Consider the following 112652-nt stretch of genomic DNA (forward strand, 5'->3'; position numbering starts at 1 on the left):
TGTCAGTGATTGTTTTGGCTGGAATGTTCCGTTAGGGAATCCAGAGATGAACCCGTGATCGACGCTTGCTGCGACGGCTGCTTGATATTCTTTGCTGATTTGATCAGCGTCTTTAAAGTTTTTCTTGGCGCTTTTGATCATTGTATCCGAATGAATTTCGTAGGCTTTCATCAGCATCCACGCGGCTTCTTGACGGCTTAATTCGCCATCTTTCTTCGTTTTCAATAAGCCTTTTTCCATTGCGGCTTTCACTTCGTCTGTTCCAGGCAGATCCAGTGAGCGGGCCAACATGGAAGCAAATTGATAGCGAGTTAACTTAGCGCTAGGTGAGAATTTGTCTTGTGTCGTACCATTTAAAATGTTCTTTCCGTATAGGTCGGCAATGTACGTATGTGCCCAATAGTTAGCAGGGACATCTTTAAACGGCATAGGTGCTAGTGCTTTAGTTGTTGGCAGGCCGTGGATGTACCCAACTGCGCCTGTTTTTAAAATGCCATACGGTGAATCTTTCATTGCTTGTACTAATTGATCTTTGTTGACGGCTGTAATGGCGCGATCCGCTACTTCATCGCCTGGATGCTGGAAGTTGCTCATAATGTATGAGAAGCCATTTCGGTCATCAGCGAATTGTAAGCCAGTTGCCTCCGCACCTGCAGGGACAGATAGAATACGGCTTAATTGTTTCGTATCTAGCTCATATGCCCATACATAGTTATTTGTGTGCATGCCGCTGTCTTCCCCGATAAATACTGTACGAAGTTCCTCGGAATAGCTTAAGTTGTCAGGGTTTGCTACTTTGTCAACATGGGCTGTGTTGCCGTATGCATCTGGTGTTTTTAAGTCTTCCCCGATGACTAATCCGTTCATCGATGTGGCTACGTAAGAGCTGTTGATGGCTGTTCCGCTTTGAGTCTTCTGCCCGGAAGTTAAAGACAATTCATAGGTTGCCCCAGACTTCATTTTCGGAAGTTGCATATGGTCGGTTGGATCGGCCCCTTTAGCATCTTTCTCCATTCCTTTGCTTTGGTCGGCAATCGCCATGTAGACTTTTTTATCGGCTGCATTCAGTGCGAGACCTTCCATTTTGTTAAATTCAGAAGTTGCACCCAACATCGCTCCATAACGTCGTGATTCAAGGAAAGCGGCTGCTTTTTCCATACCAGGCTTGACTTTTAAGTGTTCCACGCGATCATAATCTCCGCCGCCTGATGCGTATTGTTTAATGGTAGTGAATCCTTCTTTCGGTGTATCAGATGTTTCGAAAATATCGCTGAATTTCAAGTTTTGATCAACAAGTGTTTCCACTTCATCATCTGTCGCATGGCCAAGCTCGATCCATTCTAAGTCTCCAGAACCGCCATTACTTGTTCCTGTTTGATTAAATTTAGCTGCATATAGAGTGCCGGCAGATAAGTCTTTTTCTTTATCAGCGACATACATAAATAGCATCGTGTAGTCGCCGTCATCGCCGAAGTAAGCTGTGCGGTTGTCTGGCATCATCAGCATAATTTCGTTGGAGCGGCGGCCTACGCTGTAATGCTTGACGACTTTCGATTCGCCGTTTTTATCGACTGTCACTTCTGGGATGAAGCCGTATTGGTAAGGATTCGCGTGTTTGTCATCTCCGAAATAAAGCTTCGTAAATTCGCGCGTATTTGTTTTATCCGTCCGCTGATCCGCAGGCATTACTTCTTCTAGTTCAAATTGGCGAGCATCCGGTTCGTATTCTTCGGAACCAAGATGTGTATTCCATGGTGTGAGTGATCCGTTACATGGCACCCATAAACCGTTGGCCTCAGCAAAATCCACTTTGTCAGCTGCCATCACTTTTAATTCGCCTGTTTTCTTGTTTTGATAGAGCTTTGTTAATGTCATCGAAGCAGGGACACGTCTCCAAGCGCCATTTCCAGCTTGGTCTTGCGACGTATACTCTAAGTGAGAAACGAGATACATTTGACCATTGATTGGACGCAATAAGCTGTTCGCATCCGGTGCATCCGAAATGTAATGAACAGGCTGTCCTGTGGCACTCATATCCGTAATCGGTTTGCCATTAACATCAATGGGCGTACCAGCAGCAAATTTATCGCCATTTTCGCCAATTAGCTGATCTTCTGTTTTGTATAATTCTTTGTATGATAATGGGAATGATTTCGATGTTCCGTTTGTATATGTAACTTTTATGGAAGCTTTAGAGTAGGCACTTACCATTTCGTCAATTGTTTTTGGTGCTTCCATTCCTGTGAACGACATGCTTTTAATTGCTGCTTTTGGTGCAGGCGCCGCTTCGGCTGGTGTTAAGGCCGGTGCCGCAAGCGTGGCAGTCACTGCAGTGGCCATCAATAATTTAACTGATTTCATAGATCATACTCCTCCTGAATAATCATTTGCTTCTTTTAAATTATCATCAGATTGTTAAGGAAGTATGTTCCAGATGTAAAAAATGTTAACTAATCTTTAAGGATTTGCAAAAACTTGATTGATAAATGAGTGGATGTGCTTGACAATCCAAATGGCTCCATTTATGATTATAAAAGATAATGAAAATCATTATTAATTAGAGGTGGTGGCTCGATTGAAACTAGTTATAACATGTATCTTTATCTCCTTCGTCGTTGGATTGTGTTGTTATGACATTGTTACCAGCAATTTTTATGGTGATCGAGCTACCAGTACGATGATTTTGATTGTCATTGTGATGCTGCCTATTGTGAATATGATCGAACAGAGAAAAGCTTCCTAATGTTAGGAGGTTTTTTTCTTTTGGGTTTGCACAAATATCTCCGCGCCAACAGGGCATATTAGTGGTAGGAGGTGATTCATGTGGGTAATCCAAAAAGAAATAGCAAAGATTTCACGCCGAATCAATTAGGCACACAGCCAAGAGCAGCCGGCGGCAATAAAGGGAAGAAAATGCAAGACAAGTCAGGAAAACAGCCAGATGTCATCAATGGATCATGATACTTACTTGGAGGGAATGAGATGAGCCACTCAAATGAGGATCAAATGAAAAAGAACACCGCAAAGAACATAGTAAAAGCGAACGAACGTGCCTACAAAATCGCTGACATGGAGCGGATGATTAATAATACAGTAGATAATATCCATGAGGCGAATGAGTCGCTCGATCATGCTGAAAGCGCGGCACAAATCGAGAAAATTAAAGAAAATAATGCGAGACGAAAAGAAAGCATAGAAGGATTTAAGCGAGAGATCGAAGAAGAGCGATCCTTTTTATAAGGTTGAACTCCCACACGTAGCGGTGGGAGTTTTTACTTGTGCGAAACTTTTTGCATGAATGATCCGTATAAAAAGGAAAAAAGGGGGATTGGTGATGGCCTGCTGTCAAAGTTGTCAACACAAATGGAAAATGCGAGAGATTTGGCGAGTGGCGTTTTCCAAAAATGGTCTTGCTTGTCCGTATTGCGGAGTGAAGCAATATATTTCTGCTAAAACAACCAATCGGCTGACGTTAACGTATTGGAGTCCGGTTTTTCTTCTTATTTTACTTTTCCCCTCGTTTGTGGAGTTGAGTAGTGAGAAGGAACCGTATTGGTAAAAAAAGGAAACTTGATGATTGAAATCAAGTTGCCTTTTTAGCAATTTGGCTTCTCGAGTGAGAGAAATCGACCTTCGTATGGAAAATCCGGCCCTCGCGCGAGAGGATTCGGCCTTCGCGCGAAAAATCCGGCCCTCATGCGAAGGAATCCGGCCTTCGTGCGGAAAATTCGGCCTTCACGCGAAGGAATCCGGCCTTCGTGCGAGAGATTCGGCCCTCATGCAGGAGGATTCGGCCTTCGCGCAAACATTCTGGTCTTGCTATCGGTCGCTTATTAATTATTTTCTATAAATATCCTCATTTTCTAAATAAACGGTATTGCTGCCGTGTTACAATGAAAACGAATACATAGCCGATAAAGGGAGGGTATTTTTTATGCAACCAGTAGAGAAGTTAAAGCCAAAGTGGATGTGGTTTTTTCTCTTGGCAGGAGTGATCATACTTGGCAATTATTCGGCCCATCATTTGTTAACCGTTTCTAGTGGGGATGTGCGTGGGATGACGATTGGGTCGCTAGTTGACTTTGTGATTGTCCTTCCTTTACTAACTTATTTCCTAATTCTTCGCAAAAAATGGTCGGTTGTTCCGATCATTGGCGTGGCGTTTCTTGGCTATTTGGCAGCTAAAATGATGATTCCAGCTGAGCGATTAGACGGAATGGAATGGATTGGCTGGGTGCTAGCCGCTGGAGAAGTGGCTTTGTTCAGCGTAGAAATATGGCTCATTGTTAAAGTGGTGAAATTTATTAGAAGTGTTCGTGCTGAGGCGCAGCAACAGGCTGGACGTTTCACACCTGCGATGGCGGTTTTGCAGCAAGCAGATGAAAAATTTTCGGGAAATCGCTTGGCACAAATAGTGGTGTCTGAATGGGTGATGCTGAAACATGCATTTGGAAGCTGGAAGCAAAAGGCGCCGACATCCCCCCAACATTTTACCGCCCATCAAAAGACGAGTGTGATCGCTTTTTATGTGATGATGATCCACGCGATCGTCCTTGAGACGGTGGGGGTGCATTGGTTGCTTCATTCAGTAAGTCCCATCATTTCTTGGGTTTTGCTGGTGTTCAATGTGTACGGTGTACTCTTTTTTATCGGGGAGATTCAAGCGATTCGGCTCAATCGGATCACAGTAGATTCTCATGAAATCATTATTCCCATTGGGCTTATGAAACGAATCACGGTACCAGTGGAAGCAATTCGTTCGATTCGTCGCCCCGAATCAGGGGAGTACCATCCAAAAGATACAACCGCTTTTCACGGTATGTACGTTGATTTTGAAAAGCCTGAGCCGCAAATCGTCATTGAATTAAACGAGCCGCTCACGGTGAAATATTTGTATGGATTTAGCAAACAAGTTGAAAAAGTGTACTTGAAGCTGGATCAACCGGAGGAATTTGTAGCGGTGGTTACCAAAACCAACTAAGAAGAGAATATTCTCTTCTTAGTTGGTTTTCTTCATTATGCTGCTTTTTTACCGCTTTTCTTCTTATTTTGCTTTTTAGCTACTTTCTTTTTGTCCGCTTTCTTTTCCGCTTTTTTCTTTGCTAATTTTTTCTCAGCTTTTTTCTTGTCCGCCTTCTTCTTGTCTTTCTTCGTTAATACCTCTTCGATTTTGTTTTTCTTATCTTTTTTAGCCATGTTATATAACACTCCTATTCTATATTTTTTAAATCATAGCATTCCAGAAAATAGAATGCCTGTACCGGTTAGGATACGTTAACCATTTATGGAATGCAAATTATATGTTTCTATAACATTTCCATAAATGTGAATTGTTTTAAATTTTTCTGACCTTTCATTATTTAAAAGTTTCAATAAATCGAATCGCTTTTTTTGATAGATAGCGATCTTTAAGCCAGATGACGGCAGATTCTGATTGGATGGTGCAGTCTTGGATGGTGAGTGTTTTTAATCCTTCTGTTGGGTAGGAGAGCAAGGTGGATTTTGGCAGGATGGCAGCACCTAAACCAGTTCGGACAAGGGATAAAAGCATGGATGCATCAGAGCCTTCACAAATAATATTTGGTTTGAATCCATGCTGTCGACAATGATCGACTACCAGTTCATAAAGACCAACGCCATTGACTCGATGCAAGAGCATTAAGGGAATGTCAACTAACTCTTCCATCTTGATGTGTTGATCATAATTCCAGCCTTCTGGTATGACAACAACGAAGTGGTCGTCTGGTAAAGGAAGAAAGGAGAAAGATTCCATGTCCAGTGGAAGTCTGACAATCGCTAGCTCGACTTCTCTATTTTTTACATATTGGGCTAGAAGAGAGGAATCGCCTTCTTTTAACTGAAAAGTAATCAATGGATATTTTTCTCTGAAAAGTCGGAAGCGCTCAGGAATATAAGAAAAACAAGTTTTCACCGAGCCGATGGAAAGCACGCCATTCAGCCCCTCGCCCACCTCTTTTACCTCTAATATTGTTTCGTCCATACAGTTGAGAAGCTCCATTGCTTTTTGATAGAGCACTTTGCCTGCTTCCGTCAATTCTAAACTTCTTCCATTTCTTTCGAATAATAAAACATTAAGATTCTTTTCCATCGCCTTTAATTGCTGGCTGAGTGGAGGCTGAGCCATATGAAGTTTTTTGGCCGCTTTTGTAATTTGTCCTTCATCAGCGATCGCTTTGAAATAACGGAGTTGCCTGATATCCAATTAAACATCCTCCTTGTCACCATATGTTTTTTATATGCCAATCAAATATTTTTAATATTTTTAATATTCTATCAATCATGATAAATTATTTTTGAAAGCGATTCCACTATTTTTCAAATATCTTGAATTATTTTTTAAATATGGTGGTTTATGGTGAAAAAACTAAGGGAGAAGAGGAGAGATACACATGTCAAATATTCAAGAGATAAAGCAAAGGTTAAAAGGATCCATTGCCCCTGTCATTACTCCATTTCATGAGGATGAAAGTTTAGATCTTGATACATTTCAGCAGTTAATTAACTGGCAAATAAATAGTGGCAGTCACGGAATCTCGGTGACTGGTACATCGGGAGAGCCAAGTTCATTAACGGTCAAAGAACGGGAGCTAGTGATGGAGACAGCGATGCAAACGATTAACGGACGCGTGCCTTTTGCTCCGGGAACCGGCTCCGTCAATCACGCGGAGGCCTTACATTTAACGAAAGTTGCTCAAGAGATGGGGGCGGATGCGGCCATGGTGATCGTCCCTTATTATAATAAACCGTCACAGCATGCCCTTTATAAACATTTCAAAACGATTGCTGATGCCGTGGACATTCCGATCATTTTGTATAACATTCCGGGACGAACAGGCGTGAATTTAGAGGTTGCAACGATGAAGAGATTAGTAGAGGATTGTCCGAACATTATCGGAGCGAAAGAATCTAATAAAGATTTTGAACATGTCAATCGTGTATTGCTGCATTGTGGAAGAGATTTTCTCTTATTCTCTGGTATTGAATTACTGTGCTATCCAATGTTAACCATCGGCGGTAGTGGTTCCATTAGTGCGACAGCGAATGTGGAACCGGCTAAAGTAGCCCAATTGCATAATGCGTGGGAAGAAGGAGATATCGAAACAGCATTAAATCTTCATTATGAGTTGATGCCGCTCAATGATGTGTTGTTTAAGGATACGAATCCAGCTCCAGTCAAAGCGGCGCTTGGGATGATGGGGAAAATTAAGCCGGTACTTAGAAAGCCGATGGATGTACCGAATGAATCATTACAAAATGAGATCCGAGATGTCTTGAAACAGTATGTCGATTTAGCAGAACCGACAGCTTCAAAGTAAGTATGGAAAGGAAGTGAGGAGATGCAAGTGCAAGCAACTAGCAAACATGCATTAACCCATCAACAAGTTAATGACGTGTCTTTATATATTAATGGTGAGTTTGTAGATGCCAAATCAGGCGAGGCGTTTACAAATGTCAATCCTTTTACGAACGGCGTAATCAATCAAATTGCAGAAGGGCGCAAGGAAGATATTGATCAAGCGGTGAATGCGGCGAAAACAGCTTTTGTTCAAGGTGCATGGGGGAGGATGAAGCTAGCCGAACGAATGACATATATTAACCGTATTGCTGACTTGATTGATGAAAAAGTCGAAGAAATCGCTTATTTGGAATCGTTAGATACGGGACTTCCAATCAGTCAAACGAGAAAAATGACGGCACGTGCGGCTGAAAATTTTCGTTTCTATGCCCGAATGGTACAAACAAAACTTCATGGTGAATCTTATCCGGTGGATGACGAGTTCATTAATTACACGGTGTATAAACCGCTTGGAGTAGTAGGATTGATTACGCCTTGGAACGCGCCATTTATGTTAGAAACGTGGAAGGTGGCACCAGCGTTAGCGACAGGAAACACGGTGGTGTTAAAACCTGCTGAGTTATCGCCTTTAACAGCCAATAAATTAGCGGAAGTAATGGATCAGGCCGGTTTGCCAAAAGGGGTGTTCAATGTTGTTCATGGTTTTGGTGAAACAGCAGGGGCGGCATTGGTTGCTCATCCGGATGTCTCAGCTATTTCATTTACTGGTGAAACGACGACAGGCTCCATCATTATCAAAAATTCTGCCGATACGTTGAAGAAAACATCGATGGAGTTAGGAGGGAAATCGCCGCTGATCGTCTTTGAGGATGCGGAGCTAGATCGAGCCTTAGATGCCGCTGTGTGGGGGATTTTCTCTTTTAACGGTGAACGCTGTACAGCCAACTCACGCGTTTTTCTTCATAAGAAGATTAAAGGTGAGTTTGTAGAAAAATTGAAACAAAGGGTGGCTAATATCAAAATTGGTGACCCACTAAATCTTGATACTCAGCTAGGACCATTAATTGAAAAAGAACATTTTAATAAAGTGAATCAGTATATTGAGCTCGCAAAAGAAGAAGGCTGTGAAGTCGTGCAAGGTGTCGTTCCTGAAGAGGTGAAAGCAGGAAATTTCGTACCGCCAACGCTATTATTGAATGCCAAGAATGAAATGAAAGTGTGTCAAGAGGAAATATTCGGTCCAGTGATGGCAGTCATTGAATTTGAAACAGAAGAAGAAGTGATTGAAGCGGCCAATCAAGTTCGTTACGGCCTAGCGGGATATGTTTGGACGAATGATATAAAGCGAGGGCATCGTGTGGCACAGGAGGTTGAGGCCGGTATGCTTTGGGTGAATGCTCAAAACGTTCGCGACCTTCGTATTCCTTTTGGAGGAATGAAGGATAGTGGAATCGGCAGAGAAGGTGGACATTATGCGTTCGAATTTTACACTGAGCCAAAAGTCATTCATGTGGCAATCCGTGATCACCACATTCCCCAGTTTGGCAAATAAGTAGATAATTTCGAGAGGAGAGATACTATGCCAGCAAAAACAGGTCAGCAATATATTGAAAGAGTGGATCAAGCCCAGGCGAATATTTGGATTGACGGAGAGCAGGTGAAGGGGAAAATCTCTGAGCATCCCGCTTTTAAAGGGGTGATGAAATCTCAAGCGGAGCTGTATGACATGCAACATGACCCGAAAAAAAGTGAGTTTATGACCTATGAATCTCCGACTACGAAGGAGCGCGTAGGCACGTCCTTTATCCAGCCAAAAACAAAAGAAGATTTAGCGATGCGTCGCAAAATGATGCAGGAATGGGCGAAGCATAATGGTGGCATGATGGGGCGATCCCCAGATTATATTAATGTCGGCATGATGGCATATGGAACAGCTTCTGAAATGTTCGGGAAGCAAGACCCTTTTTACGCCAAAAATATGGCCCAATACTATGAATATTGTCGAGAAAATGATCTGTCCTTAACTCATACATTAATTCAGCCGCAAGTGAATCGTGCTGTCAATTCTGCTCAGCTACCTGATCCATATATTGCTGCTCGCATTGTGAAAAAGACGTCAGAAGGAGTCGTAATCCGCGGAGCCAGGCTACTTGCGACTCAAGGTGGAATGACTGATGAGATTATGGTGTTTCCTTCAACACTATTAAAGCAGTCAGATGAAGAAAATCCGTATGCTTATGCGTTTTCCATCCCGAATAATACGCCAGGGTTGAAATTCATTTGCCGCGAATCCTTTGATTACGGAAAATCAAATTTTGACCATCCACTTGGTTCGCGCTTTGAAGAGATGGACACGATTGTTGTCTTTGATGATGTCGTCGTTCCATGGGATCGCGTGTTTGCTCTTGGAGATGTGAATGTATGTAACCAAGCGTATAACGAAAGTAATGCGGTTGTCCATATGACTCACCAAGTCGTCTCAAAAAACGTGGCAAAAACAGAATTTATACTTGGTATTTTGCAGTTAATGGTGGAGACGATCAATATCGGTCAATTTCAGCATGTTCAAGAGAAAATGTCTGAAGTAATTATTGCCTTAGAAACCGTGAAATCGCATGTAGCTGCTTCTGAAGCCAATGCCAAAATGGATAAATGGGGCATTATGACACCTGATTTTACGCCGTTGAATATTGCACGTAATTACTATCCGAAAATCTATCCACGCTTTAGCGAAATTATGCAGTTACTTGGTGCGAGTGGCTTAATGGCGATTCCATCAGAAGCCGCTTTTCATTCGGAGATTCGGCCGGATTTGGATAAATATTTACAGGCAGCCAATAGTGACGCTTATCAACGTGTGAAATTGTATCGCCTTGCTTGGGATGTCTGTATGAGTGCCTTTGGTTCAAGACAAACCTTATATGAACGATTCTTTTTCGGAGATCCAGTCCGAATGGCAAGCGCTTTATATAACGGCTACGAAAAGCAGGAATATGTTGATCGTGTGAAAGAGTTTTTGGACCGTTCTGAGCAGCTTGTCAACAATGGCTAAAAAAGAGGGGGATAAAGATGGATTTCAATATTATTAGAGTAGCGAGAGCGGTCATTAATGTGAAAAATCTCGAGCGTTCACGAGCATTTTATGTCGACGCTTTAGGATTTATTGAAACGGAAAGTGACGATCAACATATTTATTTACGCGGGCTTGAAGAACATACACATCACAGTCTAGTGTTGAAAAAATCAGAAACACCAGGGGTGCATGCTCTTGGGTATAAAGTACAGAAAGAAGAGGATTTAGATAAGCTGGATCAACTTTTTCAGTCAAAAGGACTGAAAACAAAGTGGTTAGAAGCAGGGACACAGCACGCAGTTAGGCGAGCGCTTCATGTGCATGACGTTTCAGGAATGCCGATTGAATTTTTCTGTCAAATGGATCGGGCAGAGCGAATGCTTCAACGCTATGATCAATATAAAGGGGCAAGAATTCAGCGGATCGACCATGTGAACTGTGCGGTTCCAGATGTGGAGAAAGCTTATAATTTCTTTATAAAAGAGCTAGGCTTTGCCTGTTCGGAGTACACAGCGACAGAAGACGACCGCATCTGGGCGGCTTGGTTGCACCGGAAGCCATCTGTCCATGATCAAGCGTTCATGAATGGCCCAGGGCCTCGTCTGCATCATATCGCTTTTTGGCTACCGGACCCATTAGCTTTAATTCATTGCTGTGACGTATTAGCTTCTCTTGGCTATGCGGCGAATATTGAAAGAGGACCGGGACGCCACGGTTTATCTAACGCTTTCTTCTTATATTTAAGAGATCCGGATGGGTATCGAATTGAATTGTATAATGGTGACTATTTAACAAGTGATCCAGATTTTGAACCGATTCGTTGGGACTTAAATGATCCGCGCCGACAAACATTTTGGGGAAGTAAAGCACCGGATAGCTGGTTCAATGAAACATCGCCATTTTTAGATATTGAAACAGGAGAAGAAATTCAAGTATCGGCTCCTACATTGGCTCAGAGAAAGCCGGAATTCATGTTATAAGGGAGGTTTATTAGGTGGATGATCGTACATTTAGAAATGCCATGGGTACATTTGCTACGGGTGTCACCGTCATTACAACAGAGTTAAATGGAGAAGTGCACGGCATGACGGCTAATGCTTTTATGTCAGTTTCTTTGGAGCCGAAGCTAGTGATGATTTCGATTGGACAAAAAGCAAAAATGCTAGATAAGATTCAACAGGCTGGTCAATTTGCTGTTAATATTTTATCGGAGAATCAGCAAGAAGTGTCGATGCAGTTTGCTGGTCAGCTCAAAGATAAGAAACCGGTAGAATTTAGTCGACTAGGCGAGATGCCTGTTATGAAAGAGGCACTTGCTGCGATCGTCTGCAGTGTGTACAGTGAGCAAACAGCTGGTGATCATACCTTGTTTATTGGAGAAGTACAGGAAATCATTGTTCGTGAAGGATCGCCATTGACCTTTTACAAAGGAAAATATGGGGGAATCACCAACCAACAGTTCGTTTAATTTCTTACGAAGGGGGAGAACAACCAGTGAAGACCATTTATATGAAACATCCGATTTCTCATTTGTGTATCCATCCAGACCCGTGTGTTCTCGCCCTTGGTTTTTTTGATGGTGTTCATGCGGGGCATCAAAGACTACTAGAAAAAGCGAAGCAAATCGCTAAGCAGCATCAATTGACCTTTAGCGTGATGACTTTCTTTCCTCATCCGAAAGAGGTGTTGTCTCCTGATCGCGAGCCGATGACGTATTTAACACCGTTGTCAGTAAAAGAAGCACGCTTTAAAGAGCTTGGTGTGGATCAATTATTTGTTGTTGAATTTACTCCGGAGTTTGCTCGTCTTTCTGCGGAAGATTTTGTCGAACAGTACATTCAAGCTCTAAACTGCAAACATGTCGTAGCGGGCTTTGATTATCATTACGGTGCTAAAGGATCAGGAAATATGAAAACGCTATCAAAGTCAGGGAGTGAAATATTTACTGTCACGACGATGCCTAAAGTGGAGCATGAAGGTGAAAAGGTCAGTTCAACTGCGATTCGCCATCTTTTAGCCAATGGATTAGTTACAGCCATCCCGAAACTTCTTGGAGATTTTTATGAAGTACAAGGGGAAGTGAAGAAGCGCTCTCTTTTTTATAAAAGTCATCAGTTTCTGAAGGTCGTTGTTGATAAAAGTTATCGAATGCCGAAGCTAGGTGTTTATCATATTCAGATTGAATTGGATGGATATGTATACGAAGGAATTTGTCAACAAATGACGGTAAGTGATTCACATACATCTTTGCTCATTCAGTTGAAGCACTGCTTTGTTGATACACAAAATAAGAAGGTTCGTATCAAGTGGATAGAATCTTGGTATGAACAAACGAATGAAGCGTATGGGATATCGGAATATACGTATAAAGATGAATGGGTCATTTAAGCACGGAGAAAGGGGTGGCAAAAATGCTAGGAATGGAAGATCCGATGATCACAATTGCTTGGTTGGGGACCTTGTTGTCGATGGTTGGCTGCGTGGTATTTGGAATTGTCATGTGGAATCGTGGAGAAGAGGAGTGATGTTGAATGAATTTAGCGATATTGATTCCGATTGTTTTAATTTATCTATTGATTATGTCGGCGCTTGCCTATTATGGATATAAAACAACGAGAACAGAAGCTGATTATTTAGTTGGAGGTCGACAAACTCACCCAACAGTGATGGCACTTTCTTATGGCGCGACGTTTATTAGTACCTCTTCTCTAATTGGTTTTGGCGGGGTTGCAGCTGTACAGGGATTCGGGCTGTTATGGCTTGGTTTTTTAAACATTGTGATTGGTGTATTTATTTCATTTGTGTTGTTTGGCACCCGTATTCGCAAAGTATCTACTCAACTTGAGGCGCATACGTTTGCTGAATTATTAGGAAAACGATACCAGTCAAGGTTTATTACCGTTCTCTCTGGAATCGTCATTTTTGTTTTTATGCCAGCATATACGAGCATTGTTCTTGTCGGAGGTGGGCGTTTCTTACAAGAGTCTTTATCAATGAATTATAACGTAGCTCTCCTTATATTAGCGGTGATTGTTGGTCTATACGTGTTGAGTGGTGGCATTAAAGCGGTGATGTACACGGACGCGTTTGCGGCGGTTGTTATGTTTATTGGGATGGCTATTTTTTTGTTTATGAGTTATCAGTCGGTCGGTGGGATCATGAAGGGCCATACGGAGTTGACGGCGATGAAAGACCTTATTCCACAGGCTTTAGTGGAGCAAGGACATCGCGGTTGGACCTCTATGCCTGAGCTCGGATCGCCCATTTGGTGGACACTTGTCAGTACGATCATTATGGGAGTTGGGATTGGTGTGCTTGCTCAGCCTCAACTGGCGATGAGATTTATGACAGTGAAAAATAACCAAGCGTTATATCGCTCTGTTCTTGTTGGCGGTGTGTTTATTTTCTTTATGACAGGTGCTTCTTATATGATTGGCCCTATTAGTAATCTTTATTTTAAAGAGAAGTTGGGGGATATTTCAATCAATGTAGCACAAGGAAATGTCGATTTAGTGATTCCGATGTTTATTAATCATTTAATGCCTGAGTGGTTTGTCTATTTATTTACACTTACGTTGTTATCAGCGGCGATTTCAACGATCAGTTCATTAATCCATCTTCAAGGTTCAGCATTTGGATATGATATTTTAAAAAGTTACGGAGTGAACTCTTTATTTGGTATGGACGCTTCCCGAGTGGGGGTACTTATTGGGATTGTAGCAGCCGTAGCTTTATCTTATGTTTTACCAGCTGGCGTCATTGCTCAAGCTACTTCTCTTTGGTTTGGCTTGTGTGCCGCTGGTTTTCTACCAATGATGGTCGGTGCGTTCTTTTGGGAAAGATCGACAAGAGTTGCGGCGATTGCAAGTATGCTGGTTGGGTTCTCTAGCAGTATTTTTGGTTTTTTGTTTCTTCATGGGAAAGAAGCTACTGCCATTGGCTTATCAAAAGCCTTGTTTGGCAAAGATACATTATTTGCCTTTCCGATGACACATATTAATCCTTTATTTTATGCTCTTCCGCTTTCTGCTTTCGTGTTCGTGGCTGTTAGCTTATTAACGAAACAGGAACAACATACAATAGACCTGCCGCTTAAAAATGAAACGGTGTAATTCTACTGGGAAAGGATCGGTGTAAAGGATGACAACAGGTACGATATATGGAACGGCTCTAAATTATAAAGGTGCTCTAGTTGCATTGGGGGAAGCGGTCAATGGAGCACCTTACAATTCACCGCCCAAAGCTCCTGTGCTTTATATTAAGCCAGCTAATACGCTGAATGAACATGGAAAACCGATTCCGTTACCTAAAGGTGTGCTGGAGCTAGAAGTTGGGGCATGTCTTGGAGTGGTGATGAATCGGACAACTACAAAAGTGAGCGAGGAGGAAGCGCTACAATTCGTTGAGGGATATATTGTTGTGAACGATGTCAGTATCCCGCATGAGAGCCTCTATCGTCCAGCGATTAAACAAAAGGCGCGCGATGGGTTTTGTCCAATTAGTTCACAAATGATCCAACAAGAGGCTGTTACGAATCCTGATTCCTTAGGCGTGCGAGTTTGGATCAATGGGGAGTTACGTCAAGAAAATACAACAGCTAATCTCGTTCGTTCCATCAGTCGCTTACTAGCGGATGTTACGGAATTTATGACGTTATATTCAGGGGATATTTTACTTGTCGGTGTACCTGAACAGCCTCCATTGGCTAAGGCGGGAGATCGGATACGTATTGAAATTGATGAAGTCGGTTTCTTAGAAAATACGGTCGTTCCAGAGGAGGAGTGCAGATGAAGCGAGCGAGAGTGGCTTATGCTGGTGCGATCCATGAGGCTACTGAGAAGAAAGGAAAGCTACTGTTAAACGATGGGCGACTAGTGGGTGAGAATGAGGTGGTTTGGTTACCTCCCATTCAGCCGAGGACTGTGTTTGCTCTTGGATTGAATTATGCAGATCATGCAAAAGAGTTAGCGTTTAAGGCACCGGATGAACCATTAGTTTTTTTAAAGGGCCCAAACACATTCATCGGGCATCGTGGACAAACACGCCGTCCGGCAGACGTGGAGTATATGCATTATGAATGTGAATTAGCGGTCGTTATTGGACAGACAGCTCGAAATATTAAGCGAGAAGAAGCGTATGATGTGGTAGATGGCTACACAATTGCTAATGATTATGCTTTTCGTGATTATTTAGAGAATTACTACCGTCCGAATTTAAAGGTGAAAAACCGTGATACAGCCACACCAATTGGCCCCTGGATCGTTGACAAGCAAGATATTAAAGACCCAATGAATTTATCTTTAAAAACATATGTCAATGGTCAGCTTGTTCAAGAAGGAAATACGAAAGACATGGTGTTCGATATTCCTTTTTTAATTGAATATTTAAGTAGTTTTATGACATTGAGTAAAGGGGACATCATTTTAACAGGAACACCTAAAGGGCTGATGAATACAGCAGTTGGTGATGAGGTCATCTCAGAAATTGAAGGAATTGGTCAACTAGTAAATCGAGTGGTTGGGGGTGAACCGTTTCAATCGGATTTAGCCATCAAATTAGCTGATGAGAGAGTGAGATAAGATGCCGCATATCATTATCGAATATACAGATAACATAAGAATAGAAGGAAATATTCCTCTATTATTGACTCAACTGCATCAAGTCCTCATCAATCGCAGTGATCTGTTTCCGATTGGTGGGATTCGTTCAAGAGCAATTGAACTGCACGACTATCGAGTGGCAGATGGCATGGAGGACGATGCTTTCGTTCATATGACATTAAAAATTGGAGCCGGTCGGTCTGAAGCTGATAAACAAGCTGTTTGCAATGAGCTTTTTCAAGTGATGAAACAACATTTCAATAACCTTTTCGCTAACCGTTATTTAGCATTGTCAATGGAAGTAATCGAGTTCAGTGAGGCAGGTACTTACAAACATAACAATATCCACAATCGATTTAAGAAAGGTCAATCTTTTCCTCATTAATTGAAAAGAGCACGCCAAACGGCACGCTCTTTTCTTTCATCCCTCTCGCATCTTCTCCGGCAATGCTTGAATGGATTGGATGACCGCGTCTAGCTTTGCTTCCATTCGGTATAAAAGATAGAAGGTGACCGCGATCGGAAAGCCAACATCTTGAATAAAGGGTAGCAGTTGCTCCATTTCGATCCTCCTCACATAGAGTGGGAAAGCCAGGCTAGCTGACTTTCCCACTTTTTTAATTTGTGCATAGACTGTTAGTAGTTAGTTGATCGCAAGGTTGGTGACGGTGCGGTCAACTAAATTGGCGTCTTTTGCGGCTGCGAATTTTCCGCTTGTGGAGTTAAAGACGTTGGCGGCGATGATGGCTTCCATTGATTGCTTCACTAGGGCAGGGTCAATGGGCTCTTTCGGATCGTCGATGGTTAATGATGCCGTTTTGCCAAGGTCTGTTGTGAATTGAAGCTGAAGTGTTTTAGCCATTTTTTCTAGCCTCCTTTAGTTAATTTCTGATACATCGTTGCGGGTAATCATCACCATCGGTTTGTTGACTAAAGCAGCAATGGCTTGAGCTGCAGCTTGTAAGCTAGTAGCCGTAGCCATTTCATCGATGTTCGAGAAAGTTTTCGATTTCAGAATCGGCTGACCCTTTGCGTCAACTCCATGGTCAAATACTAGGCGTAAAGTGGATTTTGATAGCATTGCTTCTGCCATGTGAATCACCTCCTTTCACCCTCTATATAGAAAAGCAAGAGAGAAAAGGACACTTTCTATGAAAAATCATAGAATTCGTCATCTTTTTGTTAATTTCGTAACATGATAGTAATATTTTATGTATAATAGAAATAAAATGATAGGTTATCAGGTTTTACCAAGTAGAAGGGGTTGGAAAAAATGAAAAAATGGACTTCGTCGCTCTTGTTTTGTGTCCTCGTGTTAATGTTTGCTGGAAGCGTTTCAGCAGCGGAGCACGAAAAGGGAATTTATCTTGGCTTGCATGATAAGATGCTCCCGTTTGTAAAAGGGGAAGCGTTCATTGTCGATGGGCAGGCAGTAGCACCAATGGCAAAGCTGCATCAAGCTTTATATGTAAAGCAATCCTTTAATCAAAAAGACGGTACATATACGTTAGAGAAGAATGGAAGCAAGCTAGTTTTTAATGAAATCACAAAAGAAGCTTCCTTTAACGGACAAAAGACAACACCTGCTATTATTTATAAGAAAAATAATGAACCGTATATTGGGGTTCATTGGGTGGCGAGTCATTTCGGTTTGAAAACAGATTATTTAAGCTCGTATCAAACAGTGAGAATCTACTCTTCACAGGGGGCAAGATTATCGAACGAAGAATTTATTCAAGCAAATCAATCGTTCTTTGATCAAAACAAGCCAAATCCACCATCTAAGAAGCCAATTGCTTATGTCACGTTTGACGATGGGCCAAATGCTTATTCGGCAAGTATTTTGAATACATTAACCGCTCATAAAGTGAAGGCAACCTTCTTTTATATAGAGCCCAACGTCCGTAAATATTCTGAGTTTGCCAAACGAGCAGCGAAAGAGGGACATTATCTCGGTTTACACAGTGTGACGCATCAAGCCAATCGCCTATATCGATCTCCGCAAAGCTTTATTGGGGAAATGAATCAAACGCAACAAACGATTAAGCAAGTCACAGGACAATCATCTATGTTGATTCGGGCACCATACGGGAGCAAGCCTTATTTAAAGCAGCCATACCGTAATGCGATGGTGCAAAAAGGGTACCGTTTATGGGATTGGGATGTAGACAGTTTAGATTGGAAGTATAGCCCAAGCTCGAAGCAACGAATTTTGCAAAATATAAAAGCAGGTATACAGCAGCAAAAAAAGCTAGGGGATCAACATGTTGTGATTTTAATGCATGAGAAACAAGCAACGGCAGATATGTTGCCGTCTATACTAGATTACTTGAAAAAAGAAGGATATGAATTACGCGCCTACAATCCATCAGCCCATGTCACGCAGAACTTTTGGAAAGATGGGCGATTATAAAGAAAAGCTACCCTATGGGGTAGCTTTTTTCTTGTCCGATCTAGTTCTAGGTCTCAGATGTTTCTAAAGAGGTGCTATCATATTACTTATACATAAAAGAGGGGGGACGGTAAGGGTGGGAGGCCATACCGTCTTTGTGCATATCGTGTAAGATGAGATAAGTGATGATAATGATTATCATTACTAACTACAATTATCATGTTAAACGATTTGTTCTATAGTGTCAACCGAAAAAGGAGAAAATTTTCAAAAAAGATCAAGAAAGGGGAAAAACTTGTGTTAGTCATGATATGGGTAAGGGCAAACATCCTTGCTTAACAAAACGAAAAAAATCCTGCTCCTCTAAAAGAGAAGCAGGACTTTTCGTGCGATCAGTCAACATCGATTCACTGTCGTTCATCGTGTTTCCTTTATCTCATACGGCTGGCTCCAGTCCATACGTCGCTGAACAGCGCCTTTCGCTTTTCTATGGCACCATCCAGCTTAGTACGTTGGATTGGAGGAAGGTGATGATGCCGACGATGATGACTAGGACGAAGCTGTGTTTGACGGTGAAGCGGAATAGGTCGGATTCTTTTCCGGCTAGTCCAACGGCACCGCAGGCTACAGCGATGGATTGTGGTGAAATCATTTTTCCGGTTACTCCACCAGAGGAGTTCGCGGCTACGGCTAGTAATGGATCCATTCCGACCGATTGAGCGGTTACTTTTTGTAAGTTACCGAACAATAAATTGGCTGATGTATCGGAGCCTGTGATGAATACGCCAAGCCAGCCAAGGAATGGCGAGAAAAATGGGAATAAGAAGCCTGTTTTTGCGACGATTAATCCAAGTGTTGTTGTCATGCCTGATGCATTAGTTACATAAGCGAAGGCAACCACGCTTGCGATCGTTAAAATCGGGAACTTCAATTCATTCATTGTTTCTCCAAATGTTTTCACCCATTCAGACCAAGAGATTTTCACAATAAATTTACTTACAACAGCTGCGATTAAAATGGCTGTACCTGCCGCACCAAGAAGTTCTAATTTATAAATGGCAGGAAGTGCTTCACCATTGGCATTTATAATGTTGTTGTTTAACAGCGGTACTTCCGGTGTGAACGTGAACTTGTGGCCGATGGAATTGATCGCTAATAATACGCTGTTTGTTCCTTCATAATGACCTGTTAACGCCATTTTAATGGCAGGAATTCCCCAAACAGAAATGAAACCTGTTAAAACAAGGAATGGGGACCAAGCTTTAAAAATGGCACCAGCTGAGTGTTTCGACACCTCTTGTTGCTGAACATTTTGATCTTCATGTGCAAAACGGTAAATTGTTTTTGGCTTCCAAAACTTTAAGAAAACAGCAAGAGCAAATAAAGATACAAGAGCGGATAAAATATCCGGAAGTTCTGGACCAAGGAAGTTAGAACTTAAATATTGAGTAACCGCAAAGGAAATACCTGATACTAAAATAGCGGGCATAACTTCTTTTGCTCGTTTAAATCCAGCCATCATGACCACTAAATAAAAAGGAATGAATACAGATAAGAACGGTAATTGTCGACCAACCATTTTCGATACTTCCATTGCAGGAATACCTGTTGGACCTTCTACAGCAATAATAGGAATCCCAACAGCTCCAAAGGCAACGGGTGCTGTGTTGGCAATTAAACAAAGACCAGCCGCGTACAATGGATTGAATCCAAGGCCAACTAATAGTGCAGCTGAAATGGCAACGGGTGCTCCGAAACCTGCTGCTCCCTCAAGGAAAGCACCGAAAGAGAAAGCAACGAGTAAAGCTTGTAAACGTCGATCCTCTGTAATTGTTAAAACGGAATCACGAATGATGTCGAACTGTCCTGTTTTTACTGTTAGTTTGTATAAAAAGACAGACGTGATAATAATCCATCCGATTGGTAGTAAGCCATATACGGCCCCTTGGCTAGCGGATAATAAAGAGAGTCCAACCGGCATTTTGTAAGCGATTGCAGAAAGGACTAAAGAAATCGCTAATGTAATTAATCCGGCTTTGTATCCTTTCATTCGTTTGACTGCAAGCGCCCAAAAGAAGAAGATAATCGGGATCAATGCTACGAGTGCAGATAAACCAAGGCTGTCTGCAATAGGAGTAAAATGTTGTTGATATTGCATGAAAATGCCCCCTAACTGTGATTTTTTCTTTTTTTGAATAGTCTGATTAAATGAAGTTTAGATCATCTGATGACCTAGTTAAATGATTATCCATCTGCCTTATTTATTATAGGAGTTGTTGTCGAAAAATACAATACAAATGTTACTAAATTGTGAAAATAAAAAAAGGATATTGACTTTATTTGGAGATGTGAAAATAAATTTCTAAAGCAAAGTTGAAAATTTCGTTTATAATAATTGTATTAGGACAGTTAGAGGTGAAACCGGTGGAATATAAAAAGATTAAACCGAAAAAGATATATGAAGAAGTAGCAGAGGCTCTTTTAGATTCAATCCGTTCTGGAACATTAAAGCCGGGCGATAAATTAGACTCTGTGCAGCAATTGGCTGAAAATTTTCACGTTGGACGATCTGCTATCCGAGAAGCTTTAACGTCTTTACGGGCGATGGGGCTGATTGAAATGCGCCAAGGGGAAGGAACGTATGTGAAAGATTTCTCGCCTTCTGGAATTGCATATCCGATCCAAAATGTTGTTTTAATGGATAAAAAGGATCTGTTTCATTTAATGGAGGTTCGGAAACTGCTTGAAGTAGGTACGGCTTTTATCGCAGCTGAAAAGCGCACGCAGGAAGATATATTAAAAATTCGTTTAGCATTAGAAGAAATGAAATATCACTCTAATGACATGGAGCTAGGAGAGGAAGCCGATCTTGCTTTTCATTTAGCCATTGCTGAGGCGACAGGAAATCCGTTGCTGCTTAGTTTAATGAATCATGTTGCTGATTTAGTGTCAGAGTCAATGAAGGAAACGCGGCGAATTTGTTTGTATTCTGAAGTCGCTACATTCGATAAATTGAATGACGAACATGAAGCGATCTTCGAGGCTATTGAGGAAGGGAATCCAGAAAAGGCAAGGCTGGAGATGAGCATTCATATTCATAATGTAGAAAACATTTTGAGAGAATATATGGAAGAACAAGAAAAAGTGAAGTAAGTTTTTTTCAGAAAGAGTGTCTAAACGAAACGGTTATCTTCTAAACGAATATGTTGAAGATATCTCTCAAATGTTGTATTCATAGGAACGATCGACCGTTTTTTGGACGCTCTTTTATTTTTGTAAAAAAAATAATTATTTCGTCATTTTAAAAAAACTACAAAAAAATTGTGGAATGTAGTATGATCATATTATAAATCTAGGTCATCAGATGACCAGTTGTTTTTGGGCGGGCACTCTTTCGGAAATATCGGGGGAGTGCTTGTCACTTCTAAAAAAGAGGTGTTCAACATGAAAGTTGCTTTGTTTGCTACGTGTCTTGTGGATATGTTTCAGACGGATGTGGGAAAGGCGACAGTTGAGATTTTGGAACGTTTAGGCTGTGAGGTTGAATTTCCAGAGCGGCAAGTATGCTGTGGACAGCCAGCTTTCAACAGCGGCTATGTCGAAGAGTCTAAAGGTGCGATGAAGAAAATGATCGAGACCTTTGAAAATTCAGAGTACGTAGTGTCACCGTCTGGCTCATGTATCACAATGTTTAAGGAGTATCCACATGTATTTAAGGGAGATCCTGTTTGGGAGCCGCGCGCGAAGAAATTAGCAGAAAAATCATATGAATTCACTCAATTCATTGTCGATGTATTAAAGGTAGAAGATTTAGGTGCGAAATTGCCGGGAAAAGCAACGTACCACACATCTTGTCATATGACTCGTCTTCTTGGTGTGAAAGACGCACCGATGACTCTTTTGAAAAACGTGGAAGGTTTAGAATTTGTGCCTCTGCCAAATGCGCATAATTGCTGTGGTTTCGGTGGAACGTTCTCTGTGAAAATGGGACAAATCTCTGAACAAATGGTCGACGAAAAAGTGGCCTGTGCAGAAAAAGTAGAAGCGGATTATTTAATTGGAGCAGACTGCGGTTGCTTAATGAACATCGGCGGACGCATGGAGCGTAAAGGAAAGCCGATTCGCGTGATGCATATTGCAGAAGTGCTAAATAGCCGTTGAGATTTTAGCTGAACGATAGAAAAGTCGAAAGAAAGAGGTGACGTTCAATGGCAATGAAATTTGGATCGGATGACTTTAAAGGACGCGTCAAAGAGAAAATGAATGACACGTTTATGAGAGGAGCCGTTGCAGGTGCGCAAGAACGTTTGCGGACTCGTCGCCTAGATGCCGCTGAAGAGCTTGGCAACTGGGAAGACTGGCGCTCTCATGGTGAAGAAATTCGTCAACATGTGCTTGAGAACTTAGATTACTATTTACATCAATTAAGTGAAAACATTTCTAAACGCGGTGGACATGTATTTTTTGCCCAAACAGCTGAAGAAGCCAATGAATACATTACAAACATCGCAAAGCAAAAGAATGCGAAGAAAATCTTAAAAGCAAAGTCCATGGTGACAGAGGAAATCGGCATGAACGGTGCGCTTGAAGATATCGGTTGTGAAGTCATTGAAACCGACCTTGGCGAGTACATTCTGCAAGTCGATGACCATGATCCACCATCTCATATCGTAACGCCTGCTCTTCATAAAAATAAAGAGCAAATTCGTGATGTCTTCACGGAAAAATTAGATTATAAATTAACGTCAAAACCAGAAGAGCTTGCTTTGCATGCACGTAAAACGTTAAGAAAAGACTTTTTAGCAGCGGATATCGGCGTAACAGGCTGTAACTTCGCCATTGCTGAATCTGGTTCTATCAGCTTCGTGACAAACGAAGGAAATGCTCGTCTTGTGACAACGATTCCGAAAACACAAATCACTGTGATGGGAATGGAGCGGATCGTTCCAACGCATGAAGAGTTTGAAGTGCTTGTTAGCTTATTAACGCGCAGTGCGGTTGGACAAAAATTAACAAGTTATGTCACAGCGTTATCTGGTCCTCGTGAAGAGGGAGACGTAGATGGTCCAGAAGAGTTCCATTTAGTCATTGTGGATAACGGCCGTTCGAAAATTTTAGGAACAGAATTCCAATCTGTCCTTCAATGTATTCGTTGTGCGGCTTGTATTAACGTATGTCCAGTATACCGTCACATCGGTGGTCACTCATACGGATCGATCTACTCAGGTCCGATCGGGGCTGTACTTTCTCCGTTACTTGGCGGCTATGATGACTTTAAAGAGCTTCCGTACGCATCGACTTTATGTGCGGCTTGTTCTGAAGCTTGTCCGGTGAAAATTCCGCTGCATGAATTGCTTCATAAGCATCGTCAAGTGATTGTCGAGAAAGAAGGACGCGCTCCAATTTCTGAAAAATTAGCGATGAAAGCATTCGGACTAGGAGCCGCTTCTAATCCGTTATATGGTATGGGATCAAAAATGGCATCAACTGTGATGAAACCATTTACGAAAAATGATCGTATCTCTAACGGTCCAGGTCCATTAAAAGCTTGGACAGAATTGCGTGAGTTCCCAGCACCAGAGAAGCAACGTCTGCGCGACTGGTTTAAAGAACATCAAAAAGAGAAAGGAGGCGACAAATAATGGCAGGAACGATTCATAACCGTGATTCTTTTTTAGCCAATATCGCCTCGAATCTTGGAAGAGAAAGAAAAGAAAAGGTGGAGCGTCCAAAGTGGAAGTTCCAGCCTCAGCATGAAGTATTGAAGGGTGCGACTCAAGACGAGCTTGTAGAAGTATTACGCGAGCAGTGCAAAAACATCCATACAGACTTCATTGAAACATCATCTGCTGATCTTGCGAAAACTCTAGCTGAGAAAGTAGATGCCTATGGCGGTGGCCCGATTTCTTTATGGAACGACGAGCGTTTTGACGAATTTGGCTTATCGACATTAATTCAAGAAACATGGCCGGAAGAAAAGAAAGAAGTCAACGTCTGGAATCCAGCCTTAGGTCAAAAAAATATCGATGACGCAGAAAAAGCGAATATCGGTATTACATTTAGCGATATGACATTAGCTGAATCAGGTACAGTTGTGTTGCTGAGCAGCAAAGAGAAAGGCCGCTCTGTCAGCCTTTTACCTCATAAATACATTGCGATTGTTCCAAAAAGCACAATCGTGCCACGCATGACACAGGCGGCACAAGCAATTAGCCGCAAAGTACAAGCTGGTGAACTAGCGCCATCATGCATTAACTACATCACGGGTCCAAGTAACTCTGCCGACATTGAAATGAACCTTGTTGTCGGTGTGCATGGCCCTGTGAAAGCTGCTTATATTATTGTAAATGACAAGTAAACCGCCTCTTTACTTGATCATTTTTCCAACCCATTGATATTCGCCCATTATCAATAAAAAACGGACTCGTCTAAAAAGATGAGTCCGTTTTTGCTTGTCGCCGATGATCAAGCGCCTTCCGCTTTTCGGTTGTCCAGCTGCAGGCGCTATCGGCTCGAGGACAAAAGCCAAGCCGGCCAAAAGGTTAAAGAACAACCTTTCAGCCGACTCGTCTTTTGCTTGTCGCCGATGATCGAGCGCCTTCCGCTTTTCGATTGTCCAGCTCCGCCTCCTAGACACTCGAGTCAAATAACCTGTCGTTTGCAAGGCTCATCGCCTTTCCAGCGACAGAACATTTGCTTGTCGTGTCTGGGCAGTCGGCTCCGCATTTCTTTGTCCAGCTGCAGGCGCCAGCGACTAGTGGACTTCCACCATCCTCCTTACGATAAGTCAACATCGATTCACTACCGTTCATCGTGTTTCCTTTATCTCATACGGCTGGCTCCAGTCCATACGTCGCTAAACGTCGCCTTCCGCTTTTCTATTTATCTTTTAAGATGGCGTACGATCGAACCATTGATCCGACAAACATGATGAGAGCTCCGCTGAGCAGCAATGTTTGGAACGTCGTTTTAGCAATCACATCTAATGGATAAAGCAGGCTTCCAAGTATAAGAATGACTCCGATAGCTGTTAATAGCCAGCTGAATTTTTTCATTTTATTTCACCTTCATTTCAATCGATTGTACATTCATTATATCATGAGAAGCGAATTTCTTTTTTGACGTTTTGAATGAATCAAAAAGAGGTATGGATTAATAAGATAGAAAAATTAGAAAATTTCTTCTTTAATCATTGCGCCATTTTGTTAGTTGGGTTATATTAGAATTATCAATAAATGAATGAATATTCATTCAAAAGGTGTGAAGGGGGAAATCATGTTGGTTCAGCACATTCAAAAAGCGGCTGTTCTTGGATCGGGTGTGATGGGTTCAGGCATTGCTGCTCACTTAGCGAACATTGGTATACCATCCATTTTATTAGATATCGTTCCGCGTGAATTGTCGAAGGAAGAAGAAGCAAAGGGGTTAACATTGAACGATCGCCAAGTGCGAAACCGTTTTTCAGAAGGGGCATTGAAGAAGCTATTAAAGCAAAAGCCAGCTCCGCTCACATCGAAAAAGAATCTATCATTAATTACGGCGGGTAACTTAGAAGATGATGTAGATCAATTGAAAGAGGTCGACTGGATTATTGAAGTCGTTGTTGAAAATCTAGAAGTGAAAAAGCAAGTGTTTGCAACGGTCGAAAAGTACCGCAAGCATGGCAGCATCGTGAGCTCCAATACATCTGGCATTTCGATTGAAGCGATGGCAGAAGGGCGTTCGGAAGACTTTCGTAAGCATTTTCTCGGCACGCATTTCTTTAATCCGCCTCGCTATTTAAAGTTATTAGAAGTGATTCCAACGAAGGATACAGCTCCGGAAGTGCTTGAATACATGAAAACGTTTGGAGAAGACACGCTCGGTAAAGGCGTCGTGTTAGCGAAAGATACGCCAAACTTTATCGCTAACCGCATCGGCACGTACGGTTTGTTAAAGACGGTGCAAGAGATGGTAGCAGCTGACCTAACGCCAGGGGAAGTCGATTCTATCACCGGTCCGTTAATTGGCCGCCCGAAAAGTGCGACGTTCCGCACATTGGATGTCGTGGGTCTAGATACGTTCATTCATGTCGCTAACAATGTGTATGAGCAAGTAGAAGGGGAAGAGAAGCAAGTATTTGAAGTGCCGCAGTTTATGAAAACCATGCGTGACAACGGTTGGATTGGCGCAAAAAGCGGCCAAGGTTTCTTCAAAAAGGAAGGCAAGACCATTTTGGAATTGCATCCAGCTACGATGGAATATAGCGAGCAGAAAAAGCTAGCTTCTGCTTCGATTGAAATGGCAAAGCAGCAAAAAGGACCAGGAGCAAAATTGAAAGCGCTTATTTACGCCAATGATCAAGTTGGTCAATTTTTATGGAAGATTATTGCACCTGTACTTACGTATTCGGCGGAATTGACAGGGGAAATCGCTGATGACATTGTTGCGATTGACCAGGCGATGAAATGGGGCTTCGGCTGGAGTCAAGGACCGTTTGAAATGTGGGATGCGATTGGTGTCGAGAAGTCGGCAGAGAAAATGGAAGCGGAAGGGCTAAGCGTCCCAGCATGGGTGAAAGAGATGCTTGCAAGCGATCACACTTCCTTCTATCAAGAAGACCGCTTTTATCATCAAGGAGAGTATGAAGCGATCCCAGTAAATCCGAAAGTGATCGATTTGAAAAAGTTGAAGAAGCAAGGAAATGTGTTAAAAAGCAATAGCGGCGCTAGTTTAATTGATCTCGGTGATGGCATTGCCTTACTTGAATTTCACTCGAAAAGCAACGCCATTGGCATGGATATTGTCCAGATGATTAATTACGCCGTCGATGAAGTAGAGAAAAACTACAAAGGGCTTGTGATCGGCAATCAAGGCAAAAACTTCTGTGTCGGTGCGAACTTAGCGATGATTTTGATGGAAGTGCAAGATGATAACTTCTGGGATGTGGAAATGGTTGTGAAAGGCTTCCAGCAGGCGATGATGAAAATAAAATATAGTTCGAAGCCAGTTGTTGCGGCACCATTTGCGATGACGCTTGGCGGCGGAGCGGAAGTTTGTTTACCAGCCGCTCATATTCAAGCCAACATGGAAACGTATATGGGACTTGTCGAAGTCGGCGTTGGTTTGATCCCTGGCGGTGGAGGAAACAAAGAGCTCTACATTCGCCATCTCGAGCAAATGGCCAACGGGGTACAAATAGACTTGCAAAGTGTCGCGAACAAAGTGTTTGAAACGATTGCGATGGCGAAAGTGTCCGCATCAGGGGAAGAGGCTCGTGAAAATAATTTTCTAGTGAAAGCAGATGGGGTGAGTGTGAATCCAGATCATTTATTATATGACGCGAAGCAAGCGGCCCTTTATTTATACGAAAGCGGCTACACGCCACCGAAACGAAAGAACATTCCAGTCGTTGGTGAATCCGGCTATGCGATGCTGTTGTTAGGAGCGCAATCAATGCTGAAATCCGGCTATATTTCAGAGCATGATTTTACCATTGCGAAAAAGTTGGCCTATGTCATTGCAGGCGGAAAGCTACCATTTGGGACAGAAGTGGATGAACAATACTTACTCGATTTAGAGCGTGAGGCCTTTTTAAGCTTATGTAAAGAGCCGAAAACACAGCAGCGTATGCAGCATATGCTTGTGAAAGGAAAGCCGTTACGAAACTAATTTGCAAGGGGGAGAAAGGGAATGAAGGAAGCGGTTATTGTAGCGGGGGCGAGAACTCCGGTCGGTCGCGCGAAAAAAGGAACATTAGCAACCGTGCGCCCGGATGATCTCGGAGCCATCGTAGTGAAGGAAACATTAAAGCGTGCAGGAAATTACGAAGGAGAAATTGATGACTTAATCATTGGCTGCGCGATGCCAGAAGCTGAGCAAGGAATGAATATGGCGCGAACGATCGGCGCTCTTGCAGGACTGCCATACAACGTACCAGCGATTACAATTAACCGGTACTGCTCTTCCGGCTTACAGTCGATTGCCTTTGCGGCTGAGCGAATTATGACAGGGCAGGCAGAGACGATTCTTGCAGGTGGAGCGGAGTCGATGAGCATGGTGCCGATGATGGGCCATGTCGTCCGCCCGAATATTTGGATTGCGGAAAACGCACCAGAATACTATATGAGCATGGGGCATACCGCGGAAGAAGTCGCCAAGAAATACGGCATTTCTCGTGAAGAACAAGATGCGTTTGCCGTTCGCAGCCATGAACGTGCGGCAAGGGCGATCGCCGAAGGAAAATTTGTCGATGAAATTGTTCCAGTCGATGTAACGCTTCGCAGTGTTGGAGCAGACAATCAATTGGTAGAGAAGCAGATCAAATTTGAACAGGATGAAGGAGTTCGTCCTGGAACAAACATGGAAGCATTAGCCAAATTGCGTCCGGCTTTTTCTACAACGGGCACAGTCACAGCAGGGAACGCTTCGCAAACGAGTGATGGCGCGGCGGCAGTGATGGTAATGGAACGCGAAAAGGCTGAGTCACTTGGATTAGCACCGATAGCTAAATTCCGTTCGTTCGCGGTTGGTGGCGTCCCACCAGAAATTATGGGAGTCGGCCCGGTTGTTGCTATTCCGAAAGCGTTGAAACTGGCAGGGTTAGAGCTGTCCGATATTGGATTAATCGAATTAAATGAAGCCTTTGCTTCTCAATCGATTCAAGTCATTCGCGAGCTTGGTTTAGATGAAGAAAAAGTCAATGTCAATGGAGGAGCGATTGCGCTTGGTCATCCATTAGGCTGTACGGGAGCGAAATTAACCTTATCTTTAATCCATGAAATGAAACGACGTCAGGAGCAATTTGGAGTAGTGACGATGTGTATCGGTGGTGGCATGGGAGCTGCTGGGGTATTTGAGCTTTTGTAATCAATTAAACAGGGGGAGAAGAAAATGACGAATCAAACAGAAAAACAAGCGGTTAAAGGTGGAGCGTTTTTAATCGAGGATATTTCCTATGATCGTGTGTTTACGCCTGAGGACTTTTCCGACGAACAAAAAATGATTGCGAAAACAACGGAAGAATACGTAATGAACAGCGTGATGCCGCAAGTGCCTTATTTAGAAAAGCATGAATTCGAGCGCTCCGTGAAACTGCTTCATGAAGCGGGAGAACTCGGATTGCTAAGTGCCGATGTGCCAGAGGAATACGGCGGTTTGAACTTAGATAAAATCAGCTCCGCTTTAATTGCCGAGAAAATGGCGGTAGCCGGGGGCTTTTCGATCACGCATGGTGCCCATGTAGGCATCGGTTCATTGCCGATCGTGTTATTCGGAACGGAAGAGCAAAAGCAAACATATTTGCCAGCGCTCAGCACAGGGGAAAAAATCGCAGCTTATGCGCTAACAGAACCGGGCTCAGGGTCCGATGCGCTAGGTGCTAAAACAAACGCGAAATTAAATGAGGCGGGCACTCATTATATACTAAACGGGGAGAAACAATGGATCACGAATGCCGGATTTGCCGATGTATTTGTTGTCTATGCGAAAATCGATGGCGACAAGTTTTCTGCTTTCATTGTCGAGAAGGAGTTTCCTGGTGTATCTACTGGTGCGGAAGAAGACAAAATGGGCATCAAAAGTTCGTCGACGCGGACGTTAATTTTACAAGATGCCGAAGTGCCGAAAGAGAACCTACTTGGCGAAGTGGGACGCGGTCATGTGATTGCCTTTAACATTTTAAACATCGGCCGTTACAAGCTTGGCGTTGGGACAGTAGGTAGCTCCAAGCGTGCGATGGAAATTGCCGTGAAGTATGCGAATGAGCGCAAGCAATTCAACACGCCGATCTCTTCCTTCAACTTAACGAAAGAGAAGTTCGCCACGATGGGGGCAAAGCTATACGCTTGTGAAAGTGCGATTTACCGCACAGTCGGCTATTTTGAAGATCGCATGAGCCAATTGTCTGAAGAAGAGCAAAAAGATGGGATGGCCATTTCAAAATCAATTGCTGAATACGCAATTGAGTGCTCATTAGGAAAATTCTTCGGCTCCGAAGTGCTTGATTATATGGTCGATGAAGGTGTGCAAATTCACGGAGGCTATGGCTTCATGGAAGAGTATGAAATCGCTAGAATGTACCGTGATTCCCGCATTAACCGCATATTCGAAGGAACGAACGAAATTAACCGCTTAATCGTGCCAGGCACCTATGTCCGAAAAGCGTTCAAAGGTGAGTTACCGCTATTAGAGAAAGCGCAGCAACTGCAGGGCGAATTGATGATGCTTATGCCGGAAGAAGTCGGCACAGAGCCGTTAGCGCAAGAAAAATATTTAGTGAAAAACGCGAAGAAAATCGGCTTAGTTGCCGCTGGCTTAGCTGTTCAAAAATACGGAAAGGCACTAGAAAGAGAACAAGAAGTGCTATCTAACCTAGCTGATATCGTGAATTTAATCTATGCGATGGAATCAGCCGTTCTACGCACAGAAAAAGCGATCGCAAATGTTGGCGAAGAGAAGAGCAAGCAAAAATTACTCTACACACAAATCTTCTGCCAGGAAGCCTTCGATGAAATCGAAGCACACGCCAAAGAAACATTAATCGCCGTAGAAGAAGGCGACAACTTGCGCATGATGCTATCCGTGCTACGCAAACTGACACGCTACACACCAATCAATATCATCGCCAAGAAACGCGAAGCCGCTGAAAAAATCATCAGCGCCGAAAAATACATCGTCTAATTGAACTAACACCCGCTGTCTTGGCGGGTGTTTTTGTTTTGGAGGTGTTGTTCGAGAGGTGGATCGGTCGAATCGGAGGTGTAATCAGTCGGGCTTGGCCGGTAATCAGTCGCCATTTGCTCACAATCGGTCGGGAAACGGAGGAAATCAGTCGCGCCGAGCCATCAATCAATCGCCCCCGTCCATCCCTCTGTAAAAAGAAGGTTTTGTTTGGCAAACGTCGAAGTTATTTGATATAAAAGTGTAGAAGTCATTTCTAGTGGAGGTCGTTTCAATTATGACGTTGACATTTTATTGGTATCCGAAATGCGGGACATGCCGCAAAGCGAAAAAATGGTTAGAAGAGCATCAAGTTGACTTTCAAGAAGTACATATTGTCGAACAACCGCCTACAAAAGAAGAATTAAAAGCCTTATATGAAAAAAGCGGACTTGAATTAAAGAAGTTTTTTAATACGAGCGGTCAAAAATACCGCGAGCTTGGATTAAAAGACAAAATCAAAACGGCTACTGAAGATGAATTGCTGACTCTTTTAGCTTCAGACGGGATGCTCATTAAGCGTCCACTGACGACAGATGGAGAACAAGTGACGGTCGGTTTCAAGGAAGAAGATTTTGAAAAACATTGGGTACAAGGATAAAGAAAAGTGTCTTGATTTGTTCCTTTATAATAGGTAAAGTTTAATTGAAGTCTAGTAACGGAGGGATATGGATGAGTACACCGAAAGAATTGCGTTATTCTGAAGAACATGAGTGGGTCAAAACAGAAGGGGAGAAAGTTCGCATTGGAATCACTGAGTTCGCACAGTCTGAGCTTGGCGATATCGTGTTTGTGGAGCTTCCAGCTGTAGGGGATGAAATCACAGTGAACGAGCCGTTCGGCAGCGTAGAATCAGTGAAAACTGTTTCTGAACTATATGCGCCTGTTAGCGGAACAGTTGTTGAAGTGAATGAAGACTTAGAAGATAGCCCAGAGCTTGTGAACGAATCTCCGTATGAGAAAGCATGGATGGTCGTTGTGGAAGTATCTGATGCTTCCGAAGTCGACAGCTTAATGACAGCTGAGCAATATGAGGAAATGGTAAAAGCAGACTAATTTGCGAGCGAGAGCACTTCCAACTGATGGAGGTGCTTTTCTTTGCTTTTCTTTGAAAAACAAGCGAAAATGGAAGTAACGAAGCAGTGATAGTCCAGGCAAAGGGTGATGATCATGTTTTCCGGAAAAACTATTGTTGTTGAAGGCACTTCTGATAAAAGAAGAGTCAAAGAAATTATTAAAGAGCCCGTTGACATTATTTGCACGAATGGGACAATTGGCGTGAGCAAGCTAGATGAAATGATCGATGAGCTAGATGGACGCGATGTGTATATTTTAGTAGATGCAGATCAAGCGGGAGAGAAGTTGCGAAAGCTCTTTATTCGCGAGCTGCCAGAAGCGCATCATTTATATATTGATCGAGTGTATAAAGAAGTCGCAACCGCTCCTTATCGACATTTAGCGACGATCTTATTAAGCGCCAATATCGATGTGCATAGTGAGTTTTTGCAAAAGGATGGATAGAGATGCAATCAGAAGAAGTACGAGCGATCATCGAGCAGCAGGAAAAAGTGGCGGTGTATGCCTATGCGCCGATGTGTGGGACATGCCAGTTGGCTTCCAAAATGCTCGATGTCGTAGAAAAGGTCGGCACACCGTATCAATGGGTTCGGATCAATTTAAATTACTACGAGGACATTGCTGAGACGTATAGCATTGAAAGTGTGCCATGCTTGCTGATTTTTAAAGACGGACAGCTAATGGACAAGATATATGCCTTTCAGTCGGTTCCACATATTTATGAAACATTGAATCAGTATTGAAAACACCTTGCCAACGCTGGCAAGGTGTTTTTTCCAAAGATATTGTCGAGCGATTTTCAAAGGAATTTCTCTCTTTTTTCTGAAATAGTTAATAAAGAAAGAAGAGGGGGCGAGCAAATGCGTAAGCAACTTTCGATGATTCAAGTGGCGTGCCAAGAAAGAGGCCATATCCATTCCATTTTGCCAGCGGAACCTGTTCATGTGCTGTTAGAAGATCAAAATGAACATTGGCTATTAACCATTAGCAAAAAAGGCATTGATTTTTCCGATAAAAAAGTTCAGCCATGGCAATTAAAAATCAGCGCAAAAGAAGGACAAATCGCTCATTGCCTAGCAGGAGAACAACGGCTATTTTTGTACCACCGCATGGGCAAAATTGATATGCTTGGCCTGTATCGATTGCAACTCTGGTTTGAATCCCTCCTCTGGCTATGTCGAGCGTACAAATAAAAGCGGAGCCGACTGCTGAGACACGACAAGCAAATGTTCTGGCGCTGGAAAGGCGATGAGCCTTGGAAGCGACAGGTTATTTGACTCGAGTGTCTAGGAGGCGGAGCTGGATAAAATAAAAGCGGAGCCGACTGCTGAGACACGACAAGCAAAAAGAATATTTTTCTTATTGACAATTTTCGAATAAAGGTGATACAATCAGTCTCACAATCAACTGAATAGCGAAACTCTTATCAAGAGAGGTGGAGGGATGTGCCCTGCGAAGCCCGGCAACCTTCAACAATGATTTGTTGAAAAGGTGCCAATTCACACAAAGCGATTGCTTTGACAGATGAGAGAAAGGACTTTGACGAATCAAACCTTTCTGCTCATTGCGGCAGAAAGGTTTTTTATTTAGAGGGGAGTGAAGCCAGATGATTTCAATTGCAAATGTGAAAAAGATTTTTGCAACGAAGAGTGGCACAGTAACAGCAGTAGATGACATCAACTTAAACATAAATCAAGGAGAAATCTTTGGCATCATTGGTTATAGCGGCGCGGGAAAAAGTACGTTAATCCGCATGTTAAATGGCCTTGAATCTCCTTCTGAAGGCTCTGTTGTTGTCGCTGGCCGCGAAGTGTCAAACATTCGAGGAGCGGAATTAAGACAAGCGCGCCAAGAAATTAGCATGATTTTTCAGCATTTTAACTTGCTGTGGTCGAGAACGGTTCGGGAAAATATCGCGTTTCCGCTTGAAATTGCCGGCGTTCCGAAAGAGAAAAGAAAAGAGCGCGTGGATGAATTGATTCAGCTAGTGGGGCTAGAGGGACGAGGAGATGCTTATCCGTCACAGCTAAGCGGCGGTCAAAAGCAGCGAGTGGGCATTGCCAGAGCGCTCGCGAACAACCCGAAAGTGCTCTTATGTGATGAAGCCACTTCCGCACTCGATCCACAAACGACAGATTCGATTTTGGAGTTGTTAGTAGATATTAATGAACGACTTGGGTTAACGATTGTGTTAATCACTCATGAAATGCACGTCATTCGCAAAATTTGTCACCGCGTAGCTGTGATGGAAGCGGGAAATATCGTGGAGCTTGGTCCTGTGCTAGATGTCTTTAAACATCCGAAGCAGCCGATTACGAAACGATTTGTGCAACAAGTGACGGAGCAAGAAGAATCGAAAGAAACGATTGAGCATTTACTTGAGCGCGGAGGAAAAGTCGTGAAGCTGACCTTTATTGGGGAAGCAGCGGAACAGCCGGTTATCACCGACTTGATTCGCAATTTTCAAATATCGGTCAATATCGTTCAAGGGAAAGTGTCGCAAACGCAAGATGGAGCGTATGGCTCGCTCTTTGTCCATCTAACGGGCTCTGAGGAAGAAGTGAATCGAGCGGTTGCCTACTTAGATCAACATCAAGTGAGTTCGGAGGTGATCACGCATGCTTGAGCAATGGCTTCCCAATGTGGAATGGGAGAAAATGTGGGAAGCAACAGGTGAAACCCTTTATATGACAGGGATTTCTGTTGTTGCTACCTTTATTCTAGGTATTTCGCTGGGATTACTCCTGTTTTTAACATCAAAAGATCAAATATTAGAAAATAAAGCGGTGAATGTGATCGTCGCTGCGTATGTGAATGTGTTTCGTTCCATTCCCTTCATTATTCTAATCATTTTATTAATTCCGTTCACGAAAGCGATTGTGGGGTCAATGATTGGAGAAAATGCAGCCTTGCCTGCTTTAATCATCGGAGCGTCTCCATTCTATGCTCGGATTGTTGAAATTGGGCTGCGGGAAATTGATAAAGGAGTGATTGAAGCGGCCAGATCAATGGGAGCGAAAACAAGCACGATTGTTTTGAAAGTGTTGCTTCCAGAGTCTATGCCAGCTTTAATCTCCGGTATTACCGTCACAGCGATCGTTTTAGTCGGATACACGGCCATGGCTGGAGCAATTGGCGCAGGAGGCCTTGGAAACTTAGCCTTTTTAGACGGCTTCCAACGCAGCCAAAACGACGTAACCTTTGTCGCAACGCTCATTATTTTACTCATCGTATTTGCGATTCAATTCACTGGTGACTGGTTCACTAAGAAATTAGATAAAAGATAACAAGGAGGAAATATTATGAAGAAGTGGTTATTCGCTTTACTTGCATCGATTATTGTACTAGCCCTCGCTGCATGCGGCGGCTCAGAGGAGAAAAAAGAAGAAGGTAAATCAGAAGAAGATAATAAACTAGTGGTTGGAGCATCTAACATTCCGCATGCGGTGATTTTAGAAGAAGCGAAGCCGTTATTAAAAGAAAAAGGCTATGATTTAGAGATTGAAACCTTCAATGATTATATCTTGCCGAATAAAGCCTTAGATGAAGGCGAATTAGATGCCAACTATTATCAACACATTCCATTTTTAGAGCTACAAAAGAAAGAACATGGTTACAAGTTTGAAAATGCAGGTGGCATTCATATTGAGCCCATCGGCGTGTATTCTAAAAAATATAAAAGCTTAGATGATCTGCCAAAAGGGGCAAAGGTTTTAATGAGCAACTCTGTATCTGACCATGGTCGCGTGCTAAGTATGCTTGAAAAAGAAGGCCTAATTAAATTAAAAGACGGCATTAATAAAAATGACGCGCAAATTAAAGACATTAGCGAAAATAAAAAGAACTTACAATTCGAATACAATTTTGAACCGGCTTTTCTTCCGCAAGCCTTTAATAACGGAGAAGGCGACGCGGTGCTCATCAACTCCAACTTTGCGATCGACGCTGGCTTAGATCCGCTAAAAGATCCGATTGCTGTTGAATCAAAGGATTCTCCATATGTGAATATCGTGGCTGTGCGCAGCGGAGATGAAGACAAAGAGAAAATTAAAGCTTTAGTGGACGTGCTTCACTCAAAAGAGATTCAAGACTTTATCATGAACGAGTGGAAGGGCGCCATTGTGCCAGTAAATAAATAAAGAAATGGGAGCTTGTCGCTTGATTGCGGCAAGCTTTTTTGAGCAAGCGCGCGCGGAGGTCTCCAAAAAAATCCGCATAAACCGTTTTTTCTTGTACATATTAAAAGCGAAACGTACACAGGAGGGACGAACGATGGAGAAGGAAATGAATAATTTTTCACAGGAAGCGTTAAGAGAATATAAGGAAGGGGTAGGTATCTTCCAAGAAAAGATGCCCGAATTGGCGAAGCATTATCAGGAATTCACAGCGGCTTGCTTCAAAGAAGGAGAAATTGGGCTGAAAGAAAAGCATTTGATGGCGCTTTCGATCAGCGTGTTTGCACAAGATGAGTATTGCATCATTTATCATGTGAAAGGCTGTTTGGACCAAGGCTGCAGTGAAATAGAAATGCTAGAAGCGCTCGGGGTAGCGGCGGCGTTTGGCGGAGGAGCGGCGATGAGCCAAGCAGTAACGCTCGTGCAGGAAGCAATTCGTGATCTAGGTATGACGCATTAGTGGTGCTCAAAATGGAAGGATACGAAAGGATATAGCAAGAATTTTAAGAATGAGGGAATGGATCGGGGTGTCATTGCTCAAGACGCGATGTGAACCGACGAGAGCAGGCTATACGCTTTTTGTAAAAATAGCCAATTGTTGATACCATCAATAGTGCAAGGTTAAAAAAGCGGAAAGGATTGATTCCCTATCAATTTGTTTAACTCACTGAATTTAACGTACACAGAAGGCATGGAGAAGGCGATGCATGGAGCCCATGGAGTCGGATACGAGGTGTACAGTCGAAATCATCAAGTGAGAATGAGTGTAGAACGGCAGCGCGAAAAAAATTACTTGAAAAGCCGCCGGATCGTGGCAGATTTTAACGGTAGATTTATCAATCAATTATCATAATATTGAGAAAAGCCAGTGCGTAGGCGCTGGTTTTTTTCATTCATAAATGGGTAGAAATTTTTCCGCTATTTAAGGCAAGAATACTATATAATGAAGTGGAATTTTTGGTATAATCAAATATCTCACCAATTCGTTTAGATTGGTTGAATATACTTTTAATTTGTTATAAGATTGTAATGAGAATAAATTGAGAATGACAATAATTCAATAACATTTTCGATAACGACGGAGGTATAGATATGACAGCTTCTACATTAGTAATTAAAGATTTACATGTAGCAATTGAGGGGAAAGAGATTTTAAAGGGTGTAAATCTTGAGATAAAAGGTGGAGAATTCCACGCGATTATGGGACCAAACGGAACAGGTAAATCCACATTATCTTCCGCGATCATGGGTCATCCAAAATATGAAGTGACACAAGGCAGCATTGAGCTTGATGGAGAAAACGTATTAGAAATGGAAGTAGATGAGCGCGCTCGTGCAGGTCTGTTCCTTGCAATGCAATATCCAAGTGAAATTACAGGTGTCACAAATGCGGATTTCTTGCGTTCAGCGATCAATAGCCGCCGTGAAGAAGGCGATGAAATTTCTTTAATGAAATTCATCCGTAAAATGGACGAAAAAATGGACTTCCTTGAAATGGATCAAGATATGGCACAGCGTTACTTAAATGAAGGCTTCTCAGGCGGGGAGAAAAAGCGCAACGAAATCCTTCAATTAATGATGATTGAGCCGAAAATTGCGATTCTTGATGAAATCGATTCTGGTCTAGATATCGATGCTTTAAAAGTAGTGTCTAAAGGAATCAATGAAATGCGTGGCAGTGAGTTCGGATGCCTAATGATCACTCACTATCAACGTCTTCTAAACTACATCACTCCTGATAAAGTACACGTAATGATGCAAGGCCGCATCGTGAAATCAGGCGGACCTGAGCTTGCACAGCGTTTAGAAGCAGAAGGCTATGACTGGATCAAGCAAGAGCTTGGAATTGAAGACGAAACAGTGAGTCAATAAGAGCCATTTTACGAAAGCTGATCACTAGGAGGATGAACATGACTGTAGAAACAAATTTACCAGTAGATCAAGAGTACGTTCGCTCATTTTCAGCGCAAAAAGGCGAAGCGAAATGGCTGACTGATTTGCGTGTAGCAGCTCTTGATAAAGTAGATGTATTACCGTTACCAGTAGCGGAAAAAACAAAAATCGATAAATGGAACTTCACGCAATTTGTATCACATGAAGTGACAAGTGAAGTGTTTGCTTCTTTAGAAGAGCTTCCTGAAGAAGTGAAATCATTAATCGATATCGAACAAGCGGACAAAAACCTTTACATTCAACGTAATCAAACGCCTGCTTTCTTATCTTTATCAGAAGAACTAAAAGAACAAGGTGTGATTTTTACCGATATTCATACAGCGGTGAAAGAGCATAGCGATCTTGTTGAGAAGTACTTCATGACGGAAGCAGTCAAAGTCGATGAACATAAATTAACAGCTTTACATGCGGCATTAATGAACGGTGGAGCTTTCCTATACGTTCCGAAAAACGTCGAAGTGAAAGAGCCAATTCAAGCGGTCTATGTACATGATCATGCCGATGCCGCACTGTTTAACCATGTATTAGTGGTAGCGGAAGATAACAGCGTGGTAACTTACGTGGAAAACTACATTTCCACAGTGGAAACAGAAAATGCTGTTGCGAATATCGTGACAGAAGTAATCGCTGGAACGAACGCGAAAGTGGTTTACGGAGCAGTGGATCACTTAAATAGCGGTGTAACAACGTATGTGAACCGTCGTGGTGTGACGGGACGCGACGCTCGCATTGAGTGGGCACTTGGCTTAATGAACGATGGCGATACCGTATCAGAAAACGTAACGAACTTAATCGGTGCGGGTTCATTTGCTGATACGAAAACGGTCGTTGTTGGTCGCGGCAAGCAATCACAAAACTTCACAACAAAAGTCGTTCACTTCGGCAAAAACACAGAAGGCTACATTTTAAAACACGGCGTGATGAAAGACGAAGCGAAATCGATCTTTAACGGTATCGGAAAAATCGAGCATGGCGCTTCTAAATCAAACGCAGAGCAAGAATCACGCGTGTTAATGCTGAGCGAAAAAGCGCGTGGAGATGCGAACCCAATTCTTCTGATCGATGAAGATGATGTAACAGCAGGTCACGCCGCATCAGTTGGACGTGTGGATCCTATGCAGCTTTATTACTTAATGAGCCGCGGAATTTCTCGTCAAGAAGCAGAGCGCCTCATCATTCACGGATTTTTAGCGCCAGTTGTTGATAAACTTCCAATCGAAGGGGTTAAACAGCAATTGACTGAAGTGATTGAAAGGAAAGTTCGCTAATGAACGCGAAGGAAATTAAACAATACTTTCCGATTCTTGACCAAGAAGTCAATGGACATCCGCTCGTTTATTTAGACAGTGCCGCGACTTCCCAAAAGCCGGTGCAAGTGATTGAGGCACTGAATAAATATTATCGCGAGGATAACTCGAACGTTCACCGCGGTGTGCATACACTCGGCACACGTGCAACGGATTCTTATGAAGGCGCGCGCGACAAAGTGCGTAAATTCATCAATGCCGCGGCGCGTGAGGAGATTATTTTTACCCGCGGAACAACGACATCCATTAACACGATTGCGGCGAGCTACGGACGCGCCAATGTAAAAGAAGGCGACGAAATCGTCATCACATACATGGAGCACCACAGCAACATCATTCCATGGCAACAGCTAGCGAAAGAAAAAGGTGCAACGTTGAAATATATTCCACTTCAAGCCGACGGAACGATTTTGCTTGAAGATGCGAAGGCAACGATCACGGATAAGACGAAAATTGTCTCTGTGATGATGGTGTCGAACGTGCTTGGCACGATCAATCCAGTGAAAGAAATTGCCGAAATCGCCCATCAGCACGGCGCTGTGATGGTCGTAGACGGTGCCCAATCGGCTCCGCATATGAAAATCGATGTGCAAGATCTCGATTGCGATTTCTTAGCTTTTTCCGGTCATAAAATGTGCGCGCCAACGGGCATTGGTGTGTTATATGGCAAAAAGCAATTGCTTAATAACATGGAGCCGGTCGAATTCGGCGGTGAAATGATCGACTTCGTTGGTTTACAAGAATCAACGTGGAAAGAGCTTCCGTGGAAATTTGAAGGCGGAACTCCGATCATCGCTGGGGCAATCGGCCTTGGCGCGGCGATTGATTTTCTCCAAGAAATTGGATTGGATGAAATCGAGCGCTATGAGCATCGGTTAGCCGCGTATGCACTGGAGAAAATGAGCACGATTCCAGGCATGCAAATTTATGGACCGCTATCTGGTGAACAACGTGCGGGACTTGTTACTTTTAATTTAGATGATGTCCATCCTCACGATGTGGCAACTGTATTAGACGCGGAAGGAATTGCGGTTCGTGCGGGACATCACTGCGCACAGCCACTGATGAAATGGTTAGACGTATCCGCTACGGCGAGAGCGAGCTTCTACCTTTATAACACAGAGGAAGATATTGATAAGCTTGTCACAGGGCTTCTCAAAACAAAGGAGTATTTCAGCGATGTCTTTTAATAATTTAGATCAGCTGTACCGTCAAGTGATTATGGACCATTATAAAAATCCGCGCAACAAAGGCCAGCTTGAGGACGGCAGCTTAACGATAGATATGAATAATCCGACTTGTGGCGATCGCATTCATTTAACATTGAATGTAGAAGACGGCAAAGTGACAGCGGCGAAGTTTGATGGAGAAGGTTGCTCTATCTCTATGGCTTCCGCTTCCATGATGACGCAAGCCATTAAAGGCAAAGATATTGAAACAGCTTTAAAGCTTTCACAAATTTTTTCCGATATGATGCAAGGCAATGACTATCCGGACGACATCGACCTTGGCGATATCGAAGCATTGCAAGGTGTATCGAAGTTTCCTGCCCGCATCAAATGTGCCACTTTAGCGTGGAAAGCAATGGAAAAAGGGTTGAAAGAGAACGAATAATTATAATGACGACAGGAGGAATATAACATGGCAAAGAAAATGCCAGAAATCGGGGATTACAAATACGGTTTTAAAGATAAAGACGTATCTGTTTACCGTTCAGAGCGTGGATTAACACGTGAAATCGTAGAAGAAATCTCTAAGTTGAAAGATGAGCCCCAATGGATGTTAGACTTCCGTTTAAAATCACTCGAACTTTTTTATGAAATGTCGATGCCACAATGGGGCGGCGATCTTTCGGCATTAAGCTTCGATGAAATCACTTACTACGTGAAGCCATCAGAGAAATCAGAACGTTCTTGGGATGAAGTACCAGAAGAAATCAAACAAACATTTGATAAGCTTGGGATCCCAGAAGCAGAACAAAAATACTTGGCAGGTGTATCCGCTCAGTATGAATCAGAGGTTGTTTATCACAACATGAAGGAAGACCTAGAAGATCTAGGCATCGTCTTCAAAGACACGGATTCAGCGTTAAAAGAAAATGAAGACATCTTCCGCAAATACTGGGCAAAAGTGATCCCGCCAACAGACAATAAATTTGCGGCATTAAACTCAGCGGTATGGTCAGGTGGATCATTCATTTATGTACCACCAGGTGTGAAAGTAGATACGCCATTACAAGCATACTTCCGTATCAACTCTGAAAACATGGGTCAGTTCGAGCGTACGCTTATCATCGTTGACGAAGGCGCAAGCGTTCACTACGTAGAAGGATGTACAGCTCCTGTGTACACAACGAACTCTCTTCACAGTGCGGTTGTAGAAATCTACATTAATAAAGATGCATACTGCCGTTACACAACGATCCAAAACTGGGCGAACAACGTTTACAACCTAGTAACGAAGCGTGCCGTTTGTGAAGCGAACGCAACGATGGAATGGATCGACGGAAACATCGGATCGAAATTAACGATGAAGTATCCAGCCGTTATTCTAAAAGGCGAAGGTGCTCGCGGGTTAACCCTTTCCATCGCGATCGCTGGTAAAGGCCAACACCAAGATGCTGGAGCGAAAATGATTCACCTTGCACCGAACACATCGTCAACGATCGTATCAAAATCGATTGCCAAACATGGCGGAAAAGTAACGTACCGCGGAATCGTTCACTTCGGACGCAAAGCGGAAGGTGCTCGCTCAAACATCGAATGCGATACGTTAATTATGGATAATCAATCCACATCGGATACAATTCCATACAACGAAATCTTAAACGACAACATCTCTTTAGAGCACGAAGCAAAAGTTTCAAAAGTATCTGAAGAGCAACTATTCTACTTGATGAGCCGCGGTGTTTCTGAAGCAGAAGCAACAGAAATGATCGTCATGGGCTTCATCGAGCCATTCACAAAAGAACTTCCAATGGAATATGCAGTTGAAATGAACCGTTTGATTAAGTTCGAAATGGAAGGATCAATCGGATAATGTTGAAAAAACCGTGGTATAATAGGGTTTATACCACGGTTTTTATTATATAGAATTGGAGTCGTGCCGATTTTGTGCCGATTCAGATTTCTTTTGGGTGTAAGAGGCGAACTTATTGAGTTCGTCTTCTTCTATTTTATCGGTGATATCGAGATACGTATCGGCTGTTGTTTTTATGGTTTGGTGTCCAAGCCGCTGAGATACATATTTCAAACTGGCTCCACTTTCTAAAAGGATGACCGCATGAGTATGTCTGAAGACATGTAAACCTTTATAGTCTACTCCGGCAGCTTTACAATATTTTTGGAGCATTTCTCTAATGACAGATGGTGTAAGGTACTCACCTAATCCATTTTGAAAAATAATATTGTCTTCATTCTTTTTGAATCGAGGATCTTGCCACTCCATTTCTTTTTGGCGGATCTTAAATTTCTTGGGTAATCGGATTAGTGAGTTGAAAGAGGGTTAAAACTCTCCCTCTTCCATCGCTCTCACTAAAGTTGAAATGTCTGCTCCAAGTGTAACTGGTGGCCACTGTGCAATGTCATCCCAAAAGTTTCCGTAGTTGGACATTACGTTGCCAAATGCACCTGTCATATCCGAGCGTTTAGAATGACGTGTCTTACGTTGTTTCCTAAAGCCCTCAGTAAACAGTATTTTGGCTCTAAGGGCTTCAAAGGAGTAACCCCTACCCATTCGATTACAATGGCGTATGAGGCTATTTAAGCCTTCTGTGTATGCGTTGGTAAGTTTCTTAGGACTATCAAAGTACGCAAAGAACTCTTCTTCCCAATTCTCAGAAGCAGTAATGAGTTCTTGGAAGTGGGGTTTAAGTTCCTTTGGTATCTTTTGTTTCCATGATTGAAACTTGTGATAGGCTTCGACTTTTTTCTCTAAGTCCCATATGTCAAAGAGTTCCTCTTTTAGTTCATAGGCTTCGGCTAATAGAGGGAAGTATCCAGTCCATGTTTCCAGTAGGAAAAGGTCTTCAGGTTTAAGGTCACGTTTACGAGATAAAAGAACCCATCTATCACGCATTAACTGCCTACGTTGCTTTGTAGGAAGGTCTTTCTTGTAACTCCTTCTGAACTTTTCCAGAGCTTCATTAGCCTTTTTGACAACGTGGAACTTATCTATGACTATTGTGGCCCACGGAAGCTCTTGATTCACTGCTGTTCGGTAAGGGTTCCACATATCAATAGTGACGTATTTGATTCGTTCCTTATCGGGCAAAGAACGCAGATAAGGGATAACTGTACCAAGTTCACGATTTTTCAGAATATCAATGACTGTTCTATGCTGTATGTTTGTCACAACGAATCTTGGTTTCTTTAAGATATGGATTTCATCCATACCCAACCAAGCAGGAGTTTCAAATGAAATCTCTTGTTCCAGTTCAGCCACATAGTCTCGGAAGATATTACGGACTGTTTTTTCATCAACGCCAATCTCTTCTGCAATACTTGTAAAAGTGCGTTTGAGAGAAGCGTCACGAATGTATTTAACAAGTCTATTGGTCATAAAACGGACATCATCCATATCGGGCAGTGTTTCCCAAAAGGTATGACTGCATTGTTTGCATCTAAACCTTTTACGGTCAACTGTAATGCCAACACGCTTACTGTGCATGGTGGTGTCCATATAAAGCTGTTTCTTACGCCCGAATCTTTGAAAGTCGGGCGGACAACCCATAGGACAAGCAGGTGGAGACAGGGTCGTCTCCACCAAGAAGTTGTAATTGTAATCATCTTCTTTCCAGTCCTTAATGTTATACAAATCTAAATTAAGCTCATTGTGCATGACTATCATTGCCCTTCTTGTTGTAATAGTTCTGTGATTTTACGTTTACCTTTCTCGTTGTATTGGAACGAGCTAACTTGCTTATCTGAATGTCGGGACTTATCGAGAACCCATATACCGTATTCATCGGTTTTTAATCCATGCTTGTTGGCGATACGACCTATTTTGTTGGCTGAAACGCCCAGAATTGCCCCTATTTGCCCTGCTGTGTAGGTTTTAGGTATTTCGGGTTTAGGAAGCATTGGAACGTCTGAAATAAGCTCTGTGGCGTTTCCTATGAGTATCTGAATCTGTTCCTTTGGGAGAATGTCTTTGAACTTGTCAGCTACATTTACGAGCAATCTCGCTTGTCTGGTCTTTGCATTACGAATACGAGCTTCTAATTCAAGTTTACGAGCTTCATCACCTTCAACCACCGTCAGTTTGGGGGCAGTTGGAGTGATTTGATAATCGCCCTTGCGAAGACCTTCCAGAACGTCATATACGAAGTCGAAGAACGCATCAGCTTTTGGTTGTCTGCTCCATCGGCAGATTTCATAGACACCTTTTGCAGTATAAAGAATAGTGTCGTAGGCTTTGCCATCAGTTGTCGTCAGTTTGGTGACAACTGAAAATTTATCTAAACGGTGCTTATAGCGTTCGTGAATCTTTTGAATCGCCTTCCTCGGTTCAGAGTATTCTAACGCTGTACCGATTTGTTCTCTGGTCATAAAGACTTCGTTATTATCGCTGTAAAAATCACATTGCATTGAACCGAAAGGAGCTGATTTAACAAGTGAAAGGTTACTCATTGATTTGCCCCCTTAAACATACTGTGATTGACCATAGTTTCTGGGTATGCTGACCAATTGACATTAGCAAGACCAAATAGCTTTTTAGATACATCAGCAGAAGCGTTAAGCAATTCTTCACATTGTTCAACCGTTGGAACAGGGGAATTGTAAAGGACTTTCACGTTTTCTAAGACAGTGCCATCAGTTAATACAATCTTTTCGATGAAACCTAAATTGGCATCTAAACGAATGAAATCAGTTTTTGACATAATAGTTATCCTCCTAATTTACCCTTGCCGACAGGAGGACTTCCCTTGTATAATAAAGGAGCAACCTCTTCGGAGGGTGTGATTTGTTATAGGGGAATCCGTTTATCTCTTGGTCGGGGTAACGGGTTTCCCTTTTTGTGTTATTTGGACTTCTTTAACGTGTACTTGACCTCTTTTTCTAAGGTAAAGTCACCGTTGATGTAGCCTTGCATAAAGGCTTCGATAACATCATTCATCTTTTCGCCTTTTTCGGCACAAGTTTCCTTGAAGGCTTTTTGTAAGTCTTCTTCTATTGTGGTGGTAAATGTTTTACGAGCCAATGAGTAAATCACCTCCTTGACACTTATAATAAATGTTTCTAAACATATTGTCAACCATGTAAGTATAAATATTTATAAATTTATTTGTGTATTAAAAAAGACCACCTGTTATGGTAGTCTTCAACTCAATAATCCGTTTTTTATATACATGAACAAATATTATAAATTAATGGTTTTCAACCGTATAATCCGATTACCCAATTTCTTTAAGACTTTAACGAGATCACCATCCATTTTTATTTTACGGTTACTTGATAAGTTTTTTGGTGAAGTGATATTCACACGATTATTGTCATCTCTGCTTGTTTGTTTATTAACTATCAATATGTCACCTATGACATCATCCCACGTAAGAGCTAAAGACTCGCTAATTCTTAATCCAGTACGACTTAATAAATAAAATAAAACATAGTAAAAGTTGTATTCTTTAAAACGCATAGGTTTGTAATCTTTCATATAATCCAGCAACTGATTCAATTCATCTAATGAATAGTATTTGATGATATCTTCTTCACGAGCCTTATCTTTTCTTGGTACTCTTAATTTGATAGAAGGATCTTTCTCTAAAATTTCAAGATCATTCGTTGCGTAGTGAAATATACTTTTTAATATAGATAAGTAACGCAGACGAGATCCATAAGAGTATTTTTCTGATCCATCTGGATTTACCATTTCAGCATACATATTGCTCCATCGTTTGATATCAATTCTTTTGATACGGAATATTTTTTTCTGTTCAAAATAAGGGAGAATATGATTTTTTAAAACAGAGTCATACTGGATAAATGTCGATTCTTTTAAATCTTCTCGCTTTTGGACATGTAGCCATTCTTTGGCCACTTCACCAAACAACTTATTTTTATCAGCAAGAGTATGGCCATAATATATTTTCTCTTCAACCTTACCAGCTTCTAACATGGCTTCTTTTTTAGTTCGAAATGTTCCGATGCTAAACTCGTGCCCATCTTGTGAAACACGAGCTTGCCATCTCCCGCTTTTTAACTGTCTAAATGTAGCCACTATTATCCCTCCTTAGTATAACAAATAGAATATACGTTCGTTTTTTGTGTGAAAGAAAAGCCCAAAAGAGGGCTAATCTAAATTTCTTAATCTTACTCTAGCCCGAATTGAGCCTTATTCATTAGCTTTCCGCCTTGGAATGTGAAATTGGCATTTGCGCCGATTCCCTTTTCGCCGTTGTAACTATAAATAACTGTGTGTAGATCAGTGCCAGGCGAACCCGTTTCAGATTGCTTTTCTCCTTCGCCACCAATAATTTCAGCCACTTCTTCATAAGTCATGCCATTCTGTATTTGTTCGAATTCTTTTAAAGAAATCTTCGCGTCCGAATCTCCACCAAGACCGATTTGTGTTTTGTTTATTAACTTACCATTTTGGAATGTCATGTTAGCCCCTGTGAAAGCTTTATCTGTTTCAAATTCATACATTTGGGTATGAAATTCAGTTCCTGGATCACCTGTTTCAGACATTAATTTACCTTCTGAACCAACGATTTTAACAACTTCTTCGTATGTCATACCATCTTCGATCTTATCAAATTTTTCTTTTGTTAGTTTGTTAGTATTTTCTTTTTTAACCTCTGTTGTTTCGTTAGTGTCAGTTGATTGTTCCGTTTTACTTTCCTCTTTAAGATTCGAATCACTGCTGTCACCTAAAGCGGCAAGGATTACTATAAGAATAATAAGACCAATAAACCCTAGACAGCCAAACTTAAAAAACTTTTTCATTTTTCTTACTCTCCTTTTTGTTGAAAATGTATGTAGATATGCGGTTTATCGCATGAAAACAACGTACTTTTTAATAGATTTTTAGCCTTAAAAAATGTACATGAGAATGTCAATCCAATGTAAAAGAGAATGTAAATGAGAGATGTGCGACAAACCATTGATACGACTAGGTTAAAAAGCTGTTATATTTTTACAATGTAAATGAGAATGTCAATCCAATGTAAAAGAGAATGTAAATCTTATTAGTTAACAGCAATATAACAGCAATAACAGCAATATATAATATAACGTCAATCTCTCTGTCGAAAATGCTTTCGACCATACCATTACATTCTTTAATGATCCATACAGATCATGAAAATAGTACCACCAATACCTAAAATAAAAAGACATGATTCATTCATATCTTGTGTAGCTTCCTAGCTTGTTACCAAGTGTTAGAAACGCATCTATTCGTCTATTAAACAATAGCTCTAGTCGATAATGAGCAAATTCTTCTGTTACTAAGAAATGGTCTGCGATGTCAGATACTAAAACCATTTCGTCAGCCGCAGACCGGATAACGTCCATCAGAAAATGATGTGGCATCAGAAGATAAGCACTCATCTTCTTAGCCTGACTCTCTTCTTTGTTAAGCATTAACTGTTGTTTTGAAAGCTGAGCGCTAATATGAGCATGAATATGACAAAACTCCTCAGACAAAACCAACTTTCGCTCCACTGTAGGAAGATTAGGTCTTAGATGAATGATACCTCGCACTCTTTCGTCTTTAGGGTAGGAATATGCTTTTAGCCCTTCAATCGCATCATAGTTGTCCATAAAATCAGGGTGTAAAGGTTTGATGATTATACCGTATCTCCAACAAATTTCTTCGATGTCAATCTCGTCTGGCGACTTGTATGAGAAGCGGGAGAGCACCTTATTTGCTCTTTCTTCCCAGCCATCGCTAATGAGCAAAAATTCACTAAGCTGCATCCAAAACACATCCTAACAAAACAATTTCTTATCATAAAAAAATAGCTCTGTTCGGTTTTTGTTCGGTCTCGTTTCACGAAATGGAACTTGGAACGATGTTAGAACGGTGTAAAACCAGTAATATCAACAGTTCAAGCATTGTCTTAAATTAAACACAGAACGCTTCATGGAACGAAGTCGGAACGAACCCAGAACTATATCAAGAATTAAAGAATTAAAAGAGAGAAGGAGTGGAGATTGTTTTAATCTTCAAAATCTCCAAACCCATCTCCGTACTCTTCATCATCGTCATCTTCAAAGAATATCTTTTTCATTTTGTAAAGTTTGATGAGTTCTTTAACTTTCTTCTCTGGATCAGTCGCAAGATCATGGAACATGATAGGATGTTTTTTTAATTCTTCAAACACACGAAGCTCATCTGGTGACAGAGAAACTTCTTGTCCAGCCACCGTTACAGTGTTTTCGGTTTCAGGATTATTAGTTCGGCCTAACAGGTAGTCAGCATTTACATCCAATACATCAGATAACACCGCTAATTCATGATCTTTTATAGGGCGATCACCTGACTCGATTCTATTCATAACACTAACATTCAGGTTTACTCTTCTAGCCAATTCCCGTTGACTCCAACCCTTTTTTTCTCGTAATTGTATGATTCTTTTGCCGATATTCATTTTTTCACCACTTTCTAGTACAGCAATATAATGATATCACGTTTCCAAAATGGAAACAAAATAATTTCTGAAATAGAAATATTTATTGTTGACATTTCTAAAATAGCAATGTAATATGTAATCAAGGGGTTGCTGTTTTAGAAATTTAAGGAGGGGTGAAATGGAATACTTAGATTTGGTATACATCAAAAGCAGAAGAATTGAACTAGATATAACACTTCAAGAAATGGCTAATAGCCTAGGTTTTAAGAACAGTTCAACATATTTGAAATACGAAACCGGAACCTATTCTTTCAAAGCAGAACAGTTACCAATACTGGCTGATTGTTTAAAATGCAAAATTACAGATTTTTTTAAGAAGAATGTTGCTAAAACAGAAATCAAGAAAGAGGCCATTTAAATCAAATTTCTCTAGGAGGTGATCCAGTGTTAAATGCAACAGAAAGCACGATCCAAAACTTATTAAACGAAATCAATCAACAATTGATTGACAAGGAGCCAAGTGACTCCCTGCCAGAATTAATAAATGCTACTGCTAATCTAATTCAAGTTTACGCTTCGAATCGATTGAATTTGTACTAAGGTCTTGGGCGGTTGGGTCTCCCAGTCTTAGCATTGGAATTTCGCTCAGCTAACATTCGATTTTGTTGAGCTTCTAAATTTTCTAATACTGCATTGTATATCTCGTTGATTTTATCAGAAGAAGCCTGGCCGCTTTGCTGGATAGAAGCAACAGTCAATTCAGTAGCTAATTCTAAAAGTGACTTACTCATTCTATACACCCCCTTCCTATGAAAATATTACCACAGGAAGAGAGGATAACTAAGGAGGAATCATCTTGAAAACAACAACATTAAACTTTTTCGACAGTGATGTTCAGTTTGAAATTGATATGCAGCCAGATAGCGACTTGATCACTTTGACTGTTCGTGACATGGAAATCGATCAAGAAAAATCAGAACCAGGCAATACAGTGTTTGTTCCAGCTCGCACGGTTGAAGTGTATCTCAGCCATCAAGAAATGAAAGAACTTATTCGAACACTTCAAGGATCAATCCCGTTGGAGGAATTGGAATGAATCATTTAACCAAAGTTTTTGATGATCACGAGTTAACAGTGATTGATGATCATGGACAACCAAAGTTCTTGCTGAAAGATGTATGTGCAATTTTAGCTTTAGGTCAAGTCGCTGGAGTAAAACGTCGGTTGGATGAGGATGTGATTTCAAATCACCCCCTTCAAACTGCTGGAGGAACACAACAAATGACCTTCGTTAATGAAGATGGTCTATATGATGTCATTCTTGAAAGTCGCAAACCAGAAGCGAAGCGATTTAGAAAATGGGTCACATCAGAAGTCTTACCGTCTATTCGTAAACATGGTGCTTATGCTACACCTCAAACAATCGAAAATATCTTGAACGATCCAGACTTCGGCATACAGCTTCTAACAACACTCAAGGAAGAAAGAAACGGTCGGTTAAAAGCTGAAAAAGAAAGAGATCAAGTAATTGAGCAACGAACAGCGGAATTACCTTACACGAACTTCGGAAAAATCGTTTCAAATTCAAATGGCGCAATCAGTGTTGGTGCTTTTGCCAAAATGTTGTACGACCAACACGGATTAAAAATCGGTCGTAATAAAATGTTTGATTGGTTACGTGACAACGGCTACTTGATGAAAGGCGGCCGAGAACATAACAATCCTAAACAAATTTATATTCAGCAAGGTTGGTTTGAAGTAAAGCCAACGATCGTAAGTCGAACAGAAGGTGACGTCGAGCGATTAACAACTTTGATCACTGGCAAGGGACAAGTGAAAATCGCTGAACTTCTTCTAAAAGAAATAAAGGTGGTGTCGTAATGATCCAAATTCAAGTCGATCAAAAGGAGTTAAAAAAACTGTATCTAGAAGAGATCCAAAAGCGTTTAGATCAAATCGATCACAGTGTGACATTTTGGGATACAAAAGAGCTTAAACGTCAAACCAACATGAGTTGGAACACCATACAAGATATGTTTTTTCATGATCCTCGTTTTCCTAAATTCAACACAGGAAACAAGTGGTACTTTCCAGCAAAAGAATGTCGAGCGTTTTTAATTCGCTGGGCCGAAGAAAACAGTTACAAATTCAAAAGTAATTTATCTAAAGAAGTTAGTTAATAGTCGATTTTTTATTGTTAAAACTACCAGTTTTATAGATTCATTGTACCTTTCAAAAGTAAATAAATGGAGGCGAACACATTGACGAACACTTTGAAACGAACGTGTTTATACTCCCCTTCACAGATAGGGGAGATTTTAAAAATAGCTAGGGAGCGCTCGTGTCAAGAGGAACGGCGCACGAAGCGATATGTTTCGGAGCAATTGGGAATAACGTTGCAACGCTTGAATAACATCGAAGCAGGGTTTTCACAAGCTCCGTTCGAATTGGCAGCTGACTGGTGCCGGTTAGTGGAGGATGAAACGGCTTTAGCGAAAATAAAGCACGCTTATCAGATTAGTTTGCCGGCTACTGATCCACGTTTACTGCAATCCGTAGAAAATCAGTTTACAAATCTTATTGAACAGTCAAAGCAAGCTATAACGGCAGCTAAGATTCTTCGGAAGATGGGGAAAGATATGCGTCCAGGTCAATCTTTGACTGAGCAAACTAATTTAGAAATATTGAAGTTGGCAGAAGAAATACTGGACCTTAAACAAGCTGCTGATGCGACATTAACATCAATGAGGATGAACTGGAATTTGGATACCGAAGAAGTGACAAGGAGTTGGATTTTAGAAGCTATATCAGACCGCGTCATTATACCATCAGTCAGCAAATTTGAAGAAATACGAAAAGAACAGTTCTTTTCAGCAAGGCAGGTGGGCAGGGCATGAACAATCTATTAGAACAAGAAATCAGCGAAAGAAAGTGTGTATGGAGCTGCATATCTCGCATCGAAGAATCAATCATCAAATGCGACTACAGGGAAGCGAAGTTAACTGCTGTTGATCTATTAAACTCGATTCGAGAGTTAGAGAGATTAGAAGAAGCAAAAGAGAACAATAGAAACCTTGCAAGAATGGTACACCAGTTGCAAGCCAAGGGCATCAAAATAGAAAAGGTGGCGAGGTCGATATGAAGATCGCAATCTTGGTATTTGTCATAGGATCGTTTTCGTACTATTGGGGCCTAGCAAGCGCGGAGGTCGAACATGAAATGCAGAACAAAAAGTAAAAGCGGCAAGCTAACTGGCATTAGCTCACCGCAATTAAAAATTATTTAGTTGGACGTTAACAAATCTATTATACCACATTTTTTATCATGGTGGGCACTACGGTGCTCATCTTCAGGCCTGGGATCTCTCCCCCTTGATCTTGGGTCTGAAGATGGACATCATCCATCAGAAATGAGGTGAACAAATGGCTCGTAAAAAGAAAGAATTACGAGTGTCTGATTTGGAATACATCGCAAAGTACGCTGAGTTTGACGGCTATCATACAGTCTCAAAGCAGATCGGTGTATCTAAATCAGCTGTACAAGCGGCGATCGAAATGATGCGGCGTGATGGCACTTTCGATTATTTTCGAAACTTGAATTTGTTTTGGTGAAAGGAGAAGTGTCGTGTACGAGGTATTCTACCGCAAAATAAAAGACCCCTGTTGGAGCAGGAGTCTAAAGTTTCAAACTATATAGGATACCGCTATTGTAACACATTTTACAGTAGCGGTAAACGGGAGTGAATAAAAATGAGTATGAGTTTAAAGGATGCCTTTAATGCTGCTAAGCGGATCAGTCCCAGCTTGAAAGATAAGTCAGCGTTAGACATGGCTTACATCGGCCTGACTCATGTTGTGGCTCACAATGGCACGCATGATGATCTCGTTAGTCTAGCTAATCAGTATGAAACATTAGTCAATGTGCATGTATTGAAAAAGGGGGTGAGCTAAGGTGGACCCACTATCAACCAATCAAAATACGACTCTTTCTCTAATTGATTCCATGGATGTACATGCAGTGCAAGCCACGTTAGACAAAATCAATCAACTGCAATTAGTTGTTAAAAGCACTTTAAAGCCTAACCGTGATTTCGGAATTATACCTGGCACAACAAAACCGACGTTGCTCAAGCCAGGGGCCGAAAAAATCCAAATGCTCTTTGGTGTTACTAGTGAATATGAAGTGACAGAGCGTATTCAGGACTATGATAAGGGATTTTTCGCTTTTACTGTGTGCTGCCGTATTTACAAGAATGATATGAAAATTACTGAAGGAATTGGTCATTGCAATACTCGAGAAAAAAAGTATAAGAATCAGGACTCTTACTCCGTTGCAAACACTTGTCTGAAGATGGCTAAGAAACGTGCTCAGATCGATGCGACGTTAACTATTGCAAGTTTATCAGATATTTTCGGTGGAGAGATGGAGGATGATTTGCAAGATTATTTGCAGACAGAGCAGATAGAAACAATGACTTCACATGATGCTGGAGCTATCAAGTTAACATTCGGAAAGTTCAAAGGTAAGACACTTGGAGATATATACCGCTCTGATAAATCATATCTCACCTGGTTAGTTGGCCAAGATCGAACAGATGCGGTGATCAAAAAGGCAATCGAAACGATGTTTGCCGCTGTAGAACAATCATCGCAACAAAGCCGGCAACAAGAACCAAAAGGGAATACAGCGGAAGATAAGACAACAGAATCAACCAAGCAGCCATATAACAATCCGCTTGAAGGTGATCCTATTCATATCAAAGATGATGACCTTCCGTTTAACAACGTATGATGTTCGATAAAAATGTTCCTTATCGAGTTGTGATTCCTAACTGGTGCAAGGAGAAGGCTTCTACAAAAGAAGAGTATTTACGAAACATCAAGAGGTATATGAGCATCAGCTATCCAGATAGAAAAATCATTGAAATTACAAATGGCTTCGCTGTTTGTGAAAGAAAGTAGGAGGAAATAAATATGGCTAAATTTAGACTTGTTCATACATCTTTTTGGGATGATCCCAAGGTAGTAGAGGAGCTGACACCGGAAGATAAATATTTCTTTCTCTATTTACTAACAAACGAAAATACTACACAGGTTGGTATCTATCAAATTACTAAAAAACAAATTGCTTTCGATATGGGATATTCCATTGAGAGTATTAACTCACTTATGCAGCGTTTTATAGAACACCATAAGTTAATTAAATACAACGAAAGTACAAGAGAAATAGCGGTTAAAAATTGGGGGAAATACAACTTTATTCGTGGTGGGAAGCCTGTTGAAGATTGTGTTAAAAGTGAACTGCTAGAAATCAAAGATCCTGCTCTCATCCCGTTCGTTGGTGAAAACGTGAAGAATGAGAAAATCAGAAAAATATACGAGTCGTACTACGTTACGTATGACGATACGTGCCACGATACGTCAAGCGGAAGTGGACGTATCGTAAGTCAAAGTGAAAAACCCAATTATATCAATGGTTTAGACGATACGTCTACGACACGTACTACGATGCGTGGACAAGAAGAAGAAAAAGAAGAAGAACAAGAAAAAGAAGAAGAACAAGAACAACAACAAGAAAAGAACAGTGGTCGTGGTCATTCTTCGATTCAAAATGTTTTTCATGTTTATCAAAACAATATTGGCATCCTGGCTCCAATCATTGCTGAGAGCATAGGCAAAGCGGTGGATGAATTTAGCGAAGAGCTAGTCATTGAAGCTATAGAAATTGCAGTAGCTGCTAATAGACCTAATTGGAAGTATTGCGAAGGTATTTTGAGAAAGTGGCGTTCTCGAAATGTAAAAACATTGGACGATGTTTACGCATTGGAAGTTGAGCATAATCAGCGAAAAGGAGTGAATACAAATGCAAAGTCTAAGCAGTATACCGACCTTTCTCAATACAATTTCGACAAAGAACAAGATTACGACTTCTAAAAAACGCTGTGAAAACAAAATAGATGGTGTTAAGTGCAATAAGTACTTGCTCATAGAAAACGGAAAAGAGTTTTGTTTTTACTGCGATGAGATTAAACCAGAGGATGAAGTGTTAGAGAAAGAAACGAAAGCGGCATATCGCCTAATGACACTTAATCGTATGTTTAACACTGACAGCCTGATCAATGAGCGGTTAAAAAAATGCAATTTTGATAATTACGAACCAGTTTCAGAAGGTTTAGCGAAAGCAAAGGCGATTTGTCAGCGGTATGCAAATAATTTCACAAAAAGCAATCCTAAAAACCTCATGATGATGGGGAACTATGGGACAGGGAAAAGTCACTTGGCGGTCTCAATCCTTAAACGTGTAATCGAAAGAGGGTTAGAACAAAAAGATCCTTGGACAGGTGTATTTATTTCAACACCAAAATTAATGACTAAGCTAAAAGCTACTTACAACAAAAATAGCAAACACTCAGAAAATGAATTGCTTGAACAACTGGGTAGTGTGGACCTGTTAATTCTTGATGATGTAGGTACTGATTATAAACGAAAGCAGTCAGAAGCGGCAGAAGAAGAAGCGAACCATTGGGCGACCTTGAAGCTTTTTGAAGTGATCGATTCTCGCATTGGGAAACATACAGTCTATACGACAAACTTTAGCCATGTGCAGCTAATGGATATGTACGGAGAACAGAAATTTAGCCGGATGGTGGAAGAAACCACCTTGATCAAAGTGAACGGTGAAAATTACCGATTACGAGCGTTTAAGTAGGAGGAATGAACATGTGTAAATTGTGTGACGGCACTTATGTTGATAAAAGTAACAGCGGCTCTTTGATGTTTGTGCAACCGTGTCCCGAGTGTGGGCCGAAGCCTAAAGCAGTGCGTGATAAAGAAAAGGCAGAATTCCAGAGGAGATTTGCTGAAGCTAAGCGTCTTTACGGGAAGGACGTGAGCTGATGGCTAAGGGATGGAAAGCGCAGACACCTGTAACGTTGAAAAAGCTAGTCTACGCTTTGAGCGAACACAAACTAGGGCAAAACATCAAGAAACATGAACAGCGCGGCTGGAAGCGTGCCAGTGAGATCAAAGAACATGGCTATGGCGTAGCGGTATTGATGGAGTTTCCGCCTAGAAAGGAAGTTAGTTGATGAAGATTCCAAGAATCCTACACTACCCCGGATCAAAGTGGAGTATGGCCGAATGGATTATCAGTCATATGCCAGAACATGAAACGTACTTAGAGCCTTTCTTTGGATCCGGAGCGGTGTTTTTTAATAAGCAACCTTCAACGGTTGAAACAATAAATGATTTGGATGAGCAAGTAGTAAATCTGTTTAAAGTCATCCGAGATCATCCGGACCAGTTAGCGTGGCTTATCGAGTTTACACCGTTATCGCGGCAAGAGTATTACGAAAGCTATGAGGGTTCCGATGATCCGATAGAGGATGCGAGACAGTTTTTGACTCGCTGCTGGCAGGCTATTGGAGCTAAGACAAGTGATCGAACCGGGTGGCGCAGCATTATTTCACCCAATGGACCTAAAACAGCTCAAGAGTGGGGAAAGCTACCCGAGAAGATTCACATGGTAGCGAAACGCTTGAAAGAGGCACAGATCGAACATCAACCAGCTGTGCAGTTGCTTGAACGGTACAAGCGAAAAGATGTGCTGATTTATGCAGATCCACCTTACATTATTGAGACACGGACAAAGCGCCATTATAAACACGAAATGACGATCGAGGACCACATTGAATTATTAGAAATGTTGAATCAGCATCCAGGACCCGTTCTTTTATCCGGATACGCTCATCCTGTTTATGACGATAGATTGGAAGATTGGCATAGGGAAACAATGGAGGTATCCGCAGAAGCAGGCGCTAAACGACAAGAAGTCCTTTGGGTTAACCCAATGGCGGCTAGTGGTTATTTTCAACAAACGATATTCGATGTGGAAGTGAAATAAATGGCACGTAGATGGGTAGCGAAGAAAACTCGTTGGAATGGCCGGATCTATGACAGTAAAGCAGAAGCAGAATATCACAAACTTTTGTTAGCGGATCCGGATGTTCAAAAAATTGAGGTTCAACCGGAATTTGAAATCATTCCATCGTACCAGGTGACTTGTTATCGTTGCGAAGGCACAGGGAAAGAAAAAAGTTTGAAAACAGGTAGACCAGTTCAATGTTCTCTTTGTTCGGGGAAAGGCTTAAAGAGGAAAGCTGGAGCCAAATATACAGCTGATTTTTTAGTCACTTATAAAAATGGTTGGAAAGAAGTTGTTGATATTAAAGGCGGTCCTGCATCAAGAGACTTTTCGCTTCGCCGAAAGTTACTTGAACAAGAAATTGGTGCGGAAGTTGTTGTGATGGAGCTCAAAAATGGAATATGGAGGCGTAAGCGATGAGAAAAGCTAAGCGCAAGCCGGGCTATTATCTGCTCTTTCGGCGTGAGGAAGGGCAGAAGGTTTGGCTCTATGAATGGTTGCAGAGACATGAGCTCAACGCTAGGTTACGGAAAGGTTGGAAGATTGAGAGGTGAACGATCATGCAGCAACTAGATTTATTTATCCAGTCGGCCACGATGTTTGATAGAAAACTACTAAACTTTTATTCAGCCGGTGATGGGTTAGGTCCACAAGCGGATGTGATTGCTATCGTCCCAAATGACATTGAGCTTCCAAGAGACATGGATGATCTGAAATATCAATTTGAATACTTTGGGAAATATCGTTTTTTCTTATCTGGCATTTATCTATCCATCTTTTGGTCAGAGATCAAAAGTAGAAAAAAGAAGGGGCTTTATACAACTGTAGAGTTTCTGGAGGAGATAAAGGAACGAGCTAGACAAGAGATCCGAAAGCACATGAAAGAGCAACTTCCAACATCCATGAAAATCACAAAACGGAATCTTGATGATGTAGAGAAAAATTATGATTTTAACAATTTTAAGGTTATTGAATATTTGCCAAAAAGGAGGATGCGGAATGAGTAGAGAGATTAAGTTTCGAGTTTGGGATAAAGACATGAAAAAAATGCATACATGCGGAGAGAACGTTCATGATTCAATTGATTTTTTAGAAAACACTGCTTGTTACTACAATTTACAAAACGGTTGCGGTAGCATGCCAGACGGAAGTGGAACTTATGAGCTTATGCAGTACACCGGACTAAAGGACAAGAACGGTGTGGATATTTGGGAATTTGACTTATTGAAAGATGAGGAAAATTTCATTTGGGAAGTAGTATTTGAGAACGGATCATTTAGGGTTAGGTGCGATGATTTATTAGCTGTCAGACTTTTGAATGTGTGGAACAAAGCCTGTTGTGTTGTTGGGAATGTTTTTCAAAACCCAGAGCTGATCCAAGGTGATTGAATATCGCTGCATCGATTGCGATGTCTCTGAAATGCATTTCGAGATCATACCTAAAAAGTTGTGTCCAAAGTGTAAATGCTACATGGAAGCTATTGAGGAGGGAATGGAATGAACAATTACGAAATAGATCAGCTGGTTGCGGAGAAGGTCATGGGGTGGGAAATCAAAAAAAGCGAATTAGTAAACGCTGAACAAACAGTGAACACGTATATAGAGAGTGAATACGTATTAGATGTATTGCTGTTTAATGATGACATCCATCGTGAGTGGAACCCAAGTGAAGATATATCAGACGCTTGGATCGTGGTTGAGAAGTTAAGCAAAGAGTTCGGTGTAAAGGTTTATCAGGATGAAGGTGCTCCTTGTGAATGTGACTTGCATCATTGGAGTGAAGAGCCTAAATATCATGGTGAAGCTGAAACGGCACCAATGGCAATATGTCTAGCAGCGCTAGAATCTGTCGGAGTGGAGGTGCCAGAATGACAACACTAACAACGGTTGAATCACTTGTACTGATCGTCACTGGATGCGTGTTGGCAGTTGGAGCATTTGTGGCTGGGAGAGCTACTAAGAAGTGATGGAGTAGACACAAAAAACTAAATAAGGAGGATGGGAAAATGAATGAGATTGATTATACAGATTTGAAGCTAATTGACAACTTCACTTATGATATACACCCTAACGAAAAAGGCGAGATAAGGGTTGCTTTCAAGCACGGTGAGGATAGCTTTGTAATGCCTATTCCTAAACAAGATTTAGAAAGAATGTTGTGGTTTGCAAATCAAAAGTAGTCTGTATTCCTTTGATGAAACAGCGTTCCAGACGCATATTGTGACGAAAAGTGGTGATTAAAATATCTTATCAAAAGCCAATTTGTGATTGCGGAAACGAACTTATTTACAGTGAGACTATGGTTGTTAATCGTGATTTTAAAATAAACAGGTCAGGAACGATAAATAAAAGACCGCTGGGTTCATACGAAGGGGAAATAGATGTTGAAACACTTTATTGTGAAAGGTGTCAAGAGACGTTTGCCGTTCGCTTTGATGCCTATGACCGAATAATAAAAGGCGATAAAATCAGTTGATTTACTAATGACGCATTATGTACAGCAAAGGAGGAATAACGTTGGCCAAGATTTTAGATGCTTGCTGTGGAAGTCGAATGTTTTGGTTTGATAAGCAGCACGAGGATGTAATTTACATGGATAACAGGCAATTGTCAGATACGTTATGTGATGGCTGAACATTGGAAGTAAAGCCGGATATAGTTGCGGATTTTCGTAATATGCCATTCGATGACGAATCATTTTATTTAGTTGTATTTGATCCACCACATTTACTAAAGGTTGGCGAAGATTCATGGTTGGCCAAGAAATATGGAAAGCTTGATCAAGATTGGCAGAATGATATCGCACAAGGCTTTAAGGAATGCATGAGAGTTCTTAAGCCAAACGGAACCATTATCTTCAAGTGGAATGAGGATCAAATAAAATTGAAAGATGTTTTAAAGTGTTTTGGCCAAAAACCATTGTTCGGTAACAAGCGAAGTAAAACACATTGGCTTGTATTCATGAAAGACTGATGAATATTCCGTTAAAAATGCGAAGGAGGGTTATGTGTGAAAGTCCTAGTTGGAAAAGAAGAGTATGAGCAAGTTCGGATGGCGGAGAAGACAACAGGTAAGAAGATAAAGCATTTAACTATGATAGTCCCTGATTGCATTAACGGTGTCTGGGGAGTTTACCAGGTCATTCGTTGCTATAAGTCAGTATCAAAGTATTATGCTGAAATGAAGCTGTTAGAAAGAGCGGAAAACGAAGCAGAAGCGCATTTGAAAGTTGTCAAAGTAACAGTTGAATTAAGACAACGGTAAAGGAGTGATCCAATTGGGCCTTTTAATAGAATCGCAGATTAAGAGTTTGTCAGCCGAGGGTCTGCTGTTGCTAGTTGAAGATGTAGAGCGGCGTATTGGCTCTCACACAGCAGGCGGCGATCCAGTAGACGCGTATATTCAACATCAACGTTACATTCTGGATTTGGTGCAAGAAGAGTTGAAAAGTAGAGGAGAGAATTAAGTGAAAATCCCATACGGAAAGCTACTGTTCGAAAATCAAAAGTATAAACTCGTATACGATTTGAAGTCTTTACTTTCAATCGGTGTAGTGTTTTCGGTTAGCCGAAGATATGTAGTGATGTTATTCGGATTTACTCTAATGAAAAAATAAAAAAAGCCAGGAGAGCTCCCGGCCTTTCAAAAGATATCGACAATATTATTTTAACAGATCGGGGGCGTCTCTTCTATGAAAGATGCAGCAATCAATATTGAAAAAATGACAGCGGAAATCAGCCTGAGGGAAAATGCAACTTATTATGTTGAAGACGGACATTTGGTAAGAGTAGATGACCTCCCAAAAGGGTATGGTACTCAAAAGATTATTTGGAAGGACGGGAAACCAAAGTTTTTTGAGATTCAATATACATCTAAAGGTAATTAAATAAGCCTAGCGGAAGAACCGGGGCACTGAATGACGCGTTAAGCGTTGTTTGGTGTCCTTTTTTATTGTTCCAAATCGGACCAATATGGACCACAACCAAAGGAGTGATCATATGAACGCTAAACAACTATCAATGTTTAATGATATCGATGAGAAAGAGGTTCAAGATTTAATTATTACGGAGTTAAGAAACTATCGTGCACTTAAAGTTCAGATTGAGAATAAAAAAGAACAAGAGGCCGCTGGAGTCATTGATTTATTTCCTTCTGTACGGCAACAAGATCGACTTAATGAATTAAAGGTGAAGCAGATCGACCGTGCTTTAGAGCATAGCTTAGATTTTATCGAGCGGAGAATCATTGAAATGAAGTACCTCACGTCTGAAGAGACGAAGGACATCAATATTTATCTGGAACTGGGCCTGAAGAAAGGGAAATACTATGAAAAGAAGAGAGCGGCCATATATCGTCTTGCAACAGCACTTGGAATCATTTAAGTACTGTTATTTTTATGGACAAAAACCGGACAAAAATCGAACAAAAAGGGTACCAAACTGGGGACCTTTTTATTTTCCCAACAGCGGTAACATTTTCTTATCAACTATTTAGTTGGTAGGAGACGCATCTTTCCTTTATCAATGGTGTACTCGGATGGATCGAATGGCGATGAAGGTTACTAGCTGTACAGGGGGAGTAATCAGAGCCTAGCAGTATTGCGCGCGATCGGCACGGGGATGCAATTGGTGAGAGTCCAATGCAAGGTGTGGTGAAACAATGGCCTGCCACTTCCTCAATCCTAGCTATCCTCCTGGGTGATTGAACGGAAGCGGAAAACCTAAAAAAATATAAAAGCAAATAGCATAAGGCGGTGCTTACTAAGGAGATAAGAACATGAAAATGAAAGATCATTTATCAACAGATGATAAAAGTAAATTGTCTACTCTTTCTGTAGAGAAAGAAGAGGAAAAATACACTAGGCGAGATTGGGAAGAAATTATGGGGACGAAGCGAGATACCTACAGGCGAGTGAGGGGTAGTGTGAGGAGGAAATAAATATAGCCCTGCCAAATGAAATGGCAAAGGCTTAATCAAGAATTAATCAAAACAACAAGTAGCAAAATTTTCTCCGAAATCACTTAAGAACCAGTAGTTTTTTTTGAGAAGTAGCTCTGTATTGAGAAGGTGTGGATTTGAGGATTGCTCCCTTTTGTGCGTTTCTCTTAATTTATTGATGACTTCATGATTCTTGAGTGGTTCATATACCGATTTATCAGAAAAATGCATTTTGGTATCAGTAACTATTAATGCTAATCTTTTTAAATTGTCAACAGATGCAGAATGTAGTTCATAGTTATCCAAAGATAGATCAGGAAAAGGGAAAAAGTTTTTCACATAGGATGCTGAACCTCCGGAACCTTTATATAAAATATCAATAGATCCGATACCTAAGCCGATATTATCTTTTAAGAACTTGAAATTTCTGGCATCTACAGGAGACATTTGTTTAATAACTTCAACAAAAGAAGGATGAGTGCTCGGGCTTTTTCTTTGATCAACAGATGAAGCAATCAAGTTTGCAAACAGTTCTCTTAGATCTTCCGATTCAATATAATATTTAGAAGCCTCAATTGCAGGGCCAACAATATGCAATGGTGGCTCTTGAAGAAATTCTTCAGGTATTTTCTGAGTTTTTTCTTCGACTTTTTTCACGTAGTCTTGCAAATTTTGTTGTTGCCGGACTTCTTGTTTTTGGCCCCATAACGCTACATGGCTTCCTATTCCAAGATTCCAAATATCAGATAGAGTTTTTCCGACAGACTGGGCAACTGGGCTAACAGCTTCATCGACAAATTTGGGTATAATGTTAATTTCCATAAAAACACGACCTTTCCAAATAATATTATAAGGGGGATTGATGATGGAGACAATTTATAGCCATCCTTTTTTAACAACATGGTTTATTTTATGTATAGGTTTTTGGTTAACTGTAGCGGCAGGACAAATTAATAAAAGTTAATGAAGTGCCATCCTCGCGGTGGCGTTTTTTTGTATTGAAAAACCCCATCAATCGATAGGGTCAGATTTTCTTCTTCATTCCACATTCCCGGCATTCTCGTAAGAACACATAATTGTGGACTGAACTCTTAAATAGAGCGTGACCACAGTTATCACAGCGGCCAGAAACTATGTCTGGATGCTCGTTATAATCATAAATAATAGTTAGATCATATTCTTTCTTCTCTTCCATGCTGATCACCTTTCGCTTGAAGTCCAGTGATTATTTTATCACAAGGAATCAGCGAAAAGGGAAAGAGGAAAATATCTCCTTTTGTCGAAATGGTATTAAGAGAAGAGGGGGGGATAGAAGTGAAACAATTAGTAACAGTTGTTAAAGATAATGTAGGGGAACCCTTATCATTAGTATTTGATGTAGTATTGGATTTCGTTCCTTATCTTAATTCGTTTAATAATATGAGAAAAATTAATCGCGCTGAAAGAAGAATTAAGGAGCATAAAGAGCAATTTATTCGGATACAACAACTTTTTAATAGTGAATTAGTGTCGCAAGAGTTTATCCAAGAGAGAATATCTCCAATCATTTTATCTGACCTAATAGAAGAGCATGAAGATGCGAAGATTAACTATATATTAAACGGATTTGAAAATGTTTTTATTAATCAGAATCAGAACGAGAGTCTAATAATAAATTATTATGATACCTTACGGAATCTTAGGTATGAAGATATAAGAAAGTTATACTTTTATGCTGCCATAACGGATGATCCTTTTAGAAAGATAGAGAAAGGATCCCCTGAAGAAGGATTATCGCAACAAATATTTACAAAGTTAGAGCGCTTGTATCTTGTTAAAGCGTTCAATAGTTATGATGCCCTTGAAAAAGGAGCAGCCACATTATCGGAGGAAGACAGAAAAGTAGAACTAACAACATATGGAAAAGATTTTATTAGTTATATTTCAAAAGAGTTTGATCTAGATAAATATAATGAAAAAATTACGAGATACGAGATTAAAGAAGAAGACAAAGTTAATAGAGATAGACCTGTACCTGCTAAGTTTAGTTAATGCTGGCACCTTAAATGGTGCTTTTTTCTTTGTTCTAAAACAACCTGTAACGTTACAAGCCAAGCAGTGAAACAGCTGTTAAATCAATTGCTTCATCTAATACCCTTTCGCTGTTTCGCTTGTAACGTTAAAACGAAGCATTACACACGCAATAAAACAGGAGGTGTAACGTTACAATGGCGAGACAATCGAAAATAGAGAAATTCGGCTGCCAAGAGATCGTTCTAGCCGGTATTCGTTCTGATCCTCCGAAATCGACCCGGCAGATTGCTGAAGAATGCTCTGAGTGGGCAGGGGAGAAAATTTCTCATACCGCTGTTGCTAGGTTCATCGATCAGCTCAATAATGAAGAGCAACAAAAGAAAAAAGAGGTCATTACCCAAGATCGGCGTCGAGTGCTGAAAACAGTCAATCAAGAACTGGACATCATCCAGCTCCAGTATAAAATGACAGAGCGGCTGTTGAAACGATTTGAGTTGATAGATGACTTACCCGATCACGTTCAAGATCGACTGGATGAACTGGTTGATAAAGTGATGGAGGATGGCGGTGATCCTGACTACTTGGAAGATTGGCGCGGTGATTTTGAAAAAGAATTGAAACGGAAAGTGTATGAAGTGGCCACATTAAATAAAGAGCTGCGTGAAAACAGCAAATTCCTTGCGGATCTTCGAGAGAGGGCTTTTGAATTTAGCTTAGTTCAAGAGTACCTTTCTTTATTTATGGACATCTTTAAAGAAGCTTCACCAGATGGATATCGAATAGCTATTCAGAAGATAGCGGCAAATCCTCGAATGCAGAAGATCGTGGAGCAACAGATGCAATTGAGAGGTGACGGCTGATGTGTTATCGCAAATTCATACTCTAATACAAGCAGAGGCAGAAGCGGCCGCTCCAACAGAGGAGAGTCTATGGGAAGGTTTATCCTATGTCCGTCTTGCCGAAGAGCACAAGGTGCGGCTGGCTACTTTATCAGCTAACGAAACGCAAGAGTTACTAAAAGTGTTAAATGACTTTGAAAGCTTCTGTAACAAATGCCTAAAGATCAAAACAAAGAGCGGTGAACTATTACCCTTCACGTTAAATGAAGCGCAGAGAAAGTTTGCTGAGATCGTATTGAGCGGTATTCAATCGGGTAAGCCTGTACGTGTTATCATTCTTAAAGCGCGCCAGATGGGATTCTCTACGGTCACAGAAGCCATCATTTATTATTTATCGTCATTGCAAGAAGCGAAGAACGCATTCATTGTGGCCCAGGATTCAGCTGCTTCTGAAAACCTGTATGATATGTTCCGTCTTTATTACGAGAACATTCCAGAGAGCATTAAACCAATGAGAAAGCGGAATAACGCGCGCCGCTTAACATTTGAGAATCCCAGTGTGAAAGAGGCGGAGCGACAAAAGAACCCAGGATTAAAATCGAAAATTACCGTGGCATCTGCTGAAAATAAAGTTCTGGCCCGTTCTGAAACCATTCATTATCTCCATGCTTCAGAGCTTGCTTTCTGGCCGGGCAGTAAGAAGAAAAAACATTTAACTGCTTTGTTTGCAGCTCTTTCCAAAGAGTCAGGAACAATTGGTGTGATTGAGAGTACAGCAAATGGTATGGAAGATTTCAAGCAAATGTGGGATGCAGCGGAAAAAGGCGAGAATGATTACACACCACTGTTCTTCCCTTGGTTTGCCATGCCTACCTACCGCATGCCAGTACCAGGTGATTTTGAATTGACACCAGAAGAAGGGGAGTTAAAAGAGCGGTTCAATCTTGATAATGAACAACTGCAATGGCGCCGCTTTACCATTCGAAATGACTGTAACGGTGATGTCCGACAGTTTCGCCAGGAATATCCCTCCGTTCCGGAAGAAGCATTTTTGCTGTCCGGTGAAGGGATTTTTGACAATGAGGAAATTCAGCGAAAGATCGATCGAATTACAGAAGTGCCTAAGTATTGTGATGTTGATGTAGTGAAGAAACAGATTACTGAACAGAAAAACGGTAAGTTGCTTATTTTTCGTGCTCCAGAAGAAGGAAAGAAATACATTATTGGAGCGGATACAGCGAAAGGAAAATCAACTGGTGACTATCAAGCCGCTTATGTCATTGAATGGCGTACTGGTGAAATGTGTGCGGTGCTTCATGGTCATTGGGATACAGACCAATACGGCAAGCGATTGGATGTGCTGGGTCGTTATTACAACACCGCGTTACTTGCTGTAGAGGAAAATAACACCGGTCATTCGGTGCTAAATACGTTAGTGAATACATGTAAATATCCGCTTCTTTATTTATGGAAGAAAGGTGAATATGGATGGAACACTAACAACGCTACTCGACCAATTATGGTGAGTGACTTTAACGAAGCGATTCGTGATGATTTTTATCCAATATATGACCGAGAACTGTACAAAGAGTGTTTAACATTCATTGATAACAACGGGAAAGCGGAAGCGGACACTGGTTGTCATGATGACAGAATTATGGCTTATGCTATTGCTCTTCAGGTTCGCCAAGTAGCCGCTCGTTATTTTGAGTGGTATGAGAAAAAGTATAGCCATGATAACAAATCAAAAGAACGCAAGCGACCAAATCGTGAAAGGAGGTAAACTATGAGTCAGCAAAAAGTAAATGTTCGAGTGTTTAAAACGGAAGGATTGTCTGCAGACAGCCAGCAAATTTATGATGATCCGTTCCAATCGGCATATGTTGGCGATGTCATTCAGCCGCCTTATAACTTAAAGGAACTGAAAACCATTGGAGAGTATTCGACGATTATCCAACAATGTATAGATGCTTATAAAACAAATATTGTGGGTTTTGGCTTTCAACCGGAATACATCTTCGATATGAACGCTGAGACTCTTTCGGAGGAAGAAAAACGGGCTGCTGAGAAAGAATGGATTCGACTTGAGGAATTTGTTCAATATCTTAACCTGGATGAGTCGGCGGAAATCATCATTGGATATGCTCTTGAAGATCGAGAAAAGACTGGCAATGGTTTTTTGGAAGTGCTACGAGACGGCACTGGCGCTCCTGTTGGTATCGAGTATATGGATTGTCAGCAAATGCGCGTATGTAGCCGAACGGTACCTGAAAAAATCAAGTATACCATTACTGAAAATGGAGTGCCCAAAACATTACCGCGGTGGAAGAAGTTTCGGAAATACGTTCAAATGGTGAATGGAAAGAAAGTCTATTTCAAAGAATACGGAGATCCTCGTGTAATGAATTCGGCCACAGGAAAGTTTGATGATAATACGCCAGAAAATTTAATGGCTACTGAGGTGATCCACTTTAAGATTGGAAGTGGTACTTATGGCGTTCCTCGCTGGATTGGTAACCTTGTTAATATGTATGGGGCCCGCAAGGCTGAAGAATTGAACTATATGTATTTTAAACAAGGGAGGCATGTGCCAGCTGCTATCACTGTAGAAAACGGAATGCTGTCTGAAAAGTCTTATCAAGAGTTACAGCAATATATGAATGATATTCAAGGTGTGGAGAATGCTCATAAGTTTCTCCTTTTAGAAGCGGAAGGGCTGCCACAAGAGAATTTAACTGACGGTGAAGAGAAGATTACTCCAGTAAAGGTGCAGATTAAGTCGCTGGCGGAAGTTCTGCAGCAAGATGCTTTGTTTCTTGAATATGACGAGAAAAGCCGAAATAAGATCCGCTCTTCTTTTCGCCTGCCTCCACTCTATACTGGGGAAGCACATGAGTACAATCGAGCTACAGCGGACACAGCGAGGAAGATAACCGAGGAACAAGTATTTCAACCTGAACGTAAGATTCTTTCACGAAAATTAAATACGTTGTTTCTTTCTGAAATCCAATTAAGCAAGGTGAAGTTAACGCTAAAGGGACCTGACTTCCGAGATCCGATTGAAATAGCCAAAGTGCTTACACCGTTTATTACAGCGGGAGCGGCTGCACCCAATGACTTGAGGGACTTGCTTGGTCGTGTGTTAGGAAAAACGTTAGAGGAATGGCCAGAAGAATATAACAGGCCGATGCAGATGCTGCTCAAGGAAAAACAGGACGCTTTTCCGATTATGATGCAGAAGTCCAAGGAACAGCAGAACGATCTCATCATGCTGTTAAAAGATATGCGTGATGCATTGGAAGAGTTGAAGTCATGAGTAAAGTTGAACAGCTTCTTAGAAGCATAAATACTTTTATTCAAAAGGCCGAAGAAAAAGATGATGAAAAGCTCACTGATGTGGTACCTGACTTCCCCGGTTTAGAAAGTATACCCGGCTATGTTGAAGATTATGAGAAAAAGATAGCCAAGCTGTTAAGGAAGCAGCGGAAACACTTTCTAGACGGTGTTAAATCCTATGTGGGAAAGGATATCACATTACAGGCTTTGTTGATTTATCTGACAGCTAATCTATTTGCGGAGGATGAGTTTGCAGAGGAAATGGAGGAAGAGACATCCGCTTTTCTTCAGTTAACGGTAGCAGGATTAGCCGCTGAGTTAATGGATTCGATAGATAAAGACATACCTTTTGAAACGTTATCCAATCGGAGTGTCACTTGGATCGAAGAATGGTCCAAGGATTTGGGCGAATTGATGAAGCTGAATACTCATGAAGCGCTCGAACGAGAATTAAAGAAAGTCATTGAGGAAGGAGGGTCCATTCAAGATGCCGAACTTGCAATAAAAGATTTGCCACAGTTTGATCGTCAGCGTGCGCGAACCACAGCTATTACAGAAGTGTTGACCGCTTCTTCTGTTGCTCAAGTGGAATCCTATCGTCAAAGCCCAGCGGTTGAGAAGAAGCGGTGGAGGCACAGTGGGAGCAAAAAGAATAATCCTCGCAAAGAGCACAAGGACCTTGATGGAGAGGAAATTCCTGTTGATGAAAAGTTTGATGTAAATGGCTATGAAGCAGATTATCCAAGAGACCCCGCATTGCCAGCCAGTGAGCGGATAAATTGCCATTGTGTGCTTTCACCAGTTGTTAGCGAATCCATTCTTGGATTGAGCAAGGAAGAGAAAGAGGAAATTCGACGGCAGGTGTTGGAAGAGTTGAATAACTAGGAGGCAGAACCATGAACGTTAAAGAAGAAAAATTAAAAAGAATCGATGAAATTTATAGTTCATGGAGGGGCGGCTTTCTTCATGGAGATGTAGCAATGTCTGAAATCGGTAATGTATTGAGAAATACTGTTGGGATGAATACCATACAGGTCATAGATACATCGACAGGTGAATGCGTTGCTAATTTTCAAAGTGCCACGGCTGTTGTTATCAAACAATAAATCGAGGAGGAATGCGGGAAGTATGCATTACACACGTAGAGTTGGAGAATACGAGGAAACATTTGAGGGAACACCGGAAGAAATTATTAAAATAATAAATAAGGTCGAAGGCATCAATGAGAGTGAGCAAAAAGAAGCTAAACTTGCTGCTCATCGTTTTCTTTTGTTGAATAGTTATCCTCATGCTGATATTAAAAAGCTTGAGAACGAGAAAGTTATCCCTTTGGTTGTCGCTTCTGCAGTAAATTATTTGAATGAAAAGTTAGAGAAAACATCGAATGATAAGGAATTCCAGGCTGGCAAAATACCTCTAGAAGTAGATGTATGGAAAGAGATAGAAGGTTATTTAAAGACGGGATTTAAGGACGTTTTAAGGCTTCGTTATGATTATTCTGCAGATAAACAAAGTACAACGATCCATATCAGTCATCCTAAAGATGACAAGATTGTAAAAGAGAAGATTGAACTTGGAGCAGCAGAATCAGACGAACTAGTTATGCTGTTGTGCAAAAGGTTTAATATCCCCTCACATAATTTGTATGGCTTATTTTTTACATTAAACGCGACAGAGGTTCCTACTTTTTCGATTCGTCTTTGGCCGTATGTCGATGATGAATCAACCTTAGATAAATCTAAAAGTAGATTTGAGCCATTAACAATCGATTGAGAGGAGGTGAAAAATAAATGGGAAGAGAATTAATTAATGCTAACATCACTCATGTTTCTTACGTTGACAAAGGAGCCAACCAGAAGCAGTTCTTTTTCACGAAATCAGCTAAGCAGCCGGACTTTCAAAAAGAAGTGAAGCTTTTCATTAACAAAGAAGAAGAGGAGCAGCAACTTGTTTATGGTCTTGTGTATGAGCCGGATGTGGAAGATTCGCATGGGGACTTCATGACTGCTGCTGAGATTGAAAAGGCCGCTCATGGATTCATGAAGGATGCTCGCAACATCGATAAGCAGCATGATTTTAATGCGGGTGTAGGGGAAGTAGTCGAATCCTATATTGCCCCGGCTGACTTCACGATTGGAGAGCAAACAATTACAAAGGGTTCCTGGGTGCTTGTAACAAAAGCTTCTGATGAAATTTGGGAAGAGATTAAAAAAGGAGCGATTACTGGTTATTCAATGGCCGGTACCGCTGAGACAATTGAAAAACAGAACGAAAAGCCCGCTGTTATCTCGGATAAAGGAGAAGCCGGGCTTTTTAATATGCTTAAAAGCTTTTTCACAGGTGAGCAGGTTCAAAAAGGCGCTGTTCGGGATGACTTTGAGCGAAAAAAGAAGCACAGGGATTTCTGGGCTGCTCAGAGTAGTTTTGAAGGAGTTATCCGCTCATATAACTGGAGAACAGATGAAGTGGAATTTGAGCAGGATGAAGCGAAACTTCGAGAAGCCATTGAAGACTATGTATCCATACTCAACGATATTTTATTAACTGAAAATGTCGCTAAGTCTATCGGAGAACCGCCTGAGAACATCGAAAAAGCTGGTAAGAAAATATCAGCAGCTCGCATGGATAAAATCAATGCCGCCTTTGATGCTCTTAATGAGTTGAAAGCGGAAGTGGAAGAAGAGGAGGAAGAAGAAGTGAAAAAAGAGGATATCGCAAAGATGTTAGACGAAAAGCTGTCACCGATCACGAAACGATTGGATGCAATTGAAAAAGAAGAAGGTGATGGCGCTGAACCGTCTGCTGAAGAGGAATTGTTAAAACAGTTTTCAGCTGCATTAGATGAAAAGCTGACACCAATTAATGACCGTTTGGAAGCAGTGGAGAAGGCGCGTGGCATTTCCAAGCAGTCTCATGAAGAAGAGTCAGCCGTTCCAGTCCAGAAGTCTGCTGGCCCGTCATATATGCGCCATTTCGGTTAATTATTTATTAGGAGAGAGGATGAAATAAAATATGACAACTAATCAACAAATTTTATCTAAAGAAGCTGCCGTTGCAACTATCAAGAAAAACCTTGATATTCCAATGGCGACAGGGGATGCCGAGGCGTTTCTTGTTGATACGATTAATACCGCTTCAACATTACCAAAGCTTCAACCGCTTTACCGTAATATAGCTGCAGGGAATATTGATGCCCTTTCTGTTGGTCGTCGTAAACTTCGTGAGGCAGGAGTAGATGACAATCCAACCGGTACAGGCTCTATCAACAGCCGCAAAATTCCGTATGCTGTACGTAAGGTGAAATGGGATGAATGGTTACAGAATGATGATCTCTTTTATGCAATGGCCGCTCGCGGTGATGATGTAGAAAGTAAAGCAATTAGCATGATCCAGCAACAATTTGGTGTTGATTTACAGGATTTAATTTTCAACGGCGATACAGCTGCTGAAAGTGCTCCCGGTGTTCCAGATCCGTTCTTGTCTATCCTTGATGGTTTTGTAAAGAAGATGAAAGCATCCACTCATAAAACAGACCTGGCAGCTAACGAGCCAACGATCATGGACTTTGTTAATCATATTCAACTGCTTCCGGAGCGTTTTAAAAGCTTCTCAGATGTATCATGGTTCATTACTCAAAAGACCAATGACAAACTTGTCGCCATGATTTCAAACCGTCAAACAGGATTTGGTGATGCTGTGCTTCAGGAAGGAAAAATCACTCGTTTAGCAGGATATCCAGTTGAGGTTGTAGCGGAAATGCAGAGTGGCTTTGCGGCTTTAACACCGAAAAGTAACTTGAAGCCAGTTTTCACTCGCCAGCTTCGCTATATTCGTACAGCAGACGGTGCAACAGCCGCCGCTAAAGATGCGACTTACCATGTTCTTTATGCTTATCTAGATGCTGTTGTGCGTGAAGTGGATGCCGTTGCATACATGACAGGCGACAAGCTGTAAGATTAACAAAAAAGCAGGGAGGTATTTACAATGCCGAAAGTACAATATAAGCAAAAGACAGGCGCACTTCACATCGGAGGAGGGCGCTTTTTCTATGCTAATGAACCAGTTGAGGTATCTGCTAAAGAGCGGGATGAACTGCTCGAAAAATATTCTGATTTAGAAGAAGTGAAAGCAACAAAGACACAGGATAAGGAGTGATAGCCTATGCTCATCACTCCTGATGATGTTATAAGCTATTCAGTCTTTGAACAGGTAAAAAGTAGAGACACAAAGCTACTGGAACAAGATATTTTAGAAGCGGAAATAGAGGTCAGAAGAATCGCTGGCCATGACTTTTCCGCTCCAGAGTATACACCGCTGCCGGCAGAAGTGAAGCTCGCTTTGCAGAAACTTGCCCAGTATTATGCGTTGGTTAATTCGGATGAATCCTTGTCTAAAGGAATTAAAAGTGAAAAAATCGGGGACTATTCCTACACTGCATCAGAGGGGAGCGGTAATGCTAAGCCAGATGTATCAGCTTTACTTTCAGCCTTTATCAAAAAGGATGAACCAGCAGACCCAGGCACTGCCCGAATGAGGTTGAGGTCCTTATGAGTTATCGTAGCCTCCTTACCCATGAATGCGATATTTACCATTTAGTGAGGGCAGAAAGTGAAGGGGCGTGGGGGATACCGGGAGAGGACTTAGAAGAAGAATTCTCCTATAGCAATGTCCCAGACCTTTCCGCTGTTCCTTGCTACTTTACGGAAAAGAATCAAACCGTCGTGCAAGGTGAACCAGATCCAAAGGTGATCCAATCGTTCCTTATTCACTTTTTGCCGACTGTTGATGTCCGATTGAATGACAAAGTAATTTGGAACGGAATTCAGTTTACATTGCAGATTCCAAAAAAGATTAAAAATCATCATATCGAAGTCACAGCTATTCGGAGTGAACACCTATGAGCATAAAAATACGCGGCTTAAAACAATTTATGAAACAGGTGGAAAAAGCAGCTGATAGGGACTTGAAAAAAGAGTTTGGTATATGGCTAGAAGGCATGGGAATGGATTTTCTTGCTTTGATTCAGAATGAGATTATCCGAACAGAAACAGTAGATACACGAAGATTATTAAACTCTTTTAGCCGAGGGGATTCTGAAAGTGTTTGGTCCATAAATTCAGGCGGATTAACCTTGGAAATTGGAACGAACTTGAAGTATGCCAGTTACGCAAACGACGGTCACTTTCAACGGAAACGCTTTGTGCCTGGATATTGGAGAGGCGATCGATTTGTTTATGATCCAGGAGCTAATACTGGCATGATGCTAAGAGAAAAATGGGTAGAAGGCTCTCATTATTGGGACAATGCTCTTGTTATTTTCGAAAGGATTTTTGAAAGAAGTCTGGAGCGTCGCATGCAACAGTGGTTAGATACAACATTTTAGGAGGGGATGCCTTGAATCCGGAAGTTGCATCAATTAGGGCTTATTTCTATAAGTTATTTCCCTGCAAGGTTTACACGAAAGAAGTACCGGAAAAATTTACTGTTCCGAGTATGTACTTTCCTCCTCCTTTTGCTCTTAACAGTAACGACACCTTATCAACTTTTCTAAAGACGTATAGTTTGCCGGTGAAGTTGTTTCATGAGGACTCACAACAGGCAAATAACGAAGCGGAGCGAATCGCTGACGTGGTTAATAGTAAAAAAGGGCTTATACCATTGGTTGATAAGACGGGCGCTGTAACAGGCGAATACGTGCGAATAAGCCGCATCGAAAACAGAATAGCAGATAGCGGAGTAGCGATTATTCAAGTGACATGGGATAGTCGTTATTTTTATGAAAAAGAAGAATATACGCCACTTCAAAATATTGGCGTGGATAGTGGGGTGAAATAATGGCGAAAGAAAAGGCAACTGAAACAGCGAGTAACGAACCTGCTTTTTACTTGCACGAATTGCGAGAGCACTCTCAGAAGCTCTTTGGTGTAAAGCCAGAGGTTTTTGATGGTGCTGTTTTTGGTTTTAAGGAAATTCAAATGACAAAGAAAGAGGCTGAATCACGCATTAAGGCCTTTTTGAACAAGGAGGTTAAACAATGAATGGCGGCACATTTACACCTGGCGTAGAAAAAGAGCGGGCAGGGATTTATTTTCGCTTCACTTCCGCGGCGAATGACCGCTTGGCTGTTGGAGAACGTGGGCGTTTAGCTCTTCCGCTCACACTTGGTTGGGGAGAACCAAAGAAATTTACTGAGATCACTAAAGCCGAAGATGTTGAGAAAAAGCTTGGATTGGATATTAATGATCCTTCGCTTCTTTTGCTGCGTGAAGCTAAAAAGAAAAGCAAAACAGTTCTTGTTTATCGAGTGAATGAAGGCAAAAAAGCAACAGGGACATTAGCGACAGATATTACTGCAACGGCGGCATTTGGCGGCACAAAAGGCAATGATATCACTATTAAAATAGCAACAAATGTGTTGGAAAGTACTAAAAAAGATGTAACAACTTTTATCGGTGCAAAAGCGGTCGATAAACAAACGGTTGCCAATGCAAGCGAACTAAAAGCAAATGCTTGGGTAACGTTTGCAGGTGCTGGAGAATTAACCGATACAGCCGGAATTAAATTAACTGGTGGATCAGACGGTGTTCCAACCAACTTAGATTACACTGATTTTCTAGACGCTGCTGAAACAGAGTATTTTGATGTCATTGCCCTTCCGGTGGATGATGAACAGTTGAAAACAGCATTCGTCTCATTTGTTAAGCGAGTGCGTGAGCAACAAGGTGTGAAAATTCGCGGTGTTCTGGCTAATTATGCGGGTGATTATGAAGGGATTGACAATGTAACTGTGGGAGCAGTACTTCCGGAGAAGACATTAACACCAGCCGAAACAGTTGCTTGGGTGGCAGGTGCTGCTGCAGGAGCCACAATTTATCAATCATTAACATTCGTTGAGTATGAAGGAGCAATCGATGTTACCCCACGGCTTGATAATGATGAGATTATTGAACGGTTGGCTAAAGGTGAATTCATGCTAACGTTTGATGCTCGTGATAAGACAGTAACAGTCGAAAAAGACATTAACTCTTTTGTTTCCTTTACCAAAGAAAAAGATAAGAAGTTCCAAAAAAATAAGATCATTCGCATTCTTGACGCAATCAATAACGATCTTACACGTGAGATCAAACAAGAAATTAAGTTAAGGAAAGAGCGCGGTACGGATATTCCGGTAAATGATGACGGTGTTCAGATTCTTAATACACTCGCAACCATTTATATGAATGCCCTCCAAGCAGGAGGAGCTCTTAAAAACTTTGATTCAAAGAATGATATTCAAATTTCTATCAATGAAGACGGCGATGGCTTCTTCATTAATATTGGTGTACAACCGACTGATAGTGCAGAGAAATTCTATTTCGGAATGGAAATCCGATAGAAAAAGGAGGGAGATAACTTATGGCTTTTCGTTCAGGTAATACGATCAGCGGAAAAGAAGGCCGCTTATTCCTAGATGGAGAGGAACTAGCGTATGTTAAGGCGTTCGAAGCAAACATTGAGAAAAACAAAACAGAAGTGCCGATAATTGGCCGCCGTATGACAGGGCATAAAACTGTTGGAGCAAGCGGTACTGGAACTTTAACTGTTTACAAAGTTACATCCAGGTTTGTCCGTCTTATGATGGACTATGTGAAAAACGGTGAAGACAAATACTTCACATTTCAGGAAGTTCTTGATGACAAATCTTCTGGCCGTGGAACAGAGCGTGTGACGATTTATGATGTGAACTTCGACAGCGCCAAAGTTGGCGGATTGAATGCAGAAGGTGAAGTATTAGAGGAAGAGCTTCCATTCACATGGGAAAATATTGACATGCCGGAAGAATTAAGAGACGACTTTTAATAGTCGCTCTTTTTCTTTTAAAAAAACAAAATTACACAATTAATTGGAGGAATATAAACTATGACAAAACGTGATATGAATTTCTTTATGGCAGGTAAAGCACAGGCAGTAACAGAGGAGGAAGTGTTTGTTACGAAACGTTATAAAGATGCTGAGGGGAAAGTGATTCCATTTGTGATGAAACCTATCACAACTGAGCGGATTGAGGAACTTGAGAAAGAATGTATTGAGCCAGTAAAAGAGAATGGCAAAAAAGTAGGAGAGCAGCTCAATCGTGCCCGCTGGATTGCTCGTATGGGAATTGAGTCAACGGTTTATCCGGATTTTAAAGACAAAGAACTCCTTAAATCTTATGGTGTAATTGATCCGGTAGATGCCGTAAAAAAGGTATTATCAGTGGGTGGAGAGTTTGCAGAATGGATGAATGCCACACAGCGTATTAACGGATATGATCAGGATTTTGAGGAATTAGTCGACGACGCAAAAAACTAATTGAGGATGGAGATCGTGATGCGGTCTACATCCATTTTTTGATTCATCAGAGGAATTATAAACCTCGTGATTTGCAAGATTTGTGGGAAATGCCGAAGGAAAGAAAAGCATTTCTCTATGCATCACTTGAAAAATACTTGAAAGATCACAAACCTAAGCCTTCAAAATAGAATTGTGGATTTATTCCCCTTTTTGCTAAAATCAAACAAAAAGGAGGAAGATTTATGGGGAAGAGAAAGTTCTATTTAACGGCCGTTACTGTTTTGTTTTTAGTAATGTTGGCTGGATGTGGTAATAAGGATGAAGTAAAAGAGGTAAAAGATAACACGGAAATGAATACTGTAGTTGAAGGAGAAAATGGGGTATTTACGCAAGATGTATTTGTTGCTGAAGATAAAAATGTTTATGATGAGATGATGAAATATATAAACGCGGATAATCAAGAAGCATTTAACCAATTGTATAATGAGGGCAATGTTCTTTCCTTTGAAGAAGGAACAGAAGTGACAATGCTTGAGTTGGGGGTAGTGACTTCGCTAGTTAAAGTTGCAGAGACAGGTCAAAAAGTGTATGTCCCTGCTGCATTTGTAAAAACCAAAATAGATTAAGAGACTCCTTTATTTAAGGGGTCTTTTTTTGTTGGGAGGTGGTTAGTCTGGCCAGGTTAACTGCTGTTTTTGAAATGAAGGACAATATTTCAAGAAGGTTAAGGGGGCTACATAGCAACCTAGAAAGTATTGAATCAATCACTGAATCTACAACTACAGCTATGCGAAGACTTGATAGAGCCAGAGCGAATCCCCGCCTTGAGGTGATTGACACAGCAACAGGTACTATTCGGGTTGTAGAGAGAAGAATTTCAACACTAGACAGCACAACCGCTGCTCCAACTATAGAGGCAATTGATCGTTTGACCGGTACACTAGATCAAATAGATCGGCGGCTGGACAATGTTGATAGCGCACGGGCCACAGCGGAAATTACAGCTGTGGATAGATTAAGTAGTGTTTTAGAACAGATTGAACGAAGATTAGACAGCGTAGACAGCGAACGAGCGACAGCGGAGATTACGGCAAACGATCAGGCCTCTTCGGTTATAGAAAATATACAGGGGCGTTTAGATCAATTAAAAGGAACAGTCGTAACCATTGGAGCGGCAGGTGGGGTAACTGGTGCAGGGATTGTCGGTGCTGGTTCTTCAGCCATGTCACAGAATGCCAGAACAAGTGCTGTAACTGGTATAAGTAGAACAGAAGTAAAGAAACTGATCAATGACATTTACTTCAAAGGCATGGTCGGAAATTCGAGAGAGGAAGTATCGTTATCAATCCGAAATATGGCCCAGCAGACTGGATTGAGAGGAGACCAGTTAAAAACCGCTTCCGAAATTTCTAATAAGATTGCTATGATTCACGAAAAAGACGTTCCAGAGGTGGATCGTTCGTTATCCAGCATGATAAAGAATTTCAATATAGACTCTACAAGAGCAGGGGATAACCTGGCCTATGTATTTAAGCATGCAGGGGATCAATATGATGATCTTTTAGATACTTTTAACGAATATAGTTCAACGTTCAAAGATATGAAAATGACGCCTGAGCAGGTATCTGCTGCGTTCGTAGCCGGAACAAAAAGTGGCGCCCGAAACTTTGATGACATGGCAGATGCTGTACGTGAGTTTAATATTAGGCGGCTAGAAGCGACTGACGACCAGGTAGCTGCTTTTAGTAAAGCATTAGGGCCCGCTGAGACCAAAAAAATGTTTAAAGGATTCAAAGAAGGAGCTTATACAGGTCAAGAGGCTTTATATAAGTTAGCACATGGCCTTTCCAAAATTAAAGACGAGAGCAAGCGTGCTGAAATGGCTACAACCTTAATAGGGACCAAGTACGAGGATATGAAGCAGCCCATCTTAGATATGGCTGCTGCTATTGACGAGCCTGTTAAAGCAACAGGTGAACTTAATAAACAATTCACCGATATGAGAAACAACAATCCTATGACACCGATTAATGATGCAGGACGTAAATTACAAGGAATATTATCAGAGATTGGTACTGGAATTATTACTAATGTGGCTCCTGCTTTCGAAAAGTTGAATACGTGGATGAATTCAAAAGAGGGTCAAGAAGATATATCTAATATGACAAAATCAATTAGCGATTTTGCAAAAATGATTGGAAATGTCCTTGTGCCAGCAATTCAATTCGGTATTGAACATTTTAAAATAATAGGCCCTATAATTGGATTCACCGCTGTATCTATAACGGGTCTAGGTGTAGCTGCTGCAACAGTGCTTCCAGCCATTAAGATCTTTCAAACAGCTAAAGGACTCTTAACACGTGCTCCTAGAAATAACGGCCTAGATAATATAACTGATAGTATGGACCGCATGGACCGTCGTTCAAGAAGAGGGGCCCGTGGTGTTAGAAGTCTAACAGATAAATTAAAAGACTTATTCAAAATACGTCCACCTGCTGATAATCCGATCTTTGGTGATGATGGCCGCGATACAAGGAGTAGAAGGCGCAGAAGCACACGATCAGGACGACGTGCAGGAAGAAGGGGCCTAAGAGGGGCTGGAAAAGGTGTTGGAGTTCTTGGCACACTCGCAGCCTTTATGGCAGTAGATCAAGTAGGAACGGGTATTGGAGATTGGTTATTCGGCCATAAAGCCGGACAAGAAAAGTTCAATGGTTTGCTTAGTAATCCGTTTAAAGATCCCGGAACTTATACTGAAGATCGACAAGGCGCACTATCAAAACTCATTTTTGGAGAAAAAGAGAATACAGGAAACAAACCGGCTGCACAGCCAACAGCAAGTAATGATGGTAAAGCTCAAGGACAAGCTTTTGGTAAAAACTTTATGGCTGGTCTAAATTCAGCGCCAATGAACGTGACGGGTTGGTTGAATGAAAAAGTTTATAAACCTGTAGGAAGTGCTGCCACCAATTCAAAGAATTTAGGTTACGCTTTTTCTGCTGGATTTGTACAAGGGCTCAATAATGCACCAGTAAGTGTTTACTCTTGGATTAATGAAAAGATTTATAAGCCATTCGGCAGCGCAGCTACAAATTCAAAACACTTGGGTTACGCATTTAGTTACGGCTTTGTCACAGGTCTTGGCAGTGCTCCGGTAGATGTTTATTCTTGGATCAATCAAAACATCTATATTCCTGTAGGTAGTGCGGTCAAGAGCGCCCAGCATTTCGGCTATGCATTTAGCTATGGGTTTGTGTCTGGAATGAAGAACAGCCCGTTAACCGTAAGTTCTTGGGTAACAACGAATATTTATCAGCCTCTTAATCGAGCTGCTTTAGGAGCCAAACTGTATGGATCAGCGTTGGTATATAACTTTAAAAATGGTATTAAGGCTGTTCCAGTGGGTATGTCTACATGGCTGAATAATCATGTGGGACAACCATTCCTAAAGTATATTCCAAGCGGTAAAGGGTTTGGTCAAGGGTTAGCCGGCTACTTTATTGCTGGGATGAAAAGCAAAAAAGCAGATGTATCTGCTGAGGCAAAAGCGCTTGCCAAGGCAGTGGAGTCAGCGTTCAGAAAAGAGCTAGGCATTCATTCGCCTTCTCGTGTAATGGCTGATCTTGGTTATTGGTCAGCAATGGGGGTTGTAAAAGGGTTTAGTAGTGTTGATGTATCAAACATTGCAAAAAATAAAGCCAATGAACTCATGGGTTCATTCGGAAACTTTAGCGGTGGTGGTGCAGCAATGGCTCAATCGGCCATCATGCAAGCCTTACAGATCACAGGCATGCCTATGTCCTGGTTAAACCCTTTAATGTGGGTAGCGCAGAAAGAATCTGGTTTTAACCCGAATGCAATTAACAATTGGGATATTAATGCTAAGCGGGGAGATCCATCCGTTGGTCTTTTCCAAATCATCGGAGAAACCTTCAAAAGGTGGGCCTTGCCTGGTTTTAATGACCGACGGAATCCTCTTCATTCAGCTATTGCCGCTATTCGTTATATTAATGGCCGATATGGAGGCATCCAAAATCATCCGGGCGTGAAATCACGGGCCCGCGGCGGAGGATATAAACCTTATGCAAAAGGTGGCGTCATTACCCATGATCATATTGCTCGTGTTGGTGAAGGAAATAAGAGAGAAGTAATCATTCCTCTTGAACAGCATCGCAATCGAGCGCTTGGATTGTTAGAGTATGCACAAAAAGCACTTGGTGTATCTTCTCAGCCAGCCCCGGTTATCCTGCCAGAAGAACAAACACAAGCGGTTAGAAATGTTATGAGTCGTCCCGCGCAAATGATGAAACAAGGGGTTCGGGATGTGATTGTTCAAATTATGGGAGAGAGCCATTATCACAATGAAATGGACGCTGAAAAGGTTGGAAGGATCGCTGTTAAGGCGGTAGAAGAACACTTAGAAGAAGAATACTTTGCTGGAGGGGAGATGGCGGTATATGACTAAAAGTGTATATGAAATTTGGCTGTCTTGGCAGAATGGAAAAGAAAAGTTCCAGCTGCCTGTCCTCCCTTCTTCAATTGAGATCAACAGCCCTTCAAAAAATGAAAGCATAGACCTTGCCGGTTTCGGTGAGATAACAATATTACAAGATCCAGCGGCGAAAACATTTCAGTTTTCGTCTTTTTTTCCGGCGAAATGGAGTCCGCTTTGCGAAGTGCGGCCAACAAAGTTATCGATGCCTTGGAATTATATCAAACGCTTGGAGGCTTGGAGAGAAAGCAAACTCCCTATTCGTTTTATTGTAACAGGCACTCCTATTAATTTTGCGGTGTCTATTGATGACCTTTCTTATAAAGAAGGAGAGAAGGATATCGGTGATCTTGATTACACCATTGCGCTGAAAGAGTATACCTTTGTCACTTCTCGAAAGATCAATACCAAAAAGAAAACGAATGCGAACGGTGGCAACAAGAAGAGGCCGGATACGAAACCGATTCCCAAAAGTTATAAGGTGAGGAAGGGAGATACTCTCACCGGGATTGCTAAAACAATTTATAAAAATAGTGCCGAGTGGAAAACCATTTGGGAAGCGAACAAGCAAATGCTGATTAAGCGGGATAAACGAAATGTCAAGCAACCAGGGCGTTATATTTATCCGGGACAAGTGCTGACTATTCCTCAAAAACCTAAAAAAACCACAGGTACAGGAGTGACAGGCGTAAACCTCAGGAAAGTCCAGACGGGCACTGTGTCTGTCGCTCCTCGTAAGTGAGGGAGACACATGATTGAATTATTTTTAGTGAAGCCTGACTATATGATGGCCATCCCTGTTTCAACAGTCACATGGTCCGGCCAGAGATATCAAGCAGCACGCAAAATCGAAGCAAATATCTTGTACAGCGATACAGGTTTGCATTTTTACCAGCAGGTGATTGAGGGAGATACGCTTCTTTTTAAGTGGAAGGGGAATGAATTGTTTCGTGGTACTGTGTTTAACCGATCCCGTAATAAGAACGGCCAGCTTACCTTAACAGCGTATGACATGCTTCAGTATTTCTTAATTAACAAGGACATCTATAACTTTTTAGGAAAGCGCCTGGATGAAATCCTTGTGAAGATGTGCAAAGACTCCGAAATCCCACATGGTTCTTTTGTCAACACAAAGGAGAAGGTGGGGAAAGTGATTGATCAAGAGACCCCGCTTTATGACATTGCACTTAGGGCCATGATCGATACTCACAAAGTTTCAAAACGTAAATTCCACATTTACTCTCGTCTGGGAAAAATTCATCTTACAGAGTTAAAAAAGCAGGACATCCAATGGGTACTTGAAGTTGGCAATAATATTATTGACTACACGTATGATACTTCTATCGAGGAAACAGCCACTCGTGTCAAACTGGCGTCTGGTGAAGGAGATAAAACAGTCACGGCCATCGTTACTGACAGTGAAGGCAAAAAGCAGTTCGGGGTCATCCAACATTTTGAAAAAGTTTCCGAAAGCTTAAACAAGTCTGCTTTAACCAAAAAAGGAAAAGAGATTCTTAATAAGAAAAAGGGAGTCAAAAAGAAGTTGGATGTGGAGGCGTTAGGAATTGAGTCTGCGACAAGCGGGAACGCCATCTACGCCATTATTGATGATATTCGTTTAAAGAGGACAATGTATATTGACACAGACATTCATACGTTTGTTGGGAATAAGCATACGATGAATCTTCATTTGATTGAAACCAATGATTTTCCCGAAATGGAAGAGTTAACTTCTTCAACTCCTTCAGGTTCAAGTACAGGCACAGGTACAGTAGGAGGATCTCCAAAAGCTCAAGAAGTTGTTACCCTTGCCAAAAGCTATATCGGTCGCCTCAAATATGTTTATGGAGGAAAGAATATTGCTCGAGGAAGCGGTGACTGTTCTGGGTTTACGAAGTTTATTTATAAAAAGGTTGGCATAGACATTGGTGACGGTACAGCTACACAAATTAAAAAAGGCAGAAAAATAGATCCATCTGCAGCACAAGCTGGAGACTTAGTTTTCTTTAAAGGAACAATCAAAGAGCGCGGGCCAAATGCAGTCAGTCATGTTGGTATTGTAACGAAGCCGGGATATTGTGTGAGTCTAGGAAACAGCGGATGTAAAGAGCACGGGTATTTACGAAGTAATCATCCCTATTGGGGGCCTAAGTTTATGCAAATCAATCGGGTGCTTTAAAGGGGCGAGTGAGATGGCGTTACGAAATACTATTAAACAGCTGGCTCTGGAAGCAAATGGAGCAGAAAATCCTGTGAGAATTTTAGATGCTGATGTTATTTCCACAGATCCTTTGAGAATTCGGTTGATGAATAACAATAAGCTCATTCTTTTTAAAGAGTCATTTATTATTCCGGAGTCGCTGACAGATTACACTGTGCAAGTACAAACACCGCACGGTATAGAGATGCATACGGTACTGAATGCGTTGAAAACCGGGGATCAACTTAAAGTCGCTTCTGTTCAGGGAGGAGGCTTATATTATGTTCTTGATCGAGTCGGTAATTAGGAGGTGATGGTCGTGGCTTTATCACCAGAAGTTGAGATTCCGGAGGTGGACGAACTATCGGTCAATGAGCTCTTGGAATTAAAAACCTATCGGTTTGATTTTGAAACCCGAAGATTGACCAGTGAACTTATCAGTGGCTTGGATGCTATTAAGCAATCTATCCTGTTTGCGCTGCATATTCCACGCTATACTCATCCCATTTATTCGGCAGATACAGGGAATGAGTTGGCAGATATGCTAGCTGACAATGAAACAACGGTTGCTTTTAAAATTATGGAGATTGAGCGCCTTGTTACAGAGGCGCTTATTTATGATCCTCGAATTGAACAAGTCTATGATTTTGTTATTGAACATATTGAAGACGCTTTTCATGTGAATTTTAAAGTAGATACAGCCCTCGGAGAAATAGAGATAAAGGAGGTGTTATCAGCCTGATGTTTGAACAATACACTTCTGAGTCCCTTTTGCAAGAAATGATCAATGACACAAAGCCGGAATTTGATGTAAGTGAGACATCTCCCCTTTATGCATCTTATGCTGCTAGTGCCAATCAAACAGCAAAGGTTTATCGGTATTTGGAAAGAGTGCTAGAGCTGGTTTTTGCCTCAACGAGTGAGGGGGACTATCTAGAAAAGAGAACCTCTGAAATGGATGTTTATTATAGAGATGCAGTGGCAGCTATACGCAGAGGAGAGTTCAATATTTCGGTTCCCGTGGGGAGCCGTTTTTTTGTGGAAGATGTTTATTTTGTAGTGTCAGAGAATGAAAACGGCATCCAGTTGTTATGCGAGGAAGAAGGAGAAATAGGAAATGCATTCCCAGTTGGAACGGAATTACTTCCTGTTGAAACAATCGAGGGACTAGAAACGGCTCTGCTGGGAGAAATCATTATTCCAGGGAGAGAGAAAGAGAAAGAAGAATCCCTATTTGTCCGGTATCAAGAGAAGGTTGCTGAACCAGCGACAAGCGGAAATATCGGTCACTATAAAGAGTGGGTGCGAGAATTTGAGGGAGTAGGCGCTGTCAGAGTATTTCCGAATTGGGATGGTCCAGACACAGTTAAAGTGGTTATTGTTAACTCTGAATTTATGCCGGCTTCTCCTGAATTAGTGCGGATGATTCAGACCGCTTTAGACCCCGTGCCTGGTCAGGGAGAAGGATTGGCTCCTATTGGCGCTTTTGTAACTGTGGAAAGTGCCGCAGCTTCCACAATAAACGTTTCAGCAACAATAGAAATCGATTCTTCTACGACATTAGAAACGGCAGAGGCGCAATTCAAACAAGTATTAGCCGAGCATTTAAAAACCATTGCTTTCAAAGAAGATGTTGAACCGATTGTGAGAGAGAGAGTTATTGGTTCGCTATTAGTAGGCATTCAGGGAGTAATTGATTATTCCAATCTATTAATTAACGGTCAAACGGCTAATATCACTCTCTCTGAAAGCGAAACACCAGTCGTTGGGCAGGTGACGTTAAGTGTCTAGCCAAGAAGAGATACTCACAGATTTACCGGTTATTCTTCGCGAATCACCAGAATTTAAGGAAATGGCCAGAGTGCAGGGGAAAATCTTTGATCGTTTGGAAGGTCACATTGACGATGTGCTCAATAATACATTTATCGATGATGCTATATGGGGCCTATCGATTATGGAAAAAGAATTCAAAATTCCTACAGATGTGAATAAGCCGCTCGATCAGCGTCGCTCTGTTCTGAAGGCTAAAAAGCGTGGTATCGGCACAGTTAGTGCGAGCCTGATTAAAAGTGTAGCTGAATCCTTCCGAAATGGTTCAGTTGAGGTGAAAGCAATAAAAGGTCAATCGAAAATACTTGTGACATTTAACGATGTATATGGCATCCCTCCTAATTTGGAGGATATAAAGCAAGCTATTCGAAAGATACTGCCGGCACATCGCGTTATTGAATTCCAATTCAAATACTTGCTCATCAAAGATGTTCAAAAGATGACACTGGCCGAGATGGAAGCTACGCCACTAAATAAATTTGCGGGAGGTGCATAATATGTCTGGGACTACTCCTCGTTTAAATCTATATATGAAAGATCCAGTTGTTGATCAAGAGGATACATTTAATATTGAAACTATGCTAAATGGAAACTGGCGTAAGATCGATGAAAAAGTCGCAACAAAAGAAGAGCTTGCAGCTGCAGGTAAAGTGCAATCAGTAAACGGAAAAACAGGAGCAGTCACACTTACTGCTGCAGATGTGGGAGCCGAAACACCGGTGGGAGCACTCCAGCAAATTAATGCAGCTATTGCAGCTCTTATTAACGGAGCTCCTGGAGCATTAGATACTTTGGAAGAGTTAGCAAACGCTATGGGGAAAGATCCTAATTTCGCTACCACAGTGATCAATCGAATAGCCGCAGCTGAGCAGAAAAACACCGAAACGGAACAAAAAGTTACGTCGCATTTGGCGGAAGATGCGAAGCGGATCAAAGTAAAAACTAACAGAACCATTTCAGCAGTTAACTGGACATTAGATTCTGCTTCACAGTTGTACATCTACGACTTAAACGATGCCGATATCACCGCAGAAACCATTGTTGATGTAAATATAAAGGTCAGTGATTTAGAAAAGGCAGTGGATTTAAAATCTGCAAATGAAAGCTTTAATGGTTATGTTCGTCTATATGCTGAATCTCCTCCTGCTGAAAGTATTATTTGCGATTTAAAACTGATTAGGCAGGTGTTTTAAATGGCTGTTGGTAAAGTTAATATTGGTTCAGGTGGCGGTGGTAAATTAAACATTTTCACACAATTATCAGAACCAAAAACTAAAGAAGGTATATGGATAAAAACAGACCGACTGAAAAAAGAAGTAATTAATGACAATCAATTATACTTTGCAAACGCTTGGATTACTGATACTTCACTACTACCATCACCGCCTTATTCTTATGTATTTAGTAGTGCCATTGTTTCAGTAGGTAACGATATTTATCTATTCTCAGGTGGTTATTTATCTAAATTTAATAGATTAGAAAATACTTGGACTGTTATTGGTTCAGCACCATTTGGTACAAGTGCCTGCTATGCTTTTTATTACAATGGTGAAATTTATGTGTTTAGTGCAACAGGATCATACAAATATAATATTTTAAACAATACTTGGAGTGGAATAGCTTCTCCAACACAACCTCATTACAAAGGTTATAACGTTATTATAGGGTCTAAAATATATGCAAGTTACGGAAGTCCCAGTGATATTGGGACACAGTCAAACTATCTTGAGGAATATGACATTCCAACAAATACTTGGAAAACCTTGATATCGACTGGGGCAGGTAGAAGTGCTTGCGGTATTGCGTATGGGAATGGATTTTTTATGTTAGGTGGAAATACAACATCGGTAGATACTGAAAAACGTTTCCGATATTATGATGTATCTACTAACACTATAACCGACAAAGGAACACTTCCGGTCCTAGGTTCAAACGTGACAGGTATTGTAGTTGGTGATACCTTGTACGTTATGCCATATTCAGACGGAAGATTTTATAAATATGATATTAAAGGAAATGTTTGGACACAACTACCAGGTTTAGGAGCAACTACAACCTTTAAAGAAGCTGTTATGGTCGGTGATAGGATGTATATTATATCTTCTTTAAAAATGTATATCTTTTCTTTTACCGCTAAAGTTTATGAAGAAGGCTCTTGTGTGCTGACTAGAAGTAGTGATAAATCCGGAAAATATATGACGGAATTAGTTAGTTTATCAAAACCAATAGAAGGACAGTTTCCTAGATTATTGTCTTGCTTTGATGATATTTGGATGTATTATGATGGGAATTTACAAACACTACCGACCTATTATGGCGACGGAACCAAATGGATGAAATTTAAAAATTAGAGGTGACAATAATGAATCTAACATACGAAATAACAAACAACGGTTATAAGATTTTAAGGGATGGTGTCGTCTGGATTATTCAGGAAGGGTATATCCCGTTCTCAGCTCAGACTATGGAAGAAAGCGCACAACTCCATATTAATGATATTCTAGCCAATCATAATCAGCCGCCAACAGAATCACTCGAAGATCAGATTAAGCAGTTGCAGGATGAGAATGCTGTACTTACTGCAAGTCTAATAGATTTAAAAACGCAGTACACGTCTGTTCCGTGTCAATATCACCAAGATTACTCTGTAAAAATCGATAAAGTATTAGAGGGGGTAGAAGCAGATGGAACGGTCTAGTGACTTTGCACTTTTAGAAATGGCTTGGAATCGTCCACGGAAGCTCGTAACGATCGAACAGCTAAATTTATTTGTTAAACGGGGCAAAATAACCGTGGAAGAGTTTCGATTAATAACAGGGCAAGATTACACAAACGCTTAGTAGGCGTTATTTTTTATGCCATTTCAGGACGATAATGCGACACAACCAAGACGGGCTCCGGCTCGTCTTTTTATTATGATTAAGGAGTGAGTAGATGCAACATAACACAGATACTTTATATAACACAGTTCTAGGCGGCAGCGTATCAGCTGTCGCTTATTTCGTCGGGGGAGTGGACCATTTGATTAAAGCGCTTGTGATCATGATGATTATCGATTATGTAACGGGGCTCATGATCGCGTGGAACAATAAAACAATCAGTAGTGAGATCGGTTTTAAAGGACTCATGAAAAAAACAGCCATGATTCTTGCTGTTGTTGTAGCTGTGCAGATGGACCACATTAGCGGCTCGGGTGGGCAGTTTATGCGGAACACGATGATCATGTTTTTAATCGGCATGGAAGGAATCAGCTTTATTGAAAACCTCGGCCACCTCGGTGTTAAAGTGCCGAAGCAAATCAGTTCGGTGTTTGCGCAATTGAAAGAGGATAATGAAGTAAAAAAGGAGCGTGAATCGAAATGAGTAAAGTAGTTGTAATTGACTCCGGACATGGCCTTCCTGATCCGGGGGCAGTAAAATACGGACAAGAATATCAGTATGCTTTTCAGATCGGCGCAGAGGTGGCGAAGCGGCTGCCAGAATCTATCAAAGTGATTTATACAAGAACATCCGATAAAGCGCTGGACAACAACAAAGGTAGGGATTTAAACATCCGTTGTAACATCGCAAACAAAGCGCGTGCCAGTCTGTTTGTCAGTATTCATCTAAATGCAGGCGGAGGCACTGGATATGAAACACTGGTGTACTCACCTTGCAAAGAGGGAGATACGGTGCATACTGAAGTAGCTAAAATTTTACGTAAACACGACATTAAAGACCGTGGTATTAAGTCACGTAAAGACGTTCGTGTGCTAAATGGTACACAGATGCCAGCTTTATTACTAGAGTGTCTATTTATTGACAACAAATCTGATATGGACAAGTTAAACAACCCATCGTTCTTTAACGACTTCTGCCAAGCGATTGCTGATGGTATTGCGAAGGCTGTAGGCGTAGCACCTGTTAAATCAGCAACTACACCTAAAAAAGAGGAGGAACCAGCAGTGGAACAATACAAAAAAGATGCTAAACCATCACCCACATTAGCGAAAGAATTCGAGAAAGCTGTTGAAGCAGGTATCACAGACGGCACATACCCGCAGCGACAAGCGACACGAGAAGAAGTTGCTGTAATGGTGTATCGCGCCATGAAGAAGCTTAGCGTGAACTAGACGCAACTTGACGCACTAACTCTGGTACATCATGTACCAGACCTTATTTTATTAATAAAACCCCAGCTATTACAGCCGGGGTTATTTCTTAATATACTAGTTTAAATTCATTGTAATCAATGTCGTCCCATCCTTGCTCGTCTAAGAACGCTTGCTCATCGAATCCGATTAACTCTAGCGCTTGATCTACCGTCAAACTTTGATTTGTTACTACCTCTCCTACTACTACATCCTCATACATTACTTTTGCCATTTTCATTTCCTCCTCGATTTTTAAGTTTTCCTGTTGACCTCTTGTTGTTAATACTAATATATCATATAAATAATACCATGTAAATAATTATATATAAAATAATTTATTTTCTTTTGTTCTTTGCGTATTCTTCGAGATCGGAGCGTAAATACAACCGTGTTTTCCGTGCTGTTCCGAATTCTACAAAAGGAGTGATCCGTCCAGTGGTAACCGACTGGTTAAAGCCGGGAACGGATTGGCCCGTAATTGATCGAGCTTCATCTTGCATTACTAAATTTTTTTCGATCCAACCTTTAATTTCTTCATTTGTCATTATCTTTTTCCTCCAGTGCTTTAATGTACGGCTGGTGATAGTCTATTTCAGCCTGTTTTCTAGCTGCAATAGCATCGTTTATATCTTTAAAAGTACCTAGATACTTACGTTTTCCTTTTATTGTTATACTTGCTTCAAAGTATTCTTTACCACGTCTATTTCTTCTGTGTACGCCTTTGTGTCCAGTCTTGCTGTCCGATCGCACTTTTTTAGTAAGGAGCGGAACTTGTACACCATCCACAGTTTTTTCTTCAGTGAGTATTTTTCTTGCTTGCCTGATCTGCTCTTCTTTCGCACAACCGCACGATACTTTTTCACCGCGACGTAAACTTGTAGCGTTAGCTTCCGTTGGTTCTCCACAATCACATTTACATAACCACAGTGCATTTTCGTTCTTTGTCATTCCTGCACGTTCGATAACGGTTAATTTTCCAAACTTTTTACCTGATAGATCAAGCGCGTTGGGAGGAGTTTTCTTCCGTAAGCAACCACAAGATTTTTTTGTACCGCGAAGTAATTGACCTCTAGTAGCAGTCGTTTCATTTCCGCAAGAGCACTCACAAATCCAAGCGACCTCATTTCTCAAACGCTCTGGACTTTCCTTTATAGCTGTTAATTTACCGAAAATCTGTCTAGTGAGATCAACTTGTTTCATTATGCGATCGCCTCCACAACTTCGTATACAGCAATTAATTCATCCTCTACACCATTTTGACGAGCACCAAATAAGTCCATAGCACCTAACTTTCTACCGATAAAGTTGTCTTGTGCATCAAACTCTAACATAGCAACTTGTTGTTTAAATCCTTTGTTTACATAGATGCGACGCTTGCCGTATTTCTCCCACACGTTTACTTTAACCTCGTTACTTAATTTATTTTGAATCATTTCTGCAACTTCTTTAACTGATTTTTTAGCAGTGTTCTTTGCTTCTGCCCACGCCATAGTAAGAGCTTGAGCAAAATATTCTTTTACCTTGCCACCGAATTTAACTACCCCTTGACGCGCAATTTCCCAAGCTCTTACCATTACGTTTTTCATTTTTGTTTCCTCCTTTGTTTTATTAACTATATAAATAATACCATGTAATTAATTATATGTAAAGTGGGTTAACGAAAGTTTTTCAATTATTTTTTTACATAAGAAAAACCCTGATCGAATAGGATCAGGGCCTGCTTTTATGCAAATAAAAAATCCCCGACTACAGCCATCAGAGATTTTTCCACATAGTTTAGAAATATTAACAATTTAAAATTAATTTACATTCCACGTAGTTGATGTGGTCTATATTTAGAATAACACAGTAATGTTTAATCCTTCAAGTGACTTTTCAGAATCATCAAACCCACGATAAATTACTTTCTTAATTGTTTGTTCATAAATTGAATGAAAAGCTGGTAAGTAAAACTGTTCTCGTTGTTCATCGTCATAATAATTATCTTCATCCAGCAAATATCTATCAGCTTGCTTTGCGAGAAGTTTTTTCGTTTCGTTCAAATTTTCTATTGCTACATATAGATTTTCAAGTATCATACCTTTATTTTTAACTATCCGCTTAACGAGACAATACTCCGCATTAAACATCATAGTTGATCTGTCCAGCCGCAATAGAGCTTTGCTGTACACTTTGCTATCCTTCCTAAATTCGATATACATACCATTTTCGTCGATTTCAGCATAAACAATAAAGTCGTTTGTATACTTGTAGATAAAAGCTTCATCTTCCTCGAATACTTCAAATCCATTTGCGATAAACATGTTTTTTATTTCTTCGAGATCAGCATCGCCTATTTTTAATCCTTTTTTTGGATTCGGTTGATCTTTCAAAATCACATATGTCTTTCCAATTTTCTTCGCCTGGATTAACTCATCCCGACAAAGTTTTTTTACGTGATCAGCTGATAGCCCCCATAAGTCAGCCGCATCCTGTACACCTATAACGTTTTCTAAAATATTCATCTTAATACCTCCATTTTGATTAATCTTCAATCATCGCAAGAACAGTGTTAGCAGCACGACTATAACGTTTGAACTCTTCTAAACCTTCTGTTCCGCGTAAGTTGTCAAAACTATTAACTATTTTATATAAAGTTGAACCCGTTTCGTACTTATCAGTTACAGATTTGAAAGCGTTAATCCAAACACCAGCGCGATTTTCTTTTTCTTCTAAGTGAACTAATAAATCTTTTAAGTTTTGAGATGATTTAAGTTTTGCATTTTCTTGCTTTTCGTATTCAGTAATTAAAGTACGAATAGCTGGAAGGTGACTGATGAAGATATCACGGATATCGTTGGCCCAAGCGATTTGCTTATCAGATCCCTTTAATTCAACAAGATTAGCCACGGCGTTCTTTACCTCCTTCCAAGCAAGCTTGAGAGACTCCGCAAAATATTCTTTTACTTTACCACCGAATTTTACTACTGCTGCTTTCGCGATCTCCCAAGCTCTAGTCATAACGTTCATTTTAACTGCCTCCTTTTTATTAACCGTTATCGGTTATCTTGTATATAATATATCATGATATTATATAACCGTCAACGGTTATTTTTGATTTATCAAATTATTTTTAACAGATTTTTTACAGTGAATTAGGATGAATTTCACAAACACATGAGAAGATATAAGTGATAACAAAGGGGAGGGGATAGTATGTTTATTGTTGAGTTGTGGGACTATGACGATGAAGTGATGTTTGATCTTTATTCAGATCTGACTTTGACAGAAGCTTTAGAAATCATTAACAAAATGAAGGAAACTGTTACTTCTTATTATGATTACGAACGACAGACGACGATGAACCAGCGATACATAAGCCACAATAGACTTATCAGAAAGATAGGAAGTCAGAGATACAAAGGTTATCAGTTATTCTTACAAGCTTATCCAGCTTGAATAGATTAAAGTTCGTAGTCCTGCGATGAGCGGGGCTTTTTTTATTTATTCAATTGAATAGAAGTAAAAGTGGCCATAACCTCAACCTTGGACCTTCGCCCTTGAGTATGATCGTCGTAGCTTGAAGTCAATACCAGCAGCGGCGACATTTCAACGCGAAAAATCAGCATGAAAAAATCCCGCCTAAAAGAATTAATAAAAATCAAAAATAGAGGATATTTTGTGTGATTTAGAGAAGAGGTACGGTGACGGTCAGGTGCAAAGGTATGTGTGGTGGTTAATAAAAATTTATCTTCTATTATTATAGAAAAAAGTAGTTCTGAGGAATCCGACGTGCCGATTTTGTGCCGACGGAGATTGAAAAAGTATAAAACAGTTTGGATAATAAAACAGATAGAGCGTTTATTTATAACGGCATCTGAAATCGTTGAAAAAGCTTTAAAAACAGTCATTAATTAAGTTCGAGATGGAAGGTTCTATCGGGTAATATACAACAACCCTTGTCACGTCAACATTCGTGGCAAGGGTTGTTTTTATTTTTTAGGCCAGCTTGCTTCATTCTTGAAACCAATGTACTACATATATAGCGCGGATATAGTGACTGTTGATTACATACTTCCACGCATTCATTTACACTAAATATTTTATACTATGGAAAAAATTATAGTTTTTTTTCAGAAAAACATTGAAAATGATTATCACTTATAATACAATAGTTTTTGAAATTGAAAATCATTATTGATTAGGGGAGAACAGGATGAAGCATAAGTTTTCGATGTTTGTATTGCTAATGACATTGCTTGTTGTGCTTGCTGCATGCGGTAATTCAAAGTCGGAAGAAAAGTCGGCAGCAACAAACGAAAAAGAAGGCGAAAAAACAGAAAGCACCGTACGCGAAGTAACGCATGCGATGGGTACAGCTGAAATTGAAGGTAAGCCTAAGCGCATCGTCACGTTATATCAAGGCGCAACAGATACAATTTTAGAATTTGGTATTACACCGGTTGGCGTTGTGGAATCTTGGGCACAGCAACCAATGTATGACTATTTAAAAGAGGATTTAAAAGATGTGAAATATGTTGGCTTAGAAACGCAACCGAATTTAGAAGAGATTGCGGCATTAAAGCCGGATTTAATTATTGCAACAAAAATTCGCCATGAAGAAGTGTATGAGCAATTAAATAAGATTGCACCGACAATTGTGAATGAAACATTGTACGATTTTAAAGATACAGCTAAATTAATCGGTGAGGCAACAGAGGAACAAGCGAAGGCAGACGAGCTTGTAAAGGCTTGGGAAGAGCGCGTAGCTGACTTCAAAGGAAAAATGGAGAAAGAGAAAAAATATCCGATTAGTGCGGCAGTGTTAAACTACCGTGAAGATCATGCGCGTATTTATGTAACAGGCTTTGCAGGTTCTATTTTAGGTGAGCTTGGCTTCGATGGTCCGAAAGATTTAAAAGGTGAAAATTTAGAAATTGTGAAATTAAGTGACAAGGAAAGCATTCCGCAAATGAATGCGGACGTTATTTTCCAATTCATGGAGGATAACGAAGCCGTTAAGAAAACGTATGAGGAGTGGACAAGCCATCCACTATACAAAAACTTAGATGCTGTGAAAAATGATCAAGTAACGACAGTAGATGAAATTACATGGAACTTTGCAGGGGGATTACAATCTGCAAACTTAATGCTTGATGGTTTATACGAGCACTTTGGCTTACAAAAATAATACAGAAAAAAAGAGGAAATCAACAGGTTTCCTCTTTTTAAAATAGGAGCAATAGGGAATATGTTACGATCCTCAACAGCAAAATTAACTGGCATGATTACGGTTGCACTCCTCGTGTTTGTCCTGTTTTTGTGTAGCTTAGCGATGGGGCAAACGTCCATCTCCTTCTCCCTTGCTTGGGAAGTATTAACGAATTATGACGCTGCCAATACAGACCACTTAATTATCGCAACGAGCCGTTTATCTCGCGCTATTATTGCGATTGTCATTGGTATGTCGCTTGCTATAGCAGGTGTGCTTGTTCAAGCACTTACACGAAATCCACTTGCAGCTCCTGATTTATTGGGAATAAATGCAGGTGCGATTTTCTTTATTGTGTTTGCGGTTACGTGGTTGAACATGCAGTCTTTAAGTCATTATATGTGGTTTGGCTTTTTGGGCGCTACGGTAGCAGGTGCCGGAGTATTTTTCCTAAGTAGTATCGGACGAGATGGGCTTACCCCCATTAAAGTGATTTTAGCAGGTACCGCATTATCCGCTCTATTCATGTCGTTTACACAGGGCATGCTGGTCATTGATGAGCAATCGATGCAAACCGTCTTATTTTGGTTAGCAGGTTCAATTGCGGGGCGTGATCTTAGCATGCTATTAGATGTACTGCCGTTTTTAGCACTTGCTATTATAGTTAGCTTCAGCATGGGGAAGGCAATGAATGTCTTTAGCTCAGGTGATGATATTGCGAAAAGCTTAGGGCAAAACGTCGGTTATATTAAACTGACAATCGGCGTATTAGTGATCGTGTTAGCAGGCGGCTCTGTAGCTGTCGTTGGGTCTATTGGCTTTATTGGCTTAATCGTCCCACATATGGCAAAAAGCTTAATCGGCACCGATTACCGCTGGACGCTTCCATTTAGTGCCTTGCTTGGTGCCGTGATTTTATTAGCTGCCGATATTGTAGCGCGCTTTTTAATTAGCCCGCTTGAAGTGCCTATCGGCGTGATGACGGCATTTATCGGTGGTCCGTTCTTTATTTACTTAGCGAAAAAAGGGGTGTCTAAACAATGAGAGCTTGGACATTTCGTTTTTATCAAGAAAAAATATCGTTTCAAATGACGGCAAGATGGCTTTCGGTATGCAGCAGTGTGTTCATCCTTTTAGCTGCACTATTTATGGTGTACTTAAGTGCAGGGAGCGAATGGGTGCCGGTAGGGGATGCCATGAAAAATGCGTTACAGCTGTCAGATTCGCATGCCTTTGTCATTGGTGAACTGCGCCTTCCGCGCGCCTTGCTTGCTATGCTTGTCGGAGGGGCACTCGCTGTATCGGGCTTAATTTTACAAAGCATTGTACGGAATCCGCTTGCCTCGCCTGATATTATCGGAATTACAAGCGGTGCTTCGTTTGCTTCCATTTTATTTATTAGTATAGGAACATTCAGCATGGCCTTTTTACCTGTTGCCGCGATGGTAGGTGGTTTTATAACCGCCACATTCATTTATTTGCTGTCATGGAGTAAAGGGGTAACACCGATTCGTCTCGTTTTAATCGGTATCGGTGTCAGTGCGATTTTAAAAGCGGGTGTTACGTTCCTCCTTGTTTATAGTGATACATATACGACCTCCAAGGCCTATATTTGGATCACAGGAAGTGTGTATGCCGCAACTTGGGATGATGTACAAGCATTAGCCTTATGGCTCCTACTGCCTGTACCATTGATATTGTATGTAAGTAAAAGCTTAACGCTTTCAGAGCTTGGCGATGATATTGCGATCAGCATGGGCATTCGCTTACAAACACAGCGTTTTTTATTACTCATGTGCAGCGTTATACTTGCCGCATCTGCTGCAGCGTATGCAGGCGGTATTGAATTTGTCGGTTTAATGGCCCCACATATGGCAAGGAAACTTGTAGGACGTTCGATTTTAGGACTGTTTCCTGTAACAGCCATGATTGGCGCTACACTTGTGCTTTTTGCTGATTTACTGGCACGTACATTATTTTTACCGCTCGATATTCCAGCAGGGGTATTTACTGCAACTATTGGTGCACCATTCTTTATTTACTTATTATTCCATAACCGAAATCGTTAGGAGGTAAGACGTTGAATAGTTTATCAACGAAAGAATTATCGCTGCATTATCATACACATACCGTGATCCAAAATTTAAGTTTTTCCATTCCAGCAGAAAAAATTACGGTGCTTGTTGGCGCCAACGGCAGTGGGAAGTCGACGCTTCTTCGCTCCTTTGCCCGTTTATTAAAGCCAACGGAAGGCGCCATTTTTTTAGAAGAGCGTGAGATGCAGTCGATTTCGACAAAAGAAATTGCACAGCGTCTGGCGATTTTACCGCAAGGACCAACAGCTCCCGAGGGTGTAACGATTTATCAGCTTGTTAAGCAAGGGCGTTACCCGCACCAAAGCTGGTTTCAAAACTGGTCCAAAGAGGATGAAGCCCTTGTTCATCAGGCGTTAGAGGCAACGCAACTGCTTGCGATTAAAGATCAGCCATTGGATGCCTTATCTGGTGGACAGCGTCAGCGTGCATGGATTGCGATGACACTTGCACAGGAAACACCGATTATTTTATTAGATGAGCCGACGACCTACTTAGATGTAACTCATCAAATTGAGCTGCTCGATTTTTTATTTGAGCTCAACCGCACACATAAGCGCACCATTATTATGGTGTTACACGATTTGAATTTAGCTTGTCGCTATGCGGATCATTTAGTAGCGGTACATGAAAAAACAGTAGCGGCGCAAGGGGCACCAGAGGAAATAGTAAATGCAGAGATGGTGAAGCGGATATTTAATTTAGATGCCCTGATTGAGCGTGACCCGATTTTTGGCACACCACTTTGTATTCCAAAGGGCAAGGGACGTGTGATTACATGACATTACATACTTATGGCGTACTACTTGGCGATGAAGCAACAGGTATCCCGCTTACCAATTTAACGGATGAAGTGGTGTTACGACCGATCATCAAACGCTATGCGGACTATTTAGAAACGTCATCGCTTGCAGTAGCAGGCTCGTTATTTCTGAAGCGTTACGCAGTTGTCACCGCTGCTGCCTGCCTAGATTATTATGGGCTACAGCAGCGCATGGACGACTGGTGGTCATCGGCGCGCTTTTTGGCTGATGAATTTACCGTACAGGCCTGTCAGACGACTAAAACATTACCATGTGAATGGCACGAGCTTGTGCTTTTGCATATGCATGAGGTCGTCGAGCAGGTGGCTCAGCTAGGCAAAGTGCCGCGCAGTATTTTGTGGGAGAATGTAGCTGTACGCTTAAACGCTGTCTTTCAACGGCAAATGACGAATTATCCATTTGAGCAATTATGTGCAGTGCAGCGTGTGTTAGCCAACTGGCAAGTAGAAGGGAAAAGTCCGTTGCAGCCTTATTTATACGTACATGAATTAGGAGAATCACAGCCGCGTAAAACATGTTGCCGTTACTATCAATTAACGAAGAAGGAAGAAGGCATGCCCTATTGTCTCGTCTGCCCACTTCAGCAATAGAAATTCTCTGAAAAGTCACGCATACTTCATTGAAGTCGAAATGAAAGAACCCTTGTCACATTAACTTTCGTGGCAAGGGTTCTTTCTGTTTGCCTAAACTCTTGAAAACAATGGATTGAAGTGCTATGGTAAATTTCATCACGATAGCTGGAGGGTTCTTGGTTGAATGTTTTCGTAAATAAATTAAAAGCAATGACTTGCGGACAAATTATTTTTTATATCATAATCGTTCTTTGTTTGATCAGCTCTGTTGTGTTTGTGGATCACAATCACTCTTTCTATGATCGTCCAATCGCGAAAGTCATTGATACAAGTGTGGAAGATACAGTGAAAATGACGGATGAGCATCATAATGAAGACCAGCTATCTACACAACATATTACCGCTGTCATCCAAAACGGAGACGAAAAAGGCCAGCTTATTGATTTAACGAACAAGTACTCATTGTCCGGGATTTATGATCAAGCTTATCAAGTTGGAAATGAATTATTTGTGTCGATTGATAAAAAGACAAATGAAAAAGCAAATTTAACCGGAAACATTATAAATGTAAAACGAGATAAGTATATTGTCATCATTGGTTGGGTGTTTATCTTTACTTTGCTGATCGTTGGAAAAAAGCAAGGATTGTTCTCTATTATTGGCTTCGCGTTCAACGCCGTTTTATTGTTCTATGCATTAGACGTTTACGTGAATACTACAAATCTGAGTTTACTATGGATATGTGGCATCATAGCGATTCTTTTTACGGTCATTTCCTTGTCGCTGGTTAACGGTTTGAATGAAAAAACATATGCAGCCATCGTGACCACGCTGATTGGAACATTCACTTCTTTGTTGATTACTTATCTGGCCATGTGGGCCACGGCTGAAAATGGTCTTCATTATGAAGAAATGCAATTTTTGACTCGTCCTTACTATTTAGTATTTATGGCAGGGTTATTCATTGGATCGTTAGGAGCTGTCATGGATGTGGCGATTACGATGTCTTCTTCGATCTTTGAGTTGTATGAAAGAAATCCGAACATATCGATCAAAGCACTGAAAACTTCAGGGGTGGATATCGGAAGAAATATTATGGGAACGATCACGAGTATTTTGTTTTTTGCCTATATAAGTGGTTCGATTCCAGTCCTTATTTTATATTTGAAGAATGGAGTACCATTAGGTTTCACTCTTTCTATGACTCTTTCATTGGAAATCGCTAGAGCTTTGGCGGGAGGAATTGGTGTCGTGTTAACGATTCCGATTAGCCTATATACGTCTATTTATTTCGTTAATCGAAAGAGGGCAAGATCATGAATGTATTACTATTGCTGACAATCATTTTATTTATGTTAATGGTACTCATTGGCGGAAAAAAAGGAATACGATCCTTTTTTTCTTTATTTTTAAACTTTGGTGTGATTTTTCTAACGATATTATTTATGTTAGATCCACAAAGTAATACAATGATCGTCACATTGATTGCATGTGTCATGATTAGTTGTATTAATCTATTCTATATTAATGAAGTGAACGGTCAAACGATCACTGCCTTCCTTTCTACCATCATCACCATTATGATTTTACTATTCTTCATTCATATCGTGACAAAACACACGATGATTCAAGGCTTTGGAGAAGAGGAAATCGAGGAGCTTAGCGTGTTTTCCCTTTATATTGGCGTGGATTTTGTGAAAATTGCCGCTTCGGTCATTATTATGAGCGCGATAGGGGCGATGATGGATGTAGCCATTTCTATTTCATCTTCCATGTATGAAATATTCCATCACAATCCATCACTCAGCAAAAAAGAGTTATTCCAATCCGGCTTAAGTGTTGGCAGGGATATTTTGGGGACAGATACCAATACATTATTTTTTGCCTTCTTTGGAGGCTATTTGGGATTGCTCATATGGTTCAAAGATTTATCCTATTCTTTCGGAGAAATCATCAATTCAAAAGTATTTAGTGCCGAAATCATCACGATCTTTTGTTCCGGAATTGGCATTGCCTTAGTTATTCCCATTGCCTCATGGATCAGTGCTTATTCTTTGATGAGAAGGAGAAAGAAATGTAATTAGTATCATTTCGTAAGCAGATTTTATAATAAAAAGAGTATGGTATTGCGGCTCGTCATCTATTAAAAGTAGCTAGATTAAAACTAGAAAAACAGGTGAAGAAAAACAATTTGTTTTTCTTCACCTGTTTCACTTTATCCCGCATTAACGGGCTGTAAGACCCCCACCTCAACATGGCAGAAGAATCGCAGACGTGTAGGTGGGGGATCAACAGCCCGTAAACGCCCGATCCGTTCAACTAACAATCAGTGGGGGATGAAAAAAACCCCTACTGATTGAAGTTTCACTTTATCGAATATTTTCTAAAATCATTGGATCTTTAATTTTTTCGTCTTCACTAAATAATAGAATTTTCGACATAATTTCAGCTGTACGAGGATCTTCATCCGCAAATGGTAAGAAGATGCGTCCGCGATGCTGTGATGGTACGGCAATCACTGGAATCATTTGTCCACCAATTTGATGAATAACTCCACTTCCTAAATGAATCGAGTACTCGCCTAATTTTCCTCGAACAATGGCATGATGTTCTTTAACTGAAACATTATCAATTTTTAAAAGCTTCATCAATTCTTCTACGATTGCTGCACGTGTTTCGATTGTTGAATGGCTTGCCTCTGGGTCTACACCACCCACATGGGCAACACTTACCACTAAGTCTACATCTCGCATAATCTCTGAAAATACGACTGGAGGAATATCTTCTAAATTCAATGTTTTACCTGTTTTGCGGTGATAGAAATAAACGTATTCTAACGTTGGACTTTCAATATCCGCAGGTGTAAACCAATCGCACATCGCATAGAGCGTTGCAACGATATCTGCATCGTAATGGACTTTACGTAGCCCTTCTTCGTATGTTGCCAGCCATTGTCGATTTTTTAATAAAGCGACCGTTTTCTGTGGTTGAACTTGATGGCCAGCATATCTTCTTGAGTTTGTTGTTTGACGTTCATCCGCGTTCACTAAGTATAATTCACGGAAGACTTGTTTAAATGGCTGCTGCACTTTCTTTTCAAAAAGGTCTTGCTGGAAAGTACGCCATTGTTTCGCTTCATAAAGATGATAAGGATGCGCTAAAATAGCTGTTTCTTCTGGATCAATTTGAAGTAAACCATTTGTTATTGTGCATAATCCATCTTCTTGAATGTAACCAAAATGCTGATCGACTTTTATCACGAGTGTTTTTAACAAAGGTGAAATGACAGGATGCTGAAGCAATGCCTGAAGTTCTCCAAATTGGAAGACCGTGCTTCTTTCCATTGCTTCTTCCAATGATTTTTTCGAACGTTTTTGCTGTTCTCGCATTTCTTTTCGGATTTCTTGAAGTTGAACGACCTTTGGCTTCTTTTTTAAACGCGCTGGAATCGACTTTAATGCTTTTCCATCTTTTTGAACAATGAGTTGTGCTACACCTAGCTCATCCACCTCTAGCCATATGTCTACGTCTTCAACCTTCATTGGGTTCATAAAGGCTTCTCTTTCTTTTAAGCTAAACAATTCCATTTGCCAAACAAAGCGCGTTACATCATCAATTCCTGCATTACGAGCCAAGTTTGCTAAAGCGACACGCACGGCTAAGCCTTCACTTTCCCGTCGTTGTGCACCGAATTGTTTGCTTTCCTTCAAAAACTTTTGCAAGAACTGATATCTTTTCCAAGCGTCTTTTTGTGGAATTCGTTTGCTTAACGGGATTAATCCAACACAACGCACTTTATCTTTATTTCGCTTTTCTTCAATTTCTTCTAATAAAGGCTTTAAACGTATGTTTCCTAATACGGCATCTGCAAATAACTGTGCTCGACGGTGATTCGATCCTTCTGAAGCATACTTAGCACTTTCATATACTTGCTCAAAGCGTTTTTTCCCGATTGCTTTATAAGACTCTTTAAACCAGCGCAAATCAAATACACCATCAGTAAAATCTTCTTTCGGTAAATTTGAATAGTGACTAATATGATCCATCTCATATGCGCTAGAATCGTCCGAAGTATGTGCTTTGAAGTACCAAGCTGTACTCAATAGACCTTTCCAGCCTAAATATTCACTAACGAGTGGAATCCATCTTGGCGAGTACATCATTGCGTCTAGCAATCGTTCTTCACTCATTTTATATGGTGCAAGCGCAGCCTTTAAATCCTCAACGGTTTCATTTTTATTCGGTCTACTTATCTTCATTAATTTCGAGAAAATTTCTCGCTTCGTATGTTCCGATTCCCATATATAGCCTCGAACATATTTCAAGCCGTCCATCAATACAAGTAGGTTCACGAATGTTTCAACACCTACGACTTCGAGTAAATTTTTTGAAATAAACCCACTTACTTCGGTTTTTGCATCACCGCGCGATAACTCAATTTCCAATAAACGAATAACCATTCGTTCATAAAGATCCTCAATAAACGGATAGTTTTTCTGCAACTCCTCGCGTCGCGGACGTTCAAAAATATCTTGTAAATCAAAGCGAGATTGATGACGTTCAAAGATTTTGACGAAAAGTGCATCTTCTGTTAACAAATCTAAACTAATTGCACGACAAAACTCTTCAATACTTAAATCCACCATCGGCTGCTTTTCTTTCTTTTCTACTTGCTGGCGTCGAGTTAGTTCTAAATGAATGGCTAGCTTTTTCGCAAAATCCTCGTCTGTTCGTTCAGTTTCACTCAGCATTCTAAAGTAACTTCTAATTAGCGAATGCTCGTAAAATAGTTTGAGACCGCCCCAAGATGATAGAACCACTTTTTTATGCCATGTTTCTACATCTATTTTTTGAAGAATTTCGATGCAAGCTTGATAAAAGGTTTCAAAAGTATCTTCCGCTTTTTCAAATAAGGACTCTCTTTGCATAACTAAAAGTAATTGATGGATTGTTGAACTATATGGTAATTCATTATAAAATCGACTAATTTTCTCTGCTTTTTCGATATCAAAAAGTTGCTCCAATAATGAGAAGTACTCTGGCTGAATCGTTTCTGTCCACGAACTTGAACCGTAGTAATTTGAATAGACATAAAGATTAATATATTGGCAATCCCACCATGTTAGTTCCACTTCCTCCATCCATGACTTCCACAAGTCTGCAAGTGGATAATGGTGTAACAACGTCTCTTTTTTAGATTCCTCTGTATACTCATACAGTGTGTTAATTCCATCCTCTCCTAAAAGAGCCTTATACTTAGACCCGTCCCATCTCGATGTTTCATAAGCATATTCGCGATTTTCATGGATTAGATCAGAAAGCTTTTGAATTTTCTCCATTAAGAGATTTTCATCGAAGTCCATTATTTTCTTCAAGTGGATTGGCTGCACTTCTGGTAAAACAGGGATTTTTGACGTATCGTAGTCTGGACTATATAAACCAAATCCATTTTCTTTTGTCAATTGATGTGTATCTGACTTTAATAAATCCTCTATTAATATAGTTTCTTTCGTTGTCGGCTTGGCGATCTTATCTGTATACATCGCGATATCTTCTTGCGTGCAACGTTCTTCTTTTAACAGCATAGATAATAAACTTAAGCCACCCAATCGAATGTCTTGCTTGCGACTTTCAAGAAGAGTAGGAAGGATTTCCTCTAATATTGCATCCGTCTGAGCAATTAAAACCTGTAACACCGCTTGACGAAGACTACCTGTTTTTAAAGATAAGATTTGTACAATTTGCTGAAGTTCATCATCGTTCAACGATAGCTTTTTCATCTTTTTCAACGCTGTTTCACGATTTGAAAGTCTTCGATCCTTTAATGTTTCGAATAAAAACTGTCTTTCAACGGACGATTCCACTTTTTCAGGCAAACAATAAAGTAAGTTTCCACGATTATCCGACGTCATCTCATTGGCATGTTGTATAATATCTAGCATCCATTCTCGGTTTTGTTGAACACGAGCAATCGTCAACGCCGTATGCCATAATTCTTCCTTTGTTAATTCAGTAAAAATCCATGGGAAAGGCTTTTCTTCTACTCGATGAGAATTTTTTGGCATCATCTCACGAATGGCATGCACGCGCTGATACAATTCCTCTGGGAACTGAAGCATAAAACGATAATTTTCATGAACCTCACCGTTATAAAAAACACTATGATAGTTTGAATAACGCATCGATGCATGGAGAGGCATTAAAAAGGGCAAAGCAAAAGTTAAAACATCCAAATCATCTGTTTGCATAATTAAAGGCTCAACAAGAGGATAGGCGAGCTCATGATCCTGTATTGTTTTAAGGAAATATAATGCTGATAATTGCTGATGCTTTTTCTGATTTAACAGCTTTTGAATTTCTTCGATTACAAGCTCTTTCGATTGTGTTGCTTTTGACCAAAGCGCTGCATAATTTAAAATCAAGTTATCTGACTCGATACATGCCTCATAACTCATATCACCTTCCAATAATGCAAGTGCGGTTGTGAATACTTTTTCGATGCTTTTTTTATCTTCTACTTCATAGCCAAGCCCCATCCATGTACTAATCGCTCGTTGAACGGAAGAAAAGCGAATCAAATCATGTTCTTGAATCAAATGCATAAAGTAAATTAAAGATGATAGTGTCCCTTGGTCAACCGTTTCAAGAATAGCTTGGCGAAGCCCTTCTTGACGTTTGGCTGCAAGTAATAATTTTCCGAGTGACTCCATCATGCGTTCATTGTCGCTTTGAACGATTGCTTGAATAACGGAATGCTGTAAGGTGGCCACTTGGTTTTCGCCAAATAAGATTTCTTCCACCGCTTCTTCATAGACGCGATTCTGTTGACGCAATTCATAGGTCACTTTAGCGACAAAATAAGCCGTCGTTACCGCTTTAGTTTCTGTTTTTTTGTGTGAATACCATATAACACCGCCTGCATAGTGGTGTTCAAATTGCTTTAAATTTAATAGAACATCTAATACATCTACTTTACTGTTGTGCGGAAGTGCGACTAAAAGATTGGTAATCGCTCGATTATGATCTACGACAGGCTGATTCGTTTTATAAGAACGGCGATAATATCCCACTTGATAAGAGATTGTTTTTAACTGTTCTAAAAAGCAGTAAAATTCCTCTACTTGCTGATCATTGTCAAGCATTGCTCGAATGACTTTTTCTAAGCCCTTTTCCCAAAGCTCCTCAATTTGTGTAGTACCTTCACTTTTTAAAGCTGCATCTATAGCTGAAATGTTGTTATGATCGTAGACTTGATGATTTTTTTCAGCAGATTCTTCCGCCTTCATTATTGTTTCGGCAATTTCCAAACTCTTTCCCTCTAATTGTTGCAACCATGTTTCACTCATCATCTTCTCTCCTTACCAAGCTCTCCCTGCAAGCATTGTTAATCGAATAAATGTCAAAACATCCTCTTCTTTTAAATCTAAAGGTGCATCCAAATTGCTTATTTCTTCATCATTTACGAGTACACAATAAAGTCCATCCTCAAAACTTTGAATCGCATTTTGAATCGCTTTTTCTAAATCTTGCTGGTTTTCATTTTTACGGTCACCAAAACTAACCTTGCCATTTCGTGCCGCTTCTTCTAAATCTTCATCAATAAGATAAATCCAAATCGCTTTCTCTAAAGGCTTTTCGTTATATTCTTTTACTTGCTGCGTTACGACTTCAACAATTAATTCATGTAAGTTCCTAACTGGGTTCATTTCTAGTTCTTGAAGTTGCAACACAGGTCTGCGTTTCCCGATTGATTTTACACGTGTGTAAATTTTCAAAGGAATCCCCCATTGTTTTTTCTTTTACTATACAATAGAAAATACGTTCGGTCCATTTGTTTTCCAATTGTTTAAAAAAATGGAACAATAATTTTTTATTGTCATTACTATTTAAGTTAGTCCGGAAGAAAAAAGCCAGGATTACTCCTGACTTGTAAGTTTTAAAAAATAAATATCGCCTAACGGAAAAAATAAGGGAACTGAATGAACGCATGAGCGTTTGTTTGGTGTCCTTTTTTGTTTGTGAAGAAGGATAAGAAAAGGTGGCTGGCTTTTATGTTGCTAAAGATGAATATTGTTTTTTAATAAAAAAATATTGAAAAAGAACTATTTATTATTGTAAAACAATAAAAATTTATTTATAATAAATAAAAAAAGAAAAGAGGTTAAACAATGAAGAAATTAACTAGCCCTGTTGCTTTAAATCTCGTATTAGTTTTTGGGATAGTTGTTACGTTTATTTTATTGATTGGAACACCACTGATTGTTACAGCATTTTTTAAAAGCCAGTTTGGTCTTTTAGATACTCCTTTAGTATTAAGTGTCTCAGCTTGTATTTATATATGTGCCACGCCGTATATGATTGCCTTATTTAAATTAAAGAAGCTTTCTAGTTTAGTAGTAAAAAACACTCCTTTTTCTAGTGAAAGTGTAAAGTCATTAAAAGTGATTGCAGCTTGTTCTTTTAGTGAAGTCATTCTTTTTATTACGTGTGTAAGTTCTTTAAAGTATTCGGTGGAGTTTTTTCAATATACTGTTTTGGGAGTTCCTATCATTGTAATCGCATTTATTGGCATCACGATAGGCCTGTTATGTTCTGTTTTAGCGAGATTATTTGAGGTAGCCATTGAAATTAAAACAGAAAATGATCAAACCATTTAATAATCTAGAGGGGATGTTAGTATGCCAATTGTCGTAAATCTTGATGTTGTCATGGCTAAAAGAAAAATGAGCCTGACAGAGCTATCAGAAAAACTAGGAATTACAATGGCCAATGTATCAATCTTAAAAACCGGAAAAGCAAAAGCTGTTAAATTTTCCACTTTAGAGAAAATATGTGAGGTTCTAGAATGTCAACCAGGTGACATTTTAGAATATAAAAAATATCAATCCTGAGTATCTGATCAAAGGAGAATGTATGATGATAAAGAATAAATACCTATTAGCTGTTACACCAATCTTTTTAGGAGTTATCGGTTTGATTGTTTATAATATGATTGGTTCAAGAGTGGAACCAGACGGCACCTTAGTAGAACCTTTCTTCTTTATCCCAATAAGTTACCTATTTATTTTTAGTGGAATAATTTCAGTTTTATTTGTGAGTATGCTATCAATGCTTAAAAAAAGTAAACAGAATTGATTTATAGCCTTACGGAAGAACCGAGGGCACTGAATGAGCGCTTTGGCGTTTGTTCGGTGTCTTTTTTTATATGTAGATAGAGTGTCGATTCAATAAATTTGCAATGACTCATCAAAAGTTCCGTCCGATTCAGTAAAACCATCTCGTGAGTCAGCAAAAAATCCACGCCACTCTGCAAATCCCAAAGCAAAATTATGATAAAATATAACAAAAAGAGGTGGAAGCATTGATTTACGTCGGTTTAACTGGCTGGGGCGACCATGATACCCTGTATCAACATGGTGTAGCCTCCCGGGATAAGTTGATGGAGTATGCGGCGCATTTTCCGATTGTGGAGTTAGATGCTAGTTTTTATGCGGTGCAGCCGCTGCGGAATATGCAAAAATGGGTGGCTGAAACGCCGGAGAAATTTAAATTTATTGTAAAAGCTTATCAAGGCATGACGGGGCATCAGCGCGGAGAGATTCCGTTTGAGTCGAAAGAGGAGATGTTTCAGCGGTTTAATGACTCCCTCCAGCCGCTGATCGAAGCGGACAAGCTCGCCATGGTGCTGTTTCAATTTCCACCTTGGTTTGATTGTCAGCGGAAACATGTCGATTATTTGAGGTACTGTAAGGAGCAAATGCGCGATGTCCCGCTCGCTCTTGAATTCCGCCATCAATCATGGTATTTGCCGGAATATATCGAACAGACGCTTAAGTTTATGGAAAAAGAGAAGTGGATTCACACCGTTTGCGATGAACCGCAGGCGGGAGAAGGCTCTGTGCCGATCATATTACAAGCAACGGATGCCATGAAAACACTCGTCCGCTTGCATGGACGCAATGTGCATGGCTGGCGTAAGAAAAACAATCCAAATTGGCGAGAAGTGCGATATTTGTACGACTATAATGATGATGAGCTCCGGCAATGGGTGGAATATGCCGAGCAATTGCAAAAGCAAAGTGAGCATATTTATGTATTATTTAATAATAACTCTGGCGGGCATGCCGCTCATAATGCGAAACGATTGATTGAATTAGCTGATCTGACATATGAGCATTTAGCCTCGCGTCAGCTCGATTTATTTTAAGAAGGGTGGGTTTTGGATGGAATGGATGATATTACTTGTGATCGGGCTAGTAGCGGGAACGATCGGAGCACTCGTTGGGCTAGGGGGCGGCATTATTATTGTTCCGGCGCTTTTGTTCTTTAGTACTTCCACAAGTCTCTTAATGGGACTTTCCCCGCAGCAAGCGGTAGGGACGTCGCTTGTGATTATGATTTTTACTGGGCTGTCTTCTACGCTCGCTTACATGAAGCGTAAGACGGTGGATTATAAAAGCGGGCTGATTTTCTTTATTGGGAGCGGACCGGGAGGCATTGTCGGCGCTTATGTGAATAAAGCATTAAATATGGATTCCTTCAATATTTACTTTGGGATCTTTATGATTTTTATGTCATTTGTGTTAATGATTCGTTCAAAAATTAAGCCGTTAGCGTCCAGCCATAACCGGGGAATTCAGCGGCAATTTACCGAGCTTAGCGGTGAGGTGCATACATATAGCTTCCAACCAATCACAGCGATCTTGATTGCATTCTTTGTCGGTTTTTGCTCGGGGATCTTTGGTATTGGCGGAGGGGCATTGATGGTGCCGGCTATGATTCTCTTATTTGCTTTCCCACCGCATGTGGCGGTGGCTACATCGATGTTTATGATTTTCTTATCAGCCTTTGTGAGCTCCATTACGCATGTGTCGCTCGGCAATGTCGTCTGGTTATATGCATTAGCTTTAATTCCCGGGGCCTGGGTAGGGGCGAAATTAGGTGCTTACTTAAACTCAAGGCTGCAATCGAACACGCTAGTAACGGTGTTAAGATTCGTTTTAGTTATTGTCGGCATCCGTTTAATTTATCAGGGACTAGTTTGATGCCTGAAAATGAGGTGAAAGCTTGAAAACAACGATTCATATTTATCATACGAATGATTTTCATAGCCATTTTGAACATTGGCCTCGCATTCAGCGCTTTTTACAGGAGAGAAGAAAGTGGCATGAAGAAGCAGGAGAAGAAGTATTCATTTTTGATATCGGCGATCATGTGGACCGCTCCCATCCTTTAACGGAAGGTACGCTTGGACAAGCGAATGTGGAACAGTTAAATGAGGCGGGCTATGATGCGGTGACGATCGGCAATAACGAAGGCATCACACTGCCGCATGAAAGCTTAGATCTTCTGTACAAGCAGGCGAAGTTTCCAGTTGTTGTGGCGAATTTATTTTACCCGAATGGAAGCCGCCCGAAGTGGGCCGTACCGTCTTTTGTATTTGAGTTAAACAACGGCATGAAGCTTGGGGTCACAGGGGTCACTGCTTATTATTCCGCTTTCTATAAAGGCTTGGGATGGGAAATTTCTGAGCCTTTTCAGGAGCTACAAACAGAGATGAAGCACTTAGCGAAACAGGCGGATTGTGTCGTTGTGCTTTCCCATTTAGGCATGTATGATGATGAAAAAATTGCCCAGGACTTCGCTGAAGTGGATGTCGTCCTTGGTGGGCATACGCATCATTTGTTTCATGAAGGGAAATCCGTCAACGGCAAGTTGCTCGGTGCAGCAGGTAAATTTGGTTACTATGTTGGTCATATTCAACTAGAGGTGGACTTGGAAACAAAAAGCATCCTCTCGAAGAAAGCACGTGTGTACCAAACGAGCGAAGAGTTGGATGCTCCTGTTCAAGAGCAAGAGAGCATACAGCAATTCGATCAAAAAGGCCAGCAAGCATTGCAACAACCGGTCGTCTCGCTTTCCCGTTCCTTTAGCTGTGATTGGTTTGGGCCTTCTGACTTGCCGCAACTGTTATGTGAAGCCTTAACGGAATGGTGCGGGGCAGACGGTGCTTTTTTAAATGCGGGCGTGGTACTCGATCGACTCGATGCTGGAATGGTCACCAAATATGATTTGCATCGCATTCTTCCTCATCCGATTAATCCTTGTCTCATTGAACTGACAGGGGCTGAGCTGAAGGAAGTATTAAAACAAACTTTAGATGAGAAATGGCCGCACTTGGCGATTAAAGGGTTCGGATTTCGCGGCAAAGTGATGGGGCAATTTGTGTATGACCAGATCGAAATTGATCTCAAGCACTATCAATTTAAAATCGGTGGACAGGAAATAGAAGCAGATCAGTGTTACCGATTAGCGACATTGGATATGTTTACGTTTGGACATTTATTTTCCACGCTCCATCGAGCTGCCCATAAACAATATTTTATGCCGGAATTTTTGCGAGATGTAATGGAGTGGAAGCTTCTTCAAGTGACTTCCCAACTAAAATAAGGCATGATCCTTTCTTTTTTAAGCATACATATAGCTTAGAGAAGGAGGGATTTTTTTGGCTGCACAAAAGAAATGGAAATCACGAAGAGGGCCGCTCCCTTTGCGATACGTCATGTTAATTACATTTGTTCTCTTTTCTTTTTCTACTGCTTTTAGTTTGTGGATAATTAATGAAAATATTAAGCCGACTTTGATGGGATACGCGAAAACAGAAACGAAAAATATTGCCTCGATGGTGATTAGTAAAGCGGTGAATAAGAAGATTGCCAATGTCATGGACATTAATGACATCATTGAAACGGAGCCGGGCCCTCCACCGGTTACGAAATTGAATACAGAAGTAATTAATCGTGTGCTTGCAGAGACGACGAATCTTGTTCAATTAAATTTAAGAGAAGCGGAAAAAGGCAATTTAGAAGTGTTGGAATTGCTTTCAGATGTGGAAATTGAAAGCGAGGAAACAAAAAAGCTCGAGGGGATTGTGTATTACATTCCGTTAGGGCAAGTGACGAATAATGCGTTGCTCGGAAACCTTGGTCCGCAAGTTCCCATTCGTTTTCATGCTGTAGGGAACGTCAATTCCAATGTGAAAACGAAAATGAAGCCTTATGGGATTAATAATGCGTATGTGGAAGTGTTTATTGAATTGGAAGTCAATGTGCAAATCATTGTTCCATTTGCGACAGAATATTCAACCGTAAAGCAAGATATTCCGGTAGCGATGGGCATTATTAAAGGGGAAGTGCCGAAATTTTATAATAACGGTGGAGAGGGGGGGGCATCATTTGATTTGCCGGTAGACTAAATGTCAATCAATAGGGGGGATGGTGGATGTTGGTTATTTCAAAAATAGCTTGGCAAAAGTAAAGATAACTGTTAATATTTTATTAATAAAATAATTAACCTTATCAAAATCCGGTGGGGTAGAGGCTGCAAAATTGATGAGTAACTTGCGTGAGGATGACAACAAAGACCGCAAGTGAAAGGTGATTTTGCCGAAGTACTTTAGATGCGTCAAAGTCTTGAGTGCTGGGGTTATCTTGAAGAAAGGTAACACTCTCATTGCAAAGAAGTTGTTTGTAATGGGGAGCTACACGATGGAGGAATGACTGACATTACAGCAAAAGTAATGATAGTTTTCTCTATCATTACTTTTTTTTATTTGTTTGAAAAATCCCTTCAAAGCCTGTCCCCCTTTTTTCATCGGTAGGAGGATCATCTATGGAACAAACAATCTATTCTTTAATACCGCCTGTTTTGGCCATTTTAATGGTTATTTTGACGCGGCGGGTTCTGCTGTCTTTAGGAATCGGAATTTTGGCTTCCGCTTTGCTTTTAGCTCATTTCGATCTAGCCAAAACGGTAAGCATTGCGTGGGAAGCAGCCTCAGGAAACATTTACACGAAAGAAGATGGCTGGAGTACATGGAATATTTATATCATCTTTTTCCTGCTTATTCTTGGTGTTATCACGGCATTTATTAATATTTCTGGCGGAAGCCGGGCGTTTGGAGAATGGGCGATTCAACGAGTGAAAACTCGTGCAGGCGCTCAAATCCTATCAGCGATTCTAGGTATTATTATTTTTATTGATGACTATTTCAATGCGCTGGCAGTCGGGCAAATTTCACGGCCAATTACAGACCGTCAACGCATTTCTCGAGCAAAGCTAGCTTATATTATTGATTCGACATCCGCTCCGGTTTGTGTCGTGTCACCGATTTCGAGTTGGGGAGCCTACATTATTGGGATTGTTGGGACGGTTCTTGTTTCCCATCAAATCACCGAGATCAGCGCGTTTTCAGCTTTCATTCAAATGGTTCCAATGAACTTTTATGTATGGGTTGCCTTAGGTCTTGTGTTTGTATCTGCTGTTTGGCAAGTGGATTTCGGTGCGATGAAGAAGCATGAAGACCATGCGATAGAAACGGGAGAGACGACTCTAACTGATCGTCAAATACCGGGAGAGTTGAAAGAGGATTTGCCGGTCAGCTCTAAAGGAACGATTGGTGATTTGATTTATCCGATCATCGCTTTAATTGTTGGTACGGTATCAGCGATGATGTGGACGGGGGCACAAGCCGTTGAAGGCGATGTGACTTTATTGAAAATCTTTGAAAGCACCGATGTAGCGAAATCGTTATTATATGGCGGATTATTTGGCTTAGTGATCGCGGTGGTTCTTTATTTTCGCCAAACAGCTGTTCACGGGTCATTAGGCAAAAATGTATTTGTGACAGGCGTATGGGAAGGGATCAAATCGATGCTTCCAGCTGTGTATATTTTGTTTTTTGCTTGGACGATCGTGACGTTGATTAATCAGTTAGGTACA

At 40.9% G+C, this 112652-nt stretch carries 141 protein-coding genes, 1 pseudogene and 2 riboswitches (2 of these 144 running past the window's edge); of the genes and pseudogenes, 112 read left to right on the forward strand and 30 right to left on the reverse strand.

What is annotated here, in order from left to right; genetic code table 11:
* Positions 1–2361 carry the 5' portion of an S-layer homology domain-containing protein gene (locus tag IRB43_RS08285; protein WP_203362993.1) on the reverse strand. 45 nt of this gene lie to the left of the window's left edge, so only the first 2361 of its 2406 coding nucleotides appear in the window; it begins with the start codon at positions 2359–2361; its stop codon lies off the left edge, out of view.
* A 214-nt stretch (positions 2362–2575) separates the two neighbouring features.
* Here IRB43_RS08285 and IRB43_RS08290 point away from each other — a divergent pair, with 214 nt between their 5' ends.
* The 5 genes from IRB43_RS08290 to IRB43_RS08310 all read left to right on the forward strand — a co-directional run bounded on the left by IRB43_RS08290 (position 2576) and on the right by IRB43_RS08310 (position 4981).
* Positions 2576–2743, forward strand: coding sequence for a hypothetical protein (locus IRB43_RS08290; RefSeq protein WP_203362994.1), 168 nt, complete (start codon positions 2576–2578; stop codon positions 2741–2743).
* 80 nt (positions 2744–2823) lie between these two features.
* Positions 2824–2961: an acid-soluble spore protein N gene (locus tag IRB43_RS08295; protein ID WP_203362995.1), complete on the forward strand. Its 138-nt coding sequence runs from the start codon at positions 2824–2826 to the stop codon at positions 2959–2961.
* A 21-nt stretch (positions 2962–2982) separates the two neighbouring features.
* On the forward strand, positions 2983–3240 hold the full coding sequence (locus IRB43_RS08300) for a small acid-soluble spore protein Tlp (protein WP_238941900.1): 258 nt from the start codon (positions 2983–2985) through the stop codon (positions 3238–3240).
* A 94-nt stretch (positions 3241–3334) separates the two neighbouring features.
* Positions 3335–3559: a TIGR04104 family putative zinc finger protein gene (locus tag IRB43_RS08305; protein ID WP_203362996.1), complete on the forward strand. Its 225-nt coding sequence runs from the start codon at positions 3335–3337 to the stop codon at positions 3557–3559.
* 375 nt (positions 3560–3934) lie between these two features.
* Positions 3935–4981, forward strand: a complete 1047-nt coding sequence (locus IRB43_RS08310) for a hypothetical protein (RefSeq protein ID WP_203362997.1) — start codon at positions 3935–3937, stop codon at positions 4979–4981.
* 35 nt (positions 4982–5016) lie between these two features.
* Here the strand turns inward: IRB43_RS08310 and IRB43_RS08315 are convergent, their stop codons facing one another.
* Positions 5017–5196 (reverse strand): hypothetical protein, encoded by a 180-nt coding sequence (locus IRB43_RS08315; protein ID WP_203362998.1) that lies wholly within the window; start codon positions 5194–5196, stop codon positions 5017–5019.
* A gap of 160 nt (positions 5197–5356) precedes the next feature.
* Positions 5357–6223 (reverse strand): LysR family transcriptional regulator, encoded by an 867-nt coding sequence (locus IRB43_RS08320; RefSeq protein WP_203362999.1) that lies wholly within the window; start codon positions 6221–6223, stop codon positions 5357–5359.
* Positions 6224–6410: 187 nt separating this feature from the next.
* On the opposite strand from IRB43_RS08320, the gene hpaI reads away from it, so the two are divergent.
* From hpaI to IRB43_RS08370, 11 genes are read left to right on the forward strand one after another with little or no spacing between them, the layout of a single operon-like run.
* The gene (gene hpaI, locus IRB43_RS08325) at positions 6411–7337 is read left to right on the forward strand and encodes a 2,4-dihydroxyhept-2-ene-1,7-dioic acid aldolase (protein WP_203363000.1); all 927 of its coding nucleotides are present in this window, start codon (positions 6411–6413) and stop codon (positions 7335–7337) included.
* Between the two features lie 21 nt (positions 7338–7358).
* On the forward strand, positions 7359–8870 hold the full coding sequence (hpaE, locus tag IRB43_RS08330) for a 5-carboxymethyl-2-hydroxymuconate semialdehyde dehydrogenase (protein WP_203363001.1): 1512 nt from the start codon (positions 7359–7361) through the stop codon (positions 8868–8870).
* Positions 8871–8897: 27 nt separating this feature from the next.
* Positions 8898–10370, forward strand: a complete 1473-nt coding sequence (hpaB, locus tag IRB43_RS08335) for a 4-hydroxyphenylacetate 3-monooxygenase, oxygenase component (protein ID WP_203363002.1) — start codon at positions 8898–8900, stop codon at positions 10368–10370.
* A 17-nt stretch (positions 10371–10387) separates the two neighbouring features.
* Positions 10388–11371: a 3,4-dihydroxyphenylacetate 2,3-dioxygenase gene (gene hpaD / locus IRB43_RS08340; protein WP_203363003.1), complete on the forward strand. Its 984-nt coding sequence runs from the start codon at positions 10388–10390 to the stop codon at positions 11369–11371.
* 14 nt (positions 11372–11385) lie between these two features.
* Complete coding sequence (locus IRB43_RS08345; protein WP_203363004.1) at positions 11386–11859, forward strand: flavin reductase; 474 nt, start codon at positions 11386–11388, stop codon at positions 11857–11859.
* Between the two features lie 26 nt (positions 11860–11885).
* Positions 11886–12779, forward strand: coding sequence for an adenylyltransferase/cytidyltransferase family protein (locus IRB43_RS08350; protein WP_343070831.1), 894 nt, complete (start codon positions 11886–11888; stop codon positions 12777–12779).
* A gap of 23 nt (positions 12780–12802) precedes the next feature.
* Entirely contained in the window at positions 12803–12916 is a 114-nt protein-coding gene (locus IRB43_RS18000) for a symporter small accessory protein (protein WP_343070839.1), read from the forward strand.
* A 6-nt stretch (positions 12917–12922) separates the two neighbouring features.
* Positions 12923–14503 carry a sodium:solute symporter family protein gene (locus tag IRB43_RS08355; protein WP_203363005.1) on the forward strand — a complete coding sequence of 527 codons (1581 nt, stop codon included), beginning with the start codon at positions 12923–12925 and terminating at the stop codon, positions 14501–14503.
* Positions 14504–14531: 28 nt separating this feature from the next.
* On the forward strand, positions 14532–15182 hold the full coding sequence (locus IRB43_RS08360) for a fumarylacetoacetate hydrolase family protein (protein ID WP_203363006.1): 651 nt from the start codon (positions 14532–14534) through the stop codon (positions 15180–15182).
* The gene (locus IRB43_RS08365; RefSeq protein WP_203363007.1) at positions 15179–15970 is read left to right on the forward strand and encodes a fumarylacetoacetate hydrolase family protein; all 792 of its coding nucleotides are present in this window, start codon (positions 15179–15181) and stop codon (positions 15968–15970) included. Before IRB43_RS08360 ends, IRB43_RS08365 begins: the two co-directional genes overlap by 4 nt.
* A 1-nt stretch (position 15971) precedes the next feature.
* The gene (locus IRB43_RS08370; protein WP_203363008.1) at positions 15972–16376 is read left to right on the forward strand and encodes a 5-carboxymethyl-2-hydroxymuconate Delta-isomerase; all 405 of its coding nucleotides are present in this window, start codon (positions 15972–15974) and stop codon (positions 16374–16376) included.
* Positions 16377–16412: 36 nt separating this feature from the next.
* Here the strand turns inward: IRB43_RS08370 and IRB43_RS08375 are convergent, their stop codons facing one another.
* The 3 genes from IRB43_RS08375 to IRB43_RS08385 form a co-directional block, all read right to left on the reverse strand.
* Positions 16413–16553 carry a YvrJ family protein gene (locus IRB43_RS08375; protein ID WP_203363009.1) on the reverse strand — a complete coding sequence of 47 codons (141 nt, stop codon included), beginning with the start codon at positions 16551–16553 and terminating at the stop codon, positions 16413–16415.
* Positions 16554–16634: 81 nt separating this feature from the next.
* The gene (locus IRB43_RS08380; RefSeq protein ID WP_203363010.1) at positions 16635–16853 is read right to left on the reverse strand and encodes a DUF2922 domain-containing protein; all 219 of its coding nucleotides are present in this window, start codon (positions 16851–16853) and stop codon (positions 16635–16637) included.
* Positions 16854–16868: 15 nt separating this feature from the next.
* A complete protein-coding gene (locus tag IRB43_RS08385; protein WP_203363011.1) occupies positions 16869–17084 on the reverse strand; it encodes a DUF1659 domain-containing protein in 216 nt (71 codons plus the stop codon).
* Positions 17085–17264: 180 nt separating this feature from the next.
* Here IRB43_RS08385 and IRB43_RS08390 point away from each other — a divergent pair, with 180 nt between their 5' ends.
* Positions 17265–18404: a polysaccharide deacetylase family protein gene (locus tag IRB43_RS08390; RefSeq protein ID WP_203363012.1), complete on the forward strand. Its 1140-nt coding sequence runs from the start codon at positions 17265–17267 to the stop codon at positions 18402–18404.
* A 466-nt stretch (positions 18405–18870) separates the two neighbouring features.
* Here IRB43_RS08390 and IRB43_RS08395 read toward each other — a convergent pair whose 3' ends face one another.
* Entirely contained in the window at positions 18871–20541 is a 1671-nt protein-coding gene (locus tag IRB43_RS08395; RefSeq protein WP_203363013.1) for an L-lactate permease, read from the reverse strand.
* 266 nt (positions 20542–20807) lie between these two features.
* Here IRB43_RS08395 and IRB43_RS08400 point away from each other — a divergent pair, with 266 nt between their 5' ends.
* The 4 genes from IRB43_RS08400 to IRB43_RS08415 all read left to right on the forward strand — a co-directional run bounded on the left by IRB43_RS08400 (position 20808) and on the right by IRB43_RS08415 (position 24741).
* Positions 20808–21536: an FCD domain-containing protein gene (locus IRB43_RS08400; RefSeq protein WP_203363181.1), complete on the forward strand. Its 729-nt coding sequence runs from the start codon at positions 20808–20810 to the stop codon at positions 21534–21536.
* 291 nt (positions 21537–21827) lie between these two features.
* Positions 21828–22544, forward strand: a complete 717-nt coding sequence (locus IRB43_RS08405) for a (Fe-S)-binding protein (protein ID WP_203363014.1) — start codon at positions 21828–21830, stop codon at positions 22542–22544.
* 47 nt (positions 22545–22591) lie between these two features.
* The gene (locus IRB43_RS08410) at positions 22592–24025 is read left to right on the forward strand and encodes a LutB/LldF family L-lactate oxidation iron-sulfur protein (protein ID WP_203363015.1); all 1434 of its coding nucleotides are present in this window, start codon (positions 22592–22594) and stop codon (positions 24023–24025) included.
* Complete coding sequence (locus IRB43_RS08415; RefSeq protein ID WP_343070840.1) at positions 24022–24741, forward strand: LutC/YkgG family protein; 720 nt, start codon at positions 24022–24024, stop codon at positions 24739–24741. The genes IRB43_RS08410 and IRB43_RS08415 overlap by 4 nt, the downstream gene beginning before the upstream one ends.
* Before the next feature lie 9 nt (positions 24742–24750).
* Here the strand turns inward: IRB43_RS08415 and IRB43_RS08420 are convergent, their stop codons facing one another.
* The 3 genes from IRB43_RS08420 to IRB43_RS08430 all read right to left on the reverse strand — a co-directional run bounded on the left by IRB43_RS08420 (position 24751) and on the right by IRB43_RS08430 (position 25438).
* On the reverse strand, positions 24751–25047 hold the full coding sequence (locus tag IRB43_RS08420; protein WP_203363017.1) for a hypothetical protein: 297 nt from the start codon (positions 25045–25047) through the stop codon (positions 24751–24753).
* Entirely contained in the window at positions 25013–25195 is a 183-nt protein-coding gene (locus tag IRB43_RS08425; protein ID WP_203363018.1) for a hypothetical protein, read from the reverse strand. Before IRB43_RS08425 ends, IRB43_RS08420 begins: the two co-directional genes overlap by 35 nt.
* Positions 25196–25261: 66 nt before the next feature.
* The gene (locus tag IRB43_RS08430) at positions 25262–25438 is read right to left on the reverse strand and encodes a hypothetical protein (protein ID WP_203363019.1); all 177 of its coding nucleotides are present in this window, start codon (positions 25436–25438) and stop codon (positions 25262–25264) included.
* Between the two features lie 223 nt (positions 25439–25661).
* Here IRB43_RS08430 and IRB43_RS08435 point away from each other — a divergent pair, with 223 nt between their 5' ends.
* The 18 genes from IRB43_RS08435 (at position 25662) to sufB (ending at position 42633) form a co-directional block, all read left to right on the forward strand.
* Positions 25662–28034 (forward strand): 3-hydroxyacyl-CoA dehydrogenase/enoyl-CoA hydratase family protein, encoded by a 2373-nt coding sequence (locus tag IRB43_RS08435; RefSeq protein ID WP_203363182.1) that lies wholly within the window; start codon positions 25662–25664, stop codon positions 28032–28034.
* A 21-nt stretch (positions 28035–28055) separates the two neighbouring features.
* On the forward strand, positions 28056–29231 hold the full coding sequence (locus IRB43_RS08440; protein ID WP_203363020.1) for an acetyl-CoA C-acetyltransferase: 1176 nt from the start codon (positions 28056–28058) through the stop codon (positions 29229–29231).
* Positions 29232–29255: 24 nt separating this feature from the next.
* Entirely contained in the window at positions 29256–31043 is a 1788-nt protein-coding gene (locus tag IRB43_RS08445) for an acyl-CoA dehydrogenase family protein (RefSeq protein WP_203363021.1), read from the forward strand.
* Between the two features lie 277 nt (positions 31044–31320).
* Complete coding sequence (locus tag IRB43_RS08450) at positions 31321–31683, forward strand: arsenate reductase family protein (RefSeq protein WP_203363022.1); 363 nt, start codon at positions 31321–31323, stop codon at positions 31681–31683.
* Between the two features lie 71 nt (positions 31684–31754).
* On the forward strand, positions 31755–32138 hold the full coding sequence (gene gcvH / locus IRB43_RS08455; RefSeq protein ID WP_203363023.1) for a glycine cleavage system protein GcvH: 384 nt from the start codon (positions 31755–31757) through the stop codon (positions 32136–32138).
* Positions 32139–32252: 114 nt separating this feature from the next.
* Positions 32253–32603 (forward strand): toprim domain-containing protein, encoded by a 351-nt coding sequence (locus IRB43_RS08460; protein ID WP_238941901.1) that lies wholly within the window; start codon positions 32253–32255, stop codon positions 32601–32603.
* Between the two features lie 2 nt (positions 32604–32605).
* A complete protein-coding gene (locus IRB43_RS08465; RefSeq protein WP_203363025.1) occupies positions 32606–32902 on the forward strand; it encodes a thioredoxin family protein in 297 nt (98 codons plus the stop codon).
* A 117-nt stretch (positions 32903–33019) separates the two neighbouring features.
* On the forward strand, positions 33020–33352 hold the full coding sequence (locus tag IRB43_RS08470; protein WP_203363026.1) for a hypothetical protein: 333 nt from the start codon (positions 33020–33022) through the stop codon (positions 33350–33352).
* 227 nt (positions 33353–33579) lie between these two features.
* Positions 33580–33690: riboswitch (SAM riboswitch) on the forward strand.
* Between the two features lie 75 nt (positions 33691–33765).
* Positions 33766–34785 (forward strand): methionine ABC transporter ATP-binding protein, encoded by a 1020-nt coding sequence (locus tag IRB43_RS08475; protein ID WP_203363027.1) that lies wholly within the window; start codon positions 33766–33768, stop codon positions 34783–34785.
* Positions 34778–35446 carry a methionine ABC transporter permease gene (locus IRB43_RS08480; RefSeq protein WP_203363028.1) on the forward strand — a complete coding sequence of 223 codons (669 nt, stop codon included), beginning with the start codon at positions 34778–34780 and terminating at the stop codon, positions 35444–35446. Before IRB43_RS08475 ends, IRB43_RS08480 begins: the two co-directional genes overlap by 8 nt.
* 15 nt (positions 35447–35461) lie before the next feature.
* The gene (locus IRB43_RS08485) at positions 35462–36298 is read left to right on the forward strand and encodes a MetQ/NlpA family ABC transporter substrate-binding protein (protein WP_203363029.1); all 837 of its coding nucleotides are present in this window, start codon (positions 35462–35464) and stop codon (positions 36296–36298) included.
* A 133-nt stretch (positions 36299–36431) separates the two neighbouring features.
* A complete protein-coding gene (locus tag IRB43_RS08490; protein WP_203363030.1) occupies positions 36432–36794 on the forward strand; it encodes a carboxymuconolactone decarboxylase family protein in 363 nt (120 codons plus the stop codon).
* A 195-nt stretch (positions 36795–36989) separates the two neighbouring features.
* Positions 36990–37187 carry a YuzK family famiily protein gene (locus IRB43_RS08495; RefSeq protein WP_203363199.1) on the forward strand — a complete coding sequence of 66 codons (198 nt, stop codon included), beginning with the start codon at positions 36990–36992 and terminating at the stop codon, positions 37185–37187.
* Positions 37188–37426: 239 nt separating this feature from the next.
* Entirely contained in the window at positions 37427–38206 is a 780-nt protein-coding gene (gene sufC, locus IRB43_RS08500; RefSeq protein ID WP_203363031.1) for a Fe-S cluster assembly ATPase SufC, read from the forward strand.
* 38 nt (positions 38207–38244) lie between these two features.
* Positions 38245–39555 carry a Fe-S cluster assembly protein SufD gene (gene sufD / locus IRB43_RS08505; protein ID WP_203363032.1) on the forward strand — a complete coding sequence of 437 codons (1311 nt, stop codon included), beginning with the start codon at positions 38245–38247 and terminating at the stop codon, positions 39553–39555.
* Positions 39555–40784 carry a cysteine desulfurase gene (locus tag IRB43_RS08510; RefSeq protein ID WP_203363033.1) on the forward strand — a complete coding sequence of 410 codons (1230 nt, stop codon included), beginning with the start codon at positions 39555–39557 and terminating at the stop codon, positions 40782–40784. Before sufD ends, IRB43_RS08510 begins: the two co-directional genes overlap by 1 nt.
* Positions 40774–41208 (forward strand): Fe-S cluster assembly sulfur transfer protein SufU, encoded by a 435-nt coding sequence (gene sufU, locus IRB43_RS08515; RefSeq protein ID WP_203363034.1) that lies wholly within the window; start codon positions 40774–40776, stop codon positions 41206–41208. Before IRB43_RS08510 ends, sufU begins: the two co-directional genes overlap by 11 nt.
* 27 nt (positions 41209–41235) lie before the next feature.
* Positions 41236–42633: a Fe-S cluster assembly protein SufB gene (gene sufB, locus IRB43_RS08520; protein ID WP_203363035.1), complete on the forward strand. Its 1398-nt coding sequence runs from the start codon at positions 41236–41238 to the stop codon at positions 42631–42633.
* A 45-nt stretch (positions 42634–42678) separates the two neighbouring features.
* Here sufB and IRB43_RS08525 read toward each other — a convergent pair whose 3' ends face one another.
* The 9 genes from IRB43_RS08525 to IRB43_RS08565 all read right to left on the reverse strand — a co-directional run bounded on the left by IRB43_RS08525 (position 42679) and on the right by IRB43_RS08565 (position 49192).
* Positions 42679–43041: a tyrosine-type recombinase/integrase gene (locus tag IRB43_RS08525; protein WP_203363036.1), complete on the reverse strand. Its 363-nt coding sequence runs from the start codon at positions 43039–43041 to the stop codon at positions 42679–42681.
* 57 nt (positions 43042–43098) lie between these two features.
* The gene (locus IRB43_RS08530) at positions 43099–44433 is read right to left on the reverse strand and encodes an ISL3 family transposase (RefSeq protein WP_203363037.1); all 1335 of its coding nucleotides are present in this window, start codon (positions 44431–44433) and stop codon (positions 43099–43101) included.
* Between the two features lie 5 nt (positions 44434–44438).
* Complete coding sequence (locus tag IRB43_RS08535; protein WP_203363038.1) at positions 44439–45224, reverse strand: BRO family protein; 786 nt, start codon at positions 45222–45224, stop codon at positions 44439–44441.
* Complete coding sequence (locus IRB43_RS08540) at positions 45221–45475, reverse strand: hypothetical protein (protein ID WP_203363039.1); 255 nt, start codon at positions 45473–45475, stop codon at positions 45221–45223. Before IRB43_RS08540 ends, IRB43_RS08535 begins: the two co-directional genes overlap by 4 nt.
* A 140-nt stretch (positions 45476–45615) precedes the next feature.
* Positions 45616–45795 carry a hypothetical protein gene (locus tag IRB43_RS08545; RefSeq protein WP_203363040.1) on the reverse strand — a complete coding sequence of 60 codons (180 nt, stop codon included), beginning with the start codon at positions 45793–45795 and terminating at the stop codon, positions 45616–45618.
* A 159-nt stretch (positions 45796–45954) separates the two neighbouring features.
* A complete protein-coding gene (locus IRB43_RS08550; RefSeq protein ID WP_203363041.1) occupies positions 45955–46815 on the reverse strand; it encodes a tyrosine-type recombinase/integrase in 861 nt (286 codons plus the stop codon).
* A 92-nt stretch (positions 46816–46907) separates the two neighbouring features.
* Positions 46908–47543 carry a DUF3862 domain-containing protein gene (locus tag IRB43_RS08555; protein ID WP_203363042.1) on the reverse strand — a complete coding sequence of 212 codons (636 nt, stop codon included), beginning with the start codon at positions 47541–47543 and terminating at the stop codon, positions 46908–46910.
* A 396-nt stretch (positions 47544–47939) separates the two neighbouring features.
* Positions 47940–48518, reverse strand: coding sequence for an ImmA/IrrE family metallo-endopeptidase (locus IRB43_RS08560; RefSeq protein ID WP_203363043.1), 579 nt, complete (start codon positions 48516–48518; stop codon positions 47940–47942).
* A gap of 242 nt (positions 48519–48760) precedes the next feature.
* The gene (locus IRB43_RS08565) at positions 48761–49192 is read right to left on the reverse strand and encodes a helix-turn-helix domain-containing protein (protein ID WP_203363044.1); all 432 of its coding nucleotides are present in this window, start codon (positions 49190–49192) and stop codon (positions 48761–48763) included.
* Between the two features lie 160 nt (positions 49193–49352).
* Here IRB43_RS08565 and IRB43_RS08570 point away from each other — a divergent pair, with 160 nt between their 5' ends.
* The gene (locus tag IRB43_RS08570) at positions 49353–49592 is read left to right on the forward strand and encodes a helix-turn-helix transcriptional regulator (RefSeq protein WP_203363045.1); all 240 of its coding nucleotides are present in this window, start codon (positions 49353–49355) and stop codon (positions 49590–49592) included.
* A 26-nt stretch (positions 49593–49618) separates the two neighbouring features.
* Positions 49619–49774, forward strand: a complete 156-nt coding sequence (locus tag IRB43_RS08575) for a hypothetical protein (RefSeq protein WP_203363046.1) — start codon at positions 49619–49621, stop codon at positions 49772–49774.
* On the opposite strand, the gene IRB43_RS08580 is transcribed toward IRB43_RS08575, so the two are convergent.
* Complete coding sequence (locus IRB43_RS08580; protein WP_203363047.1) at positions 49771–49965, reverse strand: hypothetical protein; 195 nt, start codon at positions 49963–49965, stop codon at positions 49771–49773. The two genes, IRB43_RS08575 and IRB43_RS08580, sit on opposite strands and share 4 nt — an antisense overlap.
* A gap of 65 nt (positions 49966–50030) precedes the next feature.
* Between IRB43_RS08580 and IRB43_RS08585 the strand changes: the two genes are divergently transcribed.
* The 23 genes and pseudogenes from IRB43_RS08585 to IRB43_RS08695 all read left to right on the forward strand — a co-directional run bounded on the left by IRB43_RS08585 (position 50031) and on the right by IRB43_RS08695 (position 62035).
* Positions 50031–50270 (forward strand): hypothetical protein, encoded by a 240-nt coding sequence (locus IRB43_RS08585; protein WP_203363048.1) that lies wholly within the window; start codon positions 50031–50033, stop codon positions 50268–50270.
* Positions 50267–51055, forward strand: a complete 789-nt coding sequence (locus tag IRB43_RS08590; protein ID WP_203363049.1) for a phage antirepressor KilAC domain-containing protein — start codon at positions 50267–50269, stop codon at positions 51053–51055. Before IRB43_RS08585 ends, IRB43_RS08590 begins: the two co-directional genes overlap by 4 nt.
* Positions 51055–51354 (forward strand): group-specific protein, encoded by a 300-nt coding sequence (locus tag IRB43_RS08595; RefSeq protein ID WP_203363050.1) that lies wholly within the window; start codon positions 51055–51057, stop codon positions 51352–51354. Before IRB43_RS08590 ends, IRB43_RS08595 begins: the two co-directional genes overlap by 1 nt.
* Positions 51355–51435: 81 nt before the next feature.
* Positions 51436–52071, forward strand: a complete 636-nt coding sequence (locus IRB43_RS08600) for a sporulation sigma factor-processing peptidase (RefSeq protein WP_203363051.1) — start codon at positions 51436–51438, stop codon at positions 52069–52071.
* The gene (locus IRB43_RS08605; RefSeq protein ID WP_203363052.1) at positions 52068–52316 is read left to right on the forward strand and encodes a hypothetical protein; all 249 of its coding nucleotides are present in this window, start codon (positions 52068–52070) and stop codon (positions 52314–52316) included. The genes IRB43_RS08600 and IRB43_RS08605 overlap by 4 nt, the downstream gene beginning before the upstream one ends.
* Positions 52317–52596: 280 nt before the next feature.
* The gene (locus IRB43_RS08610) at positions 52597–52785 is read left to right on the forward strand and encodes a hypothetical protein (protein ID WP_203363053.1); all 189 of its coding nucleotides are present in this window, start codon (positions 52597–52599) and stop codon (positions 52783–52785) included.
* 138 nt (positions 52786–52923) lie between these two features.
* Complete coding sequence (locus IRB43_RS08615; protein ID WP_203363054.1) at positions 52924–53124, forward strand: hypothetical protein; 201 nt, start codon at positions 52924–52926, stop codon at positions 53122–53124.
* Between the two features lies 1 nt (position 53125).
* The gene (locus tag IRB43_RS08620; RefSeq protein WP_343070832.1) at positions 53126–53965 is read left to right on the forward strand and encodes an exodeoxyribonuclease X C-terminal domain-containing protein; all 840 of its coding nucleotides are present in this window, start codon (positions 53126–53128) and stop codon (positions 53963–53965) included.
* A gap of 182 nt (positions 53966–54147) precedes the next feature.
* Positions 54148–55107, forward strand: coding sequence for a DnaD domain-containing protein (locus IRB43_RS08625; protein WP_203363055.1), 960 nt, complete (start codon positions 54148–54150; stop codon positions 55105–55107).
* A 46-nt stretch (positions 55108–55153) separates the two neighbouring features.
* Positions 55154–55882 (forward strand): ATP-binding protein, encoded by a 729-nt coding sequence (locus IRB43_RS08630; RefSeq protein WP_203363056.1) that lies wholly within the window; start codon positions 55154–55156, stop codon positions 55880–55882.
* Positions 55883–56069: 187 nt separating this feature from the next.
* Positions 56070–56261 carry a hypothetical protein gene (locus tag IRB43_RS08635; protein WP_203363057.1) on the forward strand — a complete coding sequence of 64 codons (192 nt, stop codon included), beginning with the start codon at positions 56070–56072 and terminating at the stop codon, positions 56259–56261.
* Entirely contained in the window at positions 56261–57076 is an 816-nt protein-coding gene (locus IRB43_RS08640) for a DNA adenine methylase (RefSeq protein WP_203363058.1), read from the forward strand. Before IRB43_RS08635 ends, IRB43_RS08640 begins: the two co-directional genes overlap by 1 nt.
* Positions 57077–57517: a DUF1064 domain-containing protein gene (locus tag IRB43_RS08645; protein ID WP_203363059.1), complete on the forward strand. Its 441-nt coding sequence runs from the start codon at positions 57077–57079 to the stop codon at positions 57515–57517.
* Between the two features lie 140 nt (positions 57518–57657).
* The gene (locus IRB43_RS08650; protein WP_203363060.1) at positions 57658–58104 is read left to right on the forward strand and encodes a hypothetical protein; all 447 of its coding nucleotides are present in this window, start codon (positions 57658–57660) and stop codon (positions 58102–58104) included.
* Positions 58097–58486: a YopX family protein gene (locus IRB43_RS08655; protein WP_203363061.1), complete on the forward strand. Its 390-nt coding sequence runs from the start codon at positions 58097–58099 to the stop codon at positions 58484–58486. Before IRB43_RS08650 ends, IRB43_RS08655 begins: the two co-directional genes overlap by 8 nt.
* Before the next feature lie 108 nt (positions 58487–58594).
* Complete coding sequence (locus IRB43_RS08660; protein ID WP_203363062.1) at positions 58595–58969, forward strand: BC1872 family protein; 375 nt, start codon at positions 58595–58597, stop codon at positions 58967–58969.
* A 134-nt stretch (positions 58970–59103) separates the two neighbouring features.
* Positions 59104–59277 carry a hypothetical protein gene (locus IRB43_RS08665; RefSeq protein ID WP_203363063.1) on the forward strand — a complete coding sequence of 58 codons (174 nt, stop codon included), beginning with the start codon at positions 59104–59106 and terminating at the stop codon, positions 59275–59277.
* Between the two features lie 313 nt (positions 59278–59590).
* Positions 59591–60070: pseudogene (locus IRB43_RS08670) on the forward strand (SAM-dependent methyltransferase).
* Positions 60071–60106: 36 nt separating this feature from the next.
* Positions 60107–60361 carry a hypothetical protein gene (locus tag IRB43_RS08675; protein ID WP_203363064.1) on the forward strand — a complete coding sequence of 85 codons (255 nt, stop codon included), beginning with the start codon at positions 60107–60109 and terminating at the stop codon, positions 60359–60361.
* A gap of 13 nt (positions 60362–60374) precedes the next feature.
* The gene (locus tag IRB43_RS08680; RefSeq protein ID WP_203363065.1) at positions 60375–60563 is read left to right on the forward strand and encodes a hypothetical protein; all 189 of its coding nucleotides are present in this window, start codon (positions 60375–60377) and stop codon (positions 60561–60563) included.
* Positions 60564–60788: 225 nt separating this feature from the next.
* Complete coding sequence (locus tag IRB43_RS08685) at positions 60789–60983, forward strand: hypothetical protein (protein ID WP_203363066.1); 195 nt, start codon at positions 60789–60791, stop codon at positions 60981–60983.
* A 112-nt stretch (positions 60984–61095) separates the two neighbouring features.
* A complete protein-coding gene (locus IRB43_RS08690; RefSeq protein ID WP_203363067.1) occupies positions 61096–61479 on the forward strand; it encodes an ArpU family phage packaging/lysis transcriptional regulator in 384 nt (127 codons plus the stop codon).
* A gap of 394 nt (positions 61480–61873) precedes the next feature.
* Positions 61874–62035, forward strand: coding sequence for a hypothetical protein (locus tag IRB43_RS08695; RefSeq protein WP_203363068.1), 162 nt, complete (start codon positions 61874–61876; stop codon positions 62033–62035).
* 42 nt (positions 62036–62077) lie between these two features.
* Here IRB43_RS08695 and IRB43_RS08700 read toward each other — a convergent pair whose 3' ends face one another.
* Both IRB43_RS08700 and IRB43_RS18195 read right to left on the reverse strand, forming a co-directional pair.
* Positions 62078–62857, reverse strand: coding sequence for a DUF4393 domain-containing protein (locus IRB43_RS08700; protein WP_203363069.1), 780 nt, complete (start codon positions 62855–62857; stop codon positions 62078–62080).
* 202 nt (positions 62858–63059) lie between these two features.
* Positions 63060–63230 (reverse strand): DUF8096 family protein, encoded by a 171-nt coding sequence (locus IRB43_RS18195; protein ID WP_481748126.1) that lies wholly within the window; start codon positions 63228–63230, stop codon positions 63060–63062.
* A 119-nt stretch (positions 63231–63349) separates the two neighbouring features.
* On the opposite strand from IRB43_RS18195, the gene IRB43_RS08705 reads away from it, so the two are divergent.
* From IRB43_RS08705 to IRB43_RS08860, 32 genes are all read left to right on the forward strand, one after another.
* The gene (locus IRB43_RS08705) at positions 63350–64066 is read left to right on the forward strand and encodes a hypothetical protein (RefSeq protein ID WP_203363070.1); all 717 of its coding nucleotides are present in this window, start codon (positions 63350–63352) and stop codon (positions 64064–64066) included.
* Positions 64067–64242: 176 nt separating this feature from the next.
* On the forward strand, positions 64243–64908 hold the full coding sequence (locus tag IRB43_RS08710; RefSeq protein WP_203363071.1) for a hypothetical protein: 666 nt from the start codon (positions 64243–64245) through the stop codon (positions 64906–64908).
* A gap of 1 nt (position 64909) precedes the next feature.
* A complete protein-coding gene (locus IRB43_RS08715; protein WP_203363072.1) occupies positions 64910–66670 on the forward strand; it encodes a terminase large subunit in 1761 nt (586 codons plus the stop codon).
* A 3-nt stretch (positions 66671–66673) separates the two neighbouring features.
* Positions 66674–68203 carry a phage portal protein gene (locus IRB43_RS08720; protein WP_203363073.1) on the forward strand — a complete coding sequence of 510 codons (1530 nt, stop codon included), beginning with the start codon at positions 66674–66676 and terminating at the stop codon, positions 68201–68203.
* The gene (locus tag IRB43_RS08725) at positions 68200–69108 is read left to right on the forward strand and encodes a phage minor head protein (protein ID WP_203363074.1); all 909 of its coding nucleotides are present in this window, start codon (positions 68200–68202) and stop codon (positions 69106–69108) included. Before IRB43_RS08720 ends, IRB43_RS08725 begins: the two co-directional genes overlap by 4 nt.
* Before the next feature lie 11 nt (positions 69109–69119).
* Complete coding sequence (locus IRB43_RS08730) at positions 69120–69329, forward strand: hypothetical protein (protein ID WP_203363075.1); 210 nt, start codon at positions 69120–69122, stop codon at positions 69327–69329.
* A gap of 22 nt (positions 69330–69351) precedes the next feature.
* The gene (locus IRB43_RS08735) at positions 69352–69996 is read left to right on the forward strand and encodes a hypothetical protein (protein WP_203363076.1); all 645 of its coding nucleotides are present in this window, start codon (positions 69352–69354) and stop codon (positions 69994–69996) included.
* Between the two features lie 17 nt (positions 69997–70013).
* Positions 70014–71204, forward strand: a complete 1191-nt coding sequence (locus IRB43_RS08740; protein WP_203363077.1) for an XkdF-like putative serine protease domain-containing protein — start codon at positions 70014–70016, stop codon at positions 71202–71204.
* Between the two features lie 31 nt (positions 71205–71235).
* Entirely contained in the window at positions 71236–72177 is a 942-nt protein-coding gene (locus tag IRB43_RS08745; protein WP_203363078.1) for a phage major capsid family protein, read from the forward strand.
* 30 nt (positions 72178–72207) lie between these two features.
* Complete coding sequence (locus IRB43_RS08750; RefSeq protein WP_203363079.1) at positions 72208–72378, forward strand: hypothetical protein; 171 nt, start codon at positions 72208–72210, stop codon at positions 72376–72378.
* Between the two features lie 6 nt (positions 72379–72384).
* Positions 72385–72774, forward strand: coding sequence for a protein YqbG (gene yqbG, locus IRB43_RS08755; protein ID WP_203363080.1), 390 nt, complete (start codon positions 72385–72387; stop codon positions 72772–72774).
* Positions 72771–73124: a DUF3599 family protein gene (locus IRB43_RS08760; RefSeq protein ID WP_203363081.1), complete on the forward strand. Its 354-nt coding sequence runs from the start codon at positions 72771–72773 to the stop codon at positions 73122–73124. The genes yqbG and IRB43_RS08760 overlap by 4 nt, the downstream gene beginning before the upstream one ends.
* 2 nt (positions 73125–73126) lie before the next feature.
* The gene (locus IRB43_RS08765) at positions 73127–73606 is read left to right on the forward strand and encodes an HK97 gp10 family phage protein (protein WP_203363184.1); all 480 of its coding nucleotides are present in this window, start codon (positions 73127–73129) and stop codon (positions 73604–73606) included.
* Positions 73607–73617: 11 nt separating this feature from the next.
* A complete protein-coding gene (locus IRB43_RS08770) occupies positions 73618–74058 on the forward strand; it encodes a phage portal protein (protein ID WP_203363082.1) in 441 nt (146 codons plus the stop codon).
* Complete coding sequence (locus IRB43_RS08775; protein WP_203363083.1) at positions 74058–74261, forward strand: YqzN/YkzM domain-containing protein; 204 nt, start codon at positions 74058–74060, stop codon at positions 74259–74261. Before IRB43_RS08770 ends, IRB43_RS08775 begins: the two co-directional genes overlap by 1 nt.
* Positions 74258–75598 (forward strand): phage tail sheath family protein, encoded by a 1341-nt coding sequence (locus tag IRB43_RS08780; protein WP_203363084.1) that lies wholly within the window; start codon positions 74258–74260, stop codon positions 75596–75598. Before IRB43_RS08775 ends, IRB43_RS08780 begins: the two co-directional genes overlap by 4 nt.
* Before the next feature lie 20 nt (positions 75599–75618).
* Positions 75619–76062, forward strand: a complete 444-nt coding sequence (locus IRB43_RS08785) for a phage tail tube protein (RefSeq protein ID WP_203363085.1) — start codon at positions 75619–75621, stop codon at positions 76060–76062.
* Between the two features lie 60 nt (positions 76063–76122).
* Positions 76123–76554, forward strand: a complete 432-nt coding sequence (locus IRB43_RS08790; RefSeq protein ID WP_041100842.1) for a phage tail assembly chaperone — start codon at positions 76123–76125, stop codon at positions 76552–76554.
* A 224-nt stretch (positions 76555–76778) separates the two neighbouring features.
* Positions 76779–77162 carry a hypothetical protein gene (locus tag IRB43_RS08795; protein WP_203363086.1) on the forward strand — a complete coding sequence of 128 codons (384 nt, stop codon included), beginning with the start codon at positions 76779–76781 and terminating at the stop codon, positions 77160–77162.
* Between the two features lie 203 nt (positions 77163–77365).
* Positions 77366–81001 (forward strand): phage tail tape measure protein, encoded by a 3636-nt coding sequence (locus tag IRB43_RS08800; RefSeq protein WP_203363087.1) that lies wholly within the window; start codon positions 77366–77368, stop codon positions 80999–81001.
* Positions 80994–81770: a LysM peptidoglycan-binding domain-containing protein gene (locus IRB43_RS08805; RefSeq protein ID WP_203363088.1), complete on the forward strand. Its 777-nt coding sequence runs from the start codon at positions 80994–80996 to the stop codon at positions 81768–81770. Before IRB43_RS08800 ends, IRB43_RS08805 begins: the two co-directional genes overlap by 8 nt.
* Before the next feature lie 9 nt (positions 81771–81779).
* Positions 81780–83207 carry a C40 family peptidase gene (locus IRB43_RS08810; RefSeq protein WP_203363089.1) on the forward strand — a complete coding sequence of 476 codons (1428 nt, stop codon included), beginning with the start codon at positions 81780–81782 and terminating at the stop codon, positions 83205–83207.
* A gap of 13 nt (positions 83208–83220) precedes the next feature.
* On the forward strand, positions 83221–83535 hold the full coding sequence (locus IRB43_RS08815; protein WP_203363090.1) for a DUF2577 domain-containing protein: 315 nt from the start codon (positions 83221–83223) through the stop codon (positions 83533–83535).
* A 6-nt stretch (positions 83536–83541) separates the two neighbouring features.
* Positions 83542–83970 (forward strand): DUF2634 domain-containing protein, encoded by a 429-nt coding sequence (locus tag IRB43_RS08820; protein WP_238941903.1) that lies wholly within the window; start codon positions 83542–83544, stop codon positions 83968–83970.
* The gene (locus IRB43_RS08825) at positions 83970–85019 is read left to right on the forward strand and encodes a baseplate J/gp47 family protein (RefSeq protein ID WP_203363092.1); all 1050 of its coding nucleotides are present in this window, start codon (positions 83970–83972) and stop codon (positions 85017–85019) included. The genes IRB43_RS08820 and IRB43_RS08825 overlap by 1 nt, the downstream gene beginning before the upstream one ends.
* The gene (locus IRB43_RS08830) at positions 85012–85554 is read left to right on the forward strand and encodes a putative phage tail protein (RefSeq protein WP_203363093.1); all 543 of its coding nucleotides are present in this window, start codon (positions 85012–85014) and stop codon (positions 85552–85554) included. Before IRB43_RS08825 ends, IRB43_RS08830 begins: the two co-directional genes overlap by 8 nt.
* Before the next feature lies 1 nt (position 85555).
* Entirely contained in the window at positions 85556–86251 is a 696-nt protein-coding gene (locus tag IRB43_RS08835) for a hypothetical protein (RefSeq protein WP_203363094.1), read from the forward strand.
* Positions 86252–87409: a Kelch repeat-containing protein gene (locus IRB43_RS08840; protein WP_203363095.1), complete on the forward strand. Its 1158-nt coding sequence runs from the start codon at positions 86252–86254 to the stop codon at positions 87407–87409.
* A gap of 11 nt (positions 87410–87420) precedes the next feature.
* Positions 87421–87756 carry a hypothetical protein gene (locus IRB43_RS08845; RefSeq protein ID WP_203363096.1) on the forward strand — a complete coding sequence of 112 codons (336 nt, stop codon included), beginning with the start codon at positions 87421–87423 and terminating at the stop codon, positions 87754–87756.
* A complete protein-coding gene (locus IRB43_RS08850; protein ID WP_238941904.1) occupies positions 87743–87898 on the forward strand; it encodes an XkdX family protein in 156 nt (51 codons plus the stop codon). Before IRB43_RS08845 ends, IRB43_RS08850 begins: the two co-directional genes overlap by 14 nt.
* 94 nt (positions 87899–87992) lie before the next feature.
* Positions 87993–88421: a phage holin family protein gene (locus tag IRB43_RS08855; RefSeq protein WP_203363097.1), complete on the forward strand. Its 429-nt coding sequence runs from the start codon at positions 87993–87995 to the stop codon at positions 88419–88421.
* Positions 88418–89170, forward strand: coding sequence for an N-acetylmuramoyl-L-alanine amidase (locus IRB43_RS08860; RefSeq protein WP_203363098.1), 753 nt, complete (start codon positions 88418–88420; stop codon positions 89168–89170). The genes IRB43_RS08855 and IRB43_RS08860 overlap by 4 nt, the downstream gene beginning before the upstream one ends.
* Before the next feature lie 88 nt (positions 89171–89258).
* On the opposite strand, the gene IRB43_RS08865 is transcribed toward IRB43_RS08860, so the two are convergent.
* From IRB43_RS08865 to IRB43_RS08890, 6 genes are all read right to left on the reverse strand, one after another.
* On the reverse strand, positions 89259–89423 hold the full coding sequence (locus IRB43_RS08865; protein WP_203363099.1) for a hypothetical protein: 165 nt from the start codon (positions 89421–89423) through the stop codon (positions 89259–89261).
* A gap of 103 nt (positions 89424–89526) precedes the next feature.
* Entirely contained in the window at positions 89527–89736 is a 210-nt protein-coding gene (locus IRB43_RS08870) for a hypothetical protein (protein WP_203363100.1), read from the reverse strand.
* Positions 89726–90391, reverse strand: coding sequence for a hypothetical protein (locus IRB43_RS08875; RefSeq protein ID WP_203363101.1), 666 nt, complete (start codon positions 90389–90391; stop codon positions 89726–89728). Before IRB43_RS08875 ends, IRB43_RS08870 begins: the two co-directional genes overlap by 11 nt.
* On the reverse strand, positions 90391–90777 hold the full coding sequence (locus IRB43_RS08880; protein WP_203363102.1) for a hypothetical protein: 387 nt from the start codon (positions 90775–90777) through the stop codon (positions 90391–90393). Before IRB43_RS08880 ends, IRB43_RS08875 begins: the two co-directional genes overlap by 1 nt.
* Positions 90778–91026: 249 nt before the next feature.
* A complete protein-coding gene (locus tag IRB43_RS08885; RefSeq protein WP_203363103.1) occupies positions 91027–91695 on the reverse strand; it encodes a MerR family transcriptional regulator in 669 nt (222 codons plus the stop codon).
* A 19-nt stretch (positions 91696–91714) separates the two neighbouring features.
* Positions 91715–92200: a hypothetical protein gene (locus IRB43_RS08890; protein WP_203363104.1), complete on the reverse strand. Its 486-nt coding sequence runs from the start codon at positions 92198–92200 to the stop codon at positions 91715–91717.
* 186 nt (positions 92201–92386) lie between these two features.
* On the opposite strand from IRB43_RS08890, the gene IRB43_RS08895 reads away from it, so the two are divergent.
* The 8 genes from IRB43_RS08895 (at position 92387) to IRB43_RS08930 (ending at position 99955) form a co-directional block, all read left to right on the forward strand.
* Complete coding sequence (locus IRB43_RS08895) at positions 92387–92629, forward strand: hypothetical protein (protein ID WP_203363105.1); 243 nt, start codon at positions 92387–92389, stop codon at positions 92627–92629.
* 757 nt (positions 92630–93386) lie between these two features.
* Complete coding sequence (locus tag IRB43_RS08900) at positions 93387–94361, forward strand: ABC transporter substrate-binding protein (RefSeq protein WP_203363106.1); 975 nt, start codon at positions 93387–93389, stop codon at positions 94359–94361.
* Between the two features lie 51 nt (positions 94362–94412).
* On the forward strand, positions 94413–95426 hold the full coding sequence (locus tag IRB43_RS08905; protein WP_481748131.1) for a FecCD family ABC transporter permease: 1014 nt from the start codon (positions 94413–94415) through the stop codon (positions 95424–95426).
* Positions 95423–96451 (forward strand): FecCD family ABC transporter permease, encoded by a 1029-nt coding sequence (locus IRB43_RS08910; RefSeq protein WP_203363108.1) that lies wholly within the window; start codon positions 95423–95425, stop codon positions 96449–96451. The genes IRB43_RS08905 and IRB43_RS08910 overlap by 4 nt, the downstream gene beginning before the upstream one ends.
* 11 nt (positions 96452–96462) lie before the next feature.
* Positions 96463–97257, forward strand: coding sequence for an ABC transporter ATP-binding protein (locus tag IRB43_RS08915; RefSeq protein ID WP_203363109.1), 795 nt, complete (start codon positions 96463–96465; stop codon positions 97255–97257).
* Positions 97254–97889: an IucA/IucC family C-terminal-domain containing protein gene (locus tag IRB43_RS08920; RefSeq protein WP_203363186.1), complete on the forward strand. Its 636-nt coding sequence runs from the start codon at positions 97254–97256 to the stop codon at positions 97887–97889. Before IRB43_RS08915 ends, IRB43_RS08920 begins: the two co-directional genes overlap by 4 nt.
* 162 nt (positions 97890–98051) lie before the next feature.
* Positions 98052–99191 (forward strand): YibE/F family protein, encoded by a 1140-nt coding sequence (locus IRB43_RS08925; protein ID WP_481748127.1) that lies wholly within the window; start codon positions 98052–98054, stop codon positions 99189–99191.
* Positions 99188–99955, forward strand: coding sequence for a YibE/F family protein (locus tag IRB43_RS08930; protein ID WP_203363110.1), 768 nt, complete (start codon positions 99188–99190; stop codon positions 99953–99955). The genes IRB43_RS08925 and IRB43_RS08930 overlap by 4 nt, the downstream gene beginning before the upstream one ends.
* Positions 99956–100240: 285 nt before the next feature.
* On the opposite strand, the gene IRB43_RS08935 is transcribed toward IRB43_RS08930, so the two are convergent.
* Positions 100241–105217 carry a DUF4132 domain-containing protein gene (locus IRB43_RS08935; RefSeq protein ID WP_203363111.1) on the reverse strand — a complete coding sequence of 1659 codons (4977 nt, stop codon included), beginning with the start codon at positions 105215–105217 and terminating at the stop codon, positions 100241–100243.
* Positions 105218–105229: 12 nt separating this feature from the next.
* Complete coding sequence (locus tag IRB43_RS08940; RefSeq protein WP_203363112.1) at positions 105230–105646, reverse strand: hypothetical protein; 417 nt, start codon at positions 105644–105646, stop codon at positions 105230–105232.
* 393 nt (positions 105647–106039) lie between these two features.
* On the opposite strand from IRB43_RS08940, the gene IRB43_RS08945 reads away from it, so the two are divergent.
* From IRB43_RS08945 to IRB43_RS08980, 8 genes are all read left to right on the forward strand, one after another.
* Positions 106040–106528 carry a DUF2975 domain-containing protein gene (locus tag IRB43_RS08945; protein ID WP_203363113.1) on the forward strand — a complete coding sequence of 163 codons (489 nt, stop codon included), beginning with the start codon at positions 106040–106042 and terminating at the stop codon, positions 106526–106528.
* 21 nt (positions 106529–106549) lie between these two features.
* Entirely contained in the window at positions 106550–106762 is a 213-nt protein-coding gene (locus IRB43_RS08950) for a helix-turn-helix domain-containing protein (RefSeq protein ID WP_203363114.1), read from the forward strand.
* A gap of 28 nt (positions 106763–106790) precedes the next feature.
* Positions 106791–107006: a DUF3955 domain-containing protein gene (locus IRB43_RS08955; RefSeq protein WP_203363188.1), complete on the forward strand. Its 216-nt coding sequence runs from the start codon at positions 106791–106793 to the stop codon at positions 107004–107006.
* Positions 107007–107232: 226 nt separating this feature from the next.
* Positions 107233–108078, forward strand: a complete 846-nt coding sequence (locus IRB43_RS08960; protein WP_203363115.1) for a DUF72 domain-containing protein — start codon at positions 107233–107235, stop codon at positions 108076–108078.
* A gap of 16 nt (positions 108079–108094) precedes the next feature.
* The gene (locus IRB43_RS08965; protein WP_203363116.1) at positions 108095–108916 is read left to right on the forward strand and encodes a sulfite exporter TauE/SafE family protein; all 822 of its coding nucleotides are present in this window, start codon (positions 108095–108097) and stop codon (positions 108914–108916) included.
* 22 nt (positions 108917–108938) lie between these two features.
* Positions 108939–110321 (forward strand): bifunctional metallophosphatase/5'-nucleotidase, encoded by a 1383-nt coding sequence (locus tag IRB43_RS08970; RefSeq protein WP_203363117.1) that lies wholly within the window; start codon positions 108939–108941, stop codon positions 110319–110321.
* A 55-nt stretch (positions 110322–110376) separates the two neighbouring features.
* On the forward strand, positions 110377–111126 hold the full coding sequence (gene yunB / locus IRB43_RS08975) for a sporulation protein YunB (protein WP_238941906.1): 750 nt from the start codon (positions 110377–110379) through the stop codon (positions 111124–111126).
* A gap of 111 nt (positions 111127–111237) precedes the next feature.
* A riboswitch (Lysine riboswitch) is annotated at positions 111238–111422 on the forward strand.
* 120 nt (positions 111423–111542) lie between these two features.
* On the forward strand, positions 111543–112652 hold the 5' portion of the coding sequence (locus IRB43_RS08980; RefSeq protein ID WP_203363118.1) for a Na+/H+ antiporter NhaC family protein. Its footprint extends 462 nt past the window's final position; only the first 1110 of its 1572 coding nucleotides appear in the window; the start codon lies at positions 111543–111545; its stop codon lies off the right edge, out of view.

The organism is Bacillus sp. REN10, from assembly GCF_016820555.1.
GTDB lineage: Bacteria > Bacillota > Bacilli > Bacillales > Domibacillaceae > Bacillus_CE.

Excerpts from the sequence above, each read along its gene's own strand:
- IRB43_RS08475 (WP_203363027.1), top strand. The coding sequence starts at position 33,766 with ATGATTTCAATTGCAAATGTGAAAAAGATTTTTGCAACGAAGAGTGGC.
- IRB43_RS08410 (WP_203363015.1), top strand. The coding sequence starts at position 22,592 with ATGGCAATGAAATTTGGATCGGATGACTTTAAAGGACGCGTCAAAGAG.
- IRB43_RS08625 (WP_203363055.1), top strand. The coding sequence starts at position 54,148 with ATGGCTAAATTTAGACTTGTTCATACATCTTTTTGGGATGATCCCAAG.
- IRB43_RS08370 (WP_203363008.1), top strand. The coding sequence starts at position 15,972 with ATGCCGCATATCATTATCGAATATACAGATAACATAAGAATAGAAGGA.
- IRB43_RS18000 (WP_343070839.1), top strand. The coding sequence starts at position 12,803 with ATGCTAGGAATGGAAGATCCGATGATCACAATTGCTTGGTTGGGGACC.
- IRB43_RS08890 (WP_203363104.1), bottom strand. The coding sequence starts at position 92,200 with ATGAACGTTATGACTAGAGCTTGGGAGATCGCGAAAGCAGCAGTAGTA.
- IRB43_RS08840 (WP_203363095.1), top strand. The coding sequence starts at position 86,252 with ATGGCTGTTGGTAAAGTTAATATTGGTTCAGGTGGCGGTGGTAAATTA.
- IRB43_RS08565 (WP_203363044.1), bottom strand. The coding sequence starts at position 49,192 with ATGAATATCGGCAAAAGAATCATACAATTACGAGAAAAAAAGGGTTGG.
- IRB43_RS08315 (WP_203362998.1), bottom strand. The coding sequence starts at position 5,196 with ATGGCTAAAAAAGATAAGAAAAACAAAATCGAAGAGGTATTAACGAAG.
- IRB43_RS08760 (WP_203363081.1), top strand. The coding sequence starts at position 72,771 with ATGAGTTATCGTAGCCTCCTTACCCATGAATGCGATATTTACCATTTA.
- IRB43_RS08900 (WP_203363106.1), top strand. The coding sequence starts at position 93,387 with ATGAAGCATAAGTTTTCGATGTTTGTATTGCTAATGACATTGCTTGTT.
- IRB43_RS08820 (WP_238941903.1), top strand. The coding sequence starts at position 83,542 with ATGGTCGTGGCTTTATCACCAGAAGTTGAGATTCCGGAGGTGGACGAA.
- IRB43_RS08535 (WP_203363038.1), bottom strand. The coding sequence starts at position 45,224 with ATGAGTAACCTTTCACTTGTTAAATCAGCTCCTTTCGGTTCAATGCAA.
- IRB43_RS08395 (WP_203363013.1), bottom strand. The coding sequence starts at position 20,541 with ATGCAATATCAACAACATTTTACTCCTATTGCAGACAGCCTTGGTTTA.
- IRB43_RS08655 (WP_203363061.1), top strand. The coding sequence starts at position 58,097 with ATGAGTAGAGAGATTAAGTTTCGAGTTTGGGATAAAGACATGAAAAAA.
- IRB43_RS08810 (WP_203363089.1), top strand. The coding sequence starts at position 81,780 with ATGATTGAATTATTTTTAGTGAAGCCTGACTATATGATGGCCATCCCT.
- IRB43_RS08745 (WP_203363078.1), top strand. The coding sequence starts at position 71,236 with ATGACAACTAATCAACAAATTTTATCTAAAGAAGCTGCCGTTGCAACT.
- sufB (WP_203363035.1), top strand. The coding sequence starts at position 41,236 with ATGGCAAAGAAAATGCCAGAAATCGGGGATTACAAATACGGTTTTAAA.
- IRB43_RS08710 (WP_203363071.1), top strand. The coding sequence starts at position 64,243 with ATGGCGAGACAATCGAAAATAGAGAAATTCGGCTGCCAAGAGATCGTT.
- hpaD (WP_203363003.1), top strand. The coding sequence starts at position 10,388 with ATGGATTTCAATATTATTAGAGTAGCGAGAGCGGTCATTAATGTGAAA.
- IRB43_RS08480 (WP_203363028.1), top strand. The coding sequence starts at position 34,778 with ATGCTTGAGCAATGGCTTCCCAATGTGGAATGGGAGAAAATGTGGGAA.
- IRB43_RS08645 (WP_203363059.1), top strand. The coding sequence starts at position 57,077 with ATGGCACGTAGATGGGTAGCGAAGAAAACTCGTTGGAATGGCCGGATC.
- IRB43_RS08490 (WP_203363030.1), top strand. The coding sequence starts at position 36,432 with ATGGAGAAGGAAATGAATAATTTTTCACAGGAAGCGTTAAGAGAATAT.
- IRB43_RS18195 (WP_481748126.1), bottom strand. The coding sequence starts at position 63,230 with ATGGAAGAGAAGAAAGAATATGATCTAACTATTATTTATGATTATAAC.
- yqbG (WP_203363080.1), top strand. The coding sequence starts at position 72,385 with ATGCTCATCACTCCTGATGATGTTATAAGCTATTCAGTCTTTGAACAG.
- IRB43_RS08570 (WP_203363045.1), top strand. The coding sequence starts at position 49,353 with ATGGAATACTTAGATTTGGTATACATCAAAAGCAGAAGAATTGAACTA.
- IRB43_RS08390 (WP_203363012.1), top strand. The coding sequence starts at position 17,265 with ATGAAAAAATGGACTTCGTCGCTCTTGTTTTGTGTCCTCGTGTTAATG.
- IRB43_RS08445 (WP_203363021.1), top strand. The coding sequence starts at position 29,256 with ATGACGAATCAAACAGAAAAACAAGCGGTTAAAGGTGGAGCGTTTTTA.
- IRB43_RS08685 (WP_203363066.1), top strand. The coding sequence starts at position 60,789 with ATGAAAGATGCAGCAATCAATATTGAAAAAATGACAGCGGAAATCAGC.
- IRB43_RS08440 (WP_203363020.1), top strand. The coding sequence starts at position 28,056 with ATGAAGGAAGCGGTTATTGTAGCGGGGGCGAGAACTCCGGTCGGTCGC.
- IRB43_RS08365 (WP_203363007.1), top strand. The coding sequence starts at position 15,179 with ATGAAGCGAGCGAGAGTGGCTTATGCTGGTGCGATCCATGAGGCTACT.
- IRB43_RS08430 (WP_203363019.1), bottom strand. The coding sequence starts at position 25,438 with ATGAAAAAATTCAGCTGGCTATTAACAGCTATCGGAGTCATTCTTATA.
- IRB43_RS08790 (WP_041100842.1), top strand. The coding sequence starts at position 76,123 with ATGACAAAACGTGATATGAATTTCTTTATGGCAGGTAAAGCACAGGCA.
- IRB43_RS08590 (WP_203363049.1), top strand. The coding sequence starts at position 50,267 with ATGAATCATTTAACCAAAGTTTTTGATGATCACGAGTTAACAGTGATT.
- IRB43_RS08805 (WP_203363088.1), top strand. The coding sequence starts at position 80,994 with ATGACTAAAAGTGTATATGAAATTTGGCTGTCTTGGCAGAATGGAAAA.
- IRB43_RS08460 (WP_238941901.1), top strand. The coding sequence starts at position 32,253 with ATGTTTTCCGGAAAAACTATTGTTGTTGAAGGCACTTCTGATAAAAGA.
- IRB43_RS08910 (WP_203363108.1), top strand. The coding sequence starts at position 95,423 with ATGAGAGCTTGGACATTTCGTTTTTATCAAGAAAAAATATCGTTTCAA.
- IRB43_RS08465 (WP_203363025.1), top strand. The coding sequence starts at position 32,606 with ATGCAATCAGAAGAAGTACGAGCGATCATCGAGCAGCAGGAAAAAGTG.
- IRB43_RS08845 (WP_203363096.1), top strand. The coding sequence starts at position 87,421 with ATGAATCTAACATACGAAATAACAAACAACGGTTATAAGATTTTAAGG.
- IRB43_RS08695 (WP_203363068.1), top strand. The coding sequence starts at position 61,874 with ATGAAAATGAAAGATCATTTATCAACAGATGATAAAAGTAAATTGTCT.
- IRB43_RS08795 (WP_203363086.1), top strand. The coding sequence starts at position 76,779 with ATGGGGAAGAGAAAGTTCTATTTAACGGCCGTTACTGTTTTGTTTTTA.
- IRB43_RS08310 (WP_203362997.1), top strand. The coding sequence starts at position 3,935 with ATGCAACCAGTAGAGAAGTTAAAGCCAAAGTGGATGTGGTTTTTTCTC.
- IRB43_RS08375 (WP_203363009.1), bottom strand. The coding sequence starts at position 16,553 with ATGGAGCAACTGCTACCCTTTATTCAAGATGTTGGCTTTCCGATCGCG.
- hpaI (WP_203363000.1), top strand. The coding sequence starts at position 6,411 with ATGTCAAATATTCAAGAGATAAAGCAAAGGTTAAAAGGATCCATTGCC.
- IRB43_RS08720 (WP_203363073.1), top strand. The coding sequence starts at position 66,674 with ATGAGTCAGCAAAAAGTAAATGTTCGAGTGTTTAAAACGGAAGGATTG.
- hpaE (WP_203363001.1), top strand. The coding sequence starts at position 7,359 with ATGCAAGTGCAAGCAACTAGCAAACATGCATTAACCCATCAACAAGTT.
- IRB43_RS08355 (WP_203363005.1), top strand. The coding sequence starts at position 12,923 with ATGAATTTAGCGATATTGATTCCGATTGTTTTAATTTATCTATTGATT.
- IRB43_RS08740 (WP_203363077.1), top strand. The coding sequence starts at position 70,014 with ATGGGAAGAGAATTAATTAATGCTAACATCACTCATGTTTCTTACGTT.
- IRB43_RS08780 (WP_203363084.1), top strand. The coding sequence starts at position 74,258 with ATGAATGGCGGCACATTTACACCTGGCGTAGAAAAAGAGCGGGCAGGG.
- IRB43_RS08450 (WP_203363022.1), top strand. The coding sequence starts at position 31,321 with ATGACGTTGACATTTTATTGGTATCCGAAATGCGGGACATGCCGCAAA.
- IRB43_RS08860 (WP_203363098.1), top strand. The coding sequence starts at position 88,418 with ATGAGTAAAGTAGTTGTAATTGACTCCGGACATGGCCTTCCTGATCCG.
- sufU (WP_203363034.1), top strand. The coding sequence starts at position 40,774 with ATGTCTTTTAATAATTTAGATCAGCTGTACCGTCAAGTGATTATGGAC.
- IRB43_RS08425 (WP_203363018.1), bottom strand. The coding sequence starts at position 25,195 with ATGAACGGTAGTGAATCGATGTTGACTTATCGTAAGGAGGATGGTGGA.
- IRB43_RS08930 (WP_203363110.1), top strand. The coding sequence starts at position 99,188 with ATGAATGTATTACTATTGCTGACAATCATTTTATTTATGTTAATGGTA.
- IRB43_RS08610 (WP_203363053.1), top strand. The coding sequence starts at position 52,597 with ATGGCTCGTAAAAAGAAAGAATTACGAGTGTCTGATTTGGAATACATC.
- IRB43_RS08300 (WP_238941900.1), top strand. The coding sequence starts at position 2,983 with ATGAGCCACTCAAATGAGGATCAAATGAAAAAGAACACCGCAAAGAAC.
- IRB43_RS08405 (WP_203363014.1), top strand. The coding sequence starts at position 21,828 with ATGAAAGTTGCTTTGTTTGCTACGTGTCTTGTGGATATGTTTCAGACG.
- IRB43_RS08615 (WP_203363054.1), top strand. The coding sequence starts at position 52,924 with ATGAGTATGAGTTTAAAGGATGCCTTTAATGCTGCTAAGCGGATCAGT.
- IRB43_RS08665 (WP_203363063.1), top strand. The coding sequence starts at position 59,104 with ATGAATGAGATTGATTATACAGATTTGAAGCTAATTGACAACTTCACT.
- IRB43_RS08880 (WP_203363102.1), bottom strand. The coding sequence starts at position 90,777 with ATGAAAAACGTAATGGTAAGAGCTTGGGAAATTGCGCGTCAAGGGGTA.
- IRB43_RS08935 (WP_203363111.1), bottom strand. The coding sequence starts at position 105,217 with ATGAGTGAAACATGGTTGCAACAATTAGAGGGAAAGAGTTTGGAAATT.
- IRB43_RS08835 (WP_203363094.1), top strand. The coding sequence starts at position 85,556 with ATGTCTGGGACTACTCCTCGTTTAAATCTATATATGAAAGATCCAGTT.
- IRB43_RS08775 (WP_203363083.1), top strand. The coding sequence starts at position 74,058 with ATGGCGAAAGAAAAGGCAACTGAAACAGCGAGTAACGAACCTGCTTTT.
- IRB43_RS08815 (WP_203363090.1), top strand. The coding sequence starts at position 83,221 with ATGGCGTTACGAAATACTATTAAACAGCTGGCTCTGGAAGCAAATGGA.
- IRB43_RS08730 (WP_203363075.1), top strand. The coding sequence starts at position 69,120 with ATGAACGTTAAAGAAGAAAAATTAAAAAGAATCGATGAAATTTATAGT.
- IRB43_RS08725 (WP_203363074.1), top strand. The coding sequence starts at position 68,200 with ATGAGTAAAGTTGAACAGCTTCTTAGAAGCATAAATACTTTTATTCAA.
- IRB43_RS08640 (WP_203363058.1), top strand. The coding sequence starts at position 56,261 with ATGAAGATTCCAAGAATCCTACACTACCCCGGATCAAAGTGGAGTATG.
- IRB43_RS08850 (WP_238941904.1), top strand. The coding sequence starts at position 87,743 with ATGGAACGGTCTAGTGACTTTGCACTTTTAGAAATGGCTTGGAATCGT.
- IRB43_RS08560 (WP_203363043.1), bottom strand. The coding sequence starts at position 48,518 with ATGCAGCTTAGTGAATTTTTGCTCATTAGCGATGGCTGGGAAGAAAGA.
- IRB43_RS08510 (WP_203363033.1), top strand. The coding sequence starts at position 39,555 with ATGAACGCGAAGGAAATTAAACAATACTTTCCGATTCTTGACCAAGAA.
- IRB43_RS08750 (WP_203363079.1), top strand. The coding sequence starts at position 72,208 with ATGCCGAAAGTACAATATAAGCAAAAGACAGGCGCACTTCACATCGGA.
- IRB43_RS08650 (WP_203363060.1), top strand. The coding sequence starts at position 57,658 with ATGCAGCAACTAGATTTATTTATCCAGTCGGCCACGATGTTTGATAGA.
- IRB43_RS08485 (WP_203363029.1), top strand. The coding sequence starts at position 35,462 with ATGAAGAAGTGGTTATTCGCTTTACTTGCATCGATTATTGTACTAGCC.
- IRB43_RS08540 (WP_203363039.1), bottom strand. The coding sequence starts at position 45,475 with ATGTCAAAAACTGATTTCATTCGTTTAGATGCCAATTTAGGTTTCATC.
- IRB43_RS08525 (WP_203363036.1), bottom strand. The coding sequence starts at position 43,041 with ATGGAGTGGCAAGATCCTCGATTCAAAAAGAATGAAGACAATATTATT.
- IRB43_RS08875 (WP_203363101.1), bottom strand. The coding sequence starts at position 90,391 with ATGAAACAAGTTGATCTCACTAGACAGATTTTCGGTAAATTAACAGCT.
- IRB43_RS08965 (WP_203363116.1), top strand. The coding sequence starts at position 108,095 with ATGGAATGGATGATATTACTTGTGATCGGGCTAGTAGCGGGAACGATC.
- IRB43_RS08555 (WP_203363042.1), bottom strand. The coding sequence starts at position 47,543 with ATGAAAAAGTTTTTTAAGTTTGGCTGTCTAGGGTTTATTGGTCTTATT.
- IRB43_RS08605 (WP_203363052.1), top strand. The coding sequence starts at position 52,068 with ATGAACAATCTATTAGAACAAGAAATCAGCGAAAGAAAGTGTGTATGG.
- IRB43_RS08580 (WP_203363047.1), bottom strand. The coding sequence starts at position 49,965 with ATGAGTAAGTCACTTTTAGAATTAGCTACTGAATTGACTGTTGCTTCT.
- sufD (WP_203363032.1), top strand. The coding sequence starts at position 38,245 with ATGACTGTAGAAACAAATTTACCAGTAGATCAAGAGTACGTTCGCTCA.
- IRB43_RS08885 (WP_203363103.1), bottom strand. The coding sequence starts at position 91,695 with ATGAATATTTTAGAAAACGTTATAGGTGTACAGGATGCGGCTGACTTA.
- IRB43_RS08870 (WP_203363100.1), bottom strand. The coding sequence starts at position 89,736 with ATGACAAATGAAGAAATTAAAGGTTGGATCGAAAAAAATTTAGTAATG.
- IRB43_RS08735 (WP_203363076.1), top strand. The coding sequence starts at position 69,352 with ATGCATTACACACGTAGAGTTGGAGAATACGAGGAAACATTTGAGGGA.
- IRB43_RS08895 (WP_203363105.1), top strand. The coding sequence starts at position 92,387 with ATGTTTATTGTTGAGTTGTGGGACTATGACGATGAAGTGATGTTTGAT.
- IRB43_RS08700 (WP_203363069.1), bottom strand. The coding sequence starts at position 62,857 with ATGGAAATTAACATTATACCCAAATTTGTCGATGAAGCTGTTAGCCCA.
- IRB43_RS08530 (WP_203363037.1), bottom strand. The coding sequence starts at position 44,433 with ATGCACAATGAGCTTAATTTAGATTTGTATAACATTAAGGACTGGAAA.
- IRB43_RS08825 (WP_203363092.1), top strand. The coding sequence starts at position 83,970 with ATGTTTGAACAATACACTTCTGAGTCCCTTTTGCAAGAAATGATCAAT.
- IRB43_RS08855 (WP_203363097.1), top strand. The coding sequence starts at position 87,993 with ATGCAACATAACACAGATACTTTATATAACACAGTTCTAGGCGGCAGC.
- IRB43_RS08785 (WP_203363085.1), top strand. The coding sequence starts at position 75,619 with ATGGCTTTTCGTTCAGGTAATACGATCAGCGGAAAAGAAGGCCGCTTA.
- gcvH (WP_203363023.1), top strand. The coding sequence starts at position 31,755 with ATGAGTACACCGAAAGAATTGCGTTATTCTGAAGAACATGAGTGGGTC.
- IRB43_RS08595 (WP_203363050.1), top strand. The coding sequence starts at position 51,055 with ATGATCCAAATTCAAGTCGATCAAAAGGAGTTAAAAAAACTGTATCTA.
- IRB43_RS08865 (WP_203363099.1), bottom strand. The coding sequence starts at position 89,423 with ATGGCAAAAGTAATGTATGAGGATGTAGTAGTAGGAGAGGTAGTAACA.
- IRB43_RS08380 (WP_203363010.1), bottom strand. The coding sequence starts at position 16,853 with ATGGCTAAAACACTTCAGCTTCAATTCACAACAGACCTTGGCAAAACG.
- IRB43_RS08690 (WP_203363067.1), top strand. The coding sequence starts at position 61,096 with ATGAACGCTAAACAACTATCAATGTTTAATGATATCGATGAGAAAGAG.
- hpaB (WP_203363002.1), top strand. The coding sequence starts at position 8,898 with ATGCCAGCAAAAACAGGTCAGCAATATATTGAAAGAGTGGATCAAGCC.
- IRB43_RS08950 (WP_203363114.1), top strand. The coding sequence starts at position 106,550 with ATGCCAATTGTCGTAAATCTTGATGTTGTCATGGCTAAAAGAAAAATG.
- IRB43_RS08920 (WP_203363186.1), top strand. The coding sequence starts at position 97,254 with ATGACATTACATACTTATGGCGTACTACTTGGCGATGAAGCAACAGGT.
- sufC (WP_203363031.1), top strand. The coding sequence starts at position 37,427 with ATGACAGCTTCTACATTAGTAATTAAAGATTTACATGTAGCAATTGAG.
- IRB43_RS08635 (WP_203363057.1), top strand. The coding sequence starts at position 56,070 with ATGGCTAAGGGATGGAAAGCGCAGACACCTGTAACGTTGAAAAAGCTA.
- IRB43_RS08660 (WP_203363062.1), top strand. The coding sequence starts at position 58,595 with ATGAACAATTACGAAATAGATCAGCTGGTTGCGGAGAAGGTCATGGGG.
- IRB43_RS08945 (WP_203363113.1), top strand. The coding sequence starts at position 106,040 with ATGAAGAAATTAACTAGCCCTGTTGCTTTAAATCTCGTATTAGTTTTT.
- IRB43_RS08360 (WP_203363006.1), top strand. The coding sequence starts at position 14,532 with ATGACAACAGGTACGATATATGGAACGGCTCTAAATTATAAAGGTGCT.
- IRB43_RS08305 (WP_203362996.1), top strand. The coding sequence starts at position 3,335 with ATGGCCTGCTGTCAAAGTTGTCAACACAAATGGAAAATGCGAGAGATT.
- IRB43_RS08470 (WP_203363026.1), top strand. The coding sequence starts at position 33,020 with ATGCGTAAGCAACTTTCGATGATTCAAGTGGCGTGCCAAGAAAGAGGC.
- IRB43_RS08385 (WP_203363011.1), bottom strand. The coding sequence starts at position 17,084 with ATGGCAGAAGCAATGCTATCAAAATCCACTTTACGCCTAGTATTTGAC.